Origin of the sequence: Thalassotalea euphylliae (assembly GCF_003390335.1) — a bacterium.
In the GTDB taxonomy this organism is placed as follows: Bacteria; Pseudomonadota; Gammaproteobacteria; order Enterobacterales; family Alteromonadaceae; genus Thalassotalea_F; species Thalassotalea_F euphylliae_B.
This window is the reverse complement of the sequence record NZ_QUOU01000001.1, coordinates 3,517,100-3,632,442: the sequence shown is the minus strand read 5'-3', so window position 1 is coordinate 3,632,442 and position 115,343 is coordinate 3,517,100. Positions and strand designations below refer to the sequence as shown.

The following is a 115,343-nucleotide window of genomic DNA, read 5'->3' as shown; positions in this document are numbered from 1 at the left end:
TGATGACCTTGAGAATTGCCGCAGATAATCCAACATCTTTTGCAATGAGGTTGGAAATGTCATTTAGATCGGGATATTCCTCCTCCATCAATGACTCCATTTCGGTCAATATTTCTGGTTTAACTGGAATTTGAAAACTGGAAATAACAGCATTAATTTGTTGTTGGTCAAGATTAAACACAGCTCGGCTTTTCCTTCTGACGTTTTAACAAGGTATTCAATAGGGCAACAGGTGCACATGGGGTGCCAGTAACTTTAATGTATTAACTTCAACAGGTTAAGTTGGAAGGGTTAATGCAATAACAAACGTAAGTTGCTAGCGTAGATAAAAAAACGCAGCATTCTAACGCAAGCAATGAGCGCCAAGCTAGCGGGTTATTGTTTAATTTTGTACGTTGTTTTAACTTGCTTGACCTAGGTCAATCGACGTTAATGCTGATGGTCAATTAGAACAAATCGCACTAAATGAGATCGAATCAAAATAGCGAGCGATGGTAATAAAATGCAAAATACAAAGATCAACTCGGCTTTTCTTATGATAAAATGCTGAAATTTTTAGCCATCTAGATTGTTATAATGTCAAACGACTCTACCGCAAACACATCACCGAAAATGCCAAATCTAAGCAATGTTAAAATTGTGCTAGTCAACACCTCTGATTGTCGAAACATTGGTTCAGCAGCGCGCGCCATGAAAACCATGGGGTTAAGCCAACTTGTGCTAGTCGATCCAATTGAAATGCCGAACGGGCAAGCGCAGGCATTAGCTGCCGGCGCTACCGATGTATTGGCCAATGTAAAAGTGGTAAACACACTGGAAGAGGCAATTGCAGACTGTGGGCTAGTTGTGGGGACAAGTGCGCGCTCACGAACTTTGCCGTGGCCAATGCTAGAGCCGCGTAGTTGTGGTGAAAAATTAATTGCCGAAGTGCCTGACTACCCTGTGGCGTTAGTGTTTGGTCGTGAAAGCAGTGGCTTAACCAACGAAGAGTTACAGCTTTGTCATTTTCACGTACAAATTCCAGCAAACCCAGATTACAGTTCGTTGAACTTGGCGATGGCAGTACAAACCCTGAGTTATGAGGTGCGTATGGCTTACCTAGCCGCTACTGAGGCTCAGTACGCTAAAGCTTCTGACCATAGCGACGATGAAGAGTACCCAGTAGTAGAAGAAACCGAGCGTATGTTTGCTCATTTTGAAGAGGCGTTAAAGGCAACTGGCTTTATTGTGCCTAGTCATCCGGGTTTAGTGATGACGAAACTTCGTCGCTTTATTAACCGCGCTCGCCCAGACACCAAAGAAGTTAAAATGTGGCGTGGTATTTTGTCATCCGTTGAAAAAACGGCGAAACAGTTAGCCAATACTAAATTTGCCAATCACAGTGATGAAAGCAAGAGTGAGCAAAAAAGCGATTAATAGGCTAACTAAAAGCGCTTGGTGAGCAAATTAATTGTTTTAAATTGTAATCGAATAACTCGGTGTTATTGGGTGGTTAACTAAAACCGATTGAGTGTTTAGCCGATTGTGTTATTAATGCAAGTTGAGCTTTAACGTCAGAAAATAAAAAGAACCCACGATAGATATTAGGAAGAAATATGTTTAGCCGAATCAAAGAAGATATTAACAGTGTCTTTGATCGCGACCCAGCTGCGCGTAACAGTTTCGAGGTGCTGACCAATTACCCAGGTTTACATGCCGTTTGGTTTCACCGTGTTTCGCATAAGCTTTGGAAGCGTGACTGGAAGTGGTTAGCGCGCAGTATTTCAACCTTTTCACGTTGGTTAACGGGCATTGAAATTCATCCGGGGGCGACGATTGGCCGTCGCTTTTTCATCGATCATGGCATGGGTATTGTGATCGGCGGTACCGCTGAAATTGGTGATGACGTTACCCTTTACCAAGGCGTTACCTTAGGGGGAACCAGCTGGAAAGAAGGCAAGCGCCACCCCACGCTAGGTAATAATGTGGTCATTGGCGCAGGTGCTAAAGTGCTAGGCCCTATTACCATTGGTGATGGCGGTAAAGTAGGCTCAAACTCTGTGGTCGTCAAAGATGTGCCTGCTAACTCAACAGCTGTCGGGATACCGGGCAAGATTGTTAACACCAATGGCAAAAAACAGCATAATGGTGCTCGCGACGAAGTGGCGAAAAAGTATGGTTTCGACGCCTATGCGGTGTCAGAAGACAACCCAGATCCCGTAGCTAAAGCGATAGGTCGTTTGCTTGATCACATTCACCTAATGGATAACAAAGTCGGTGATTTATGCAAAGAGGTGAATAACTTGGGTGGCAATGTTTGTGATAAAGAACTACCTGAGTTACGCATTGGCGAATTTGTTGAAGACGAGCAAAAAGCAGCAGCTCGCCGGATGAAAACCGTAGAATCTTTTGACCCTAAAATTTAGCGTTAACACGACACTGCAGGTTATTTGGCTAACTATATTCAACAATTTTCGGTTAAAAACCGAAAGTTAATCAGCTACTTAATCTTTCTTTGTAAAATACTTGAGTAAAATGCTCAAGTATTTCTTGACTCAATTCCACACTAGAATCTAAAATACTTGAGTAAATTACTCAGGTATTTGTTTGACTAATTTACTAGGTTATGTAAAATTGCGCGGCAAATTAACTAGGGCACACTATGAAATTAACTTCCAAAGGGCGTTATGCCGTAACAGCGATGTTAGATGTAGCGATTCACGCTGCCTCTGGTCCTGTGCCTCTGGCTGATATTTCTGAAAGACAAGGGATATCTCTTTCTTACCTAGAACAATTATTTTCGCGCTTGCGCAAACACGGTTTAGTCACCAGTGTTCGTGGCCCGGGTGGTGGTTATCGCTTAGGAAAGTGTTCGGCGCAAATCGCGGTTGCTGATGTGATCAGCGCTGTTGATGAAAGCGTAGATGCCACTAAATGTATGGGGCAAGGTAATTGCCAAGGCGGAAATCAGTGTTTAACGCACACGCTTTGGTCAGACCTAAGCAAGCGAATTGAAGAGTTTTTACAAAACATTTCTTTGGCAGAGCTCGTCGAACAGAGAGATGTAAAATCGGTTTCACAGCGTCAGGACAAAGATCAGCAAAGCACAGCTGACAGTGGACTCGAAACCTTGATTGCAACCCAGAAGATAGTAAACGACTGGTAATCACCAGCTGTTATTCATATTGGAGAATACGAATCCATGAAATTACCGATTTATTTTGACTATTCAGCTACTACACCAGTAGACAAACGCGTCGCCGAGAAAATGATGGCGTACCTTACAACGGATGGCCATTATGGTAACCCAGCGTCACGCTCGCACAAATTTGGTTGGCAGGCAGAAGAAGCTGTTGATATTGCACGTAACCAAATCGCTGACTTAATTAATGCTGACGCGCGTGAAATCGTATTCACTTCAGGTGCTACTGAATCAAACAACCTTGCAATCAAAGGCGCGGCGCAGTTCTACAGCAAAAAAGGTAAGCACATTATTACCTGTAAAACAGAGCACAAAGCGGTACTCGACACCACCCGTGAACTGGAGCGTCACGGCTATGAGGTCACTTACTTAGACCCAGAAGCAAACGGTTTAATTGACTTAAACAAGCTAGCAGCAGCGATGCGCGAAGATACTGTGCTTGTTTCTATCATGCACATCAATAACGAGATTGGTGTGGTTCAAGACATTCAAGAAATTGGTGAAATGTGTCGTGCACGTAAAATCGTGTTCCACGTAGATGCCGCGCAAAGTGCTGGTAAGCTGCCAATTGACATGCAGAACTTAAAAGTTGACTTGATGTCATTCTCAGCCCACAAAATTTATGGCCCGAAAGGTATTGGTGCGCTGTACGTGCGTCGTAAGCCGCGTATTCGTTTAGAGTCACAAATTCACGGTGGTGGTCATGAGCGCGGTATGCGCAGTGGTACTTTACCGACACACCAAATCGTGGGTATGGGTGAAGCCTTCCGCATTGCCAAAGAAGAAATGGCGCAAGACCTAGAGCACGTGACTAAAATGCGTGATCGCTTATGGGCTGGCATCAAAGACATGGAACAAGTATTCGTTAATGGCGACTTTGACAAACGTTACCCAGGTAACTTAAACGTTAGCTTCAACTTTGTTGAAGGTGAGTCGTTAATCATGGCGCTGAAAGACTTAGCGGTATCAAGTGGCTCTGCTTGTACATCTGCAAGCTTAGAACCTTCGTATGTATTACGTGCGTTAGGTTTGAACGACGAGCTAGCACACAGCTCAATTCGCTTTAGTTTCGGCCGTTTCACAACGGAAGAAGAAGTGGATTACGCAATTGAATTAATTCAAAACGCAATTGGTCACCTACGTGAAATGTCGCCGTTATGGGAAATGTTCCAAGACGGTATCGATTTAGAATCAGTTGAGTGGGTAGCGCACTAAGCGCTGACAGCTAGGAGTAAAGAATAATGGCATACAGTGAAAAAGTAATCGATCATTACGAGAACCCGCGTAACGTTGGCTCTCTAGACAAAAACGACCCACAAGTAGCGACCGGTATGGTTGGTGCACCAGCTTGTGGCGACGTCATGAAGCTGCAACTAAAAATATCTGATGCAGGTATTATTGAAGACGCAAAATTCAAAACCTACGGTTGTGGCTCGGCAATCGCTTCAAGCTCACTGGTAACAGAGTGGGTAAAAGGCAAGAGCATTGAGGAAGCAGCAGAGATTAAAAACACCGCGATTGCTGAAGAACTGGCATTACCGCCGGTGAAAATTCACTGCTCTATCTTAGCGGAAGACGCAATTAAAGCAGCGCTTGAAGACTACCAGACTAAACAGTCTAACTAGTAGCGCTTAGCAGGCTAACACAAAGCCATTAGGCAAGACATTCAGAAAACAAGGCATACAGCTTAGAGGTATTTATGGCAGTAACCATGACAACAGCAGCAGCAGATCGCGTTAGATCTTTTCTAGCCAATCGAGGTAAAGGCCTTGGCTTGCGTTTAGGTATTAAAACTACTGGCTGCTCTGGTCTTGCCTACGTGTTAGAATTTGTTGATGAGCTTAACGAAGACGACGAGCTATATGCGATTGATGATGTCAACATCATTATCGATGGCAAAAGCTTAATACATCTTCAAGGCGTTGAGTTGGACTTTGTTAAAGAAGGGCTAAACGAAGGCTTCAAATTCACCAACCCGAATGCCAAAGGCGAATGTGGTTGCGGTGAGAGCTTTAACGTTTAACCTTGCCAAGGTTAACTATGGTTACTTAACTGAGCATCTTTAGTTTATTAGATTGTAATTTGTAAGACATAAGTGGAGTTGTTTTGAATTACTTTGAATTGTTTGCGCTTGACGAGAAATTCAACATTGATACCTCTCACTTAACGCAAGTTTATCAACAACTGCAGCGAAGCGTTCACCCTGACCGCTTCGCTCATGCCTCTAGCCAAGAACAACTGCTAGCAGTGCAAAAATCGTCGCTTATCAATGACGCCTACCAAACCCTGAAAACCCCCTTAAAGCGTGCCGAATATATGCTGACGTTGCGCGGTACTGATATGCCTAACGAACAGGCATCGTTCAAAGACAACTTGTTTTTGATGCGCCAAATGGAGCTACGAGAAATGCTCGCGGAAGTGAAATTTGCCGATGATATTGATGCCGCTATTTTTGAAACGAATCAGGTGCTTGAAACTGAATTTACTGAGCTATACAAAGCGATGCAGGTTAAGTTGGCTGCGCAAACCGCTGACGCTAACCAAGAGGCAAGTGAAATTTTACGCAAGCTCAAGTTCTATCACAAATTAAACGTTGAACTCGATCGTTTGGAAGATTCATTGTTCGAAAGCTAGAAAATAGCTGATTGAAAACGAAGCACCTTTAACGTAAATCAGCGTAATACGTAAATTTGGTTAGGCTTATGTCTACTCTTGATAGCTTGAGTAAGGCAAATGTAATTTCTCAAGAGTAGACGTAAGCCCAGCCAAACCATCAAATTAATTAAGAATATCGAAATTAGAGACTGCCATGGCGTTATTACAAATCGCAGAACCCGGTCAAAGTACTGTCCCTCATGAACACCGCCTTGCCGTAGGTATTGACTTAGGCACCACCAATTCCCTAGTTGCCAGTGTGCAAAGTGGTGAAAGTACAACGTTGAAAGATGAAAACGGCCAAGATATTTTACCGTCTATTGTTAGTTATCAAGCGGATCAAATTTTGGTGGGTTACGCGGCAAAAGAATTCGCCGTAGTTGACCCGCAAAATACGATAGTGTCTGCCAAGCGTTTAATTGGCCGCTCACTTGCCGATATTCAAAGTAAATATCCAACCTTGCCATACGAATTCGGTGGCGATGAAAACCACCCAGAATTAATCACTCGCCAAGGGCAAATTAATCCCGTGCAAGTGTCTGGTGAAGTCTTAACTAAACTGCGCGAGCGCGCAGAATCAGCGCTAGGTGGTGAGCTAGTAGGGGCGGTGATCACAGTACCTGCGTACTTCGATGATGCCCAACGTCAAAGTACCAAAGATGCAGCAAAATTAGCTGGCTTGAATGTACTGCGCTTACTTAACGAGCCAACCGCTGCTGCTGTCGCTTACGGTTTAGACTCGGGCAAAGAAGGCGTGATTGCTGTTTATGACCTAGGTGGCGGTACGTTCGATATATCGATCCTTCGCTTGAACAAAGGTGTCTTTGAAGTGCTCGCAACCGGTGGTGATTCAGCCTTAGGTGGTGATGACTTTGATATCGCCGTGGCTGACTACTTAGTGGCGCAAGCTGGCCTTGAGCGCCCGCTTTCAGCTTCAATGGAGCGCCGAATTAACCAGCAAGCGTGTTTAGCTAAAGAAGCCCTGTCTAACGCTGAGCAACACACGGTGACCTTAGCGCTAGAAAATGGTGAGTCTTGGCAACATGAACTAACCAAAACAACCTTTGACTCATTGATTGCCAAGCTAGTTAATCAAACGCTTCGCGCCTGTCGCCGCGCTCTAAAAGATGCCGATGTTGCAACCGATGAGGTGATTGAAGTGGTCATGGTCGGTGGCTCAACGCGCGTACCGCTGGTGCGCAGTGAAGTTGCAAAGTTTTTCGGTCAACAGCCGCTAACGTCAATTGATCCTGATAAAGTGGTCGCAATTGGCGCGGCAATTCAAGCGGATATCTTGGCTGGCAATAAGCCTGACAGCGATATGCTACTGCTCGATGTCATTCCATTATCGCTAGGTTTAGAAACCATGGGCGGGTTAGTAGAAAAGGTGATTCAACGTAACACCACCATTCCTGTCGCTAAGGCGCAAGAATTTACCACGTTTAAAGACGGCCAAACGGCGATGTCGATTCACGTACTACAAGGTGAGCGTGAGCTAGTGGATGCATGTCGCTCATTAGCGCGCTTTGAACTTCGCGGTATTCCCGCAATGGCGGCTGGCGCTGCCCATATTCGCGTAACTTTTAAAGTGGATGCTGATGGCCTGTTAGAGGTTAGCGCCATGGAAAAATCAACCGGTGTGGAAGCCAGTATTGAAGTTAAACCATCATTTGGCCTTGAAGAAAATCAAATCGCCAATATGATCAAAGACTCGATGACCAATGCCAAGCAAGATATGCAAGCGCGTATGCTCAAAGAGCAACAAGTTGAAGCGGCGCGAGTATTGGAATCAGTGCGAGCGGCACTCGATGCCGATAAACAACTTTTAAATGCTGAAGAAATTGAAAAAATTGAAGCGGCGTTAACGACGTTAGAAGCGGTCGCAAAAACAACGGCAACTGACGATATTGAACAACAAATTGAAGTGGTTAACCAGGTAACGGCAAGCTTTGCCGAAAAGCGTATGGACTCATCAATACGCGTTGCGCTGGCCGGCCAATCGGTAGATAAGGTGTAAAAGCATGCCACAAATTATTTTCTTACCACACGAAGAACTTTGCCCAGACGGCGCAGTTGTTGAAGCAGAGCAGGGCGAGAGCGTATTAAACGTTGCCCTTAAAAACGACATTGGCATTGAACACGCCTGTGAAAAAGTCTGCGCCTGTACAACGTGTCACGTCATCATCCGTGAAGGTTTCGATTCACTGGATGAATCAGATGAGCTAGAAGACGATATGCTCGACAAAGCTTGGGGCTTAGAGCCTGAATCTCGCTTAGGTTGCCAAGCGATTATTAAAGATGAAGACTTAGTCGTGGAAATTCCCAAGTACACAGTCAATATGGTGTCGGAAAATCATTAGTTCTTAATTTAATCTTCTAAGCATTACAAAAGGGTAATAGCAGCAATGTTATTACCCTTTTTCTTTTTGGCGCTAGAGGCGCTAATAGTGATGCTTGGTGTGAAAATAGCCCTTAACTCCAAGGCCTGCCAACAGCATAGCAATCAAAAGCCTACAAAGTGGATGCTAAAACCTTTTACTTAATAACCAATCGGCCTGAAAGCGTTATTTCTACTTGCTATCGACGATCGGTGGCTATACCATTTCATCATCAATCCCAGTTATGGGAGTTTCGTTCTGATCAGTGTTGACATCTGGTTGAGTGGTTTTGGAGTTTTCTAGTTTATGTCGCAAGCTGAGTTTGAACTCAAAGGGAGTTTGTTTACGCTGTCTGCTCTGCAGATGACAGAGTACGATTTGAATAAATTGTCTGCTTGGCTAAAAGCCAAGGTTGAGCAAGCCCCAGGATTTTTCCATCGCGCCCCACTAATTATCAATATATCTGCCTTGGTAGACATCGATATTGATTTCACGGCTATCAAGGCGGTGGTAGAGCGCCATGACTTTATTTTTGTTGGTATTAGCGGTGGTAATAAAGCACAAAAAGCGGTGGCCAAAGAGGCTGGGCTTGCGGTCGTTGCTCATAGCCAAGATAAAGTCAGCTCAACTAAGCCAACAGCGACAAATAAACCAGATCAAGTTATCGAGAAAGTCGTTGAAAGAACGGTTGAAAAATTAGTAGAAAAGCCAGTTTTTCAGCCGGCTAAAGTCGTCGAACATACCATTCGCTCTGGCCAGCAAATATACGCAAAAGATACTGACCTTATCATCAAAGGGCAAGTTAGTGCTGGGGCTGAAGTGATAGCGGATGGCAATATTCATATTTATGGCACTTTACGCGGCCGCGCCATTGCGGGGGCAAAAGGTGACACCAGCGCTCGTATTTATTGTAGCAATTTACAAGCAGAGCTGGTTTCGATTAACGGCAATTATTGGTTGAGTGATTCGTTGCAGGATAAAGCTTGGGCACAGGCCGCCAGCGTTAGGTTGGTAGATGATCAGTTAACCGTAGAAGATTTAAAATAAAGGAAGAGCTGTATGGCAAAAATTATTGTAGTGACATCGGGTAAAGGTGGTGTTGGCAAAACTACGTCAAGTGCGGCAATTGGCACGGGGTTGGCGTTAAAAGGTAAAAAAACCGTTATTCTCGATTTCGATATTGGTTTGCGTAACCTAGATCTGATCATGGGGGTCGAGCGCCGAGTGGTGTACGACTTCGTCAATGTGATCAATGGTGAAGCAAACTTAAATCAAGCACTGATCAAAGATAAGCGAGTAGAGAATTTATACATTCTGCCCGCTTCACAAACCCGTGATAAGGATGCCTTGACTAAAGAAGGCGTTGGCAAGGTGCTTGACGATTTAAGTAAAGACTTCGACTACATTTTATGTGATTCGCCAGCGGGTATTGAAGCTGGGGCACAAATGGCACTTTATTTTGCTGATGAAGCGATTGTGGTCACCAATCCAGAGGTATCATCGGTACGTGATTCTGATCGTATTTTAGGTATTTTGCAAAGCAAGTCTCGTCATGCAGAGCAAGGTAGCAGTATTCCTGAGCATTTGTTATTGACGCGCTATAACCCAGAGCGCGTTGATATGGGCGAAATGCTGAGCGTTGAAGATGTCAAAGAGATTTTAGCGATTGAGTTAATCGGTGTTATCCCTGAATCAAAAGCTGTATTAAGTGCGTCAAATGCTGGACAGCCGGTGATTTTGGATGAGCAAAGCGATGCTGGCCAAGCTTATATCGATGCCGTTGAGCGACTATTGGGTGAAAAAGTTGATTTTCGCTTTTTAACGGCGAAAAAGAAGGGATTATTAAACCGCTTATTTGGGAGCTAAGTGATGGCATTATTAGATTATTTTCGTTCTTCGAAGAAAACCTCTGCGTCGCTAGCCAAAGAGCGATTACAAATTATCGTTGCGCATGAGCGCAATGCGCGTTCAGGGCCTGATTATTTGCCACAGATGAAGCGTGACATCATTGAGGTGATCAGCAAGTATGTACCTAGCATTAACTCTGATCAGGTGTCAGTACAACTTGAACAAAAAGATGATGATTTAGCGGTATTGGAACTCAATGTAACTTTACCGGAAAAAAGCTAAATCCATCTTGCTCCAATAGCCGAGTGTGAATAGCTCAGTGTCAATTGATGCAAAGCATGACTGCGTAATTGACACTCGGCTTTTGTCCATTTCTGCCAATTCCAATGTTAACTTTCAGTTTTTTCCTTCTGCTCAATAGTACTCAAGTTGTTCAAACTTAACTCTTACCTCGTTTAATCTACCCTGTAGAAGTCTTTGAATATTAAAGATATTTATATCAGTGAATTCGCTCTACTAATTTAGAGTAGCGCTACAATTAAGAAATCTATTTTTCCCGTTAGGTCACTTTAGACTTGGCTGTTAATTTGTGGATGTATTTTGTGAATAATTAAAATAAACAGTGATTATGTTTTCGCTGATTTTTACTGGTCTCTTGCTTTCTGCATTAAGAAAAAAATGTGGCTGTAGAAAGCTTTTTCGAGCAAAAGCTCCTCTTTGTTGTTCAACGGTTTAGCATGAAGTCGCGTAAATGTGCTCATCATTGGACATTTTTTGACACATTTAAACTGAGGTTGTTGGCATGCTAAAAATAGAATAAATACTTCAAATAAATAACCTATCTATCTGTTTTTAAAGGAGGTTGAAGATTGAACAATCTAGTGCGGCTGTCTATATTTTGAGTAGCTGTGCGTTTTTAATTATTAATATGACAAAACAAGACGCCATGGCTCATTATAACAACAACATACAGGTGTCTACATGGAACTAAAAACACGAATAAGCGCTATTAGTGCAATAGTGGCCGCAACCCTGTTGCCAAACCCAATAGTCTTTGCTCAACAAGAAACGAGTGCCGAAGAACAAGAAGTTGAACTTATTGTTGTGACTGGTAGTTTCGTTCGCCGTAGCGAAAACTTCGAATCACCTTCTCCCTTGGCGGTTGTCGATAGCGTTGCGATCGACGCGTTAGGGGCGAAAAATATTAGTGATATCACTCAAACCTTGACCATCAATACTGGAGCAGAGAACAACCCTGACGCGTTTACGCAAAACGCAACAGCAGGTACCTCAAATATCAACCTAAGGGGGCTTGGCGTCGCATCAACCTTAGTACTGTTGAATAACAAGCGACAGGTGGTTACCGCCCAGCCTAATAATGGGGGGGTGAACTTTGTTGATACGAGTTCGCTTGTGCCTATGATTGCGATTGGTCGTATGGAAATCGTTAAAGATGGTGCGTCAGCACTGTATGGCTCTGACGCGGTTGCAGGTGTAGTGAACTTTATTACCAAAAATGACTATGAAGGTGTCAAAGTTACGGCTGAATATCAAGATGGTAAATACGGCGATAACAAAGAGTATGTGATACAAGGTTTATGGGGCACTGTTAATGACGATAGCAGCTTAATGGCTGCGGTAAGTTATACTAACCGCTCACCTATGTTTGTTAGCGATCGCAGGCTAAGCCGAATTGAAGATGATGTTAGTGCCTTGGGTAACCCAGGTTCATTCTTTATCGGGCCTGCACCGATTATTGATCCAACAGGCTGTGCTGAGTTTGGTGGTTTTCCTCAGATTATACGCCCTGCTGGAACTGTACCAGGACTGGATGTAGGCTTCTGTGGTTTTGACTTTGTTAGAACCTATTCATATGTAGCTGATGAATCTCGTGTGTCGTCATACTTCAAGGCAACAAAAGATTTTTCTGACGATATAAAATGGACGACAGAAGTAAGCTATGCGCGCAACAGAGCAGAGCGCGGCGGTTCACCTTCATTCCCTATTTTAACCTTCCCAACCGTGCCAGCGGATCATCCAAATAATATATTTAATATTCCAGTATCCTTTTTTGGCCGTGCTATTGGCTTTGGTGCGCCAGGAGATCCTGCCAATACCGAATCTGATACTGCACGTATTAACACAACACTGACTGGTGAATTAGAAGATGGTTTTTGGGAGCTAAGTTATACTGCAGCGCGTAACGACTTCTTATTTACGGTTAATGATACCCTAGCGCAAGAGTTTCAAAATGCGCTTAATGGCTTTGGTGGCCAAGGGTGTGATCCATTCACGGGTAGCCCAGGTGTTGGTGCTTGTGAATATTTTAACCCATTCGCGACCTCATACACTTCCTCACCGAACTCACAAAATGTAATTAATTCTTTTACGGCTCAGCAGCAAATTGATTCTGAGTCTAATTTGCAAGTTGCAGAAGCGCTGGTTTCAATGGATTTGTTTGACATGGATGCTGGGACTGCTGGTATTGCATTTGGCATTCAATACCGCTATCAAGACCTCACTCAAGATTATGATGCCCTATCAAATCAGGACCGATTCTCGTTTGTTATTGGTAATGCCGATATTGAAGGTGACCAAGATACTTGGGCGGCGTTTGCTGAAGTTGCATTGCCTCTTACAGAAGATTTGGATGTACAACTCGCGGTGCGCTATGAAGACTACGGTGGAACAACTGGTGATACGGTTGATCCTAAATTTGCAGCCTCATGGCGCGTTAATGAAAGTTTCTCACTACGTGGTTCAGTGTCTACTTCATTCCGAGCACCATCGATTTTCCAAAGGGACGGTGGGGCTACATCATTAAATGAATTAGTAGATCCACTCACCGGTTCAACAGCCTTTGCTGGCGTTAGAGCAAGCGGTAACGAAGGTTTAGTTCCTGAAGAATCTACTGCTTACAATTTGGGCTTCTCGTTAGAGCCAGTTGACGATTTTTCAATTGAATTGGATTACTGGAGCTTTGAGTTTGAAGATCTCATTATTCAAGAAAGCTTTCAAGCAATCCTTAATGCTAGCCCGCAAGATACCGAACGTGTGGTTCGAGCGGGTGATCCATTAAACGGGCCAATACTGCGAGTAAATACAACCTATGTAAATGCTAACTCACTGGAAACAGCAGGCTTGGATTTGGTGAGTAGCTATCGAATTGATACTGAGTTTGGTCAAATTACGCCGAGTATCAATGCGACCTATATTGTTGATTACGACCTAACAGATCCACAAGCTGGTGACATCGATGGCGTAGGGTTGAGAAACTTTAACAACATAGGTGTTTCAACGCCTGAGTTAAGAGTTAACTTTGGGCTTAACTGGGCGGTAGAAAACCATTCAGCTAACATGTTTGTCCGCTACATAGATAGCTATGATGATGACCAAAACTGTGCTGATGGTAATGAATTTGATGAACAATGCACGGTTGGCTTTAAGCAAATTGATAGCCATGTCACGGTCGATTTCCAATACAATGTCGACTTAGGCTCGATTTATGACACAGATACCAGTTATGTTTTAACAATAGGGGGAACAAACATAACAGATGAAGAGCCTCCTCAGGTATTCACTAACTCAGGCTTTGATTCAAAAGTACACGATCCAAGAGGTCGTCAGCTTTATGCTCGTTTTGCCATGGAGTTTTAACGTTCTCAAGTGATTACTTGATAGAAAAGCTAAAGTGATAAGGGAGCAGAGATGCTCCCTTTTTATGTGGTATGAAGAAGACGTATTGTTCACTATGCTTTTTAAAGCCAAGACAAAGCTTGTCTGCGCAATTTGACTTTTGATCTGTATATAAAGTTTTGGTTAATTGATTAAATTTTAGAAGTTTTTTCTTGATTATCCGCTCATATTACATCTAAGGTTTAACTGCTAGTGACTAAATAAACTGTTATAGTGTTGGCGTGTTTGAGTGGGTGTTCTAACGACAACCCAAACAGCAGACCAACAGTATGAGCAATTCTGTGCAGTCGCTAAACAACATAGTGGAATTTGAATTGAATAAATTAGTATTACTACTCTCCGGCATCCTAGCTTCATCCGGTGCGTGGGCTGAGAGATTTAGCACACAAGTATTTAATCACCAAGGGCAACCGCAAGATAATATCGTTGTTTATCTTGCGCCTACGTCAGGTATTGACGGCTTACCGATAAATGACCAATCGCTTGTTATTGACCAAAAAGGCAAAAAATTCGCTCCTTACTTGAGCGTCATGCAAAAAGGTCAGCCAATTAAGTTTAGTAACCAAGACGACATTACCCACCATATCTATTCGGTATCCGGTGAGAATCGATTCGAATTCAAGCTCAAAGCGGGTAATACCAAGACAACTGAGCCAATGCACTCGACCGAAGAAATTGCCATGGGGTGTAATGTACACGACTGGATGAGTGGCTATACACTCGTCGTTGATACCCCTTATTTTGGCAAAACCGACGATAAAGGTGTTGTGAGCTTTGACCTTGCTAAGCTTGGTGAATATCGCATCACAGCGTGGCACCCGCAATTAGATAATGATGAGCACGAGCAAAGCCAGCTGATTGTGATTGATGCCAACATGCTCGACAATGTGCACCAAATTAAACTTGTTAATGAATTGATGCCAATTCCATTGCAAGAAAGCGAAGAAGAGTTTGACTTTTTAGAAGAATATTAAGGGCCGTATGTCTTTTTTCAAAATCCGTAGCATACAAAGTAAAATTTTAAGTCTATTTCTTTTTTTACTACTCATTGTGCAGCTGGTTTCATTTTTCTCGACTTTTCAAGCGAGTAAGCAGCTTGAAACAATTCAATTAACCAATCGACTCAGTAATGCTAAAGACGTTTTTGAAACCCAGTTTTCAAACCGCAGTTACTACTTGTCGGCATTCGCTGAAACCGCAGCAAAAGATTACGGTTTGAAATCGGTTCTTCGAGAAGATAACAAAAGCTTTTTAGTGGCATTAAATAACCACAGAAAGCGCATAAACAGTGATCTGGCGATGGCCATTGACAATGATGGTTTAGTGTTTGCCCAACTAGTCACTTACAAAACCCCTCAAGGAAAAACCAAAGTACGCATTGGCAAAGGACAGGGCGCTTATTTCGGACAAGATCGAGAGTTATTTGCCGAGGCCAATACCCAGCTGGTGAAGCTAAATGAACAGCTCTATCAATTGAGTCTGGCGCCAATTAAAAGCGGTAGTCGTAACATTGGTTGGATTGGCTTTGGTTATTTAATTGATGCTGAACTGGCAATGGAGTTGGCCAACTTAACTGATGTTAATGTGGCATTTGTACTGGGTGAAAACGATGATAAGCAGCTTATTGCTGCCGATCAATATGAGCGCTTGAACAAGGGAAATATTGCTATCGAAAGTGTTATCGCCAATCCTGCTGGCGATTATGTTCGTGAACTTGTGCCTTTGGGGCAATTAGCAGAACAAGGGATCAGCGCCGTCTTGTACAAATCCAAAGCGGATTTACTGGCGAGCATTGGTGTCGAGTGGCTGCGTTTAGCGTTGTTGATTGCGCTTACGGTCGCTTTATCCGTTGTTGGTGCTATCGCTATCGCTCGCGGCATTACTCTGCCCATCAAACAATTAGTAAGCCAAGTGAAATTGATTTCGCAAGGTAACTATGACCAAAGTGTCGAGGTAGATGGCAGTAAAGAGTTAAAACAGCTATCTGACGAGTTTAATCAGATGACTGATGCGGTGGTATCACGTGAGCAAACCATAAGTTTTCAGGCTTTTCACGATCCTCTTTCTCATCTTCCCAACCGCAACTCATTGTTGAAAGCGTTGAGTAAACGCAAGCACGCGCAGCAAGACTTTTTAGTTATCCAACTGTGTTATTTGGGCGCAGAAGACATTACCGATACGCTTGGTTACCAAGTGGGTGACGATGTGATAAATGAAGTGGCCGAACGCATTGTTAAAACTAATTTAGGGCTATCGTGCTTCCATTTAGGTGGCGAGAACTTTGTGCTCTTGGCTGATATGCAAGACATAGCGCCTTTAGTCGAGCAATTATTGGCAGAGCTTACGATTCGCTGCCAATATGAAAATATCAGTTTACACTTGCAGTTTGCTCTGGGAATTGCCATTTCAACACTCCACAATGGCGGTCAGGAAACCGAGCTATTACAAAAGTCTAATGTTGCGCTGCAGCATGCGAAAAAGAACAAAAAACCTTACCAAGTTTACGACCCTCAGTTTGATCAAAACGCGGTTGAACGCTTGTTTTTAACGAACAGCTTGAAACAAGCGATTGAACAAGATGAACTGACTTTGTTCTATCAGCCAAAGTTGCGCTTATCTGACATGACCATTAGCCATGTTGAGGCTTTAGTGCGCTGGCAACACCCTGAAAAGGGGCTTATTCCACCGGATGCTTTCATTAGTATTGCGGAAAAAACAGGGCAAATGGACGCGCTAACGCGGTGGGTAACCCAAGCTGCTGTTAACCAGTATGTTAGCTGGCAGCAAAAAGGTTTGGATATTAACATTGCGATCAATATTTCGGCCGCCAATATTATGGATAAGTCTTACCCTGACTTTGTGATTGATTTAAAACAGGCTCACCAGTTAAGTGATAACGCTATTACGCTTGAAGTGACAGAAGAAGCGGTTGTTGAAGATGCCGAGCAGGCAACGGCAATACTGTGCTACTTACGTGAACATGGCTTTAAGCTCTCGATTGACGATTACGGTACTGGCTACTCATCATTGGCACAGCTAAAACAATTGCCCGTACACGAATTAAAGATTGATCGCTCATTTGTTCAACACCTTTCGACGGATGAAAGTGATAAGATCATAGTTCGGTCAACTTTAGAACTTGCACACAATATGGGGCTTTCTGTGGTTGCTGAGGGCATCGAAGACGAAACTGCGTTGTTGTGGTTAAAAGCGCAAAATTGCCAATTAGCGCAGGGATATTTTATCAGTAAGCCATTGCCGGCAGATGTATTTGAACAATGGATTGACAATACCCCATACCAAATAAGCAGAACGAAAAATTAAATGCAACAATCGCTTTTTAATGGCTTGGCATTATCACTGCTAATGCTAAGCGGCACCGCTATGGCCGCAGATGTTTCCGTTAAGGGACTCATCGATTTAAGACTTTATCACGCCGACAGTAGTGCCAATGGTAATAGCTATTTAAAAGGCGATTACGGCAAGTTTCGATTCGATAATGGCAGTGGCGTCGCCATCGGCCAGTTGGGCTTACAATATCATGTTGATTGGGAAAACAACTGGTCGTTAACACTGGTGGGTAACGGTTTTGCTGATCGCGGTAACAATGCCATTGGTTTCACTGAAGGTTATCTCGCCTACAAGGGCGTACCAAACGACAGTGGCTGGCGCTTACAGTCAAAACTTGGTGTATTTTACCCACAAGTGAGTATGGAAAATATTGCGACGGCGTGGTCAACCCCATACACCCTGACATCGAGTGCCATCAACAACTGGATAGGTGAAGAGTTGCGCAGCACAGGCGCTCAATTCACCATTGATAAACTGGGTAAGTTTACTAGCTCAGATCATTCCTTTTCCCTAACCGCTTCACTTTTTCAAAACAATGACCCTGCCGGCGCGATGTTAGCCTGGCACGGCTGGACGATTGGTAGCCGTCAAACACTGCTCCACGAAAAGCTCAAGGTGCCATATTTTCCTGCGCTGACAGGAGAGCTTGCCGAACAAGCGAGGACTTCAGATCCATTTCGTGAGTTAGATGATCGCTGGGGCGCGCATATTGCCGCGTCTTGGCGATACAAGCGCGAATTGCGCGTAGATTTGGGTCACTACGATAACCAAGCGCAAGAGGGCATAGTAAAACAAGGGCAATACACATGGACGACCGCGTTTACCCATGCTGGTGTCAAATATCGCCTCGCTAAACAGTGGGAGCTTATTGGGCAATACATGACAGGTAGCACCTACATGACCTCGCCAACCTTTGAAGATGTAGTGAATAACGACTACGACAGCGGTTTTGCGATGTTGCGTCACTTTTGGGAGTCACATCATCTCGCACTCAGGCTAGAGCACTTTAATGTTGATGATCGCGATGCAACGGTGGGGGATAACAATGAAGAAAATGGCAACGCACTGTCGTTGGCGTATCGTTATCGCCTAAACAAGCAGAGCTACGTGCTGGCAGAGTACAACCTTATCGACGCCAAGCGCGCTGCTAGAGCTTACCTCGAACAGCCTGTCGATTTAATTGAGCGACAATTTCAATTCGGTTACCGCTATTACTTCTAATAGCGCGTGAATAAGCGTTTGAGTGAGTGCGGGAACTCACTGACGTTGGAATCTAAGTAGGTTAACGCAGAAGGGAAGGGACTGAGTGCTTTTGTCTTCAACTGAATCGTCTCAAACTGATCAGGCTTATGCTGATTTGGCGTCCAGCTGATACAAAAGCTCAAACTTCTTGACTAATGTTGCTTCTGTTTCTTCATGTTCAGGATCTGGCACTACACAGTCTATAGGGCAAACTTTAACGCAAGTCGGCTCATCGTAATGCCCTAAACACTCAGTGCAACGATCTGGGTCAATTTCATATACCTCTTCGCCAAGTGCAATCGCCTGGTTAGGGCATTCGGGGTCACACATATCGCAGTTGATACAACTGGCTAGAATTTTTAAGGCCATTTTGTCAGCTTTCCACGTTATTGGCTAATCACACTTAGTACTTGCATCCACAGTTGCGCTTAAACAAAACAACTGAGCGGCAGTTAAATTAAACTGCCGCTTGATTTTGTGAGAATGGGTGACGAGTAGTTTCGTCAGCTTCTAAGTTGCGCATTAAAATGCCAAACGCCAGATCCATCTCAGTGTCCAAGGAGATATGAACGATATGACCAGAGCCTTTGGCATCGCGGATAACCTCGCCTTTAGTTGACTCCATATGAGTCAAGGTAAAGGTTTTACAGCCCTGCGGCGTCATTAGTTCAAGTTCGTCGCCAACTAAGAACTTATTTTTGACTTCAATTTCGATCAAGCCATTGTCTTCGTTGCGGCCAATCACTTCTCCCACAAATTGCTGGGTATCACTCTTTGAGTAGCCGTAATCGTAGTTTTGTGTTTCTGTGTGTTTGTGGCGCTGCAAGAAGCCTGCGGTATAGCCGCGATGTGCTAAGTGCTCTAGCTCACCGTTAAGGTGTTGATTGAAAGACTGACCTGCCATGGCATCTAAAATTGCTTGATTGTAAACGCGAGCGGTGCGCGCACAGTAATAGAATGACTTAGTGCGGCCTTCAATTTTTAGTGAATGAACCCCCATTTTGACCAGTCGCTCAACGTGTTCAACAGCGCGCAAGTCTTTAGAATTCATAATATAAGTGCCATGCTCATCTTCAAACGCAGGCATGTACTCGTCAGGCTTGTGTTGCTCCTGAATCAGCACCACGTCATTGAAGTTGTTACCCGCCTGCGGATCAAATTCAACAGGCGAGGTTGCGATGACGTCACCAGTTTCGGTTTGCGTGGCAGCATGCACATTGTAGTTCCAGCGACAAGCGTTTGTACACGTTCCCTGATTAGGGTCGCGCTTGTTCATATAGCCCGATAGTAAGCAGCGGCCTGAGTATGCCATGCACAGCGCACCGTGAACGAAAACTTCAATTTCCATTTCAGGGCAGCGCATGCGGATTTCTTCTATTTCATCCAGCGATAGTTCTCGCGATAAGATAACGCGGTCAATCCCTTGTTGCTGCCAAAACTTAACCGTTGCCCAATTAACCGCATTAGCTTGCACAGACAAATGCAATGGCATGTCTGGGAACGCTTCTTTGGTCATCATGATCAGGCCAGGGTCTGACATAATCATGGCATCAGGCTGCATTTTGATAACAGGCTCGAGATCTTTGATAAACGTTTTTAACTTACTATTGTGTGGCGCAATATTGTTAACCACGTAGAACTTTTTACCCAACTGGTGGGCTTCTTGGATACCCTGAGCTAAGTTCTGGTGATTAAATTCGTTGTTTCGCACCCGTAACGAGTATCTCGGTTGGCCTGCATAGACGGCATCCGCACCGTAAGCAAAGGCATAACGCATGTTTTTAAGGCTTCCTGCCGGTGATAACAGTTCTGGCTTAAACATATAACAACTTCTTGGAAGAAATAAGTTCGCGCATTCTAGCGATCAGAATTTATACGGCAAGCCCAAGTCACCAGTGAAGGGACTTATCTAGAGAAAAATTGATTTACATCAAATTTTGCTGGCCAGTAGGGAATTTTTCATATTGTCTTATCGCTTATCTACCAGTGGTGAATAACGAAAATCGATAAAATTTATCTCGTCCAAGCCATAAGATTTGTGCTACTTTTTCAGTTAAGGGTATCAAAACATAAGGATAATTCATGTCTTCGGAAAATGCCTTGTACACCATTTTGGTAGAAAAAATAAAACACGATGCACTATTACTACCAACCTTACCTGAAATAGCACTAAAGGTAAGAAAAGCCGCAGACGATCCCGATGTCGATTTACATCAAATGAGTACTATTATTGCACAAGATCCGGCGCTTTCACTTGGGCTCTTGAAAGTCGCCAATAGCGCCTTGATGGGGCGAGCAGTAAAAGTTGAGGGTATTAATCAGGCGGTCACTCGTATCGGGCTAAGAGAGATAAAAAGTATTGCAACAGCGATGGCAATAGAGCAAGTCTTTGTCTCTGAAAACGAAATCGTTGACATGTACATGAAAAATTCTTGGCAAAAAACGATCAAGGTCAGTGCGGTTGCTATTGCCCTGATGACGTTTTATTTAAAGGACAACAAACATACTTCGTTAGCAGTTGATACTTTGGCGTTGGCCTCTTTGGTACACAACATCGGCGTGCTGCCCATTTTAATGGAAGCTGAAAAGCACCCTGATGTTTTTGCCAATCCCACCTTTTTGCAGCAGGCAATTATCAAGCTAAGCAGTAAGGTTGGAGCAGAGGTTACCCGAGCTTGGGGGTTCTCAGAGGAGTTTACAGAGCTGGTGGAAAGTTGGAGCGATTTAACTGTGTTACCGACGGAAGCTCATTACCTTGACTTTATTCGCGCGGGTGCCATTTATCACGATGTTTTTAAAAACGACTCGACGAAAGAAGCACTGTTGCGCAGTTACGTGGGAAAAGGGGTGTTACCAGACGAGAACTTTATGAACACTGACGAGTTTGAAGAAGCCTATGATGCAGCGCTGGCGATGTTTTCGTAACGTCGCTTAACTATATTTTAGGCATATTTTAGTTATATTGTAGGTATATCTTAGGCATATTTTAGAATAGTACCTTAGGTTCTTACAGAGTCTGTCAATCAGCACATGCTAATGCAATAAAATAATCCAACAAAAAAGCCGCGAATGCGGCTTTTTTAGTTTTTGAGGGGTACAACGGGTAGTAAATACGCAAGCTTGTTATTTATCTTCGTCGTCTAAATAATCCGTTGTTTTCAGTGAAAACTCAGCTAATAAATCACTGATAAAACGATTTAGTTCTCCTGACATTAACGCGAAGTCGGCATCGAGGCGGGCGATGATATCGTCTTTGTCGATGTCGTCGTTTTGCTCATGTAATACATCAAAGAACTTCAAACGCTTAACCGCTAAGTCATCACATAGAATACAAGACATAGCATCGTCCCATTCAAGCGCTACTTTCACAGCATACTTTTCAGCATCAATATGTGTTTTGATCTCTGGACTGGTTAAGTCTTGATTTTTAACGCGCACTACCGCGCCATCATCGCCTAGGGCATTGAATTCTGCTTCCGTCCCAAGTTGGAAATTATCGCCAAGACTTTGCTCAGTGATCCAATCGGTCATCACTTCGTCAGGTGCTTGGTCAGGGCTAAAGCTGGTGACGGGCAAGGTGCCAAGCACTTTACGCAACAGGGCTAGAAAGTCTTCTGCTTTACCGCGCGAGCTAGAGTTAATTACGATGATATTGTGTTGCGGTGAAACATAACCGTGAGTATCACTAAAGCGACTAAATGCGCGCGGTAATAATTCAAAGGTAATATCTTCTTTAAATTGCTCTTTTTCTTTTTTGGTTGCACTGCGGCCTTGCTCTTCCTCAAGCTTGGCGCATCGCTCTTCAAGCATATCTTTGACCACAGGGGCTGGCAGAATTTTTTCTTCTTTGCGTGCGCACATTAAGAAATTGCCATTGGCGGTATGCACTAGCGTGTTGCCGTGTTTACCTAGTGCATTTACCCAGCCAAAGTGTGACTGCTCGGTAGAAGCACATGGTGTATAAGGGTGCTCAGATAAGTGTTGTTCCAGTTCTTGCTCGCTCCATTTAAATGGGCGAGTAAAGGCGAAGAAATAAAGGTTCTTAAACCACATCAAAGCTATCCTTTTGGGTAAATAGTAAAACGGGCTGGATCATACCGCAATTAGATCGCTGAATCACCTGATTAACAAGCGCAGCGTCAACTGCACCTGATTATTTCATGTTGTCGAATTCAATATGGAATGATAGCCCCTGACCTTCCTCACTGCGGGCTTGAATTTCACCGTTAAGGGTATCTGTTACTAGGCTGTGAACGATATGTGTGCCAAGGCCAGTGCCTCCTTGGGTTGCTTTAGTGGTATAAAAAGGCTCAAAGATATAGTTCAGTGCTTGTGGCTCAACACCGTGACCGTTATCGCTGTAATCAATTGCGATACGCTCTTGCTGATAGCTAATATCGATTTCAATTTCACCGCGGTGTAAACCGTCAAAACCGTGAATAATGGAGTTGATAATCAGGTTAGTGAATATTTGAGAAATAGCCCCTGCGTGCACATAAACGTCAACATTATCAGGGCAGTTAACTTTGATCCTATGCGTTGTTTTCTTGAGTTTAGGGTGTAATGACTGAATAACTTCATCAACGTATTGCGCCATATTAATAGGGCGAATTTTATCGCTAGTTTGGTCAACCGCGACTTGTTTGTAGCTGGCGATTAAGTCAGATGCACGGTTTAAATTATTCAGCAGTAAGCTAATGCTTTGCTCTGCGTTTAACAAAAAGTCATCCATACCGCGCTTAGTGATAGCTTGACTATCAATATCGCGTTTTAATTTGGCGAGTAAATCAGCCAAATAGCTGGTTGAAGTGATACTAACGCCAATCGGAGTGTTAACTTCATGGGAAACCTCGGCAGATAAATTGCCCAACACAGCCATTTTCTCTGCGTCCAACAGTCGAGCTTGCGCTTTGTTGAGCTCGATAATTGAGTTTTTCAAATCGCGGTTAGTTTGCGTTAGGGTTAACTCGGTTTTTTTGCGGCGTTGGTTTTCTTCTGTCAGTTTTTCTTGTTGTTTGAGCAATTCTCGTTGCTGCATTTCCATTTTCAGCATACTGGTGCTGAGTGAAGAGGTTTTCTTCGCCACTTCTTGCTCTAGCAATAGGTTTTGCTCGTCGAGTTGCTGATTGGCGCTCACCAAGTCGATTTGAGCTAGGGCTAGCTTATCTTTAAAGAGCACTAGCTCATCGATTAAGTTGTTGTAGGCATCTTCGAGTACATTGAGCTCATTTTTTTCAAAATTAGCTGAATGTAGCTTAGAGGCTTCTGGGTCGTCTAAATCTAATTGGTTAAGTTGCTCGGTCAGGCCATTGAGTGGCACGGTGAGTAGTTTATTGAATGCTAAGCTAAACAGCAGCACTAGAGCGGCGGTTTTGACCATAGCATTGCCAATTAAAAAATAGATACCGACTTCGATTCGATTAAAAATCACCTCATTGCTTGAAAGCAAGGTGACTGAACCAACTGTGGTCGTTCTGCCTGAAAATTCAAAAACTAAAGGGAAAGTATGACCAAACAGGTTGTCTGGGATGATGTTGCCATCAATTTGTTGTTGTGGATTTAGTGCGTCACTTATATCCGGAAAATTGGCGTCGTTGAGCGCTTTTGTTTCGCCAAGCTCGGTAATAATTTGATTGTTTTCGTCAGTGACCTTGATGCCTTTAATCATCGGAATGGCAACCAGGCCCTCGGCAATATCAATGGCTTGCTGCGTATTTAATTCCCATACTGCACGCGTTAAGCTGCCACTAAATGTTTTCTCTAGCGTGAGTAACTCACTATTGATATGGCTTTTAGCATTGTAATACTCGGCGGCTATTTGCACGCAAGTGACAATGAGAGTAAGGATGAAGTACAACGACAACACACGCGTCAAGAGCTTGCGCGATACACTGGTAACCTTCATTGATTGCCTTTTAGGTTCTTATTATTTATTCATTGATTCTAGCTACTTTCCATAGACTTAACAGCCTTTTTCGCAGTTTTAAGCCTTCGTTAGATTTCGGCAGTACTGTTGAAGTGCTAGCTTGAAGTGTTTATTTATTTAACATAATCAAGACTTTGTAATCAAGTTGAAATAAATAAGACATTAAAAAGTCACAAAACATTCAAAAAAAATACACATTGTAATAAAAGTGTCACATAGCGTTGTCACAATGCGCGCCATTGCATATGACCTACTGAATTAAAAGGTATTAAGATGAAATTCACTAAACAAGCACTCGCATTAGCTATTCTTTCAGCGTCTTCATTTGCTGCATCGGCAGCAACAGTTGACGTTTACGGTAAAGCTATTTTGGCGGTACAAAATTCAGATGAAGGCGATGGCTCATTTACCGAAGTGAAAAGTCATAATTCACGTATTGGTTTAAAAGGTAGCCACGAATTACGTCACGGCTTAGAAGTTGTTTATAAAGCAGAATTCAAAGTAGACATGGATGGCGATGCAGATGACAACATCACATCACGTAGCCAGTATCTCGGTCTAAAAGGTGGTTTTGGTGAAGTGTTGTTGGGTAAAAACGATACTGCACTGAAAAAAGCACAAGGCAAAGTAGATCTATTCAGTGACCTTGATGGTGATATCAAGCAAATTTGGAAAGGTGAAAACCGCTTAGCGGATACGATTACATACAAGTCACCTGCATTTAACAACTTTAAGCTTCACGTCACTTACATCGCTGAAGACAGTGTTGATGCTGATGACGGCATTTCTACCGCGGTAACCTATGGTGATGCAAAATTAAAGAAATCTAAGTTCTATGCCGCTGTCGCATATGATTCAGAAGTTAACGGTTATGACGTTGCGCGTGTTGTTGCGTCAACTAAAGTCGCTGGCGTAACACTGGGTGCCATCGCGCAAACACAAGAAAAAGTAAACAGCGATGTGGAAACTGATGGTTTCATGGTTTCTGCAAAATACGGTTTAATGAAAAACTTAGACTTAAAAGCGCAAGTTCAAACGGCGAATACTGACGGTGGCGATGACAAAACTGGCTTCACTGTCGGTGCTGATTACAAATTAGCCAAAAGCACTAAGGTATTTGGTTACTTCACTTCGTTTGATATGGATACACAAGCAGACGAAGACTACTTAGCTGTTGGTGTTGAATACAAATTCTAACTGAGTTTAGAAGATCTTAAACAGCACTTAATCAAAGCCGCTATATGCGGCTTTTTTATTGGATTTTGAGGCTATTACCGTTTGATTGCAGTTATTGTATTGCATGTAATAAAAGTGTAATCAAACTTTATCACAATGGTCTTATTTACTGGAGCCAAGCACAGTCAATCTGTCATAATGACACGTACTGTCATCTCAGAGCTGTGATTAGCCAAACGTTGATTAAGTAATTTCAGGTATTATTTGAATGAACAGACAAATCTTAGTGGTTGAGGACGAAGCCCCAATCAGGGAAATGATAACTTTTGTATTGGAGCAAAACGGCTTTAATGCAGTGGAAGCGCAAGATATTGACCAAGCGATGGCAAAAGTGGTTGAGCCATACCCAGATTTGATCCTGCTAGATTGGATGTTACCGGGTGGTACCGGCGTGAAACTTGCGAAAACACTCAAGCAAAATGAGTACACTCGCAATATTCCTATTATCATGTTAACCGCACGTGCCGACGAAGAAGACAAAGTGAAAGGCTTTGACGCAGGTGTTGATGATTATGTGACTAAGCCGTTTTCACCGAAAGAGCTGATTGCCCGTATTAAAGCCGTTATTCGCCGTGTCTCACCAACGGCACTGGAAGAAGCTATTGAGTTTCACGGTATGAAGCTAGATCCCGTAGCGCATCGCGTGACGATCAATAATCAAGACTTAGATCTTGGCCCAACCGAATTTCGTTTATTGCACTTCTTTATGACGCATACTGAACGTGTATACTCACGTGAACAGTTGCTCGATAATGTTTGGGGAACGAATGTTTATGTGGAAGATCGCACCGTTGACGTGCATATTCGTCGCTTGCGCAAGGCAATATCGGGTCACGGCCATGAAGACTTTATCCAAACAGTACGTGGCGCCGGTTATCGCTTTTCCGGAAAGGTACTAAACTAGTTGTATGCCATTTAGAATTTCAGTACGGCAAGTTGTTGTTAAGCTTGCCTTTATCTTTTCAATAAGTGCTCTATTAGGTTTTCTAGTAGGGCACGTTTTCTTTGTAATGCTGCTTGCGGCACTGGCAATAATCGCTTACCAATATAAGTATATTTTTACTTTGTCTACTTGGTTGTGGCGCACAAAATCAATATCGCCACCTGAGGCTGACGGTATTTGGGGGCGTATTTTTGATGGCTTAGATCGCTTAGTACATAAACACCGCAACAAACAAAAGCGGCTTAATGAGCGTATTCGCCGTTTTCGCGATGGTGCTGAGGCTATTCCCGATGCAGGCGTCGTGTTGGGAAGTGATTTAACGATTCAGTGGAGCAACAAGCGTGCATCCCGTTTTCTAGGAGTTCGGTGGCCCGGAGATCAAGGGCAACGCATTGATAACCTGCTACGTGCGCCAGAATTTGCCAGCTATCTTGAGCAAGGGGACTTTGATACCCCTTGCTTATTGGCATCACCCGTTAATGCCGATATTCAACTTGAGCTGCGTTTTATGGATTACGGCAAAGGCCATTTGCTGTTGCTCGCCCGTGATGTCAGCAAAGTACACCGCGTAGAGGAAATGCGCAGAGACTTCGTTGCTAACGTCTCACACGAACTGAAAACGCCACTGACGGTAATGCGTGGATATGTTGAGATGATTCAGGCAGATGGTGACAGTTTAGCACCTCATTGGCAGCAGGCAATTGATGTTATTGAAGGGCAAGTGTCGCGGATGGATCGCTTAGTAGAGCAATTATTGGTGCTATCACGAGTTGAGGTTAATACTGAAAATGAATTGAAGCAGCCCTTGCATGTGCCAGATATTTTACAGCAATTGCTTAAAGATGCGCATTGGCTCAATCAACAAAAGAAACATGCCATTAGCGCCGAAATTGCCCCTGACATCGGCGTGCTCGGTATTGATACGGAAATTAAAAGTGCCTTTGCGAATTTATTGTCCAATGCTATTGCTTACACCCAAGAGGGCGGCGAAATTCGTGTTTCATGGCGACGTTACGGCAGTAAAGTTAAATTTTCGGTACAAGATAATGGGCCAGGTATCCGCCCTGAAGACGTTAATCGCTTAACTGAGCGTTTTTACCGGGTCGACAAATCTCGTTCTCGTAATACTGGAGGCTCAGGGCTTGGGTTAGCAATTGTCAAACACGTATTGCATCATCACAACGCTGAGCTGGTCATTAGTAGCCGCTGGCAGCAGGGCAGTGAGTTTTCGATTGTTTTTGAAGAAAGCTCGGTGATTTCTGTTTAAATGAGAGCCTCTGTTTAACTGGGAGCTTCTGTTAAGCCAAAACACCATATATTCAGGGAAGTTAGTCACGCTTCCCTGACCCTCAAAACAAGTCTTTTCGTCAAGCGCTATTTAAAATCTGCATAAGTTATTCGCTGTAATATAAGTGTCACAAAGCAGGAATATAATTGTCATAATTGATTTATATAGTGTTCACAATTTTTACACATAACCAATTTAAGCAACCCAAAATAACCGCTTAAATTCAGGCTATTTAATTTAAACGCTCATTGGAGAATATTATGAGTTTCAAACGTGCATTAAGCGCTATTGGTTTAGCTAGCTTAGTAAGCTTTTCTGCTGCTGCTATTGACAAAAACTTACCAGAGTACAACAAGGTTAGTGGTATTTCAGGTAACTTATCATCAGTAGGTTCTGACACACTAGCTAACATGATGACCTTCTGGGCTGAAGAGTTTAAGCGTACATACCCAAATGTTAATGTACAGATCCAAGCTGCGGGTTCATCTACTGCGCCACCAGCGTTAACTGAAGCTACGTCAAACTTAGGCCCAATGAGCCGTAAGATGAAGTCTCGCGAAATCGAAGCGTTTGAAAAACGTTACGGTTACAAGCCTACAGCCGTTCGTGTGGCAATTGATGCACTTGCGGTATTCGTTCACAAAGACAACCCAATCGACGGTTTACGCATCGACCAAGTAGACGCTATTTTCTCTAGCAACCGCAAATGTGGTGCTGCTGAAGATGCTGATCGCTGGGGTGATTTAGGCCTTAACGGTGAGTGGACTGGTAAAGACATCCAGTTATACGGCCGTAACTCAGTATCTGGTACATACGGTTACTTCAAAAAGAAAGCACTGTGTAAGGGTGATTTCAAAAACACGGTAAACGAGCAACCGGGCTCAGCATCTGTAGTACAGTCTGTGTCTGCATCACTTAACGGTATTGGTTACTCAGGTATTGGTTACAAAACTTCAGGCGTTCGTGCATTACCTTTAGCGAAAAAAGGTGACAACTACGTACCAGCAACAATGGCTAACGCAGTATCTGGTAAGTACCCACTTTCTCGCTACTTATACGTTTACGTCAATAAGCACCCGAACAAGCCGTTAGACCCTATGACGACTGAGTTCTTAAAAATGGTACTTTCTAAGTCAGGTCAGAAAATCGTAGAAAAAGACGGTTACATTCCACTACCAGCTAAAGTCGTTACCAAAGAATTCAAGAAGCTAGGTATTACGTTATAAGTTAGCTTCGCAAAAGAATGATTGACAAGGCCAGCTATGCTGGCCTTTTTTGTGCTCGTTATTTATTACGTCAACTGACATCTTCTTCAACGGATTAGCGCTATAGGTTGCCACTCTATTGCAGTTAATAGAAATTGAACTTTGGCGGATAAAAAGCAGTTTGTTAGCAAAAGCTGCTAATATGGCGCTCAACAATGCCAATAAGACAAGATTCGTTTAATTAACCAGTAGAAGCCTATGGAAAGTTTTGACGGTGTCATTGAGTTCGTTGCAGTTGCTGAAAAGCAGGGATTTTCCGCGGCCGCTAAACACCTTGAATGCAGCACAAGCCATGTCAGCAGGCAAGTCGCCAGACTTGAAGCGCGTTTGGGCTGTGCCTTGCTGGCGCGCAGTACTCGCATGGTTAGCTTAACTAAGCTGGGGGAAGCTTATTACCAGCAGTGCAAAGATTTGGTCATTGGTCTGCAACAAGCCAATGAAGCGGTCAGCTCAGAGCAGCTGCAATTAAGTGGCACATTAAGAGTCAGTGTTGCTGGCACCTTTGCTGAAATGTATGTCGTCCCTGCATTGCTTGAATTTATTCAGCAGCACAAAGCACTGCGATTAGAAGTTGATTTTAACAGTCGTATGGTGAATTTTGTTGAAGACGGCTTTGATTTTGCGATTCGCTATGGACAGCTTAAAGACTCTGGCTTGATCGCCAGAAAGCTTGTCGATCGCTCTATGGTCGCTGTTGCAAGCCCTGATTATTTATCTCGCTGCGGCACGCCCTTGACTGTGGCTGACTTAAAAGAGCACAGCTGTTTAATCAGTAATAACGATAATTGGCGCTTTGTAATCCATGGGCAAATCGAGACGATAAAAGTTTCTGGTCAATTTGTTTGCAACAATGCTAATGCCATTGTGATGGCTTGCCAAATGGGTCATGGTATTGCGTATCTGCCCAAGAGTAATTTTACTGAATTGTTAGCCACAGGTGCGGTCGAGCCCGTGTTAGCAAATTATTGGAATACTGATATTAGCAGTTCCATTGTTTATCAAGACAGACGGTTTTTGCCGAGCCGCGCAAGGGCCGCCATTGATTACTTAGTGGAGTATTTTGCTAGTTGGCAGGAATAACGAGGCCACAAAAACAAGTGCTTTCGAGGGGGATTTTTTAGGCTAAATGGGGGAGGCTTAACATCAGCCTTTACGCTGCGTTTTGCAGGGCGTGAGCAGGCTGCAAGGTGTTCACCAAAGATGAACACCTCACTGCTTTAGGTGTCAATTAGCCGTTTAGCTGAGCAACTAAGGCTTGACCAACAGCGTGAGCACTTGTTGGGTTTTGACCCGTGATAACGCGCTTGTCTTCAATTACAAACTCACCCCACGGCTGAACCTTGCGGTACTCTGCAGCATTGCGCGCAAGCGACTCTTCCAATAAGAAAGGAATATCGTTAATAGTGTTGTAGTCGATTTCTTCTTCACGGGTAAATGCAGTAACAGCCACGGTCGAAAGCAGCTTCTCACCAGTTGAAAGCGTAATTGGTAGCAAACAAGCTGGGCCGTGACAAACTGCAGCGATTGTACCGCCTTGCTCGTAGTGCTTAGCCGCTAATGCGCCAAAGTCTTGGTTCTCAGCAAGGTCTGAAAGTAAACCAAAGCCGCCTGGGTAGAAGATAGCATCAAATTCGTCAATGTTGACGTCAGAAACGGCTGTCGTTTTTGCTAATTGTGCTTGGAAAGCTGCATCAGCTAACACTTTTTCGTTGATGTCGTCACCTTCCATATCCGTACCGTAAACGGGCACTTCGCCACCCTGAATAGAAGCAAGTTCAAAATCAACACCAGCTGCGTTTAATACGTCAACTACGTGTGTTAATTCTGGTGCGTAGGTACCGTTAGCTTGATCAGTTGTGCCAAGCGTTGCGTGGTTTGTTAATGGAATCAGTACTTTTTTCATACTTACCTCAATAAATTAAATAATTAGCCTCATATACAAGGTATAGAAGGCGTGAAAGCTAGATAGGCTGAAATTATAGAGTGTTTTTATTTGGCTGATAATATTTGTATTTGACAAATAACTGTTGCCATATGGCAATAATGAGGCCGAAAGAGTGGTAGGACAAATCAAATGGAACTAGCTGGTATAGCGATAGTTGCTATACCGTTAGAATAGCGCTGTTAATTAAAACTCAATGCAATACCAAGCACGCTCAGTTGTTTTTGCTCTTGCGTTAAATCAGCTTCAACAAGTGGTTTCTCACCAAGCCAGTTACTTGGGAAGGTTAAGTTGATTGAATCTTTATCGGCACTAATGCTTATTTCGGCATGTTCAGTTAACTGTCGCTGCTGGCTGAGCAAAATAGACAAGCGTAAAATAACGAGTAACTTGGCCAAACTTGCTTCGTTCAGTAAGTACCACAATTGCTGATCTTCAAATTGAATTTTCTTGCGTTGGTTGCCGACTAGCCATGCCAATGCCTGCTGCTGCTCTACGTTGAAGCCCGCCAAATCGGCATTGAGTAAAATATATCGACTGTGCTTGTGATAGCCCGAAGGATTAATATCGTAACCGATTTCGTGTACCCAAATTGCCCAGTTTAATAATTGCTTATAAGCTTTTTTATTCAGCTGCCACGCTTTTTCTGTCGCTTGGTAAATACGCGTTGCGAGCGTTTTCACTTTGTTTACTTGCTGCGCGTCGACATTAAAACGCGTGGAAAGACTGTTTATCGTGCGGTCGCGAATATCGTCGAACTGAATCGCTTCCAGCTGCTCTGATAACACACCTTCCCGCAACGAGTAGTCACAGTAATCAATGCTGTTAATTTCTAATAGCTCAGCAATACCAATTAAAATGGCGACACCCGGCGCAATAATATGGCGGCGACTTTCTTTCAAATTGGGCAGCTGAATGTTATCCGCGTGGCCAAAGTTAATTAATTGGTCTTTAAATCCTCGTAGCTCTGCCAAGTTAAATGGCTGATTCGCCTCGCGGTGCAAGTTTAGCTGCTGAAAAATCGTTTTCAATGTCCCAGATGTACCAACCGCTTCGTGCCAGCCAGCAGCTTTAAAGCGGTTTACATGAGATTCAATTTCTTGTTTGGCGTGTAATATCGCACGTTTAAATGCCTGCTTGGTGATATGGCCATTGGCAAAATAGAGTCGCGCAAAGCTCACACAACCAATATTAAGACTGGTCAGTTGAGAGGTCTGTAAGTCTTTACCTATGACACATTCGGTACTACCGCCGCCGATATCGATGATTAAGCGCTGTGTTGCTGGCGGCAAGTAATGGGCAACACCTTGGTAGATAAGGCGCGCTTCTTCGTGGCCGGAAACTACTTCGATATCAAATGGAAAAACCTTGGCGGCAGCATCTAAAAATGCTTGTGCATTTTTTGCCTGTCGCAGTGTAAAAGTGGCAACCACACGGAAGTTGTCTGGAGACAACTTTTCCGTTAGCGGGGCTAAATCTGCCAGCGCTTTAACACCGCGTTCGATGGCGGCGTGATCAAGTAGGTTTTGATCATCAAGCCCTTGGGCGAGTCGAACACGGTATTTTTCAGAGTGCAGAATTTGTAAATTGTCATTAACCACACGCGCAAAAACAAAATGAAAGCTGTTAGAGCCAATATCAAGCGCGCCAATATGATAACTGCCATTGCTCGATTTAATGTCGCTAATGCTTTCACTGATTTGTTTTAGGCTTTGGGTCATACCGTTTATTCCAGGTTTTTGAGCGCTTTTTTATCAACAAGCTCTTGTGCTTGCAAGTAATCGTAAATCGCTAGTTGTGAGCGAATAGGCTGGCGCTTTTCTTGTTTGACGTATTGATTATCTTGCATCTGGTCGATAATGCGCGCTTTCTGGTTATCGCTAAATTGCAGCTCAAGTAAATCGATAATACGCTGCTTTAACGTGGCATCGTATATTGGGCAACCAACTTCGACGCGCTGGTCAATGTTGCGCTCCATCCAATCACCAGAGCTAATAAATAGATTGTCTTCACCACCGTTGTGAAACATCAGCACCCTTGGGTGCTCTAGAAACTGATCGACAATTGAAATAACTTCAATATTTTCGCTGACACCAGAGAGTTGCGGTATCAAGGTACACATACCGCGTATGATCATGCGTATTTTCACGCCGGCACAACTGGCTTTGTACAGTCGGTCAATTAAGCCTTTATCCACTAAATTATTAATTTTTAGCGTGATCTGCGCTTTATTGCCTTGGGTTGCGTGGGCAATTTCATTGTCGATTAGCTGGTAGAATCGGCGACGCGAAGTGAGCGGCGAAACAATCAAATGGTTAAACCGAAAACGCTTGTAGCTATGAGCAATGAAAGAGAACACATTGTCAACTTCTTGGCTGATGTCTTTGTGTTTGGTAAAGAGTGAAAAATCAGTATAAATACGCGCATTTTTCTCGTGAAAGTTACCTGTACCAATATGGGCATAGCGCACTAGGCGTTCGTTTTCCAGACGAGAAACAATACAAAGCTTAGAGTGAACTTTCAGTGATTCAATCCCAAACTCAACGTGGATGCCCGCGTCTTTCATACGTTTGGCCCATTCAATATTGGCTTCTTCGTCGAATCGCGCGCGTAGTTCAACCACCACAGTCACTTGCTTGCCGTTTTTAACCGCTTCAATGAGTGAGTGAATAATCTCTGAATTTTTGGCAACGCGATAAATGTTGATTTTGATATGGCGGACAAGCGGGTCGTAAGACGCCTGACGAACAAACTCGGTAAAGTGCCTAAATTTGTAGTAAGGGTAGTAAACCAGCACATCTTGATATGAGATGGCATCAAAAACATTGTTAAAGCCAGAAAAGCGAGCAGACTCCAACGCGACTAACTCTTGCTTTTCCAGTGTTGCACCGCCGAGGTTTGGAAAACCAATAAAGTCTTTGAAGTGGCGGTAGCGCACACCGGGTACTAAGTTATTTTCATCTTTTATTTTTAGTGCTTTACGTAAAAACTTCACCATGTAGTCGGGCATGTGGCGATCATAGCCCAAGCGCGCTGGGGCGGCATTTAAACGCTGCTTTAAACCTTTGGACATTTTGTCTAGTAGGCTTTCATCTAGCTCATCATTTAAATCGTATTCCGCGTCACGCGTTAGTTTCACTGAGTAGGCATCCATATCTTCGTATTCGAAAATGCCCGTAAAAATATCGTCGAGAAAGTAATGCACAATATCGTCAAGCATCACCACGCGCTGGAGCTCTTCGTCAGTCTCTTTGGGCAGAATAATAAAGCGGTTTACTTCCTCTCGTGGAATTTCAATTAACGCATACTGCACGTTTTTCGCTTGTTTGAGTGCCACCAACAGGTAAATACCGTCATCATCTAAGCAACTTACCAGTTGGGTGTTTGACGAAATAATAATGGGCGTAATGTGGCGAATAATTTGGTGTTCAAAAAAGGTTTTTAGCCAGGTTTTGTGGCTTTTTGATAACTGCTTTTTAAAGACTTTCGATTTTTCATCGTTAAAGAACAGTTCAATATTGTGCTGGCGTAATTGCTCAAAAGCATCGGCGGCGATGGGCTGAAATTTGTCGGTGAGCTGTTTAACCTTGCCGATAATTTCATCGAGCAATAGTTGATCCTCACTCGGTTGAGTTGATGCCTCGTTAGCTGTGGCCTCGGTGACAATAAGTTTACGTCGTAAATTTGCGACGCGAACGCGAAAGAATTCGTCGAGGTTTGAGGAATAAATACCTAAAAAGCGAATGCGCTCGATAAGTGGTACATTGGGATCAGCGGCTTCTTGTAAGACGCGTTCGTTAAACGAAAGCCAACTGAGTTCTTTATCGAAATAGATGCGAGAGTCGTTCATTACTACTTATACTGCTTATATCCATTAATACTGACAAGTTATCTGTTTTTTATGACAAATTAACGACTCATGTCATTAATCTGTCATTTTTTCAGCTTATTGACTGATATCGACCATTAAATCGTCAGCTAAGTTTTCCAGCGCTGAGATAAGCGTATCAAGTTGCGTTTGATTGACGGCAATTTGTGCTTTGGCGTTGAACATGGTTTGCCCTGTGTGCGGCGCCGCTCCTTGCTTACTGACTAATTTAATAAGGTTACCGCCTTGTTGGTGGATGACCGACGAAATATCTTGCACTATGCCTTGGCGATCGTTGGCGGTTAGCTCAAGTGTCACCGCAGCTTGTTCGCCGCTGTCTGCGGGGGTGGTGATTTGCGTTTGCACCTGTAACTCCTGCAAGGCTTGAAGTGCTTGGTTCAGGGCTTCGATATGTTCGCTACTGGCTGACACCTCAATAACACCGGCAAAGGTCCCCGTTAGGTGGTGCAGACTACTGTTCTGCCAGTTACCTTGGTGCTGTTGAATAATACCTGATAGTTTATCTACGATACCCGGTTGGTCTTTGCCAACAAAACTAATCACTAAATGATCCATGGTGTTATCTCTCTGAAAATACGGTTGTTGCCGCCAATCGTTTAATTGGCAACGGTGTTCTTTTCTCTGGTTCGTTACTGCGCATCCCGCTCGTTACGTAAACTCATTAAGTGCCTGCGATTAAGGCTGACTTTTGGACAGTTGAGAAAGCTCTTTTTCTAGCTGTGATTGGTCGCCGAGATTCAATTCAACCAAGCGTCTAAGGTAGGTGACACTGTCAATATCGATAGCATTACATTGTAATCCAATGACATCTGGCTCTTGGTGCACGACACCAATGTGCATTTCAACTAACGCATCGCTGTCGCCTAAGTTAAAAACTAATCGACCTAATTTGGCTTTTAATGGTGTGTTGCATTTAGGAGCGGTGACCAGCGCACCATTAAGCGAAATATCGTGGATCGACACGGGGTAAGCGATTTCTTGCAATTGTTCTTCAATGTACAAGGTCGCTTTAATTGAAAACAGGATACGGGTGAATTGACGTCTATTTTCCATTAGCTCTGTAAGTTCTATAAATGTGAAGAGTTTCTATGCTTTAGCATAGCCTTTGTCATAAAAAAAGGCACCCATAGGTGCCTTAATTATTCATCAATTAACTGATTTTTTTGTACTTAATGCGATGAGGTTGATTTGCATCAGGTCCAAGCGTTTTTTTCAGCCATGCGTCGTAGTCGGTAAAGTTACCTTCAAAAAAGTTCACTTGGCCTTCGTCGCGGTAGTCAATAATGTGGGTCGCGATGCGGTCGAGGAACCAGCGGTCATGTGAAATAACCATGGCACAGCCTGGAAACTCTAATAGCGCTTCTTCTAATGCGCGCAACGTTTCAACATCAAGGTCGTTGGTTGGCTCATCCAGTAGTAATAAGTTACCGCCAGTTTTTACTAGCTTTGCTAAATGTACGCGGTTGCGCTCACCACCTGAGAGGTCGCCAATGTATTTTTGCTGATCATTGCCTTTAAAGTTAAAGCGTGAACAGTAAGCGCGGGCGTTGATTTCGTAAGTGCCAATTTCAATAATGTCATGGCCTTCTGAGATCTCTTGGTAAACGGTATTTTTACCATCCATGTCATCGCGGAACTGATCAACACTGGCAAGTTTAACCGTGTCACCCAATTCAACTGAGCCTGAATCAGGCTGTTCCGTGTTTGATAACATTTTAAATAGCGTCGATTTACCCGCACCATTCGCCCCGATAATACCGACAATCGCACCTTTGGGGATTGAGAAGCTCAGGTCATCAATTAATACGCGATCGCCAAACGACTTAGTTAAGTTGTTTACTTCCAAGACTTTATCGCCTAAACGCGGCCCCGGTGGAATATAAAGCTCGTTTGTTTCATTACGCTTTTGGTGATCTTGGCTGTTAAGCTCTTCAAAACGAGCCATACGGGCTTTGTTTTTCGATTGGCGGGCTTTCGGGCTTTGACGCACCCATTCAAGCTCCTGCTTGATGGTTTTTTGGCGAGCACTTTCAGATTTAGCTTCAATTTCGAGGCGTTTTTCTTTCTGCTCTAGCCATGACGAGTAGTTACCTTCCCATGGAATACCTTCACCGCGGTCAAGCTCTAGAATCCAGCCCGCTACATTATCTAAGAAGTAACGGTCATGGGTAATTGCCACCACAGTACCTGTGTAGTCGTGTAAGAAGCGCTCTAACCACGCGACTGATTCGGCGTCCAAGTGGTTCGTTGGTTCGTCGAGCAGCAACATATCTGGTTTTTGCAGTAATAAGCGACATAGTGCAACACGGCGGCGTTCACCACCACTTAATACTCCGACTTTTTGATCCCAGTCAGGCAGGCGCAGGGCGTCTGCGGCGCGCTCTAATTGGTTGTCAAGGTTGTGACCGTCAGCACTTGCTAAAATGGCTTCTAATTCACCTTGTTCTTTGGCAAGGGCGTCGAAATCTGCATCAGGCTCAGCGTAGGCAGCGTAAACTTGATCAAGGCGTGCCATAGCATCTTTAACGACAGAAACACCTTCTTCAACAACTTCGCGAACGGTTTTGTTTTCGTCTAACTCAGGTTCTTGCGGCAAGTAACCAATATTCGTGCCTGCCAGCGCGTGCGCCTCACCTTCGAATTCCGTGTCAACACCCGCCATAATGCGCAGCAAGGTTGATTTACCCGCACCGTTTAAACCCAAGACACCAATTTTGGCGCCTGGGAAAAACGATAAGGAAATATCTTTTAATATGGTTCGTTTTGGCGGCACCACTTTTGAAACGCGGTGCATTGAGTAAATAAATTTATCTGGCAGTGCCATGAAAACCTTCTTATTACGTGGAATGATTAATCTACCGATATTTTATACCCAAGCCCCAACAAGATGCGAGCAGTGCAGAAAAATCTAGTGAAATTTTTTCAGCCTCACTAACGTTGCTGGTCATACCAATTAGCTGGCGTAGCGCTGTAAAGGGCTATGTTCAGTTATAAGCAAGGTGAATGTTGGTAAGTGTTTTGGGTGATAGTCTGTCTGTTGACATTAATTAGCCACCCATGCACATTTTTACTCGATGGCTTTTAGTTAAGCAGTCAGTGAGACTGGCAAAGGTTTTCCATTTTGTTACAACAAATCATAAGGTATGATTTACGCATCTTATGCAATTATACTGCATCGCAACAAGCACTTAGCTGCGCAGCTTGATGCAGTCACAGGGAATAAAACATGGCACTTAATGAAAATAATATTGATCTTCATGGCCTCTCTTCTTTAGCAGAGCTAATCACAGAAGCTTGTAATAAGTACGCAGATAAACCCGCATTTAGCTGTTTAGGGCAAACATTTACTTTCTCTCAAACCTATGAAAAGGCTGTGAGTTTCAGCAAGTACCTGCAGCAACACACTGGGTTACAAGCGGGTGACCGCATTGCTGTTCAGCTACCTAACCTGATCCAATTTCCTGTTGTCGCATACGGCGCTTTGCTGGCGGGTGTCGTGTTAGTTAATACTAACCCGCTATACACGCCACGTGAAATGCAGCATCAGTTTAAAGACTCTGGCGCGAAAGCGATTGTGATTTTGGCAGATTTGCTACCAAACCTTACGCAAATTATTGATGAGACTGACATTGAGCATGTGATTGTCACGCAGGCTACTGACTTTTTAATGCCTGACAAACGCTACCAAGGTGAGTACCTGTCTTTAGTGGATTGTCTTGAACAAGGCGCCAATGTTGAAAGCTTAACGCCTGTTAAGGGCGAATTAAGTGATCTGGCGGTACTGCAATACACAGGTGGTACTACGGGGTTATCGAAAGGGGCAATGCTGTCTCAAATTAATTTGCTGGCAAATGCCGAGCAATCGTTCCAGCGCTTTAAGCCTAAATGTTTCGACGGGGAAGATGTTTATATTTGTCCGTTGCCGCTCTACCATATTTATGCTTTCTTGGTGAATTTGATCTTAGCCGCAGCTCATGGCGCGCATAACGTATTGATTCCAAACCCTCGCGATATTGATGCCTTTGTTAAAACTTTATCGGCATATCGTTTTACCCACTTTACTGGTATCAACACCTTGTTTGTTGGTTTGTGTCAGCACCCAGATTTTGTCAAGTTAGACTTCAGCTCGCTACGTATGACGATTTCTGGAGGTACTGCGCTAACACATAGTGCTGCAGATATTTGGATGGAAGTCACCGGCTGTACTATTTCAGAAGGCTATGGTTTATCTGAAACGTCTCCTGTACTTTGTTTTAACGAACCGGGTAATGAGCGTTTAGGCACGATTGGCTACCCGCTTGTGGATACAGATCTGCAAATATGGGATGAAAACAACCAAGTTGTTGCCCAAGGTCAAGAAGGGGAAATTGTCGCTAAAGGTCCGCAAGTCATGTCGGGTTACTGGCAACAAGAGGAAGCAACGGCTAAATCCATCATTAACGGTTACTTTAAAACAGGTGATGTTGGCGTCATTGATGAAGACGGTCGCATTCGCATTGTTGATCGCTTAAAAGATATGATTATTGTCTCAGGCTTCAATGTTTACCCAAATGAAGTGGAAGACGTACTTAGTAACCATGGTGATATTCTGGAAGCGGCAGTTATCGGTGAACCTGATGAGGGAACGGGTGAAAAAGTATCTGCGTTTGTGGTACTAAAACCCGAATCAACATTAACGGAAAGTGATGTTAAAGCTTTCTGTAAAGAGCACCTAACACCGTACAAAGCCCCTAAAAAAGTCACTTTTATTGCAGAATTACCTAAGTCTACCGTCGGTAAAATCTTACGCCGTGAGCTAAGAACTGCATAAATTCACACATTGACCGAAAGGTTAAAAATCTCTATGCCCCTTATAATTTAAGGGGTATCTCTTTTTATGACAGTTCTGTGAATATTTTCTTGTCACATAACTGTCACATTTCTGTCTTATACTCTCGCCAGTTTTTTAATCCCATCATTTAATGTAGGTAAATTGAGTGTCTATAGCGTCTCAATCAGCTGACATACGTCAGGTGAAAAATAAGCTAGCCAAATGGTTCATCTCCTTGGGAGGTGTCATGGTGCTATTTACTTTGATCTTAATCTTCTTGTACTTGCTTTACGTGATTAAGCCGATCTTTGAATCAGCTAGCGTAGAGCCAGTAAACGAAATCAGTGTTCAAACCAATGGTGAGTTGTTGGCAACGGGGCTGGATGAGTTAAAAGAAGTCGCTTATCAGCTCGACTCAGAAGGTTATATGACTTTCTACCAAATGTCGGAGAGTGACTTTCGCGCCCAAGGCAGTGAAATTTTGGCAGCGCAATTGTTTGCAAACGGTATTGCCAAAGTTTTTCCTGCCGATAACGGTCGCCACTTAGTGATTGATAATCAAGGTGAGGTTAGCCTTATCGCGGCTAAGTTTACGGCAATTTATCCCAAAGATAGCCGTGATATCACACCGTCAATCATTTACCCATTAGGTGAAGCTCCCTTGCCACTTGACGAGCAAGAGCAAACGGTCACTAAACTGGGGTTCGCGATGAACGACGAAAAGGCGATATTTGTTGCCTTTACTGACGATCAGCGCTTAATCAAAACGACCTTAGTTGCTGATGATGACTTTAACTACGACCCTGCATTTGAGCCTGTTTACCAAGAAATTGAGTTCACTGGCGCACAAGTTGACGACATTATGATCACGCCTGATTTAATGATGGCATTCGTGCGCACAGGCAATACGGTGATGGTTTACGATATGGATGACGAGTTCAGCGTTGACGTTAAAGCTGAGCTAACGAACATTGTCAGCGATGGCGCAAACATTACCGCAATGGCACTGCTGTCTGGTGGTTCATCAGTACTTTTTGGTGACAGCCAAGGGCAAGTCAGTCAGTGGTTTGAAGTGGCTGGCAAAAAAGGCCGTCAATTCCAAGAAATTCGCCGCTTTACCGCAAGCGAAACTGAAGCGGTTGCAGGCATCTACACTGAGATGTTCCGTAAGAGTTTCTACACCATGACCGCATCTGGTGAAATGGGTATTTTCTACACCACCAGTGATGCCGATTTATGGCATGGTGCTATCGCCCAGCAAGCGCCTAAAGCACTGGCTATTGCGCCACGTGCCGATGCTCTTATTGCTGCTGATGGTAACAGCCTAGCGTTAATCGCGTTGCATAACGAGCACCCGGAAGTGACGTGGAAAGCGTTATGGCAAGAAGTTTGGTACGAAGGCTACCCAGAGCCAGATTACATCTGGCAGTCAACGGGCGGTGCCGATGATTTTGAATCGAAATTCTCACTAGTACCTATTTCATTCGGCACAATGAAAGCTGCTGCCTATGCAATGTTATTTGCCGTACCGTTAGCACTAAGCGCGGCGATTTACACCGCTTACTTTATGCCACCTGCACTGCGTAAGAAAGTGAAGCCAACGATTGAGCTGATGGAAGCACTACCTACCGTAATTCTAGGTTTCCTTGCGGGCTTGTGGTTAGCGCCATTGATTGAAGATTACTTACCGGGGATTGTCCTGCTGTTAATTTTCTTACCTGTGGCAACTTTCCTTACCGCCTTTGCTTGGTTCAAATTACCGCGTGAATACAAAGCTAAGCTGCCTGAAGAGTGGGCGCCAATTATCTTGATCCCAATTTTGATTCTGGCTGGTTTCTTAGCGTTTGCGTTATCACCTGTGATGGAAAGTGTGTTCTTCGGTGGTGACATTCGCCAATACATTACCAATGATTTAGGTATTTCGTTTGACCAACGTAACGCTTTGGTGGTCGGTATTGCGATGGGCTTTGCTGTTGTACCTACTATCTTCTCAATGGCAGAAGATGCCATCTTTAGTGTGCCTAAGCACTTAACCAGTGGCTCACTAGCACTGGGTGCAACGCCATGGCAAACACTGATTAAGGTTGTGTTGTTAACGGCTAGCCCGGGTATCTTCTCGGCCATTATGATGGGCTTAGGCCGCGCCGTTGGTGAAACCATGATCGTTCTTATGGCAACGGGTAACACGCCAATTTTAGATTGGAGTATTTTCCAGGGGATGCGCACCTTGTCAGCTAACATCGCCGTTGAAATGCCTGAATCTGAAGTGGGAAGTTCGCATTACCGCATCTTATTCTTGGCGGCATTTGTACTATTTGTTTTCACGTTCGTGTTCAACACGCTGGCAGAATTTGTTCGCCAACGTCTCAGAGAAAAATACAGCTCGTTGTAAGGGAAGGATTGATTAAATGAAAGATTGGTTTAAAACAGGCTCCCCTTGGGTTTGGTTATCTGCTGGCGGGGTCAGCCTAAGTTTAATTTCTGTTGTTGGCTTATTGTGGCTGATTGCATCGAACGGCTTGTCGTACTTCTGGCCGTCGAAGATTCACCAATTCAATATGGTGGATGAAAAAGGTCAACCATCAGTGGTGATTGGTGAGATTTACGACCGCGAACGCATTCCAGCGAGCCAATTAGCGCACCTTGATTTAGGTGTTCAAATTACCGAAGACACGATTGAGCGCTTATTGGTTAAAACCGGTAACCGTGAGCTTGTCAGTTTAGATTTTCGCTGGATACTAGCGCCACAAATTACTGAGCAAAGTTTACCTGAGGACATCGCGGTTGTAGAGCGCCGCAGTAACGGTAATTTCTACGGTTTCGTGGAAAAAATCATTCTTGATGGCCAAGAAGCCGATGCGTCAAAACTTGACGAATTGCTAGAGCGTGTTAATGAGTTCCAAGAACAAATCAGCGAACTACAAAAAGTCGACATTGGTGCGATTAACTACAACTTAGAGCGTTTGCGTCTACGTGAGCGCAAGTATGTTATCGACGGTGAGTTGACGGACGAAGTTAAAGCCGATTTAGAATCGCAAGCACAGGCACTTCGCACTGAGTACGAAGTACTCGAAAAAGACCTGATGGCACTGCGCAGCCAAGTATCGCGTGATCAAATTGTGATGCGTGCGATGGGCGGTGAATTAGTAACCATTAACTTTGATCAAATTATCAAAGTGTCGTTTAACAACCAGCTCGGCTTCTTTGGCAAAGTCGCGACATTCTTTGACCAAATCGCAGGTTTCATTTTTGATGAGCCACGCGAAGCAAATACCGAAGGCGGTGTGTTCCCTGCGATTTTCGGTACGGTATTAATGGTATTGTTGATGACAGTGATTGTTGCGCCATTTGGTGTGATAGCCGCGATTTACCTGCACGAGTATGCAGCGAAAAATGCCTTTACTAAGCTGATTCGCATCGCGGTAATCAACTTGGCCGGTGTACCATCAATCGTTTACGGTGTATTTGGTTTAGGTTTCTTTGTTTACATGGTTGGTGGCAACTTAGACCGCTTGTTCTACCCAGAAACACTGCCTAGCCCAACATTTGGTACTCCGGGTGTGTTGTGGTCTGCACTGACACTGGCAATTCTAACCTTACCTGTGGTGATTGTTTCGACAGAAGAAGGTTTAGCGCGTATTCCCTCATCTATGCGTCACGGTAGCTTGGCACTCGGCGCAACCAAAGCGGAAACTTTATGGCGTATTATTTTGCCAATTGCGAGCCCAGCGATTATGACAGGTATTATCCTCGCGATTGCGCGTGCCGCGGGTGAGGTTGCCCCGTTGATGCTAGTTGGTGTGGTCAAAATGGCACCAACGCTACCACTTGATGGCAACTTCCCGTTCTTACATTTAGAGCGCAAGTTTATGCACCTTGGCTTCCACATCTACGATGTTGGTTTCCAAAGCCCGAATGTTGAAGCGGCTCGTCCACTGGTTTATGCAACAGCATTGCTCTTGGTGACCATCATCGTTGGTTTGAATATGACGGCGGTCAACATCCGCAACAAGCTACGTGAAAAGTACCGCGCACTAGAGCACTAAGCACGCGCACTTGGTAAAACACCGCTGGCAAGGGCTGGCGGTTAGTTAACAACAAAGATTTCATCTGCGCTGCAAAAGTGGCGTTGTAAAAAAGGTTAAACGAATTAATTATGATTACAGTAACCCCGAAAACACTTGGTGATACACCAGCACGACTAGACCTTGCAAACTTAACCCCAGAGCAAACGGCACTGGAAATTAAGAACCTAAACTTGTTCTACGGTGACAAGCAGGCGCTTCATAATATCGATATGAAGATCCCAAAAGGTCAAGTCACGGCATTTATCGGCCCTAGTGGTTGTGGTAAATCAACCTTGTTACGCTGTATTAACCGAATGAATGACTTAGTGGATATTTGTCGCATTGAAGGTGGTATTCACTTGCACGGTGAAAACATTTACGACAAACACGTCGATGTCGCAGCGCTTCGCCGTAAAGTGGGTATGGTATTCCAGCGTCCTAACCCATTCCCAAAAAGTATTTATGAGAATGTGATTTACGGTTTGCGTATTACTGGCGAGAAAAACCGCCGCGTGCTCGACGAAGCCGTAGAGCGCTCGTTAAAAGCCGCAGCGCTTTGGGATGAAGTCAAAGATCGCTTGCACGACAGTGCACTTGGCCTATCGGGTGGTCAGCAGCAACGTTTGGTTATCGCACGCGCGATTGCCATTGAGCCAGAAGTATTGCTACTGGATGAGCCAACATCAGCACTTGATCCGATTTCAACCTTGACCATTGAAGAGCTAATCAATGATCTGAAAAAGCAATTCACGGTCGTGATTGTTACGCACAACATGCAACAAGCGGCGCGTGTGTCTGATCAAACGGCGTTTATGTACATGGGCGATTTAATTGAATATAGCGACACCAATACGTTATTCACTACGCCTGCGAAGAAGCAGACGGAAGATTACATTACAGGACGTTACGGTTAATCCGTTATAATTAAGGCAAAGGGTGAATAAGAGGTTACCATGGATAAAGTAAATGTCGGCCGCCATATTTCCGGTCAATTCAATGAAGATTTAGAAAATGTTATCAACCACGTGATGTCGATGGGCGGCTTGGTTGAAAAGCAATTGCAAGATTCAATCACGGCGATGATTGAAGCGGATGAAGAGCTTGCGAAAAGCGTGCTAAAAAATGATTACCAGATCAATGAATACGAAGTGAGCATTGACGAAGAATGTTCGCGTATTATCGCTAAGCGCCAGCCAGCAGCAGGTGATTTGCGCCTGATTATGGCGATCATTAAAACCATCACTGACTTAGAGCGTATTGGTGACGAGGCAGAAAAAATTGCTAATGTTGCCCAAGAAAGTTTCTCTAAAGAACAACGTGATTTGCTATTAAACCTAGAAAACTTAGGGAATAGCGTACTAAAAATGTTGCAAAAAACGTTGGATGCTTTCACTCGCATGGACTTTGATGCCGCAATGAAAGTACACCAGCGCGACAATAAGATTGATCGCGAGTACGAAGCCTTAATGCGTCAGTTGATGACTTATATGATGGAAGACCCGCGTTCAATTCCGCAGATTATGAGCGTTATTTGGTCAGCGCGTGCGTTAGAGCGTATTGGTGATCGCTGTCAGAACATTTGTGAATACATTATGTATTTCGTCAAAGGCAAAGTATTTCGTCACACCAGCCCTGAAGATATGAAAAACGTCTAACTCATTGTTTTTCAATATATCTTAAAAGAACTATAGTTAAAGTAGAAAAGGTACATAGTTTATGTACCTTTTTTTGTGTTTGATTTTAATTAAATTCATGACTGATTGGTCAACTAAAATGGTGGAATTAGTTGCAAATGGTGGGTTTTCAGCTAGAATCCGCGTCGAAAAATAAAACAGAGATTTGTATCCGGAACATAAAATTATGCCGAACAATTCAATACTAGGTGTATTTGCTAAATCACCAATTAAACCGCTGGAGAAACACATTCGCATCGTGAATAAGTGTGCTCGCCAGTTACATCCGTTTTTTGATGCGGTAAAGGCCAAGGATTGGGACCGAGCGGCGAAGGTGCGTAAAGAAATTTCGCAACTTGAAAAGGATGCTGACGCACTAAAAAGACAGTTACGCTTAGAGTTACCAGGTGGCTTATTTATGCCTGTTGACCGTGCTGACTTATTAGAGCTACTCACTCAACAAGATCGCATTGCCAACAAAGCAAAAGATATTTCTGGCCGTGTTATCGGTCGTGAATTGTCTATTCCCGCTGAATTAGAAAACGACTTTTTCAAATATTTAGCGCGTTGTTTAGATGCTATTGATATGGCTGCTGACGCGATCAATGAATTAGATGACTTACTTGAAACGGGCTTTAGAGGCCGTGAAGTCGATTTAGTTGAAAAAATGATCCACAAGCTTGATGAAATTGAGGACGACACAGACTCAATGCAAATTGGTTTGCGAACAGGACTGCTAGCGATCGAACAAGACTTAAACCCGATTGATGTGATGTTCCTTTATCAAATCATTGAGTGGGTCGGCGATCTAGCCGATTTAGCAGAGCGTGTTGGTGCTCGTTTAGAAATTTTATTAGCGAAAAACTAAGGTTAGTTTTAATGGACATTTTAGTAACACATGGCCCTATGCTGGTCATGATAGCCGCTGTTGTTGGCTTTTTTATGGCCTGGGGTATTGGTGCGAACGACGTAGCCAATGCTATGGGTACCTCTGTTGGCTCAAAAGCGTTAACAATTAAGCAAGCGATTATTATCGCGATGATTTTTGAATTTGCGGGGGCTTACTTAGCCGGTGGTGAAGTAACCTCGACAATTCGCAAGGGGATTATTGATCCTAGCTACTTTACCGATATTCCACACTTACTGGTTTACGGTATGATTTCTGCGCTATTAGCGGCCGCAACTTGGTTACTTGTTGCATCAGCACTAGGCTGGCCGGTATCAACAACTCACTCTATCGTCGGTGCCATCATTGGTTTCGCTGCGATTGGTGTGAGCATGGATACCGTTGTATGGGGCAAAGTGGGCGGTATTGTTGGTAGCTGGATTGTTACACCGTTATTGTCAGGTGTGATTGCTTTTATCATCTTTAACAGTGCTCAAAAACTGATTTTCGATACCGAACAACCACTTCGCCAAGCTAAGCGCTGGGTACCTTTATACATGTTCCTAGCGGGCTTCGTATTATCGCTAGTAACCATCAAAAAAGGCTTAAAGCACATTGGCTTAGACGTAGGTACTGTTGAAGGTTATGTCTATGCAATCGCCGTTGCGGCAATCGTTGCAATCGTGGGTAAATTCTTTATCGCACGCATTAAGTTTGACGAAACCGCTGACAAGCAAAGCCACTATGTGAATGTGGAAAAAGTATTTGCTGTGCTAATGGTTATTACTGCTTGTTGTATGGCATTTGCACACGGTTCAAACGATGTTGCTAACGCCATTGGTCCACTAGCGGCAGTTGTGAGTATTGTCGGTAACGAAGGTCAAATCGTTAAGAAAGCAGCGCTTGAGTGGTGGATTCTACCTTTAGGCGGTTTAGGTATTGTGGCTGGTCTTGCGATCTTTGGTCATCGCGTTATTGCGACTATCGGTAAAGGTATTACACACTTAACGCCAAGTCGTGGTTTCGCTGCTGAATTAGCGGCGGCATGTACGGTAGTTATCGCCTCTGGTACTGGCTTACCTATTTCGACAACACAAACATTAGTTGGTGCGGTATTAGGTGTTGGTATGGCACGTGGTATCGCAGCAATTAACTTAGGTGTGGTGCGCAACATTGTTGTTTCTTGGGTAATTACCCTACCAGTAGGTGCTGGTTTATCTATTGTGTTCTTCTGGATTTTATCTAGCTCGCTAGGCTAAAACCAAACACACTGAATTAAAAACCGCTTAGTCAGTTTACTGACTAAGCGGTTTTTTTCTGCCTGAAATAAGCCTCGCTTTCCCCGATACCAGAAAAAAATTAAAAATTTAAATTATTTTCAAACTTTTTATATGCTTACTTCTACCTTATTAAATAACAAAGCCAGTCACATCAAACAGGAAGATAAGTGTTCGAACGAAGCGATGAGTCGCTGATAAAGCAAGCACTCAAGGGAAAAAAGTCTGCGTGGGTGAGTTTAGTCAAGCGCTACGAACGTGGTATTTATAACTATGCCTATCGCATGGTCAATCACCCAGATGATGCCATGGATTTAATGCAGGATATTTTTATTGCTGTGTATCGCAATTTGAGTACATTTCGCGGCGATAGTCCATTTAAAGGCTGGCTGTTTAAAATTGCGCACTATCGCTGTATTGAATATTACCGCAAGAAAAAACCGCTGCAATCAATTGATGATGTCCCTGAGCAAACCGATGACAGCCAAGCGGCGTGTTTAGCTACGAGTCTCAGCCAAGGGCAAGACAATCAAGCGCTACATCAGGCCATGCAACGATTGAGCTTTAATCAGAAAATTATGGTGGAAATGAAGTTTTTTCAACAGTTCACCTTTGAGGAAATAGCGCAGCAGCTAGGTATTTCAACCAACACCGCCAAATCGCGGTTATACAGCGCGCTCGATAAATTGAAAGACTATTTGGAGGTGGAAGATGTCGCCGCATGACAAGTCCAACCACATTAAACAAGGGCAATTTGAAGACCAGCAATTTGCCCAATGGCTAGACAAAACTATGTCGTCAGAGCAAGCCGCTGAGTTTGAAAATAACCCGACCCACGAGCCAAGCATGAAACAACATATTGCCACGGCTAAATATGTTGAGTATTTAGCAAGTCAAGAAACGACGCGACCTGTGCCCCACTGGGATCGCGGTGCAGCGATGGAAGATGACACCGAACGTGCTCATAGTTGGTGGCAGTGGCGCGGATTACCTGTGCTTTCAATGGCGTTTTCGTGTTTCGCCATGGCACTTGTGTTGTTTAATGTTCAACTGAGTTTTAGTGACCAAGGCATGTTACTTACCTTTGGTACGACAAGCGCAGACCAAGAGGCACTTGACCAACAAGTCGACGAGCGCGTGGGCTTGCTCGTTGATGCCAAGCTCAATGAGTATAAGCAACAACAAGAACTTGCCTTGGCAAACTTTACTAATGTGTTAAGTGAGAAGCAGCAGCAAAGTAACTTGCAGCTTGCCAGCTATATTCTGGAAACATCCAGACAAGAGCGCAAAGAAGACATTAGCGACTTTATCCAGTTTGTGAACGCGCAGCGCAATGATGATGCGTTAGATCAGCGTATCCGCTTTCAACAATTGGAAGATGCGGTACTACAACAAGCCAACTTTATTAACCAATCAGCCACAATGCAGCCTGCTAACTGGGCTAATTAAGCGAGGAATTAACGATGAAAAAATTAGCAATGTTAGTGTCGGGTCTGTTAACGGTTAACCTAGCCAGCGCCGCAGAAGTTAACTATCAGCAGCTCCACAAACAATTAGATATCATGAGCAATATCATTGAGTCATCGGTGAGTGCAGGGAAGGGGAAACAAGCGATTAAGCTTTCGGGTATTGACAGCACATATTTGCAAAAGCAAGGGGTCATGTTTACGGTGCGCTCGAAAAGCAGTAGAGGCAGTTGGGGAAGTTATAACTTTCAAGTGTCTGCGCCGCCAGTACCGCCAGCCCCACCGGTGAACTTGTTGTCGGCTGAACAAATTGCTGATATCGAAGCGGTAGTCGAAGAAGTTACTGACGAGTACCCCAATATTGATGTTGAGCGAGAAGTTGCAAAAGCAATGGAGTCGGCGTCTCGCGCATATGAACGGGTTATCGAAATACATCGCGATGAGCGAGAAGTGTATCGTGATTTACGAGAAGAAGAGCGCGATATCATCTATGAGCTTAGAGATGTAGAGCGTGAGAATCGCGATGTGGAATTTCAAATTCGCCGTGCCGATAAAGAACAAAAAGCTGAGCTTAAAGCCAAGCAAAAGCAGTTGGAAAAGCAAAAGAAAGCCCTGCTTGAGAGCAAGGAAGCATTGGCCAAACGCGGACAAGAGTTTCGCGTAAAACAAGCGGAATCAGCGAAAAAATCTGAGCAAGCACGCACTAATTACTTCACGCAGTTAAGTACGGAAATTGCTGACACCTTATGTTTGTATGGCAATGGTTTAAAAGCCTTGCCCAAAGGTGAGTATGTTACGGTCGTGCTCAAATCGGGAGGTGATCGCGTTGGTCGCCACTATCAAGACAAAATTCATGTTTTCAGTAAACGAGACATCAACGGCTGTGCTATGGATAAAATAACAACGGCGCAATTATTGGAAAAGAGCAGCGCTTATCAGTTCTAATCTGAACTAATTCATCTAATCGATTGGTAAATCGTTTTAATTGTTACGCCGTTTGAATCGATAAGGTCTGTTAACAAAAATGCCACACAAAATAGTGTGGCATTTCTGGTTTCATGGTTTACTGCGGCTTAAAAACGCGCTTTCTTACCTTTACAGGTTTCATTAGAAGGCTTGTTTAATGCCATCTGACCATGCTCATTAACCGAATAACTGGGTGAGCTATGGGTAAATTTCGCAATGAGTTGCTGTAGCTTGTCATTGAGTACAGTCGCTAGCGTCAAAAAATCGTTTGTTTTTGGCGGCTTGGGTTTAAGCTCTGTTTCTGCGCCGATTCGTTTCATGCCAATGGGCACTCGTACAATTGGCACCTGTAGTAATGGCTTATCGAACCTTTGTGCAAATGCTGGCGTGTGAAATAAGGGGTCAGTCACGAGAAAAGTGGTACCGCTATTACTCAGTAGGTTTTGATGATGCTTGTGCTGGGGGAGGCTAGTTGGCGCGTATTTGATCGCAACTTGCTGGTAGACAACGTACTTTTCGGTTTGTGCTTTATTTTGTGCTTTGTCGTGTAATTGTTGAGCATGGTTAAGCGTAGGAGCTGCGTGTGACACGGCAAAACATAAACCAATCATACTTACCGCGGCTGCGCTAGTGATTCCTTTTAGTTTGGTGTTCATCATCTTATCCTCAAACCGAATGTTTAAAAGGCTCTGTTGTTACAACGCTTGTCTCAAAACCTCTATGCTCAAAAAGGCGCTTGTTTAAATGCTTTTGTTGCAAATGCCTTTGCTTTAAATAACCTGACTGTAAATAAATTGCACAATTTTACTATAAATTGTTACCAGCTATTGCGCGAGTGTAATGGGACGAATGGTCACTATACTGAGACAAGTCGCAAAGCACTCAATGTATGCTCAGCTTTAGGCGCTTATTCCTTAATTTTATCGACAGTGCTGTAAGGGTTAACGTAAGGGGTAACTATATCAAGCAAGTGACGAGCAAGTGACGTTACCACGCATTCGCTAACGCTTTATTCTCATTGTCCTTTTTGGATTGTGAAGGTGTAAATTAGTTCCTCAAATAGTGAGTAATTACACTGTGCTAACGCTTTTTAAGGTAGCGTGCTTTCGTTGTAACAAAACCCAAAGGAGCCACTGTAAGAGCTGGCTAGGTAACAAGCGATACAAATAAAAATACCGAGTAAATCACTCGGTATTTTCTAAAAAAACAGCGTTATTTTTTACGCGGATTTATGCACCTGACGGTAGTGATGTAGCAATGGTTCAGTGTAACCAGAAGGCTGAACATCACCTTTGAAGACTAAGTCACAAGCGGCTTTAAATGCGACGCTAGTGTCGAAGTTCTTTGCCATCGGCACATACAGAGGATCACTTTGGTTTTGTTGATCAACAACCTTAGCCATTTTCTGCATACTGGCCATCACTTGCGCTTGGGTGCAAATACTGTGCTTGAGCCAGTTAGCAATATGTTGACTGGAAATACGCAAGGTCGCGCGGTCTTCCATCAGACCAACATCGTTGATATCCAGTACCTTTGAACAACCAACACCTTGGTCAATCCAGCGAACAACATAGCCCAAGATGCCTTGTGCGTTGTTATCAAGCTCTTGGGTGATTTCTTCTTCACTCCAATCGGTTGACTCTGCTAGTGGAATTTTCAAAATATCGTCAATGTTAGCTGGTGTGCGCGTTTTCAGTGTTTGCTGAAGCTCTGCCACACTAATTTGATGATAGTGCAGGGCGTGAATGGTCGCTGCCGTTGGCGATGGCACCCAAGCGGTATTCGCGCCTGATTTAACATGGCCAATTTTCGCTTCGTACATGTCTTTCATATTGTCTGGTACTGGCCACATACCTTTACCAATCTGTGCGCGGCCATTTAGACCACACTGCAAACCGACATCGACATTATTTTGTTCGTAAGCACCAATCCACTGTGTCAGCTTGATATCATTCTTACGTGTCATTGGGCCAGCGAGCATTGAAGTGTGAATTTCATCGCCGGTTCTGTCTAAGAAGCCAGTGTTGATAAAGACAACGCGTGATTTTGCTTGGTAAATACAGTTTTTCAGGTTCAAGCTAGTTCGACGTTCTTCATCCATAATACCCATTTTGATGGTATTGGCGGGTAGTGACAGCATTTGCTCAACGCGTTCAAATAACTCGTTGGCAAACGCAACTTCTTCACTGCCGTGCATTTTAGGTTTGACGATATAGATAGAGCCTTCTTTAGAGTTTTGGCCCGAAAATTCACCTTGAATATCTAAGCTGCCGATGAGACTGGTAACTATGGCGTCTAAAATACCTTCTGGTACTTCTTGACCCTCTTTGTCGAGCACGGCATTGTTTGTCATTAAATGACCTACATTGCGGACAAACATGACACTGCGCGCTTTAACGCTAAGTGCTTGGCCGTCTGCACCTGTGAACTCCTTGTTTGGGTTCATGCTGCGGGTGATTGTTTTACCACCTTTGCTGATTTGCTCTGTTAAGTCACCTTTAATTAGCCCTAGCCAATTGCTGTATGCCAAGACTTTGTCAGCGGCGTCTACTGCGGCCACTGAATCTTCACAATCCATGATTGTGGTTAACGCCGACTCAAGTAATACGTCAGACAATTGTGCCTTGTCTTGCTGGGCGATCGGGCTTTGTTGATCAAAACACAATTCAATGAGCAACTCGTTATGCTTTAATAGATAGCTGTGATTGTCGCTTGAATGTTGTGCTTGGCCAACATAGGCATCTGGCGCTTGCAGTCTAACTTGCGCACCATCTGATAACGTCGCATGCAATGCACCGTCAACAATTTGATATTGGGTAACATCGCTGTGGCTACCTTGTGTAAGCGGTAGGCTTTCATCGAGAAAGTGCTTGGCAAATGCAATCACTTTAGCACCGCGCTTGGGATCATACCCTTTGGCTTGCTCGGCCTCTGCCGGAATAAGGTCTGAGCCATAAAGTGCATCGTATAAACTGCCCCAACGAGCGTTTACCGCATTGAGTGCAAAACGTGCATTCATAATGGGGACAACTAACTGCGGGCCGGCCATAGTGGCGAGCTCCGCATCAACCTTGTCGGTATCAACGGTAAAATCGGCGACTTGAGTCTCGATATAGCCTATGTCCGTTAGGAAGCTTTTGTAATCGGCAAATGTCTCAACGCTGTAATCGTTGTCTTGATGCCATTGGTCGATCTGCGATTGCAGTGCCTCGCGTTTGTCTAGCAGTGCTTTGTTGCGCGGCGCTAAGTCATGAATAATATTGGCAGCACCTTGCCAAAAGTTTGCTGATTCGTAAGTGGTTAAAGGTAATACTTGTTGTTCGATAAATTGGTAAAGTTCATTTGAAACTTGTAAACCAAATTGGGAAATACGTTCACTCATGGCGATTACATCACTTCTATTTATTGATGATAATAGAATCTATTCACTCAAGGTTATAATCGCAAGTGCTTAAATATAAATAATCTAAATATAATTGCTGGATTTTTACTGAGTAAATACTTAAAGGATATATAAAACAATGGTTTAAATTATTTTTTGTTGACCTTTATAACTTTTATTTTTGATTTTTATTTTTGCTATTGAATTAGGTTATATTTGATTGTTGTTAACATTTGAAGAAAAAGCACGATTGGGTTATGGCCACAATCGTACTTTCTTATGTGAAGTACTCTTTGTATTAGCTGTTGCTAATCAGTTTAGCAGTCCGCTGCGGCTTCCATGACCAATTGGCGGAACCAAATATGGCTGGCATCATGGTGTAGCAGTGGGCTCCAAATCATTTTGAGTTCGATGTCTGGTATGTCAAACGGCGGTTTGACAATCGTAAAGTTAGCATCGTCTTTGTGTAGCAGTGCAGCCTTGGTTGGTAAGGTGGCAATTAAATCGTCTTCATACGCCAATTGCATCGCAACGTGATAGTTACGGGTAAAGACTTTGATATCACGCTTTTTACCTAGACGAGACAAGGCTTCATCAACCCAGCCCAGCTTTTGCACGTCTTTAGGATCCATACCAACGCCGACACCAAAGCCGGTTTTCGACACCCAAACATGTTTTGAGGCTAAGTAGCTATTGAGGTTGAATTTGGCGACCACTTCATTATCTGCGCTCAGCAAGCAAGAGAAGCTATCGCGCCACACCGTTTTTTGGTGAAAGGATTGTGGCAGCTCGTCAAAGCGGTTAATGGCCATATCAATTTTGCCAGCTTCCACATCGTGGAAATTAACGTCACTCGGCGTCATGATATCCATAGTGACATTGGGTGCGATTTTATTAATTTTTTTCAAAAGCTTAGGTAACAAGGTTGAAGCGGCATAGTCACTTGCCATAATACGGAATACGCGTTGGCTATGCTCTTGATTAAAATCTTCTTCACCTTGCAGCGCTTCTTCTAATTCCAAAAGAATTTTTCGGATAACGGGAGACAGTGAGCGGGCGCGTTCAGTCGGCACCATACCATCAGACGTTCTCACTAAGATCGGATCGTTAAATAGATTGCGTAAACGCTTTAGGCCATTGCTCATGGCAGGTTGGGTGATATTTAGCTGACTCGCTGCTCGGGTCACGTTTTTCTCGCGCAACAGAACGTCTAAGTAGATAAGTAAATTTAGATCTATTTTAGAAATATTCACCAAATATATCCTTTGGGGTTTTGTTATTTATATTGAATATATTTGTCTTGTTTTCGTTTGTAAACACTTGATTGAAATCTAGTGCTATTCTTTTAAGGTATGCCTTAGGCTCTTCGAATCATGCTTGTGCATAGTTTATGTGAATGGTAGTGATAAAGTGTATAAATTATGTTGATTGGTTGTTGCTGGCATAGGATGGTTAACAAGCGTTAAGAATAACAATTAACGCAGTAAAGAATTTAACAGACAGAAGAGAAGGGTATACCTATGTCTAGCTACAATGAAAACATCGAGCAATTAGCAAGCTTAAAAGCAACTCAAAACCAAGGTTGGGACGCTATTAGCCCAGAGTATGCAGCGCGTATGCGTTTGCAAAACCAATTCAAAACTGGTTTAGACATTGCGAAATATACTGCGTCGATTATGCGCAAGGATATGGAAGCATATGACAAAGACCCTAGCCAGTACACTCAGTCATTAGGTTGTTGGCACGGTTTCATCGGTCAGCAAAAAATGATTTCGATTAAAAAGCACTTCGAAAACACTGATCGTCGCTACCTATACCTCTCTGGTTGGATGGTTGCAGCACTTCGCTCAGACTTCGGCCCATTACCTGATCAGTCAATGCATGAGAAAACTTCTGTAGCTGGTCTTATCGAAGAGCTTTACACCTTCTTACGTCAAGCAGATGCGCGTGAGTTAGGTGGTTTATTCCGCGAATTAGATGATGCTCGTGATGCCGGTGACAGCGCTAAAGCTGCTGAAATCCAAGACAAGATCGACAACCATGTAACGCATGTTGTGCCAATTATCGCTGATATCGATGCAGGCTTTGGTAACGCAGAAGCAACTTACTTACTTGCTAAGAAAATGATTGAAGCAGGCGCGTGTTGTATCCAAATCGAAAACCAAGTATCAGACGAGAAGCAATGTGGTCACCAAGACGGTAAAGTGACGGTGCCACACGAAGACTTCTTAGCAAAAATCCGCGCAGTCCGTTACGCATTCTTAGAGCTTGGTGTTGACGACGGTGTTATCGTTGCTCGTACTGACTCATTAGGTGCTGGCCTAACGAAGCAAATCGCATACACCACTGAGCCAGGCGATTTAGGCGACCAATACAACGCTTTCCTTGACTGTGAAGAAGTTGATGTAGCAGATATGGCGAACGGTGATGTTGTCATTAACCGTGGTGGCAAGCTACTTCGTCCTAAGCGTTTACCAAGTAACTTATTCCAATTCCGCCAAGGTACAGGTGAAGATCGCTGTGTACTTGACTGTATTACATCATTGCAAAACGGTGCAGACTTACTGTGGATTGAAACTGAGAAGCCACACGTTGGTCAAATCGGTGGCATGGTTAACCGCATTCGTGAAGTTGTGCCAAATGCGAAGCTTGTTTACAACAACTCGCCTTCATTCAACTGGACACTAAACTTCCGTCAGCAAGTATTCGATGCTTGGTCTGAAGAAGGTAAAGATGTATCAGCTTACGAGCGTGCTAACTTAATGAGTGCTGAGTACGACGAGAGCGAATTATCAGCAGCAGCGGATGAGAAAATCCGTACCTTCCAAGCTGATGCAGCACGTGAAGCAGGTATTTTCCACCACTTAATCACGCTTCCTACTTACCACACTGCGGCGTTATCTACGGATAACTTAGCGAAAGAGTACTTCGGTGAGCAAGGTATGCTAGGTTACGTGAAAGGTGTTCAGCGTAAAGAAATCCGCCAAGGTATTGCATGTGTTAAACACCAAAACATGGCCGGTTCTGACATCGGTGATGATCACAAAGAATACTTCGCTGGGGAAGCTGCATTAAAAGCTGGTGGTAAAGACAACACCATGAACCAGTTTGGCTAAGATAGTAGTATAGCTTAGGTAAAAGCCGTTTAGTCCCAACCCTAAACGGCTTTTTTATATCTAAAGGTTAGCGTTTTACTTTTACCTAGGTAGTCGTAAGCCTTTTATTTAGACAAGTAAGCTAACATAGTTTCCACATCACTCACTTCAAATGGGTCAGTAGGGCAGTTATCCATTTTGCCTGGCTCAACAAACATTTGCTTAATTTCGCCATCAACCACATGCATTGAGTAGCGCCATGAGCGATCACCAAAGCCAAGGTTCTCTTTCTTCACCAACATACCCATCAGGCGAGTAAAATCACCGTTGCCGTCAGGTAACATTTTTACGTTGTCAGCATTTAAACGCTTCGACCACTGGTACATAGTAAACGCGTCGTTGACGCTCAAGCAGTAAACATCGTCAACGCCGAGTGCTTGTAGTTTTTCGAAGTTTGCTTCATAACCCGGCAAGTGGGTGCTTGAACACGTTGGTGTAAAAGCACCCGGCAATGAAAAAATGACAACATTCTTGCCTTTGAAAATATCGTCTGTTGTTAAATCTTGCCAGCGAAATGGGTTCTCTCCACCAACAGCTTCATCACGTACACGGGTTTTAAAGGTCACTTGTGGGACAAGGTTACTCATTTTATTTTCCTTACTCTTTATTGAATTATTGCGATTGAAGTCTACCTTAACCATAGGAGAAATGTCATATCTTGCAATAGCCTATGTATATATGTGAGTACATAGCATGAATCATTATCCTGACCAATTGGAAAGTTTTTTTTGATAAAACTGTGAATAGTGATTATCATCTGCGCAAATTGCCATCGATTGGCATTTTATTCCAAAGGTTCAATGGTATTAATCACCATTGAGAACGTTTTCATCCGACAAGGATTAACGATGAATTTAAAAAATAAACTCACGCTCATTTTTTTAATAGTGGCGTTAATTCCCGCGTTAACCATCAGTTTTATCGCGATTTACATTTCAACAGGCTCACTAGAGCAACAAGGTTTTGCGCAATTAATCTCGGTTAGAGATATCAAAAAGTCACAAATAACCAGTTACTTTGGTGAACGCAAAGGAGACATCGAGGTGCTGGCAATGAATGTTGTTAAGCTACTTGATAAACCCAATCAAACGCTTAGTGACGTCGCCCATAGCTATCAAGATTACTTCGCGCGCTTTATCGAAGCTTATGGCTACTATGATCTCTTTCTGATTAACCAAAGCGGTGACGTGTTTTATACCGTTACTCGAGAAGTGGATTATCAAAGTAACTTAATCAGCGGACCGTATGCCAACTCCGGCTTGGGACGCGTATTTAAGAGCAGTTTGAATAACCAAATCTTTGCGATGGAAGACTTTAGTCGTTACGCACCGAGTAATGACGAGCCTGCCAGCTTTATTAGTTTGCCCGTTGAAGTTGCCGGTGAACGACTGATTATTGCCTTGCAACTATCGATTGAGAGTATTAACAACATAATGCAGCAGCGTTCAGGTATGGGAGAAACGGGCGAAAGTTATCTCGTGGGGAGCGACTTACTGATGCGCTCTGACTCATATCTTGATCCTAAGGGGCATACGGTAAAGGCCTCTTTTGCCGGTAATGTTACCAATAATGGTGTTGATACCATCGCCGCTAATTTAGCCATTGCAGGTGAAACTGGCGCGCAAGAAATTATCGATTACAACGGTAACCCTGTACTTTCCGCTTATACGCCAATTGATGTGCACGGTATTCGCTGGGCGCTATTATCAGAGATTGATGTCGCTGAAGCATTTGAAGCTGTCGATCAGTTATACATGAATATTGCGCTCTTGGTTTCGGTTTGTGTTGCGGTCGTTATCGCGGTTGCATTTTATATTGCGCGAACAATCACTCGCCCACTCGGTGGTGAGCCAGAAGACATGATGGTCATTGCCAATACCATTGCCGATGGTGACTTAACCATGGAGTTTGAACAGACAAACTCAACAAGTGGCGTATACCAAGCTATGTACAAGATGTCTGAACGCTTAAAAGCAATGATCAGCGATATTATTGACGATAGTAATATGCTGGCAAGCTCCTCAGAAGAGTGCAGCGCTGCCAGTATGGATACCTCGAGAAACTTGGGGGAGCAGCAACAAAACATCGAGCAACTCGCTACTGCGATCCAAGAAATGTCGGCGAGTATCAATAACGTTGCTGAGAATGCTTCGCAAGTGGCGAGTTCAGTGCAAACAGCGCAGCAACAGTCGGCTAGTTCTAATCAACAGTTGCAGCACACGATTACTGATATTAACCAGTTGGATAAAGAAATTGGCGAAGCACATGATGTCATCATCGCACTTGAACAAGAATCGCATAGTATTAGTGCCGTTTTAGAGGTTATTCGCGGTATTGCTGAGCAGACGAACTTACTGGCGCTCAATGCGGCAATTGAGGCGGCGAGAGCCGGTGAGCAAGGGCGAGGGTTTGCCGTCGTCGCTGACGAAGTGCGAACCTTGGCCGAAAAAACACAAGAGTCGACTAAGAGTATCGAAGAGATGATCAGTAACTTACAGACCTCATCTCAACAGGCAGTAACGGTCATGGCGGCAAGCCACGAGACTGCGGACAACACCTTGAAAAATGCCAATTTGACGGGTGAAGCCATTAATACGATTCACCAAGAGATTGACAGTATTTTGGAAAAGGCTGAGCTTATTGCCAGTGCTGTTGAGCAACAAGCGGGTGTTTGTGAAGAGATAAACCAAAACATTACAGCAATCAATGATGTCGCTTATCAAAATTCGGCAAGTGCTAACCAAGTTACTGCCGCAAGCCAAAACATCAGTGAAATAGCGGTGCAGCTCAACCAATTAAGCTTACAGTTTAAAGTGTAGTCGAGCTTTTGTCACAATCCTATGGCTGTCAACGTGGAGGCTTTATCGCTATTTCTTTGATAAATAAGTAAATAGCTAGCTACGCAGGGGCGCATAGTCAAACGACATAAAAAAGCTGGATGCAAAACATCCAGCTTTTTACTTTTATAATGACTCGTACTGACAACAGTGCGACTAGAAACTGTATACCAGCGTGATGGCCGTTTCTGTGTCGGTTTTGTCTTTACCTTCATCGACCTCGGTATTGTGGTCAACTATAAACGAAAACTTCATTGCTAAGGTTTCAATTAACTTTGTCGTAATTGACGTTTCGGCGCGGTAAACGCTGTTTTCATCACTGCCAAATGCTTGTGAAGCTCGCAAAATTTGCTTGAACTCAACATGCTCATTGATTTGACGTTTGTACAACGCTTGTGCCTGCACGATGAAAGAGTCTTCGTTTTCAGAAGATTGTGTGTCTGTTGCACGCAGACGATCACGCTTAAAACCGGGGCCTATATCAGCAAAAAGCGATGCTTTTTCTGTTTCATACCACTTTTTACCCCAACCCGCAGATACCGTACCTTGGTATTCAAAGCTACTAAAGCGGTCGTCAATATAGCCAACGCTGCCGTACATATAGTTGTTACCGTCAGCTTCCATGGCATAGTTAGTTTGAGCGTTAATATTGAGTTTTTGATCGCTGGTTTCAAAATCCTCGTCAGTGTTGCCTTGATCATCGACTACATCGACTTCCGTCTTGCGGTATAGCAAGTTCGCTTTGACCAAACTTGTCCACTTGTCGTACTTATGCTCAAAATCAAAAGCCGTTTTAACATCGCCACTTTTGCTATTACCGGTTTTAAATAGAAAACCGAATTCTGCGGATGCTTTATATTCGTTTTCTGGGCTTTTGGGTTGCTCTTCTGCATAAAGTGCATTGGAAAAAACTGCACTGCCTAATGCAATGGCAACTAGTTTAACTTTCATTTTGGTCCTCTTTATTCATGTGTAAGGCTACTTGTGGGTAAGGAATTTCGATATTTGCCTGATCTAGGGCGACTTTAATGTTTTCCATCAAATCGAAGTAAGTTGGCCAGTAATTCGCAGATTTAACCCAAGGGCGAACGACAATATTAACAGCACTATCTGCCAGCTCTGAAACGCCTATGGTGACGGCAGGGTCTTTGAGCACACGCTCGTCGGCCGCGACTACATCTGCGAGCACTTTTCGTGCATCAGCTAGATTAGCGTCATAGCTAACGCCAATGACTAAATCAATGCGGCGAGTCGGTTTGGTTGAGTAATTAGTAATGGTACCACTGGTGATAGCCCCGTTGGGAATAATTACGGTCTTGTTATCACCGGTTCTCAATTTGGTAGAGAAAATAAGTATTTCTTCAACAATGCCTGCAACGCCACCCACTTCAACAAAATCGCCCGCTTTAAATGGTCTAAAGCTAATTAATAACACGCCTGATGCAAAATTAGAGAGTGAGCCTTGCAGTGCTAGGCCTACCGCTAAACCGGCGGCACCAACAATGGCAACAAGTGATGAGGTATTAAAGCCTAAATGGGAGATAGCGATGATAAAGACAATCGCAATGCCAATGCCATAAACAAGGCTGGCAACGAACGAAATAACCGCTTGGTCGACCGATTTATGTTCGAGGATCTTGCTCACCCCTTTACTCACAAGGCGAGCAACGAGTTTACCGACGATTAGAATGACAATAGCGACAACGAGCTTAATGCCAAAACTGATCATTAGTTCTTGATTATTGGTGATCCAGTTAGTGATACTTTCCATAACTTTGCTCCATTTTTATTATTGGTGAATTATATCCAAGTATTACTGCCAAACCCATGATAATAGTCTGGTTTGTAAAAGGGTAGTATAAAAAATGAGCTTACAGGTGTGTTAACGATTAAAACAGGCTATTTCTGGCAGAAAAAGTCGCTGTTTTGAGTGCTGGACTTATTTGAATTTAATAGCGCCCGATAAATGACTGAAACAAAAATGCCACCGATTCAGGTGGCATTTGCAACAAAGCTAATTAGGGTAACTTTAGCTTTACTTTAGATTATGTAATAGATGCTTGGTAGATGCTTTCGATACCTTGATCTAATTGTGTCGTGAACTCTTCGTCAGAGTGCTTGGCACTTAAACCTTCAGTTAATGCGCGTGAGAAACTGGCGATCATGCCTGCGTTTTCACTCACTTTTTGGTTTGCTTCTTCACGAGCGTAGCCACCGCTTAACGCCACAACTTTCACCACGTTTTTATGGGCAACACAGTCAGCGTAGAAATTTGCCGCTGAAGGTAGAGTGAGCTTTAACATCACTAGTTCATCATCAGCTAGGGCATTTAAGTGTTTGATTAGCTCATCACGCAATAGCGCTTCTGCTTCCGCTTTTTGTGGGCTGTTAATATCAACTTCTGGCTCGATGATTGGGACTAAGCCTTTCGCGATAATTTGTTTAGCAACGGCAAATTGCTGTTCTACCACAGCAGCAATACCTTGCGCATTAGCCATTTTGATCACCGAGCGCATTTTGGTACCAAACACGTTTTGCGCAACTGCTTTGTCTAACAGTGCGTCTAGCTCAGGCATTGGCTTCATCACTTGTACATCTTGTGCTTCGTCAGCTAAACCTTTGTCAACCTTCAAAAAAGGCACAACATTTTTTTCTTGCCACAAGTATTGTGCACTCGGCATACCCTCGATTTCACGATCTAAGGTGTTTTCAAACAAAATTGCGCCTAAAACACGCTCACCAGTAAATGCTGAGTTAGTGATAATGCGAGTACGCATTTGATGCACCATATCAAACATTTGCTCATCATTGCTGTATTCGTTTTCTTCAACACCATAAAGCTTTAAGGCTTTTGGCGTACTGCCGCCACTTTGATCAAGTGCTGCAATAAAGCCAGGTTGAGAGGTTACTTTCGTTAACATAGCGTTTTGTTCAGCTGAACGCTTAATTTCAGACATGGGGTGTGCTCCGTATTAATTGTGTTTTTCGTAAAGGCGGTTTTCCGCTCTTATTATTCCGCTTTTAATTGCATAATTCTCTAATCTAACTCAATGTTTTTGGTAGAGATGTGGGAAAGGCAAACCTTTGGGGTTGCTTCCTATAAATAATCGGCAAATTATAACAATAGAAATTTACAAATAGCAGTCATTAATATAGATAATTGTGTTGTCCAATAATGGCTGGCGCAGGTATGGACAAATTTTAGCTCGCATCTAATGTTCAAGATGAATGTAAGCAAATAATTCTAGTTAGCTTGCTAAGTCCTTCTTTAAGTATAAATAGGTTGGGGACAGTAAAATCGTAACTATCACTGCCATAATGCTCGCATGAGTAATCATTTCATACGTATCATAACCGTTGGCTCTATTGAGGTACTCATAGTACAAAGCGAGAGTATTGGACGCGATATAGATTGTAATGACTGACTGCCATAGGCGCCTGAAAGGAAGATATTTTCGTTCGAATGCATAGCAAAAAGATGATATTAGAATCATTAGCTCACTAAGTAAAAGTAAGCTAGATACTATTGCTGGGTGAGTTGGAGCAATAATGTCGGGTACAGTTATTGAGTCATAAATAGAAGTGGCCATAAACACACAGATGACTAAAAAAAATAATTTCCACTTTAGCCTATGTATGTTCATGCTTACCACCAGTAGCCGAAAGGAATATTGTCTGGATCTTTCGGTAATTGTCTCCAGCCATCCTGATTTTCAATATATTTACGCTTAAAGTTACTTCTTTTGGCACCTAGTGGCGCTAATGCTGCGAGTACATTCAGTAATTGACTAAATTCTTTAGAAGTTCGACCGTACTTTCCATGCATGGTGGCCAACGTGGGGTATACTGAGCGATAAATTTTATTTGCGTCTTGCTCGTTTTTTACGAATTCTTTATAGAGGAGATTTGCCGCAGCATAGATTTTTGCGGCAATGCCTCCGTAACGCTTTAATGCGGTAGGGATCATTCTTACCTTTCCTTGGTTAGTTAAAATACGTTCCTAGCAACAGTATATGCACTAGCCCTCTACGTTGTAAACTAAAGTAAACAATTCAGCCTAGTACAAGGTAGAGCCTAGTGCATCAGCCCAACATAAATTAACTCTTAGCGCGCTCTTCTAAAATAGCAACGGCAGGTAGCTTCTTCCCTTCAAGGAATTCCAAAAATGCGCCACCACCTGTAGAAATATAGGATACTTTGTCTGCAATATTATACTTATCTACCGCCGCTAAGGTATCACCACCACCTGCAATGGAAAAGGCGTTGCTTTCAGCAATTGCATTGGCAATGGTTTTCGTTCCTTCGCCAAATTGGTCAAATTCAAATACGCCAACGGGGCCATTCCAAACAATGGTGCCCGCAGATTTTAGTAATTCAGCAAGTGCACTTGCTGAGTCTGGGCCAATATCGAAGATCATATCAGTATCAGCCACTTCAGATACAGGCTTTAATGTCGCGACTGCATCTTCTGAAAACTCGCTGCCAACCACAACATCTGTCGGTACTGGAATATCGCCGTTATTGGCCTGTGCTTCGCTAGTTAAGCGCTTCGCTTCGTCGATTAGGTCGTTTTCAACGAGAGATTTACCTACTTGGTGGCCCGCCGCTGCGATAAAGGTATTGGCGATACCGCCACCAACAACAAGTTGGTCAACTACTTTAGACAGTGAATCTAACACGGTTAATTTGGTTGATACTTTTGAACCACCAACGATGGCAACTAGCGGACGAGCCGGGTTATCGAGTGCTTTTCCGAGCGCTTCAAGTTCACCTGCTAATAAGGGACCTGCACAGGCAACAGGTGCGAACTTGGCAACACCGTGTGTACTTGCTTGCGCGCGGTGTGCGGTGCCAAAGGCATCCATGACATAAATATCGCATAGCGCGGCTAATTGTTTTGCAAGCGCGTCATCGTTTTTCTTCTCGCCAACATTGAATCGAATATTTTCAAAGACGACCAGCTCACCAGCGTCTAGTTCAACGCCATCCAAGTAATCTTTCACTAAACGAACAGGGCGCTCAAGCGCTGCTGCCAGGTAATCGACAACAGGTTGTAGTGAAAAGGCTTCATCGTATTCGCCTTCTGTGGGGCGGCCTAAGTGAGACATCACCATCACTTTTGCACCAGCGTCTAAAGCTAATTTAAGTGTGGGTAAGGCAGCTCTTAAACGGGCATCAGACGTAATTTTACCGTCCTTGACTGGTACGTTCAGATCTTCGCGGATCAAAACGCGTTTATCTTTTAGTGTTAATTCACTCATTTTGATGACTGACATTATAAGCTCCAGCTTGTGTTTATCTTTGTAATCGTTAACTTGTTGTATGTTTTATTTAATCAATTTTGCCATTTCGCTAGCGGTGTCTAGCATACGGTTGGCAAATCCCCATTCGTTGTCACACCACACCAACATTTTCACTAAGCGCTTATGGCTGACGCGTGTTTGTGTGCCGTCGACAATGCACGAGTGTGGATCGTGATTAAAATCAACGGAAACAAGTGGCTCTTGGGTATAGCCCAAAATACCTGCCAAACCATTTTGCTGTGCGGCCATAATTGCTTGGTTGATATCATCAATACTCACATCGGTATTGACGGTAACACTCAAATCCATTGCGGTAACATTGATAGTGGGAACGCGCACGGCAATTGCTTCAAAACGGCCTTTTAGCTCAGGCAAAATACGCTCAATACCCAAGGCTAGCTTGGTATCAACGGGAATGATTGATTGGCTTGCCGCCCTTGTTCGGCGCAAGTCTGGGTGGTATGCGTCGATAACTTGCTGGTCGTGCATTGACGAATGAATTGTTGTAATCGCGCCACTTTCAACGCCAAAGGCGTCGTCGAGTACCTTAATCACCGGAACAATACAGTTAGTTGTGCAAGAGCCGTTAGAAACCACATTGTCACTCGCAATTAATTGCTGGTGGTTAATACCGTAGATAATCGTTTGGTCAATATCGTGACTGGCAGGATGCGAGTAAAGTACTTTTTTCGCACCTTGTGCAATATGTTGTTGGCCATGTGCTTGGCTATCAAACTTCCCTGTACAATCAAGCACGATATCAATTTGTTGTGTTTGCCACGTGAGCTTTGCGAGATCGGCCTCGTGGCTAATCGCTATTTTACTACCAGCGACAATTAAATTGTCACCTTCGTAATTGACAGCAAAAGGAAAGCGGCCGTGAGTTGTGTCGTATTTTAGTAGATGGGCGATACCTTTGGCATCGGCTAGTTCATTTATCGCAACTAAATTCAGTTGCGATTGGCGGCCCGTTTCAAAGAGGGCGCGTGCGACGCTTCGGCCTATGCGGCCAAAACCGTTAATCGCAATATTTATCGGCATAGCTTATCGACATGTGTTAATGACGTAGGTGGTAGAAAAGTTGGCGCTGGTAAATCAGTTTTTGGCAAATTCGCCAGCGCCATAGCAAATAATGCGTGATTATAAGCTATTTACGGTATTTACAACATTCTCAACGGTGAAACCGAAGTGCTTGAATAAATCACCGCCTGGTGCAGATTCACCGAATGTTGTCATACCAACAACGCCACCAGCAAAGCCAACGTATTTGTACCAGAAGTCTGTGTGCGCCGCTTCAATGGCAACACGCTTAGTGACCGCACTTGGTAGTACACTTTCTTTGTAATCGCTATCTTGCGCATCGAATACGTTAGTTGATGGCATAGATACAACACGTACGTTCTCACCCAACTGGTCAGCCGCCGCCATCGCTAGGCTAACTTCAGAGCCAGTGGCAATTAAGATAGCTTCAGGCACGCCAACACTGTCTTTTAAGATGTAACCACCACGCTCAATATCAGCGACTTGTGACGCTGAGCGGGCTAATGCTGGTAAACCTTGACGAGAAAATACGAGTGAAGTTGGGCCATCTTGACGAATGACCGCGTGCTTCCAAGCCGTTGCTGCTTCGGTTGCATCAGCCGGGCGCCAAGTCACCATGTTTGGTGTCGTACGTAAATTAGTTAGCTGCTCGATAGGCTGATGCGTTGGGCCATCTTCACCTTGACCAATTGAGTCATGAGTGTAAACGAAGATATTTTGAATACCCATCAATGCCGACATACGTACCGCGTTACGTGCATATTCCATAAACATCATGAAGGTTGCGCCGTAGTTAATAAAACCACCGTGCAATGAAATACCATTCATAATACCGCTCATGCCAAACTCACGTACACCGTAGAAAATGTAGTTGCCAGCAGGATCGTCTTGAATACCTTTTGAGCCAGACCATAAAGTTAGGTTAGAGCCAGCCAAATCAGCAGAGCCACCAATTAATTCAGGCAGTAGAGCACCAAAGGCTTCAATGGCATTTTGTGACGCTTTACGTGATGCGATGTTTTCAGATTTTTCCTGACACTCTTGGATAAAGGCGTTGGCTTTTTCTTCAAACTCAGCAGGTAGTTCACCTTTTAATACACGGCGCTCGTATTCTGCTGCTAATTCAGGGTGTGCTGCTTGGTAAGCGGCAAATTTGTCATTCCAGCTTGCTTGTGCACCCGTACCTTTTTCCGTTTGGTTCCAAGCGTCAGCAATATTTTCTGGAATTTCAAACGGCGCATGTGGCCAGTTTAAGAATTCACGTGCAGCGGCAATTTCATCATCACCTAGTGGGGCACCGTGACAGTCGTGGCTACCTGATTTATTGGGTGAGCCAAAACCGATAATGGTTTTACAACAAATCATAGTTGGCTTGTCCGTTTCAGCTTGCGCCGCTTCAATCGCGTTAGCTACAGCTACAGAGTCGTGACCATCAACATCGCGAATTACGTGCCAGCCGTATGACTCAAAACGAGCAGGAATGTCTTCCGTGAACCAGCCATCAACATGACCATCAATAGAAATACCGTTGTCATCCCAAAATGCAATTAGCTTGCCTAAACCTAAGGTACCGGCTAATGAACAGGCCTCGTGAGAAATACCTTCCATCAAACAGCCATCACCCAAGAAACAGTAGGTGAAGTGATCAACAATATCGTGATCTTCGCGGTTAAATTGTGCGGCTAGGGTTTTTTCCGCAATAGCCATACCGACTGCATTTGAAATACCTGCGCCTAATGGGCCTGTAGTTGTTTCAACGCCCGGCGTGTAACCGTATTCAGGATGACCTGGTGTTTTTGAATGAAGCTGGCGAAAGTTTTCTAGCTCTGACATGGGTAAGTCATAGCCAGTTAAATGCAATAGTGAGTAAATAAGCATAGAGCCATGGCCGTTTGATAACACGAAACGGTCACGATCAGCCCAGTTAGGATCGGCTGGGTTGTGCTTTAGAAAATCACGCCAGAGAACCTCTGCGATATCCGCCATACCCATTGGGGCACCTGGATGTCCTGATTTAGCTTTTTGAACGGCATCCATACTTAACGCACGAATTGCATTGGCCAGTTGTTGACGCGATGGCATATATGCTCCTACTTAATTTCTTGAAAATTCGAATTGCTTGAAGTGAGCAGTATTCTCGCTCAGCATCATCGCCACTGCAAATGAATTTCGGGCAATTCTCATAATTTTTCGAGATAAAATATGATCTGAAACACAACCGCTAAAATTTGACTAAGCAGCTGTAATGCAAGCTTTTGACTTTTATGGGCAATCAGGCTGCTTACTGTTAGCCATAGCGCTGAATTTTAGCTGCTAATAATACGGGGCTTAGCAGGTTAAAACCGAATAAACTGGTATATTGAGCAAGTGACATTGGCAAAGTAACAACTTTTGAAAGAGAAACCGTTGTCGTAAATTGAAGAATACGTAAGCGATAGCGTTAAAATCACATGATTGAAACATAGGGGGCAGAAACAAGAATGTCTATAGCAATTGCTATTTCAAACCGTAGTGCCAAAACATTGATCAATGCCTTGAAAACACAACTACCCAATGTTGAGGTTAGAAATTGGCATGAGTATGAGGCTGGCGCTGATGTTAAGTTTGCAGTTTGCTGGCAGCAACCAAGTGAACTTTGGTCACACCTTCCTCATCTACAGGTAGTCTCTTCTCTGGGGGCAGGGGTGGATGGCCTAGTTTACGACATGAACCGTCCAAGCGTGCTCAATATTACCAGAATCGTCGATCCGAGTTTGTCGGCACAAATGGCAGACTATGTATTAGCGACAATATTGAATCATCAGCGCAATATGCAAACCTACTGGCGAGCTCAGCAAGAAGGACAATGGATATTCAAACGCCGAAACGTGGGTAACCATGTGACGATATTAGGCGCAGGTGAAATTGGTTTAGCAGTTGCTCGTAAACTTCACCTTAACGGCTATCAAGTCAGCACTTGGAGTCAGTCGCTCAAGGAGGCTGACTATATCTGCACAAGCTATGTTGGCATGGAGCAGTTAATTGACAGCGTAAAAAATGCCGATGTTGTCATTTCAGTGCTGCCGGCAACCACGCAAACGAATGATGTCATTGGCGAGGCGTTGTTCACTGCCATGCCAGAGCAAGGCTACTTTATCAATGTTGGTCGAGGAAATACCGTTGACGAACAGGCGCTGATTAATGCACTAAACAGTGCTGACATCGCAGGCGCTGCGCTTGATGTCTTTAAACAAGAGCCTTTACCTGAGCATCATCCTTTTTGGCAGCTTCCTCAACTAACGATTACACCACATATATCCGCTATTACTGACCAAGGTGAAGTTGTTCAACAAATTGCTGAAAATTATCGGCGATTCACACTTGGCAAGGCATTAAATAATCAAGTCGATGTAAATAGAGGCTACTAATTTGCAGTGTGCAAATAAATGATTGAAATGTCGATTATATTCAGATAAGTTTTTAGGGTTATTAAGTAATAACAATAATAAACAACTTAGTAAGTAGGTTTGCGTATGAATAAACCAAGCTCTAAAGGATTTAAACTTACTACTGTTATTGCTGCTGTTTTTGTGTTGGCAGTGTCGGCAGTGCTAAGTAACTCATCGGTTGCCGATGATACGGAAGTCGTGATAGAACAATCAGAATGAGTAGTCGATTGTTACATTAAAAAGCCCCAATTTTTGGGGCTTTTTAATTTTTGGTGATGTTGCGCTTTAGTTGAGCTGCCTTGAGACAGCTTAGCTACTTGAACACTCTAACGGGGGGGCAACTTTGTTGTTACGTTCGTTACGCTTTAATAAGTAAAAGGCATTAATCGCAACGATAACAACGTTTGATACCATACCCTGTGCTACATCTATATGCGTGTAATATACGCCCATCAACACACACCCAACCAAGGTCGCCAGTCTTAGCATTAGTATATCTTTGATAAAAAAAGCACCGATACATAAGGCCAGCCCAATCCAGCTTAGTGCGTCAAAGAATAGCGGGTTCATTAGTGTGTGTTACTCCATCGTTAGGTTAATAGTTTAAGGTTAATAATCGTCAGGTTACTAGTCGTTGCCACTTTCTATTGTCTTAGTGGCTAAATTCGACGCGCATTATCTAGATCAAATGGTGATTAAACAAACAAATAAAATTGCTGGTTGGTCATTAGAAAAACTAATGATTATGGTAAGGGCTTGGTTTTATGCTGAGGTATGCAAAACAGTGTTAAATCTTTTACTTTATTTTCGTGCCTAATACTTGTTATTGATGGCCTTTATTGATTTTCTCAAACGAAAATTAGGCTGTTTATGTCGGCTGGATACAGAGTATTAGTGACAAGTTATAGCCACATGGTGTAGATCAAAAAAACTGGGTTTTAATTGAGAGTGGAAAGGATGGCGTCTCTGGCAGGAGTCGAACCTGCGACCCTTCGCTTAGGAGGCGAATGCTCTATCCAACTGAGCTACAGAGACAGCTCAGTTGAATTTAAACTGTTTATCAATAGTTTACAATGCTTGGTGAACAGTAAAACGCAAATTTATAAAACCGTTACTATTGCTCACGTTTAACGGCTAAATCGTTAATTTGAATATTACTCAGCAGGTTTTGATTTGTGGCAACAGCGACAGCGCTGTCTTGAAATACTTCACTAACCTTCACCATATGGCTACTGACGTTATAGCCTGAATACATCTTTCCTTGATCACTGGTGAAGCTATTGAGATGAAGTAATGAGAATTCATCGCCTAATTTAACGCCCTGGCGTTTCCCTACGTTCACGATAACTTCATTGCCTTGCACTTTGACGATACGCGCACGTGTTTGTTGGCACATTAAGCTTTCATCAATATCGAGTAAAGCATCGTCTAGTGTCCGATCTATCATTCTGCCATAAGCGCTTTGCCAAAAGTTTTGGCTGCTTAGGTCAATAATATTACGCTTACCGAATGTCCAAGGTGCTTTGTTTTGGTAGTGGCTATCCCAAAGTAGCTCACCATTGTCGGTACTGTAGATGTAGAAGGCTGTGTCAAAGTGGCGGTCAAAATTATCTTCTTGCCAGAACTGCCATTGGTTTAACACTTGCTGGCCAAAAGATACATCGCTAACTTCGGTAAAAAGTACAAACTGAGTGTCAAAGCGTTGACCAAGTTCAACGGCTAAGTATTTAATTTTCTCTTGGTCAAAACTGCGATTGTAGCGACTAAATGGAATACTGCTTTTATGTGCCAACTTGATATCTATGTATTGCCCTTGCTGGCGAAGCTTATCGGCAAAACGAGCGACTAATTTTTTATCTAAGTCATATATTTGGCCGACATTTGCTTGTTCACGATGAAGCAATTGGGCTTTGGTCACTAGCATAGACTTTTTGAAGTCGGCGGCAAAACATTGTTGCTCTTGTGGAAATATATCAGCGCGAATCGTCACTTTGAGCATATCATTTTGGTAGCTCTCCTCTACTAACTCAATGGAATTGACGGTGCCACTGGCGCGAATGTTTAGCTCATCTTGGGTCAGTAAACCATTAACAACTTGTTGTGCGCTACTCACCGATGCGCCGGCAACCAGCAAAGCTTTTTTTAAAGCATTTTCCATGGCTTCTGAACGAGCGCTGTCACGATCATTATTGACTATATAAGCCGTGCCTTGTGATTCGTACCACTGAGCACTGCTGATGGCTGACGTTAAAAGTAAGGTGAATAGTGCTAAAATGCGCATAACGAGTAATCCAACTGATCTTTGCTCACATTCACAAAATAGTGTGAGCTAATAGTTAATCAAGTAAAAAGTATTTGCAGCTTTTAGTTTGCCTGTGCCAGTTTTTAGGCGGTATTTAAATAAAAGCATACATTTTAAAATGGATAAGCATGAATTATGCCTCTTTAATCAATAATACTTAATGGTAAGAATAGTTGGCGCACTTCGTGCATATTCCTAAGCCAAGAAGTCAACGTTAAACTTGTAGTAATAATTGAGGTGTCTCAATGAAAAATTGGCTATTAGCAGCCTGTATTCCTTTACTGGCCTCGTGCTCAATGAATAGTGAGCAAGATTTTTACAGTGTCAGCCATCAGAAAATGGATGAGATAGACAGTTTCGATCTGCCTAAGCACGCCATTAACGATGTGGTAAGAGGGCTGGCATATCAAATGCTGGAGCATAGTTCATTTGTTTCTCCGAAAACACCCATAGCAGTTACGTCGTTTGTTAACTTAGAAGATCTTGAGTCAACAAATTGGTTAGGTAATCAGCTATCGGAAAACTTTGTTCACGAATTGCAGCGTCACGGCATGGTGGTCATTGACTACAAGACAACAGGTCATATTCGCGTAACGAAAGATGGCGATTACGTCTTTAGTCGCGATTGGAAAGAGCTGCCTGAGCGACAAATTATTGACTATGTCGTCACCGGAACCATGATGGAGCAAGAAACTGGCATATTAGTGAATGCTCGTATGATAGGTATGCAGTCTCGTGTCGTTGTCGCCAGTGCACAATCATTTATCCCAAAATGGGTGATTGGTGATGAAGTCTACCGTGATGAAAACGTTCGACTTAAAGACGGTATGATTATTCGCACCAGTGAAAACTTGGCTGAAGAAGCTCGTGCGGTTCGTATACAGCAATAGTGAGTTGTAGGTAGCTTATGAAAATCGTCAATATTGTCACCTCAGTCATTGCTGTCATTTGTTTGTCAGCTTGCACATCTATTTATGACAAGCACGTGCAATGGCAACCAGTTAAGCCAGAAGTGTTTCCTGTTGTCACTGCAGTGGGTTATGCGCCAATTAGTTTGCAAAAATCGACGCATGAAACGCAACGTATGTTAATGGCCATTAAAGCTTCAAAACTTGCCGCCTATGCGGAATTGGCTGAACAGGTATATGGTCAACAAGTTGCCTCTAATATGACCATGGGCGACTTACTCATCGAAAATCATCAACTCAAAGCGTCAGTTCACGGTGTTATTCGAGGGGCAAAAGTCGTGAAGAGTTACCCCGTTGGTGATACCTATGCAACTGAGCTAAGTATCGACTTTAAAGATGTTTACGATATTTATATTGCGTCGGCGAGAAAACAAGAAATTAAAGACGTCACCTATTACTAATTATTAATACCTTCTTATTGATAAGCCGTATTAGCCTTAAAATAAGCTAATACGGCTTTTTTAGTATTTATATCTACTGGCTTATCAGGGGTTTTGTTTGATAAGTAAGCGGCTTGCGCAAGAATGAATCGAATTAATAAAAATATCAAAAAACTTTCAAAAAGGTGTTGACGCCCAGCTAAAAATCTCTAAAATGCGCATCCACTTCCACGGGGCAGCCCGTTGATGTTTTGTATAGGAAATACTTATTAGAGCGAGTCAGGACGACGAAAGCTCAGTTTTGATAAGTTTAGTTAGTGAATGTACTAAATAAACGGGTCAGATAACTTAGAAAAATGGCTCACTTAAAAACAAGTAAGATTTTTTCAAAAAGTTGTTGACATCAAAACTAGGAAGCGTAAAATGCGCATCCGCTCTCAACGAGAGAGTAAGCGGTTTAACAACGAATGCGATTGTTAACTCGCACCGAACAAAACGTTCATCCCTTAATGTTTTAAGAGGAGCGGTTCGGTATACCTACTTCGTGTAGGCATCTTTAACAATTAGTTATCATGCAATTTGTGTGAGCATTCACATGATGTTGATTTTACAAATAAGCAAGTTTCGAGCTTGCAAAAATTAACTCAGTGAACTCATGCAAAAACTACTTTTTTATAAGTTTTATTTGTACAGAATTCATTGAGCCGAAGCCTTTCTTAGGAAAGTGTCTTCACAAACGATTTTAATTGAAGAGTTTGATCATGGCTCAGATTGAACGCTGGCGGCAGGCTTAACACATGCAAGTCGAGCGGAAACGAAGAGGAGCTTGCTCCTTTGGCGTCGAGCGGCGGACGGGTGAGTAATGCTTGGGAATATGCCTTTTGGTGGGGGACAACAGTTGGAAACGACTGCTAATACCGCATAATGTGCTTTTCGTAAGAGAAGTACCAAAGCGGGGGATTCTTCGGAACCTCGTGCCAAAAGATTAGCCCAAGTGAGATTAGCTAGATGGTGGGGTAATGGCCTACCATGGCGACGATCTCTAGCTGGTTTGAGAGGATGATCAGCCACACTGGGACTGAGACACGGCCCAGACTCCTACGGGAGGCAGCAGTGGGGAATATTGCACAATGGGGGAAACCCTGATGCAGCCATGCCGCGTGTGTGAAGAAGGCCTTAGGGTTGTAAAGCACTTTCAGTCGTGAGGAAAGGTTAGTAGGTAATATCTGCTAGCTGTGACGTTAGCGACAGAAGAAGCACCGGCTAACTCCGTGCCAGCAGCCGCGGTAATACGGAGGGTGCGAGCGTTAATCGGAATTACTGGGCGTAAAGCGTGCGTAGGCGGTTTGATAAGCCAGATGTGAAATCCCGGGGCTTAACCTCGGAACTGCATTTGGAACTGTTTGACTAGAGTACTGTAGAGGGTGGTGGAATTTCCAGTGTAGCGGTGAAATGCGTAGAGATTGGAAGGAACATCAGTGGCGAAGGCGGCCACCTGGACAGATACTGACGCTGAGGCACGAAAGCGTGGGGAGCGAACAGGATTAGATACCCTGGTAGTCCACGCCGTAAACGATGTCAACTAGCTGTTTGTGTTCTTGAAACGTGAGTAGCGTAGCTAACGCGCTAAGTTGACCGCCTGGGGAGTACGGCCGCAAGGTTAAAACTCAAATGAATTGACGGGGGCCCGCACAAGCGGTGGAGCATGTGGTTTAATTCGATGCAACGCGAAGAACCTTACCATCCCTTGACATCCACAGAAGTTACTAGAGATAGTTTCGTGCCTTCGGGAACTGTGAGACAGGTGCTGCATGGCTGTCGTCAGCTCGTGTTGTGAAATGTTGGGTTAAGTCCCGCAACGAGCGCAACCCCTATCCTTATTTGCCAGCGAGTCGTGTCGGGAACTCTAAGGAGACTGCCGGTGATAAACCGGAGGAAGGTGGGGACGACGTCAAGTCATCATGGCCCTTACGGGATGGGCTACACACGTGCTACAATGGCGTATACAGAGGGCAGCAAGACCGCGAGGTGGAGCGAATCCCAGAAAGTACGTCGTAGTCCGGATTGGAGTCTGCAACTCGACTCCATGAAGTCGGAATCGCTAGTAATCGCGAATCAGAATGTCGCGGTGAATACGTTCCCGGGCCTTGTACACACCGCCCGTCACACCATGGGAGTGGGTTGCAAAAGAAGTGGCTAGTTTAACCTTAGGGAGGACGGTCACCACTTTGTGATTCATGACTGGGGTGAAGTCGTAACAAGGTAACCCTAGGGGAACCTGGGGTTGGATCACCTCCTTATCTTGAAGTAAGACACATTATGGGTCGACAAGTCAGACATCCTGTCGAGTCGACACAGGTACATCCATGTACCTTGAGTGTTCACACACATTGCATTGATAACGATGAATGAAGAAGTAAGATCTTGAAATAGGTCTGTAGCTCAGCTGGTTAGAGCGCACCCCTGATAAGGGTGAGGTCGGCAGTTCAAGTCTGCCCAGACCTACCAATTCACGTCAGTGACATTGGCCCTTTGTTTTCAAGTCGACCCAGATCTACGTTAGTAGGTTACCCAATCGATGGGGCTATAGCTCAGCTGGGAGAGCGCCTGCCTTGCACGCAGGAGGTCAGCAGTTCGATCCTGCTTAGCTCCACCACTTCTTCACAAGAGCAAGAAGCCAAATTAAAGCTTACTGATGAGTAATATTTAATTTGGTTTTTTTAACCACGATTTAAGCGAATGCGTCTTAAATTGAGTTCTTTAACAATTTGGAAAGCTGATATATATCCCGAATATACCACTCGTAAGAGTGGGATATTCGAATGATGATTACAGTGTCGCGCTGTAAGCATCAAACCTGAAATAAGATTTTTCCTTATCTTATTTCAATCTAATTCAAGCATACTCCAATCATTCATTTGATTGAGTACGTGAAAATGTCAGTCATACATTAGCATCAAGGCTTGTCTCTTGATGACTTAAATAAGTAAAACTATTTGGGGTTGTATGGTTAAGTGACTAAGCGTATATGGTGGATGCCTTGGCAGTTAGAGGCGATGAAAGACGTGTTAATCTGCGATAAGCCTAGGTAAGGTGATAAAAACCGTTATAACCTAGGATTTCTGAATGGGGAAACCCAGTGCCATAAGGCACTATCAATAAGTGAATACATAGCTTATTGAGGCGAACCGGGAGAACTGAAACATCTAAGTACCCCGAGGAAAAGAAATCAACCGAGATTTCCTTAGTAGCGGCGAGCGAACGGGAATTAGCCCTTAAGCTTATGGGCGTTAGTGGAACAAGCTGGAAAGCTTGGCGATACAGGGTGATAGCCCCGTACACGAAGACAAACATAAGTGAAATCGAGTAGGTCGGCACACGTGAAATGTTGACTGAACATGGGGGGACCATCCTCCAAGGCTAAATACTCCTAACTGACCGATAGTGAACCAGTACCGTGAGGGAAAGGCGAAAAGAACCCCTGTGAGGGGAGTGAAATAGAACCTGAAACCGTATACGTACAAGCAGTGGAAGCCTTAGGGTGACTGCGTACCTTTTGTATAATGGGTCAGCGACTTATATTCTGTAGCAAGGTTAACCGATTAGGGGAGCCGTAGCGAAAGCGAGTGTTAACTGCGCGTTCAGTTGCAGGGTATAGACCCGAAACCCGGCGATCTACCCATGGGCAGGTTGAAGGTTGGGTAACACCAACTGGAGGACCGAACACACGTATGTTGAAAAATGCGGTGATGACCTGTGGGTCGGAGTGAAAGGCTAATCAAGCCGGGAGATAGCTGGTTCTCCCCGAAATCTATTTAGGTAGAGCCTCGGACGAATACCATTGGGGGTAGAGCACTGTTAAGGCTAGGGGGTCATCCCGACTTACCAACCCTTTGCAAACTCCGAATACCAATGAGTACTATCCGGGAGACACACTATGGGTGCTAACGTCCGTAGTGAAGAGGGAAACAACCCAGACCGCCAGCTAAGGTCCCAAAGTCATAGTTAAGTGGGAAACGATGTGGAAAGGCATAGACAGCTAGGAGGTTGGCTTAGAAGCAGCCATCCTTTAAAGAAAGCGTAATAGCTCACTAGTCGAGTCGGTCTGCGCGGAAGATGTAACGGGGCTAAACTATGCACCGAAGCTGCGGATTTGAGCTTTTGCTCAAGTGGTAGGGGAGCGTTCTGTAAGCCGTTGAAGGTGTGTTGAGAAGCATGCTGGAGGTATCAGAAGTGCGAATGCTGACATGAGTAACGATAAAGGGGGTGAAAAACCCCCTCGCCGAAAGACCAAGGTTTCCTGTCCCATGTTAATCAGGGCAGGGTAAGTCGGCCCCTAAGGCGAGACCGAGAGGTGTAGTCGATGGGAAACAGATTAATATTTCTGTACTTCTTTATATTGCGATGGAGGGACGGAGAAGGCTAAGCAAGCATGGCGTTGGTTGTCCATGTGAAAGATTGTAGGCTGGAAACTTAGGCAAATCCGGGTTTCTAAGGCTGAGAGTCGAGACGAGACGCTACGGCGTTGAAGTTGTTGATGCCCTGCTTCCAGGAAAAGCTTCTAAGCATAGATATAAAGGAACCGTACCCCAAACCGACACAGGTGGTTAGGTAGAGAATACTAAGGCGCTTGAGAGAACTCGGGTGAAGGAACTAGGCAAAATAGTACCGTAACTTCGGGAGAAGGTACGCCGGCTCTGGTGATGGGACTTGCTCCCTAAGCTGAGGTCGGTCGAAGTAACCAGGTGGCTGGAACTGTTTATTAAAAACACAGCACTGTGCAAAATCGAAAGATGACGTATACGGTGTGACGCCTGCCCGGTGCCGGAAGGTTAATTGATTGGGTTAGCTCTGCGAAGCTCATGATCGAAGCCCCGGTAAACGGCGGCCGTAACTATAACGGTCCTAAGGTAGCGAAATTCCTTGTCGGGTAAGTTCCGACCTGCACGAATGGCGTAATCATGGCCACACTGTCTCCACCCGAGACTCAGTGAAATTGAAATTGCGGTTAAGATGCCGTATACCCGCGGCTAGACGGAAAGACCCCGTGAACCTTTACTATAGCTTGACAGTGAACATTGCTCCTACATGTGTAGGATAGGTGGGAGGCTTTGAAACTTGCACGCCAGTGTGAGTGGAGCCAACCTTGAAATACCACCCTTGTATGCGTGATGTTCTAACCTAGGCCGATAATCTCGGTTGGGGACACTGTCTGGTGGGTAGTTTGACTGGGGCGGTCTCCTCCCAAAGCGTAACGGAGGAGCACGAAGGTTGGCTAAGTACGGTCGGACATCGTACGGTTAGTGCAATGGCATAAGCCAGCTTAACTGCGAGACAGACACGTCGAGCAGGTGCGAAAGCAGGTCATAGTGATCCGGTGGTTCTGTATGGAAGGGCCATCGCTCAACGGATAAAAGGTACTCCGGGGATAACAGGCTGATACCGCCCAAGAGTTCATATCGACGGCGGTGTTTGGCACCTCGATGTCGGCTCATCACATCCTGGGGCTGAAGTCGGTCCCAAGGGTATGGCTGTTCGCCATTTAAAGTGGTACGCGAGCTGGGTTTAGAACGTCGTGAGACAGTTCGGTCCCTATCTGCCGTGGGCGTTTGAGAATTGAAGAGGGCTGCTCCTAGTACGAGAGGACCGGAGTGGACGAACCTCTGGTGTTCCGGTTGTTTCGCCAGAAGCATTGCCGGGTAGCTACGTTCGGAACTGATAACCGCTGAAAGCATCTAAGCGGGAAGCAGGCTTTGAGATGAGTTCTCACTGGGCCTTTAAGGTCCCTGAAGGGTCGTTGGAGACTACGACGTTGATAGGTCAGGTGTGTAAGGGTTGTGAGGCCTTGAGCTAACTGATACTAATTGCCCGTGAGGCTTAACCATACAACACCCAAATGGTTTTGTAGACTGACAAAACACATTCACGTACTCAGTATCTTGAATTAAAAACGATATATTAAAAATAGCTTTCTAGATTGTAACGTTTTCGACTGGCAACAATAGCGTTGTAGTACCACCTGATCCCATGCCGAACTCAGAAGTGAAATGCAACTGCGCCGATGGTAGTGTGGGAGGTCCCATGTGAGAGTAGGTCATTGCCAGTCATCTATTTTAAGCCCCTGTCTGATGACAGGGGTTTTTTCGTGTGAGCTATTTAAAAACACTGCCTAGCGACAATAGCGTTGTAGCACCACCTGAACCCTCGATAACTGCTCCCTCGGCTCTGGCTTCCTGCTTCGCTCTACCTTCTAAATCCATTTAGTTGTGCGTTGTCCTAATCACCTACATCCATTTAGGGGGGCGCTCTTGCCACAAAAAGGCAGAAGTGACCGCTCTTGATCATCCATGACATTAAAGCTTATCAGAGAGCTTGCTCTCTCAGCTTATTGGACTATTTGATAGACTCCAGTTAATTTGTTGTTTCTCTGGTTGTTAATATTGATAAGTATCATCAAAGACCCTTGTTTTTAGGCACATAATGAATTGCAATACGGTTTTGACAAAACGGGCGACATTGTATTGTTGATCGACTATATTCTTTACACTAAAGTTGTATCGACCATTTTATCTATTAATAAATTATGGTTTTTAAGCGTATTTTAAGAGTGTTAGAGTGAACCAGTTTTTAGCTCACGGTCAGTTTTACATCCGCACAGAGGGACAATGTCTTTATACACAGATGCTTGGTGTATGGAATAAAGAGGGAACAGAGAGATATTCACAAGCCGTAAAAAATCAAGCGCAAAGGATGTTGAGCTCCCCTTGGGCGCGTATTGTTGATTTAGCTGAATTTGAGGGAGGTGGTAGTGAAGTGACAGCAGAACTCACTAGACTTCAAAGATGGGCAAAAGACAACAGCTGTATTTACGTTGTATTTATTCTACCGAAAAGCCTTGTCGAGTATATGTTGCAATCTGCTCATGATGTATATCAACCCTTTGAAATCGTTCAGAGTAAGCAAGAAGCTGAAATACTAGCTCAACAACAATTGCAACAATATACCGTCATTTGACTTGTTATCAGCGTTCAGATTTACCAAATGCTATCGTTAATTCATCAAACGTTTTTATCTGATCAATGACATTAACCACATCAGCATGCCTTGTTTCGGTTGAGGGAATAAGGATAGCTGTTGTTGTCGAGTTCTCTGCAAGAAAGTTCTCAATACGGGCTGGTAGGCGTTCAATATCTACTAACTTCCCATTAAAGTTAACCACACCAGAATCTGAAATACTGACAACAATTGTAGGATTTGCATTAGATGGCGATTTGTTGGATTTAGGTTTAGTGACCTCTAAACCAAGCTCTTTCACGAATGAAGTTGTAACGATAAAAAAGATGAGTAAGATAAATACGATGTCTAGCATGGGAGTCATGTCAACATCAGCTTCATTTTCTTGGTCGTGTCTTCTTCTTTTGCTCATTACGCCTTCCTTATGTTTTTTATATAAATTATCTGCGTTTAATAAACCCTAGATGAAAATAATCAACATCGCTACTAAAGATTAGGTAACAACTTATTTCAAAACAAAGAAACAAAAAAGCAGCGATAAAGCTGCTTTTTAATTTGGGCTATTCGCTATGCGAGTGTCTTTGAGATGAAATTAAGTTGAACTCGTTTAAGGCTGAAATAGTGAGTTGCATTTGCGCTTCAACCTGATCAAGGTCAGCTAGGGCTTGGCAAAACTGCTCAGCTTTTTGCTCTAGTCGGTTTGCACGAGTACCGATCTCTAGTTTCAGCTCTTCTCCCATGTGCTCAAGTTTGTCGTCGTATGTGCTAACGCGCTGCTCAATAGTGTCTTCATCTCGATTAGCCATGGCTTCACCCACAGCCATTAAAATAGTCCCAATAGACTCTGAAACTATTTCTTCAATTTCTTGCTCGAATTCACCTGCAAAAATTTCATCGAAATCGTCAAAATCTTGTGGGGCGATATAATAGCTTTTATCACTGTGGTTGAATTTTTTACGGAGCCTCATCTGCATATCGTCAAACTTCTCTTGTAACTTTCTATGAGAAGCACTGTTTTCACCCGTAAGGCCACCGATAACTTTATTGACAGCCTTTAAGCCAATTTCTACCCCCTCTATGGCAATAAAGACTATTTCTGGTACTTGACTGCGTATTCCTTTGCTAAAGTCGCTGACAAGGGCTGTCTGATGGGATTCGAGGGCGACTTCTCTGCCTCGAACAAATAGTTGGCTATCATCGTTGATTTGAACGTAAGTTTGGCCATTATCTAAAATTCTTACGTGATTAGGTTCAATAATCACGCCGTAATTAAAGTTAACGTTGCAATGCTCTGCATACACATCAGTGGCATAAAGTGATGAGGCAATAAGGCCTGCAATTAGGGGATATTTTGCATTCAAGGTATTCTTACTCAAATTATACAATTGGATCTATGATGATTTTACGATCCTTGTATCGCATTTTACTCGCTGGAAACTCACGTTTCGTTCGCTCTTGGAATTCACCAATTGCTATCTCTACGCTTTGGTATAGCTTTTCTGTCGCTTCAAGGTAAACCGAGGTCATAAATGCTTGCTGTTGGGTTTCAAGTTGCTCCTTTTCTAGCAGTATCTCACCCATTTGTTTGGCATGAAACTGATAAGTGGTAACAACTTTTTGCAGCATAGCTTTTGTTTGCTCATTTTGTGGCAGTTTTTTTAGTTTTTTAGTGGCTGCTTGAAGCTCAGTCGTTGTTTCGTCTTCGGTTGCAAAGCGTTCATCAATTTCTGATAGCTGCTGAACAAACTCTGCTAGCGGCTTCTCGAAGTTAATCAAAGTCTTACTGCCAGCGGTCGCACCAACAATGCCCGCGTGGATAGACGACGATGCGCTAACAAGTCCGCCAATCAATTTGCCGTTAGCTTTGTCTTCTTCGCCCACCCAAAGTACGCCACCGACATCAATTAAACTATGCATCAGCTGATTTTCAATCCGTATATTTCCGTTACATTGAATGTCGGCGTACTGACAATATTTGGCGAATAGGTTGCCAACGGCACGAATTGTTGCACTCATTTTGAAATCGCGGATATCACTGTCTTGGCCATCTAGATCTTGTTTTTTGCCAATAATACCACTGGCAATCGTGATGTCTCCGCCAGCAGTCAACTGTGCAGACTCGACAAAGCCACCAATGGTTATATCGCCCGTCGCCTTAACCTTCATGCCCTCATTGACGTCACCGTCGATGATTACACTCCCTTGAAAGTCAATATGTCCAGAGCCTACATCGACGTTGCTGATTTTGTAAATTTCATCCACTTCCATTCCATTGTCGATAATTTTAGGTAGGCCGACTTTAGTGGAAATAAGGACATTTTCATTTTTAGGGCTGACAACTGTGCCTTCACCTGGAGTCAGCAGCGCATCCTGTCCTGGCTCTGGCAGGAGTGGGGTGGCGGTGACAGTGTAGCCTTTAATCCCTTGCGTTAACGGTATTTTCTTCGCTAGAGGTTCACCAATTCTGACGCATATAATATCGCCTAGATCGCGCATATCAACGCGTCCGTCCTCTTGCTTTTTAGGGCGTAATATTCGCTCTTGCGCGCTTTGAACAAGTGGCTTGATACGAGCGTCTTTGCCATTAACGGCTTCGCGACCAGCAGCAATAGCGTGTTTGACTAGTGTGCCTGGCTCGGCTTTGGCTGCCATATGGGCAAGTTTGAGCAGGTCTTCTTTGCTAAACCCCTTTTTGACACCTGCTGCTTTTGCTGCGTCTAGAATGGCTTTTGCAGTTAGGTGCGCTCCACCCATAGCAGAAGTGATTTCTGCTTCGGCAGACATTTCTTCGCTGCCGATTTGAATTGTGATGGTCGCGTCTTTGCGCGTCAGTATTTCGTAGCGAATCTCCCGCCCGGACTGCCCCTCTTCCAGGGGCTTGAGTACCGAGTCGAGTTCAGCCAAGGCATTCTTGATGTTAGCTGCATTAACAAAAAGTGCGGTGAACTCTGACGCTTGAATTAATCCTTTAATAGTTGCTTCATTGATAGTATCGCCGCCTTTTAGTGGCGTTAAAAGTAAGTCTATATTGTCTTTTGTGTTCGCCAATAAACTTGCTTTGGTCATTCTTATCCCTTACGGCAACTAATCAAGCTAACTAAGCTATTGTTAAAAATAGTTTTCTTGATGGATTTTAATAAAGTTTGAGGTACCCTCCTTGGTATAGTCGATTTTGTACTCTTTGTTGTCTAAAGCTTGAATAAAAAGTAATTTTTTCTCTTCGCCAAACACATCAATCGAGCCAACATCGATCACTTCTTGGTACGCTTTTTTGGCGTCAGATTTTTTACGAGGTACTACCCCTTTGTACACGCCTATACCACGGTGACTAACAATGATAGTAGTGTGTGAACCATTAGTTATAATTAGGTCAATTTTTCTCACTTTGTGGATAATGGTATTTCTTCCACTCGTGATGTAATTTTTTTCGATCAAAATGCTTTCCTCATCTATTAGGCAGCCAGTTCGTTACATAAAATACACTTAATTGTAAATGAATTGTTAGCAACAAAGGAAGGCAGAATAGCTTTCTTTGAATATATTAATTTTTGCTACAACACGCAAATTTTAAGGCGGTTATATCTTGTATTAGTTAGCTTTTTTGGCGTTCGATTAAGTATCTTGGCATCTCTGCGCTCGTCAACAATAATCGCCTTGCTAGATCCAAACCTATAGCGGTAACGAAGTGCTGAAAATAGTAGCGGTTTGCCGGAATAAACAAACAAACACTTTGCAGTGCTGACTTAGTGCCCCAAGCCAGCCATACCGTGCCAACAGGTTTGTCTTCGGTGCCTCCACTTGGGCCGGCGACGCCTGATACAGCAACGACGATATCTGCATTGGTTCTGTCTAGCGCGCCATTGGCCATTTCAATCACAGTTTGTTCAGACACGGCGCCGTGTTGTGCGAGCGTTTCGGGGTTGACCCCAAGCATGGCCTCTTTTTGGCCATTGGCATAGCTAACAAAGCTACCGTCAAATACCGCAGAAGAACCGGCAACCCTTGTCATGCTGCTGGCTAGCATGCCGCCAGTACAAGACTCGGCAAAGGTAATCTTTTTGTTTTGGGTGCGTAATAAGGTTTGTAGGTGGTCACCAAAAGTCAGTGGTGTCTCTGTTATCTCGGCAACTAAATGGTCACCTAGTAGTGCTTTGATCTTTTCAAAACAATCTGCCTTGTCTTGCTTAGCTTGGGCACTTTTGGAAGTCAGTTTTAACTCAAGTAAGGGCATTGACGCGCGAAAGCCTAACTCAACCGTTTCTGGCCAGTCTTCAATTTGTTCGTCAACCAACTTTTGCAGTGTCGACTCACCAATACCAAAAACCTGATAACGTGAAACATGGTGGTGGCTAACTTCGGGGAGTAAATTTTCTATGCTTGGTATGAGCTCTCGATCGAGCATTAGCTGTAATTCTTTGGGGACACCAGGCGTACAATAAATGTCACAGCCGTTAAGTTGCATATGAAAACCTACTGCACTGCCCAAGTGGTTGGCAATAATGTCACAGCCATCAGGTAGCATGGTTTGCTTGAGGTTTGGCGCATTTAGCTTAAAGTTACGCTGCTCACACCACTGGGTAATATGCGTTAACGCTTGTGGATGTTGAGTAATGGGGACGTTAGCGACTTGAGCAAGCGCTTCTGCGGTTAAATCATCAACTGTTGGACCTAGGCCGCCATTGACGATCAATACATCGGATTTTTGGCTAATGGCGGTTATTTCATCAATCAGATCGGTGATGTCATCAGACACGGCAACTTTGCGTTTTACTGCTAACCCCAGTTTAGCGAGTGATTGTGCAATCATTGCTGAGTTGCTATCGACAATATCGCCAGACATTAACTCATTTCCCGTCAGTAGTAGCTGAATGTTCAACATTTGATATGCTTCCTTTAAACCTTTTTAAGTGGTTATCACGTCTAAGCTTTTAACAATAGCCCAGATAATAAATCTAAGGACATCAACATGGAAACCTTAAACACTAAATTAATCGCAACATCATTAGTTTACGCACTTATTTCTGCTCCTGCGTTTGCTCAAGAAAGTAAGGTAATAGAGCAAGTATTCACTGTTGAACAAGGTACAGAATTTTCGTTAGAAAATATTAATGGGCGTGTTGATGTAGGGCATACAGACGGCGATCAAATTGAAGTAGTTGCCACTTTGCTCGCCGATAGCGAAAGCGAGCTTGATGATATTGCAGTGCTCATGGAGCAGCGTGACAACGAAGTGATGGTGGAAACTCGATATAAAAAAAGCAAATGGGGAAAAGGCTATAGTTCTGGCAGAGTGAACTATTCGGTGAAATTGCCAACACTTGTTGATGATACGGAAGTGGATTTAGTTAATGGCTCTTTGACCATTAGTGATGTCAATGGCCGAATCGATGCCGATTTAGTTAATGGTTCAATTGACGCACAAGGGCTAAGCGGCAACAGCAAGTTAAACTCGGTTAACGGCAGTGTAACGGCAAATTTCGTTAATCTTGAGCAGGTCATAAAAGTAAAGATCAAGACTGTTAATGGCAGTATCAAAGTATACATGCCGGCAGATGCGCAAATAAAAGTCGATGCTGAAACCATGCACGGCAGTATCAAAAATGACTTTGGCTTAAAGGTTGATAAGAACTTATTTAGCGGCAAGCAAATGAAAGGCGTTATTGGTAATGCGACCGCTAAACTGTCGCTAGATAGTGTCAATGGCAGTATTAAAGTACTTAGCAACTAACTGAGCTGGCAGTTACTTAGCTCGGCAACGAAATAGCCAAGCTAATTAACAACCAAGTTAAGAGCCGCTGAGCTTTAACCTGAGCTGTAGCTCCTAGCCATAGCTTCTAGCCATCGTAAAGCCGCGTCCGCTAGCACACACCTGCTTAGTAAGGGGCGGTTGTTGTTACGCGCTTGCTTTACTCACTCGCTCAGTACGGTTAAGCGAGTGTTACCTTATAAATTTATGCTCAAGCACCTAATGCTAGGCATTGGCTTTTTAGTGTAATGGCGGCTCGGCAATGCTTGAGCACAAAGCGATAGTCTGTGGGCTGTAATAGCGCCAAATTCAAATCAAAAGAGTCAACGCCGCGTGCTCACAGGTAATGCTAGCGTTACTAACATAGATTCCAACGTGAAAAACGCTGTACTTAAAAAATTAAATCGCGTGGGAGCTATCGTCTTAGCTGAGGGAATTTTCCACCAGTAATACGCCTATCACCTTTCATTTATTCAACAACCAGAACTTATTAACAAATTTTACGCTTTTTTACGTGATAACGCAGAACTTGTGGCAAAATTAAAACAGAAGTACAAGATAATTGAGAAAACTTGATGAACCAATTTAACCGAGACCAGTTAATTGGCCAATGGGTGCGAAATTGCCAAGACGACCAAGGTAATCCATTTGTTGAACACGCTGAATTTTTCCCTGATGGCAGTTTTGAATTCTGTTTTATGACGATGTCGCCAAAAGGGGAAGTCATTGAACAAATTATTGAAATGGGGGACTGGGGGCTAGTTGGCGATGTCCATTTTACCATCACCAAAAATGAAGTGGTTGAAGAAAAGCTCTATGCAGCAGATCTCAATAACGCCGATAACTATCATGCTTATCAAGTGACACAATTGAGCGTTGATAGCTTTACGTATCAGCACCTTATCTCAAAAGAGTCCTTTATCCTAAAACGGGTAATTGATAACATCGGCCACTGTTAATTACATCAACGAAAAACGATAGGTAAAAAGAGTCATGAAATCGCTAAACCAAGCCAGTTTGATCACCGCAGTAAAAACCCCTTTTGATCAGCACGGAGATATTGATTTAGATACTTATGACAAGCTTGTAGAGCGCCAAATTAGCGCAGGTGTGGATGGCATTATTGTCGGTGGCACAACAGGTGAAGGGCACTTGTTAAGCTGGGAAGAGCACCTGATGTTAATTGCCCATAGCGCCCATAAGTTTGGTGAGCGCCTGTTGATCGTTGGTAACACGGGCAGTAATAACACGCGTGAAGCGATTAAGGCGACTGAGAACGGTTTTGCGACAGGAATGGACGCTGCACTGCAAATTAATCCGTATTATGGCCGAACGTCTGATGCTGGTGTCGGTGTTCACTTTGGCAAAGTACTCGATATTGGCCCTGCGTTTATTTACAACGTGCCAGGTCGAACAGGTCAAGATCTAACGCCTGAAATTATTGAACCTTTGGCAGAGCACAAGCATTTTATTGGCGTCAAAGAATGTACGGGTAATGACCGTATCGCTTATTACGAAGCGCGCGGAATTGCATGTTGGTCGGGTAATGACGATGAAAGTTTTGATGGTCGTCATCAATACAAATCTCACGGTGTTATTTCTGTTACGTCAAATATAGTGCCTGAATTGATGCGAACACTGATGGATGAGCCTAACGCTGAGCTGAACCAGCAGTTACAAGCGCTAATGGGCTGGCTCTTCTGCGAACCTAATCCTATTGCAATCAATACCGCATTGATGATGACAGGCGCGGTGAACCCTAACTTCCGTTTACCTTACCAAGCCCTTACTCAAGCACAACGTGAACAAGGTTTGGTATTGTTGGCTGAGATTGACGCCGATAAGCGCGTTGGTGATAAGCTAAACCTACTTGCAGATAACGACTTTAATTACTGTTATTAACAACATTATGATCTTTAAACTGGCAAAGTGTTTAAATGCGCTTTGCCAGTCATTCCTACCTTATTGAGTTTCTGATTTATTTAATTATTTGCTTGCCGATTGAAAGGCCGTGAGTGACAGCTTGAATTCATCCGGTGTTTGATAATCTCGTGCTTTATCGGTTAGCGGGCAAGTAAATGCTAGCCTTGTTGCACAAAGTTGCAGATCAACATCAAAACTCGGTGCGGTATTCATTTGAACTTTATCTTGGGCTTGTGTGTTGGCAGTGCCGTCAGCACTATGGGGGGAATTGTAGAGTCTATCGCCGATTATCGGGCTAGCTAGCATTAAGGCATGTTTGCGAATTTGATGCTTTCTACCCGTTTCAATATCAACAAGGTAATGGCCAATATTACGATTGCGATCAACCGCAATTTCACTGAAATGGCTGATCGCTTTTTTCCCATCTATTGGCTCATTAATGGTAACTTGGCTGGCAAGTGAAGACTGAGATACGTCTAACATCGCTTCATACTGCTTGGTGAGTTTGCGCTGTTCAAATAGCTGTGTGAATGCTTGCGCTGCTTTTTTCGTATGGGCGACTAGAATAAGGCCACAAGTCGCTCTATCTAAGCGGTGCACCAAAAAGCAGGGGCGTTCGTTAGGCAAGTGCAGCTGCGCCCAGCGCGTAATGGTACAGTGGTCGCTCCATTTTGAGCCTTGCGAGAGCATACCGCTAGGTTTGAACCATACGCTGTAACTTTGCTGATCGTCAATTAACTGCGCCGCTGGTGGCGCTTGTGCCAGTACTTCCTCGTTGTAATAAAAATGCAGGGTTTCCCCTGCGTTTATGGGCTTTTTCACTCGCCTTAAACGCTGTACGCCGCCATTTTTTTTGCTAGCACGTGCTTTATCTGAGTTTTTTTTATCTGATGATGGCTTAGTGGGCTTTTCTAACCATAAAGCCCCTTTGCCAATCGCAGCCTTTAATTGAGCATTACTGAGCTCAGTTGATTGGCTAAGAATGGATAATGCTGAGGCGGGCTCGCCTTGATGTTGTAGGTGCAGTTCGAGTGGTGACACAGAAAAATAATGCGTTAGCGTTTAAATATAACCATAATGCCCAATATTAACATGTAATACCAATCCGCATAATAATATGCTCAACTCAGAGCTATTTCAGCGGTTCAAGTACAAGAAAAGTTTTTGCCGATATAGTTACTCTACATCCAGAAAATTTTGCGCCGTAATTGAGCCGCTGAAAAGCTCCCTAAGGGCTTGGCTAAAACACTTTACTGCGGTGTTGCATGCTCTTGAAATAGAATAACTATGACGGGCAAACATGCGCCTTGCATTAAAGCGTTTTATCTCAAGCTGAGTGAACATTTATTTATGCGGATTGGTATAAAAGATACTGCGACACCATTGGCCTCGCAGAAAATAGCCTCACAGTAAACGGTGCACGTTCGCCAGGAAGTAATAAATGACTAGAGATTTAACCCTTTTTCCCCAAGACGATATTGGTAATGCCTTGTGGCAATTGCAAAACCAAGGGACTGATTTATCCTTAGAGCACGAAGTGGAGTTCTCGGTGATTTTTCCAACTCAAGAGCAAGCGCTTAAATTTGGCCACATGCTATTAGAAAATGGCCAGAAGTTATCCTTTAGTCCATTTCAAGCCAATCCCGAGTTGCCTTGGGAGATAACCGCATACCCCTTTATGCCGCTAAGTTATGAAAACATCGTTGCATACCAAGCCTTGCTGCAAGAGCACTGCCCAGCGTTTGGTGGTCAGTTTGACGGTTGGTATTGCCAAGTTGATGCCAACTAAACAAGGTACTTGGGTGACAATTGGCGCCAATAGATACCAATCAGCGCAAAGGCAATATAACCATGGACTTATCTTCATTAAAAACACTGCAACAAAATAGTAAACGATCGTATAACGATCAAAAGTCGATCATTAAAAAAGTGCTGGCTGGCAAAGTGATTACCTGCAAAGCCTGTCAGCAGCCAGTTACTTTTGCCCCTGCGGCTGATACGCGAAGTGCGAAAGTCGGTTGTGCTAAAGGCTGTACTGATATTGAGCTTGATATTAGCTAGTCTTTAGCTAGCCAAGCCTAATTTTACGCTACTGGGGATACTGTGAATTATCTTGCGCATTTATTTCTCTCGCCTGATAATCCTGCGATTCGCGTGGGAAATTTAATGGGGGACTTCGTTAAGGGAAATCAGCTTGATTACTTGCCCGACGAAGTTCGCCAAGGAGTGTACCTGCACCGTGCCATTGATAAATTTACCGATCACCACCCACAAGTTACGGCGTTGAAGTCTTTGTTATCACCAGCACGCAAACGCTTTGCAGGGATCATTAATGACATTGTCTTTGATCATTTACTGGCAAGACAGTGGCGACACTTTAGCGATATTTCACTGAACGAATTCGCACAGCTTAGGTATCAGGAGCTGGCTGACTATCAAGCACATATGCCAGAAAAGATGGTCATTATGGTGAATCGAATGATTGCAGGGGACTGGCTAGTTGGCTATCAGATGCCATCATCAATTGGTGGCGCGATTAACGGGGTGAGTCGGCGTATTCGTTTTGAAAATAAGCTGTCAGGTGCAGCCCAAGAAGTCATGCCTGCGATGGCACACTATGAGCAAGCGTTTGTTGCGTTTTTCCCTGAATTAATGAGCTTTGTCGAGCAAGAAGCGCTCACCCTAAGTGAACGCTACAAATTGCGCTAATTGCGATAAAAACTAACCGTTATAAGAACGTTGCGATATCGTCGAGCGACTTTTTCACCGTGGCGTGATGCGGGATGGTCGCATCGTCGGCAGGGTAGCCAGCGATCAACAGCATATAGGCGCGCTCATTGTCAGTACGCTGACAAATTTTGTTTAAAAATGACATCGGTTTTGGCGTGTGCGTTAACGTTGCTAAACCAGCATTGTGTAGGGCATTGATGAGAAAGCCTGTGGCAATACCAACAGATTCATGCACGTAATAGTTAGTGTTCTCTTCACCTTTAGTAATGCCGCCTTTTTTCTCGCTAAAAATCGCAATTAACCAAGGGGCAATTTCTAAGTAAGGTTTTTGGTCATCAGTCCCGAGTGGTTTTAATGCTTCTAACCACTCTTCACCCGCGCGCCCGCTGTAAAAACCGCGTTCGTGGTTTTCTGCTTGTTCACGTACTTGGCGCTTTATTTCAGGATCAGAAATGGCAACAAATTGCCATGGTTGATGATTGGCACCACTTGGCGCGGTCCCCGCAGCTTTAATACAGTTTTCTATCACTTCACGAGCAACCGGTCGGTCGCTAAATTTACGAATACTATGACGGCGTTTAATGTTGTCGTAGAAGTCAGCAGAGCGACTTAACATCTCCTCGGCAGGGTATTCAATAAAGTCGGTCAGGGGGGAGCAATCGTGTTCTTTCATGGTCTATACAGTCACTAAATTTTTCAAAAAGTCGCTTAACTTTACAAGACCTTAGTATGTTTGTTTAGCTTTCATCACATGAATTAAGTGCTTAAAGAGTGAGTAAATTGCGACTTTATTAACTCAATTGATTTATTCTTGGCTTAGATACGTTTGCAAAATATTCTGATAGTCGGGCGTCGATTTTAATTTCGCCAGCGCAACATTAAAGCGTTCGACAAACTCGGGGTAGCGGCCATTTTTCGCGAATGCCAAGTGCAGAGGCGCCTCGTATAGATGTGGCTCTAGAATGCGAATTTGGTGCTCTCGTTCTCCGCCAAGCTTGTTCACGTAGTAAGGTAATATATTGGTGTCCATCAAGGCTAACGGCGCTTTTCCTGCAAGTAGCATTGCCACTTGCTCTTCTTCATTGGCAAGTCCTAGGGTTTTCAAATTAGCTTGGGTGTAGGCTTCGCCGTAATAGTAGCCAGTGATCCCCGCCACCTGATAACCTGAAAGCGCAGATAAATCGCCGTTAAAATCTATATTGAAGGCCGATGAAGACACTAAGTTCATGCGCTCCATCACTATGCTTTCTGGTACAAAGTGCAAGTAATTGGCGCGCTCTTGGTTAAAACTCACCGGAAGAATGGCATCTATATCGCCATTTTGTGCCAGTGAAAACATTCGTAGCCAAGGAACAGGCACATAATTTATTTCAATATTGTCTCCGGCGATTGCCGCGGCGGCTTCAAGAATATCGGGCACGAGTCCTTTTATTTCACCATTTTCCTGCCAGTGATAAGGAGGGTACGCTTGTATAGGATTGGCGATATTAATGATTAATGTGTCTGCTTGCTTGGCATGGGTTGGTAGCGCTACTGATAGCCAACAACATAGTACTAGATATAAAGTTGCCTTAACTGACACTGGTTTAATGTCGCCCTTTGATTAATTGCTTAGTCATTAATCTAGCACGAAGTTTTTACCAACTAAACCCAAAAGTTGGTGATTACTGGTATTTGTTTTTTATCCAAAAAGCTTTTTGTGACAATTACTTAGTTGAAGGTGAGCAGCGCTTTAAAAATAAATTCACTACTAATCTATTAGTAGAACGTTTATCGGAAATGGCGTTATTCATAATACCTATTGCCTCTGCAGTATCACGAAGTTATTCGTGATACCTTCATGCTACTTCAGCTATATATGAGTTTGGCAAATGGCAGGTGAAGCTCAATCAAGTGCCGTAATAGAGAAGTGATGGCTGGCGATATTAAACCCGTTGTTGAGGTAAAAGCGATGTGCGGCAAAGCGTTGAACGCCAGAGTCTAAGTGTATTTGCTGGCAATTATTCGCTTTTGCGTAGCTTTTTAACCAAGTGAGTAACGCGCTGCCAGCGCCGCTACCGCGATATTGCTCGTTGGTGACAAGATCGTTGATATAAATGTGTTTGCCCCAAGCAAGACTTTCACCCACAACAAAGCCAGCAACGCAAAGCACTTCACCTTCGCACTGTGCATACGCAATTTGGTAGCCTGTTAGTTGTAGTTGGCTGATCTTTTCAATAAGGCTATCCTCACTGTACTGCGTTCGTAATTGGTTCAACACTGGGGCTATTTTGGCAATACCTGAGGGTGTTTGTGCAAGTGCTATCTCGATTTTTCTTTCCATGAATTCGTCCATTTATTGTCTTGTCTTATGTTGTGTAAACTGCGCAGCCTATTCGCTGTAAAGTTTGGTCAGTTAGGCTTGTCTTCCACGCAAGTAATAGTTGCTTTAACATTTACTTAAAATGCGATCGAGATGATCGGCAAACGCTTTTTTATCTTGCTGGCTTAATGCTGGTGGCCCACCCGTTTGTACACCACTTGCGCGCATGGTATCCATAAAGTCTCGGACATTAAGGCGCGCTTTAATATTAGATTGGGTAAACAATTCGCCGCGCGGGCTTAGCGCTTGTCCACCTTTTTCAATGACTTCCGCTGCCAAGGGGATATCGCTGGTGATCACTAAATCATTTGCGGTTAAACGGGCGACAATTTCATTGTCGGCAACATCAAACCCCGATGATACTTGCAGTAAACGCACATACTTAGAATTCGGTGTGCGCATACTGTGGTTTGCCACTAACGTGGTCATTAACTGTTTGCGTTCGGCGGCGCGGAAGATAATTTCTTTGATGGCGACAGGGCAGGCGTCGGCATCAACCCAAATATTCATAGTCATTCCTGATATTGTGCAGTTTTATCGGTTTCAATTGCTGTAGGCTTAGTGAGTTCACATTTGCTTAGCTAAGGTATAAATGTAGGCGCTGACGATTTCGCCATTGGCAAGTTGTACTTGTGTTGCGACACGCTGGTAACCAACGCCTTCAAACTCGTCTAACCGTTGCCAGTGCTCAGGTAGTGCAATTGACGTAAATACCTGACCTGTCACTTGTTCATCCTGTTCATCAATTTTGCTGGTGATGCTGGCATCATATGTGCTGTTGTGACTTTGTTTGTTAAGCACTATCCCTGGGTATCCCATGGCCGCGCCCCAGCCTTCTTCGTATAGCGTACCAGTCACGGTACCTGTTTGCCATTCTCCGGTGACATCAGCAAGTATGTGTTCATTGGGTTTACCGGGGGCTAGTGTTCCGTAGACAAATAAACGATGCTCACAGGTGATTGATGAAGCGGTTTGCTGAGTCGATGCCATAGTTACTGCCTTATGTTTTGTCTCGGTATTTGTCTGAGTATATGCCTAGCGATCTGCTTAGTTACGCGCATAGTTTTTAATTAATGCATTGAATCGCCAAAGCTCACAACTTAACGGCCAGATTATAACGAGTGATCAACATATGGCTTAGTTTAATTCGTAAAATGATAGTTGAACTGATAAAAATGCTCGCCGTCTTTTTGTTCGATAATACAATCGCCTGAGATACCAGCTAATTCACCTGTGCCAGAGCCAGACATCACTTGGATTGAAAGCTGCTGTCCTTGCACGGACATGACACCAGAATGCAGCAGTGTAAAGGTGCCTTTTTTGCCCGCAAGGCTGGCACTTACTTCTTCGATTGCGTAATAAACGGCATTGCCGCTTTCAGTGCGTTTGCTAATCATTTGGCCAATGCCAGTACCGACGATATCACCAGAATACACTTTGCTAATCAGCATTCGACCTGCTGGCGTTTTTCTGTCTTGTTGTGGGTCTAGTTTTACCGAAAAGCTACCTGTTGCTGTCATGCGAGTTGTTCCCTGTTTTTTGTGATGAGAGTTTTGGGGTTAACGGAATAAGTTCTTATTCATACAGATTGACCTTGTGCTTTTTGATATACCAGTAGGCAATTGGCGCTTCAACTAGGCCATAGCAAATCAAAGTGAACCAAAACCAGTTTGTATCCAAAAACAATAAAGTAAATTGTTCACCTGTTCCCCAGTATTTACTGCCGACGACAAACAAGGCAAAGCCACTGGCAATAAGATCAAACAACGCAATGCGGTTTGCATTGTTACCGGCGAGTTTTGGATAAACAGAGCAATAGGCGACAAGTACTATTGCTAGGTTTAAAAAGAGAATAAAAATTTCCGCGCTCATAAAAGTTCTCGTCAAATCAATTTTCTAGCTCGTCAATTAATCTTGACTTGATAGTCATGTGCCAGTGTCCCTTGACAAAATGACTTTGGCAAAGTCCTTTTCGCTAGCCCCATGTACTGATGCTCTTTTATCCGTATCAGTTTGCTGATTTATTTGCCGTAGGCTCAATATATGCCTGTGTGCCCCATAAAGGCACAGTTGACAGGCTGTGCTTAAAGCTACCTTCGGTTTCTTTCGTGGTGTACGATAAATAAAGCAGTGTTTGGTTTTTGGGATCGTAAATTCTGCGTACCTTCATGGTTTTGAAGAAGATACTTTTTGATTGGCGAAATACCACTTCGCCAGAAGGCGATTGATCAATTTGGGCAATCATGGCTGGCGTAATATCGCCCGTTTGGCGACAAGAAATAGAGCTATCGCTGGGATCAGACAAGCTTAAATCAGCCTCAATGGAAGCAATATGACAGGTTACGCCAGTAACCACTTCATCTTGCAGCGATGAAATTTTAATGTCTTTGAGGGTAAATAAACCCAGCGAGACATCACCAACCTCGTTGTCTGAGCAGCCTGCTAGCGCGACTGCGAATGCCGTTGCCAATACGGCTTTATGGGCGAGTACGCCTAGTTGTTTTTTCATGATTCTCTCCGTCTGATAGCTTACTGGCTGCTTTTTACTTAACTCAACCTAACCTTATAATAAATTTAAGAAAACTTCTGCCCAAAAAAACGCGTGTCCAATGGTTAACCGGTAACTACTAACGTTTGTTGAGTGTGGCGAAAAAAACCTCAACCTGCTTTTGGTCAGTTAATTCAACAATAGTTGTACCTTGCTCTGCCGCTTTGGCGAGTAATTTTTGATAGTTTCGGCGTTTGGCGTGAAAGGTGGTTAACACCCACCAAATAATGGAGTCTTTTGAGCAAAAGCTCTGCCTAAACGTTTCGACATTACCTGCAAACAATCGTTGCTTGGTCGCTGCGCGCATGATGGAGCGGCAAATAGCGCGATAAAGCACCCGCGTAAAACTGTGATTTAGCCAAATGATGGTGGTTGCACGAGGCCAGAGTAGATCGCGAGCAACAGCGTAATTCCCATCAATTACCCAGTCTGTTTTATTGGCTGCGTCTTTGACAAGCAGGCGAAATTCATCATCGCATCGCTCTTGCCAGTTAGGCAGCCAATGCAGCGCATCTAATTCCACGTAGGTGACATTCAGCTTTTCAGCCAATTGCTGGGCAAATGTCGATTTACCGCTGCAACTAGAGCCGATGACGACAATGCGTTGCATCTTTTTGAACCTTAGCATGAGTGCGGTTTATCGTTTACTGGCCAGCAATTGTTGTAGTGCTTTAGGCAATATGGACTGTGCACCTTGGCTAATGGCTTGTTCATGTTTTTGCCATAACACACCTAAGTAAATCACCAGTAGTCCGATCACTGATAGCACGATAGGGAATAGCCAGCTGTCTTCAAACACACTATGCGCCAAGTGGCCAAGGTAAATACAGCTGCCAAACGCACCAAACACAACAAAGACCCGTCGCACCAGCAAAACACCAAGGCCGATCATCACCAAGTTGATGATAAAGTAGCCAAACTTTGCCAGCTCACTGTCTGAGTTTTGCAGTGATAATCCACCCCAAAAAGCGATAACGCCGAATAAGTAAATCCAAAAGGCATAGTCTTGTTGGCTCAGCGGGCTTGTTGCTCGTGTGCGCATGTCAATCCAGAATGCCAACCCAAGCATCAGTAATCCGGTATACATAGATACCATTTTGCGCAGCTCCCAGCTTGCGTCATAACTATTGCCACCGACGATCATAACGCTCAAGTCCATGGTTAAGTACCACAGTGTTACGGCAATAGGCATCACCAAAAACGGGTATCGATAGCGCCATGCGATCATGGTACCTACTGCTAAGGTGGCAAGCTCCATATAAAGCCAGTGCCAATGAATGTAGCTATGATAGTCGCGATAGTTGGTATCGCTTGGCCAAAATCCTAACCACTGCTGCAAGCCAAATACTGCCAAAGGCGTCAAGCAAGTGACAAAAGTAGCGCAAATACCAGCGGGAATAATTAGCTGTTTATTGGCGAAACGGTGTGTTAACCACAAGCCAATAGCCGCGTAGGCAAGCGAAATCGCGAGAATGCCAGCACCACCAAAAGTCGACCAACCTAAGGTCATAAACAAACTCATGGCACCAATGGCAATTAAACCACCAAAATAGTACAGCACATGGGTAAATGTAAATTGCGCGATATGGGCTTGCTGCGCACTTAAAAAGGAATACAGCTCATCTGCTTGTTGCGCGCTGATAATATGCTGTTTAACTGCTTGATTGAGCTGTTGTTGATTAATTTTTATCATAAGCTATTTCCTAGGTGGTATTGAGCTAGCGCTGCCCTTGTTTGCGCTAGCTAACAAACTTACACATGCCTAAACCTAAAGGCTCTCCTGTTCGTTCAACATAACCGTACTGGTGATAAAACGCTTCTTTGCCCTGCGCGCTAAATAAGCCAATTGTTGCTCCATACTTGGCTACTTTAGCTAGGTGTTGCTCTAGTTTGGTCATTAACGCTTTTCCTACGCCTGTTTGCTGAAATACTGGTGCTACCACTAAGTCTTGAATATAGAAAAACAGTGCGCCATCACCAACGAGTCTCACCATACCAATTAACTGATTATTTTGATAAGCGCTCAAGTGATACAGTGAATTGTCTAAACTCATTTGGGCAAGCAAGGGGTCTGTGTTTCCCCAACCAACTTTGGTGCGTAAGGCTATAAAGTCTTCAAGTTTGGGGGGATTTTCGGTAATTGTGTAGTTCATGTGGTGACATCTTTAGCTGTCATGTAAAGCCTGTTGGTACGCGCTGATCGCACTATTGCTCAACCAAGCCTGCATGTTGTTGAATAAGCGCTTTAGTCCTCCACCATGTTCGGCTTTAAATGGCTCGCTGGCGATGACTAATTCAAGTTCGTTTGCTACGGTTAGCTCGCAAAATTCTCGTGCTTGTTGGTCGGTTAAGCTAAAAGTGCTATTGGTAAATCTATCTTTAAACGCAATCGCTTTGCTGGCACTAAGCTTGGCGAAGGTAAAATCGCGATCACACGCACAATACAAATAAACAATCGCTTCTGCCTCTTGGCCGATGAGCTTCGCAACTTGATCTCGTTGGTGTAGAGAAAGCATGTGCGCATCAAATCCGGCAGTGCCATAAGCTGCATGATACAAGCCCGCATCGCAAAGTACTGTGCTCGCGCCCCAGTTTTTAAGCAGTTGGTAGGTTGAAGACAAGTGTTCGATAAGCGAGCCATTAAGGTGAACAAACTCACCAGCGCCCATGGCTTGTAAGGCGGTAAACTTATTGTTTATTGTATTCGCCATTTCTACCTCCTTGTAAATGCTAGGAAAATTAATGTACTACAACATAAACATCTAAGTGCTTGATGGCAAGGGGATAAGAAACGACGACTCGTAACAAGTGCTAACAAGCGGCGCTAGCGCGAAATTCTCACCCGATAGTTCAACACGTGTTTAGTGGCAATAACCAGCAAGATACCGCCTAAGATCATCAGCGAGGCAATGATTAAGCGCATCGATAAGTCTTCACCGGCAAAAACAACCCCACCAACAGCGGCTAAAATCGGAACTGAGAGCTGCACAACACCTGCTTGAATTGCTGACAAGCTAGGTAAAGCTTTATACCAAATGGTATAGCCAAGCCCAGAGGCAATTGCGCCAGACATTACTGCATAGGCGATTCCTGCTGTGCTGATAGTTGCTGAATTAATGGTAAAAACGAATAGCAAGATCACTAAAGGTAAGGTTCTTAAAAAATTAAAACTGGTGTCGGCGAGTGGGTTAATTGATTGCCTGCCAGCAAGTGTGTAAAAGCCCCAAGCGATACCTGATAGCGACATCAATACAAAGCCTGTTAATGATGGTGTACTTAGTGTTGGCAGCACTAAGTAAACAAAGCCGGCAAAGGCGACTAATAATCCAAACCACTCGACAGGGTGAAGCCTGTTACCAGCAATCAAGCCATAGATAATCAAAGTTAACTGTACTGAAGCAAATAAAATTAAAGCCCCCGTGCCTGTATCTAAGGTGATGTAAGCGTATGAGAAGGTAATCGCATAAACAAACAACATAGCAGCAGCCCACCAGCTGCCTGTTGATGCTTTGGCTGCTTTATTCGCTGCCCCCTGTGCCGACGTGCGGCCTTTGAAGAGCGCAAAAATCAGCATTAAGGTCGCAATGCCGGATGCCAAGCGAATATGGGTAAAGCTAGCGGCATCAATGGTCTCTTCACCTAAGGCTAAACGACATAAAATAGAGTTTCCAGCAAATGCGCAAAGTGCAAGTACAGTGTAAAAAATGGTTTTCATTGACGACGTTACTAGGTTATTAAGTTACTCAATTACATAAGAAGGTTTGAACGTATTACTTGGGCGCGGTGTTAACTGTGCTTATGGGGTCACAGGTTTTACTTTGGCTGCTTGGCTTGTGCTGAAATCTTCTGCCGAGACTGCGGCTTTGTCACTGCATTTGATGGTTTCTTCGCCCAAGTGATAAATATTGTTGACCGCGACATAAGCGCCAGAGACGATCCCCGTAATGGGTAATAATATTACCCCAGAGATGGAGTAATAAGTATTGTTGTCCTTATAACCATCTACTATTTTTAATACTTTTCTGTCAGATGAAATTTCGCATTTGGCTTGGTAGGTGTGGTCTTTCATAGGCACTACAACGCAACTGGTTATCGACAAAAGTAGCGATGCTGCAACCAAGTTTCTGATAACTACAGTGCTCAATAAATGCTTTACCTTGATATGCTCTAACACTTTTCTTCCTTGATAATGATTATTGCTGTGAGTTGATTTTAATTGATGCTGTGTGCTGTGTGCTGTGAGGGGGAATTACTTATAGTTACTCCCTCAGGTTAAGTGTCATAAATTTGCTGTTGGGATCGTCGACATAGTCACTAAAAGGTTCGCAATAGCTAAAGCCATGCTTTTGATACAGTGCTCGTGCTGGGGCAAAGTAATCCATTGAGCCGGTTTCCAAGCTGAGTTTGTCAAAACCCTTGGCTTTTACGTCGTTAATAATATGCTTGAGTAAGCGAGAGGCAACGCCCTTGTTTTTGTAGCTTCTTGCTGTTCTCATCGACTTTAGCTCAGCGTGACTGGCATCTAATTGTTTACAGGCAGCAAAGCCTGCTAGTTGGTCGTTATCCCATAGCGTCCAAAATAGTACTGATGCACATTTTAAGGCGTCAAGATCGAGCGCATGTTTACTCTCAGGTGGTGAGGTCACTTGCATATCGGCTAAGTGTTCCTCTAACAGCTCAATAACTTGTGCACTGGTGAGGTCGTCTAGGCGAATGTCCATTTTCATTCCTTTTCTGTCTGTTTTAACGCTCTCAACATTACGCAGGCAATTTTATACGCCATAAACAACCATTTATTTTCATATCAGACAAAGGCAAGAGGTAATGACGTTGTGCTGAGACTTGCCGCTAGGTCAAGTATTTGCCGCCAATTCAAGTCCTAATCGAATCGCCATCGTTAATATGATCAGCAATGACATCGCAAAAGCTCTCATACGGTAAGGTACGTAATTTGAGCCAATATGGATATAAGCATGCACGTAGCGAAGTAACACATAAGCCCAAGCTAAACCGACCATCATTGCATCAGCTGCACCGATAACAAAAGCCACAATACACAGCACCATAAACAGCACCGGGGTTTCAAATTGATTGGCGATGTTGTTAGACACTTTCACCACATCCGTTGTCCACGCACTGGCGTCAGTCGGTGTTTTTGATAAATCAACCGCTTTGGCTTTCACGGCTTTGTTTTTACGAGAAATTAACGCAAAGAACAGTAAAATCACCAACAGAACGTGCGCTAGCACAGGAAAGAAAATAGCAGAACCTGTCATTATAACCCTTAATTATTATTGTTTAGTGACCACCCTAGCATGTCTTTGACTAGGCTAAAAGTCATGAGCAATATATCGGGCGCTAGTGTCAGGTATTTAACCTACTGAAAAGGCGGTAATTATAAAGAGTGCTAAAACTAGAATTGGTAACTCAAGATAATACCAGCATCCGCACGGCTCTCATCGCTGTCTTTGCCCTTGCCGTAGCCCAATTCAAAGCGAATGCGAAAGCCGCTATGGTTTAAGCCATTATGGTTATAGCTGTAAGATAGACCTACGCCATTGGTGGTTTCATCGTCAAACACCTCAAGCAAACCACAGGCGATGGCTTCACCCAAGCTAGCACTTGAGCTGTCATTGTCAGCCGTATTCGGACAAGGGCGCTCATCGTCTCGCGCGCCAATAGCGCCTGCTAAGATACCAATCGCATGCGTATTATCAGTCGTCAAACTATGTTCAAAGCCAACAGAAAAGCCATCGTCTAAGCCAATTTTATAGTTAGCATACAGTCGCTGGCGTGCGTTATTTATCGGAAAAGAGACCTCAGGAATAATAAAGTAGGGGTATCCAGTACCCAGCGAAAAATCAATGTCATTGGCTTGGCTAGGAAGGGTTAGTAGTGCGGCGGTGGAAGTGACAAGCCAAATGAGTCCTTTTTTAATCATCGATAAATCCCTTTTATTTCGTAAACACAGGTAAAGCTTGTTAGTCAAATGTTAAAAATGTACGAACAAACTATGCTAAGAAAGTTGTGTAGGGTAAAGCGCTAACCCGTAACAAGATGTAAATTAAAACACTATTAGATGTGCGCTGGGCGCGCTAAATCCAAACGTCATTTTTGGCGGTTAATTTATTACGCGATTGACCCGTATCACTTTCCCTCGTATGACTTTCGCCTGTGTTATTTTCTCCTGTATGACTTTCGCCTGTGTTATTTTCTCCTGTATGACTTTCACCTGTGTTAATGACGCCTCTTGGCTCAACCAACATGATATGGCATTCATTGTTAGCGATTGGTTTGTGCTCCACACCTTTGGGTACAACATACATTTCACCTGCGTTAAGTGTGACTTTGCCATCGCGAAATTCAATGTTTAAGGTACCATTGATAACAATAAAGACTTCATCGGTATCGTCGTGCTGATGCCAGATAAACGCTCCCTCCACTTTAGCCAGCTTAAATTGGTAGTCGTTCATTTCAGCAATAACTCGCGGTGACCAATGGTCGTTAAACTTGGCAAGTTTTTCGTTAAAGTTGATGGCATCAAACGTCATATGTTGCTCCTCACGTTTTTTTGAGTGAAAACTACTTTATCGTTATTTTTCATAGTCTCTTTCTACTTTGGCAATACGTACTTTAAAGTGTTGGTACCAAAGCTGATGACCTTTGCGTTGCGCTAGTTGGTGCTCCGCATTCATCTTCCACGCTCGAATAGATTCAAGATCTTGCCAATAAGAAACCGTAATACCAAGGTCTTCTCGCGCCGATTCAACGCCTAAAAAGCCAGATTGTTGCTCGGCGAGCTGCACCATTAACTCCGCCGTTTCTGCATACCCCTTGTCATTTATGGTGCGCATGGAGGTGAAGATAACTGCGTAGTAGGACGGTTTCGGGGTCTTAGCAATCATAATCCGGGTTAACTTTTATGGTGAACAGCAATGATCATAGTATAGATACCACAAGGTAAAGGGCTTGATTCGTTGCACTTTGAGTTGTGAACTTCATTGATGGAAGCATCGCATTAATTGAAATAATGGGTAGTGGGCTACTTTGATTGCGCTGTTTTATTTTGCTTTAGCATTTGCTCCATCTCTTGAATAAAACGCTCTCTAAGCACGCCTTTGTGCGTTGATATCAGCGCTTCATATTTACTGGGAAATAGAAATAAATAGCTTTGATTCGCTTCACCTTTGAGCTTATTGATTAACGGTTTTAAGCGCTTTTCATTTTGCTCGAACTGCTCAATTAATTCATAACAAATAATGATGCCGTCAATATTGGGATTCCACCAAGCATCGGGCTCAGAGCATTGGCTTTCAAAGTAAATGGTCACTGGCTTGGGGAGTTTGATCGCTTCATTTACTCGGCCAAGAATATAAGCAACCCGCTCTGACGATTGCAACCATTGCACTATGGCTTTATGCGCTGGACGAGAGGGCGTTATATATTGCACATTGACTGTCGGGCGACCAGTGCCAGCGTTTGCTTTTGGAACGGGATGCCAGCTTTCATCGAAGGTCACATAACTGTAGTTGTCGGCGAGCCAGCTAAGTGTTTCACGATTTTGCTGGTATTCAAGATCACAGTCCCATGCGCGCTGGTAGGGGAGCCATGCTTCTTTTCGAATACGCTCTAATTTATCCACTGCGGCCCCATACACAAGGCAAGTAACGTCATAAAAGCGTTGAATGGATAATGGGTGCACATCCCAAAAAGCAATAGACGAATGTTCGACTTCTTGCTGCCATTCAATCATCCACTCTGCGGAAATGGAAACCATCTGATCTAATAAATCATCATCCACGTCGCGACTGTTGAGCATCATAAACATGGTGGCGATTTGATCGGCGGCTTTTTCTCGACCACCTAACACTGGAATATTATTTAACTCAATAATCGCATGGGCTAGCTCGTGTAAAAGCGCAAATTCAAGATTGCTTTCAACATAAAAGTGTGGGGTATTGAAGGCGGAATCTAGTGTTAGATTAGAGAATGTCGAGGGGGTAATGTTTTCAGCTTTTTCAGTAACTTGTGCAGACAGCTGAAAAAAAGTGAACAAGCAGCCCATGGCTAACAGCTTAATGTTCATAACTCTGCCTCCCTAGTGAGATAAACAATAGTGAAATAAACAAGCTTTGCTGATCTTTGAGGTTTAGTCACCATAGAAAATAAGCGCTGACTTTTCCAGTAACTGGCGGTAATCATCCTCGCTGATCTCACCTTGCTCAAGTTGATTAAGGGCATCAACATTTCTCAAGTAAAACTCATTTTCAATATCTGCCAGAATATAGCCGTATTCCGTCTCTGTAATAATATTGGCGCGAAATGCTGCCTTCGAAGATTTTTTCGTCCAATAAGGAGCAGCAGTTGGTTTTGGATAAGAATAGTCTTTCTGCAAAATAGCTGGGTCGGAAACTCTTGCTACCTCCATCCCTTCGGCGATCGCTTGTTGTGCACACCAATTAAGTAGCCAGTCGACTGAATCTTTTGCGCCGTATGGATGCCAATCATAACCTGCTGTGCACTCACCAACTTTCTTACCGTCAGCGTTATAAAGATCTAATTGGCCGCTAGCACAACCACCTAACGCCAGTGTCACTGCGAAAACAGTTAACTTTTTGATAAGCACAGCAAAGCTATTAAGTTCATAGTTGATAGCTGTTAAGTGCGGTTTTCGTGCTAAACGCTGGGAATACATAACCACATAATGGCAAATGAACAGACGATACCAACACCCCAAACAATTGAACGTAACAAACCAATGTTCAATAGATAAAGTAGGTGATAAACAACTCTAGCAACAATATGAGTAATAGCGAGTAACTGAATCGTCTCGCCTGTGGTGTTTGTCGAAATTGCTAATAAAACCGCAGTAGCAAACACAATCAGCGATTCAAACGCGTTTTGATGGGCTGCCAAGGCACGAGCGCCAAAGCCCGTTAATTTTGCCTGCTGCTCTCTCGGGTGGTTATTGTCATAGCCCCCAATTTTATTCATCGCTGCGGCTAATGGCGCTTTGGCAATATAGGGCAGTAGCGCCGCTGCGATTAGACACCAGATAAGTGTGATCAATGTGCTTCTCCTTCGTTTTTCTTTTTATGATATTGACTTAAATCGAAACTATTGTCTTTGCGCTAGGTTAAATTCGCGGCACTATTTGAACTACTTGTATGGTGTTTTTAAAGCCGCACATTGATTGTTGGAATACATTATGAAACCAAAGTTACGCAATTGTTTGTAGAGGGGGGATCTCTGATTTATTATTTTAATTTGTTGTTCTCATTTAACTTTTAACTTAATAGCCACTTTATTTTCAAGAGCAGTTCTTACAGGTATTAATTCTCTCTGGAGTTGATTAATATGTGCTTCCGCTAATTCGTAATAATTGTCATTATGGACGACATAGTTAGCAAAGAAATAAGTATAAATGAGAGCAATAACCAAGTATTTGCTCAAGTCCATTGAAGCACCTAACACCGCGTTAAGCTAGAGGCGAAGCAGGCGCTAGGTTGGCGCCGAACGAGGCAATTGCAAACCAAGTGACTGAGAGCTTGTTACTTTCAATACATAGTTAGGCGGCACGTTCTCTCTCTACGAAGAGGGGCGATTGAGTTACATCTCGATATAGCCATCAGGTGAGCACACCGTGAATGTGCCGAGCATCGAGCATCTTTGTATTGCGCCCCTCTCGAAGATATTGCCTCAGATATTCATCGTCGTCTCTGCTGGTGAATGTCGGTACTTCACCAGAAATATTCACCTGGATCGGTATGTCTCTAACTGAGTCCGTAATACCACCAGCGCTATAAGTAGAAGCTAGTAGGTGAGCGGCGTAAATAGTGCGTAATGACCCCAAAGCTACCCTCGAACTACCTACAAAGTTGCGTAATTTGCTTCTTTCACCGACCAAAATGCATCCTTCAATCTCGTGGGGGTAGTTGCCGACGTGAATCTGGATGTTTACTCGTGGGCTAGTCTGAGTTAATTGAATTCGCCACCCGCGAGCTCCATCTTCACGAACGAACCCACCATAGGTTCCAGTTGGAATGCAACTGATACCTTGGCTGTTATTTCGCCAAGGAAGTTCTAGTGTATCGCAAACATAGTTACGATTGACGTAAAGCAGGCCAATAATCGATCCAGAGTGTTTTGCGTTGCGTTGCGTTTGATTGATATTGGCATTTCCATATTCACAAACTCCTAGTGCGTGGGGAAGTCTGCTGCCTAACAACTTATGATGCGACAAAATTCCAAGATTCTCCGGATATTTTTTTAATAATATCCTTAATGATGTTTAACCATAGGATAGGATTCTCACAATTCAAGTATTTTGAGCTCTACCTTGTGTGAAGACGGATAAACTTAAATTAAGTGTCCATGATCCTGAAGTTTTGCAAAGTTAACTTGGGAAGGAGCGATAGATTTATTGAGGTTGCAGAATTTTATTAAAGGAAAATAGCAAACTGATAACTATTTATTGCTACGAGGCTCGATCAAGATCATAAGCTCCTTATCTGATGCGTAAAGTTGAAATGTATCGTGCAGTTATTAAAAAGCCCGCTGAGAAGCGGGCTTGGAATACGCCAGATTTACTAGCTACAAATTCTTAGCCAATACACATTAATATTAGCCAATAAACTTACGCGCATTACGGAACATACGTACCCAAGGTGAGTCTTCACCCCATGAGTCTGGATGCCATGAGTTGGCTACTGTGCGGAATACGCGCTCTGGGTGTGGCATCATAATAGTCACACGACCATCCGTTGTAGTTAATGCTGTAATGCCGTCTGGCGAGCCGTTCGGGTTAGCTGGGTAGGTTTCGGTCACATCACCGTAGTTGTTTACATAACGCATTGAAACGGTGCCAGAGTCGTTGGCGGCATCAATCGCTTCATCTGAAGTAAATTCAGTGCGACCTTCACCATGTGAAACGGCAATTGGCATACGTGAGCCTGCCATACCTTTAAAGAATATAGACGGGCTTTCTTGTACTTCTACCAGCGAGAAGCGTGCTTCAAAACGTTCAGATTCGTTTTGCACAAAGCGCGGCCAGTGCTCAGCGCCCGGAATAATTTCTTTTAGGTTTGATAGCATTTGACAGCCGTTACACACACCTAATGAGAAAGTTTCAGCGCGTTCAAAGAAGGTTTTAAACATTTCGCGCGCATTAGCGTTAAACAGAATGGATTTCGCCCAACCTTCACCAGCGCCCAATACGTCACCGTACGAGAAACCACCACAAGCCACTAAGCCTTGGAAGTCAGCCAAATCAACGCGACCTGCCAGAATGTCAGACATATGTACGTCAATTGCATTAAAGCCAGCGCGAACAAAAGCGGCTGCCATTTCTACGTGCGAGTTTACTCCTTGCTCACGTAAAATAGCCACCTTCGGATTAGTGCCCGCTTGTGCGTCTTTGGCAATTAAGTCAGCAACGATATCTTCATTGATATCAAAGCTTAGTTCAGCGTTTAAGCCGGGATCTTCGGTATCGAATTTAACGTCGAATTCTTCTTGCGCACATTCTGGGTTGTCACGCATTGCTTGCATTTTTAAGGTGGTTTCTGCCCAAACGGTACGGAAGTAGGTACGTGAGTTTTCCAATACCACCTGCTCGTTACGAGTAAAGGTGATCATGTCAGTGTCGTTAATACGAGCAACGTCTGCACAGTAATCTAAAATACCGTACTCAGAGAAAATGGTGTGAATTGCTTCCATATCGTCTTCGCGAATTTGAATCACAGCACCTAGCTCTTCGTGGAACAGGACTTCGGCATCGGAACCTTCAAATACACTTAAATCAACGGTAACACCTGTGTGACCGGCAAACGCCATTTCGGCGATGGTGGTAAATAAACCGCCATCACTGCGATCGTGATACGCCAACAACTTGCCTTCGGCAACTAAGGTTTGCATCGCATTGAAGAAACCACGTAGCAGGTAAGCTTCGTCAACATCTGGTGTTTCTGTGCCTAAGTGTTGGTAAACCTGTGCTAAACAAGAACCACCTAGACGGTTTTTACCGCCAGATAGGTCAATCGCGACAATGCGCGTGTCGCCCTGATCCGTGCGTAGCTGAGGCGTTACTGTTTTGCGAATATCTTCAACACGACCAAAGGCAGTGATCACAAGTGACATAGGAGCCGTAACTGCTTTTTGCTCGCCATCTTTTTCCCACTGAGTTTTCATACTCATTGAGTCTTTACCCACAGGAATGGTTAAGCCAAGCTCAGGACAAAGCTCTTCACCCACTGCTTTTACCGCTTCGTATAAACCTGCATCTTCACCCGGGTGGCCTGCTGGCGACATCCAGTTAGCGGAAAGTTTAATACGGTTTAAGTCGCCAATATCGGCACCCGCAATGTTTGTTAGTGATTCAGCCACCGCTAAACGTGCTGAAGCGCCATAGTTTAGTAGGGCAACTGGTGTGCGCTCACCCATTGCCATCGCTTCACCGTGGTATGAATCTAACGAAGCTGCGGTTACACCACAATCAGCGACAGGCACTTGCCATGGGCCAACCATTTGATCGCGTGCCACCATACCGGTGACTGAGCGGTCACCAATGGTGATCAAGAAAGTTTTCTCGGCAATGGTTGGTAAGCGTAATAAGCGGTCTGCCGCTTCTGCAACATCAATGTTCGCTAGCTTGATTTCATCACCCGCAGCGGTTGTCGTTTTAACGTCTTTGATGATTTTCGGTGTTTTACCTAGTAACACGTCAAGCGGCAGGTCAATTGGCTTGTTTTTGTGCTCGTCATCGGCAAAGTGTTCGTCAGTAACCGTTAAGTGCTCTTCTTCGGTGGCTTTACCAACCACAGCAAATGGCGCACGCTCGCGTTGACAAATCGCTTCAAAAATCGGTAATCGTTCGTCAGAAACCGCGAGTACATAACGCTCTTGAGATTCGTTACACCAGATTTCATGTGGTGCCATGCCCGGCTCATCGTTTGGTACGTTACGCAATTCAAAGTTACCGCCACGGCCACCGTCTGAGACTAATTCAGGGAAGGCGTTTGATAAACCACCGGCACCGACATCGTGAATAAAGAGAATGGGGTTATCATCACCTAGCTGCCAACAGCGGTCGATCACTTCCTGACAACGACGCTCCATTTCTGGGTTATCACGTTGTACCGAAGCAAAGTCTAAATCTTCACATGACTGGCCAGATGCCATTGATGATGCAGCGCCGCCACCAAGGCCGATATTCATGGCCGGCCCACCTAGTACAATTAGGTTAGCACCAACGTTGATTTCACCTTTTTGTACGTGCTGCTCGCGAATGTTACCAAAACCACCGGCAATCATAATTGGCTTGTGGTAGCCGCGAACTTCTTCGCCGTTAAATGAGTTCACTTGTTGCTCGTAGGTACGGAAGTAACCGGTAATGGCAGGGCGGCCAAATTCGTTGTTAAACGCTGCGCCGCCTAATGGGCCTTCAAGCATAATGTCGAGTGCCGTAACGATTCTGTCTGGCTTGCCGTAGTCAATTTCCCATGGCTGTTCAAAGCCTGGAATACGTAAGTTAGAAACCGAGAAGCCAACTAAACCCGCTTTTGGTTTTGAACCGACACCCGTTGCACCTTCATCGCGAATTTCACCGCCAGAGCCTGTTGCAGCACCCGGATACGGGGAAATAGCCGTAGGGTGGTTATGGGTTTCCACCTTCATCAGAATATGAATGTTTTCGTGGCTGTAACCGTACTCTTTAGTTTCTGGATCTGGGTAGAAGCGACCTGCTTCAGAGCCCGCCATCACCGCTGCATTGTCTTTGTATGCCGATAACACGTAAGCAGGGTTTTCCTCGAACGTGTTTTTGATCATTTTAAATAGGGATTTTTCTTGTTTTACGCCATCAATCGTCCAGTCAGCGTTAAAAATTTTATGGCGGCAATGCTCTGAGTTTGCTTGAGCAAACATATAAAGTTCAATGTCGTGAGGGTTGCGGCCAAGTTTGGCGAAGTTATCAGCGAGGTAAGTAATTTCATCATCGGCTAGTGCTAAGCCTAAGCTGCTATTAGCTTTTACTAGTGCATCGCGACCACCGCTAAGTACGTCTACTGAACTAAATTCGCCAGGCTCTGCTTGCGCAAACAATGCTTGTGCATCATTAAACTCAGCAAAAATTGACTCCATCATGCGATCGTGCAACAAGTTGTTAAGTAGTTTTTCTTGCTCAACCGTTAGCGCTTCGCCATTAATGTAATAAGCAATACCGCGCTCTAGGCGAATCACTTTGTCTAGGCCACAGTTGTGGGCAATATCGGTGGCTTTTGATGACCATGGTGAAATAGTGCCTGGGCGAGGTGTGACTAATAATAAAGTGCCGTTTGGCTCGTGTTCTTCAATAGTTGGGCCGTAGGTTAACAGTTTGGCGAGTACGCTTGACTCGTCAGCGTTAAGCGCTGCTGATAAATGGGCAAAGTGGCTAAACTCTGCGTATATGTCGTTAACAGGAAGGCCAGCTTCAGCACATTGCGTTAATAATTTTTGAATTCTAAAGTCAGAAAGTGCCGGAGCGCCACGAAGGGTTTGGATCAACATCGCCATTAGTTTACTCACTAGTAAATTAGTTGCTTGCCACCACGGAGCTTTTACATCGAAACTGCTACGTTGACGCTTATACATTGTAAGCGTCGAAACTTATCGGAACTTGCCCAAGTACAGTCATACCGTGCACCAAATTCCGTGGTGAAAACATGGGGTAAAAATCGCGCGTATTATAGGAGAAACGCGGCGTATTAAACAGCAAAATCTTTGTAAGATTTTCACGAGTAATGGCTCTAAAACCTTGGCGTAGCGGCAAAAAGTGAAAAAATGCTTTAACTGTTTTTCAATTCACGACACAATGGTTTGGTATGAACATTTACTATAAAAAAACCAACCGATTGTTCAACTTTTTCCGACTTCTGTTCGCAGTCGTTGTTTTAGTTATTTCTGGCTGTAAACAGGAAGCTGACCGACCGAATATTTCTCGCGTGCTTGAGCGTGGTTATGTCGCTGTTGGCACACTTTACGGGCCAAATTCTTATTATCTTGGGCCAGAAGGCCCAGCTGGCTTTGAATACGAATTAGCCAAAAAATATGCGGAATCTTTGGGCGTAGAATTACGCATTATGCCCAGTTATAGCCTAGATGAGCTGTTTCCGCGTCTAGATTCAGGTGAGGTCGACTTTCTCGCCGCTGGTTTAGCGGTTACGCCGAATCGCTTAAATGCTTACGAATTTGCTCCTAGTTATGACTCTGTCAGCCAAAAGCTCGTGTTTCGCCAAGGTAATAAACGGCCCAGAGCGTTAAAAGATTTAACGGGTAAGTTATTGGTGACGGCCAACTCGAGCCATGTGGAAAACTTAATGGCATTACAGCAAGCGCACGAGTCACTGTCTTGGCAAGAAACCAATGAGTTTGACACCGAAGAGCTATTGCTGAAAGTGCTTAACGGCGACATTGATTACACTGTCGTCGATAGCCATGTACTGGCGATTAACCGCCGATATTATCCTGACATCAGCATTGGCTTTACGGTGAAAAAAGCTGAGCCACTGGCATGGCTGGTCAGCAAAGGCAGTGACGATTCCATTATTGCCAGTTTGATTGAGTTTTTTGGGCAAGTGCATCACGATGGCACCTTACTGGCCTTGGATGACAAGTATTACGGTCATATTGAGCAGTTTAATTATGTCGATACTCAAGCATTCTTGGCGGCCATCGAAAATACGTTACCGACGTATCAGCCGCTATTTGAAAAATACGGCCAAGATATTGATTGGAAGCTACTGGCTGCAATTAGCTATCAAGAATCTCACTGGAACCCAAAAGCACGCTCGCCAACTGGGGTTAGGGGCATGATGATGCTCACCTTGCCAACAGCGAAGCAAATGGGCGTGACCAGTCGCTTAGATCCCGAGCAAAGCATTGCTGGTGGGGCAAAGTACTTTAAGCGTTTAATTGACCGTATTCCTGATCGCATCCCGTTTCCCGATCGCATGTGGTTTGCACTCGCCTCGTATAATGTTGGCTTTGGTCATGTTAATGACGCCCGCATTATTACCCAGCGCCAAGGGGGCGATGCCGACCGTTGGGTTGATGTGAAGTCGCGCCTACCTTTGCTCAAGCAAAAGAAATACTACAAAACGGTGAAGTATGGCTACGCCCGAGGTGACGAGCCAGTAAAGTATGTGGAGAACATTCGCCGCTATTACCACACCCTGTCTTACTTTGACGAAAAGGTGCTCAACAATACCACTAATTCGCGCGAAGCCTTTACCATGCAAAAGAGCAAGCAAAAGCCTCCTAACAAAGTGAATGACCTAGCTGCTGAGTAACGCTTGTTCGCCTTTGCCAAGGCAACATGACGTTTCTTCTATAACCTAGCTTACATAGCCTAAGCCACATAACCTAGCTCAAAGTAAAACCCTTGCTATAAGCTTGTTAACTTATGGTAACAATAAAAAATACATGGATTGTTGACTGTACAGTCAAGATTTGTCATAAATTAGTCATATAGGCAGGTTATTATGCCTATACGTAGCCGTTATGGTGATACAGCACGTATTAAACATTAACGATCACAATGCAGATGTTGACAAAAAAGGAGGTTGTTATGCCACTCAACAAACGTCGAATGCAACTTAGTGTCCAGCGCAAACGCATGCTCAGAGATACACAACGTAAAATCAGTAGCCGCCGCAGTGCCTACTACAAACAAAGCCTGATGGAATAGCCCTCAGGCTTTTTTGTTTGTGCTACTTTGCACTTAATCGAACTGCCATAGATTACCTTAGCTTTCTCTTCTCTTACCTTTTTTCTCTTACCTTTTTATTATCGGCTATGGAAGCACTTGTTTTAGTGCGCGTGCTCAGCTTTAATGTTCATGCTCAATACTGTTTTCATGCATTTCGTCGTGGCTAAAATCGTGGCTAACACTGTGGCTATGGCTACGACGCTCTAATTCAACTGAGCGGCTAAAAGATGAGTTTACTTCACCGGTATAGCAGTTGATCACCCAGGGGAAACTATCGGTAATAAAGTAGCCGTATTGGCCGTCAACCACCATGCCATTGCATTGATCTAAATCTCCTGCGCCTTGTACATATTCCCAGTCACCACGAAATTGGCCATCGTAGTTATTGCTGGCAATATCGCCAACACCTGCCTGTGGGGTTTGAAAGCCATCAACGGCTTGCCTTGGGCCGCCATTATCTTTGAGTTGATAACTGGAAAGTGCTTTGCGAGTTTCGCCAGTTGTTGAGTCAATAAAACAGCTACCAAAAATCGGGTAGCCATCTGCCGCAAAGCCGATCACTGGCGAGGCGATACCTGCTGTGCAGGTTTGGCTAAACATCGCAACAGGATTGGCGTGATAGTGATATTTACCATTGGGTTGTGTGTGAGCGTTGTGAATATCGGTGCCAAAGGTGTTCAGTGGCGACATCGGATCGTAGCGCCACGGGTTGTCGTTTTGATTGGCGCCACAGCCTATTTTCTCGCGGCCTAACGGCTCGTCGCCGACGCCATAACAGGCAGCCGCTAATATATCGAGCGTGACACCGTTAAGCATAATGGCTTCGGTAGTCCCGATGACCAAATTGGCAGGCGTCGCGCTCGGCTCTGGTTTGATTGGAATGCGATAGCTCGACAGCACTGCTTGGACATCATTGGCAAAACGAGCGCTTTGGTCGTTAAAGTCGTGATTGGGAATTTGGTTTACTTGAATTAAACACTCGCTGCTATCGGCGCTAATACTGACGCTGCCGTTAAAGGCTAAGCCGCGTTTGATATCGTCAACACTCGACTGATATGTACCTAAGTATTCAGCGCAACTGCCGGATTGTTCGACGAAAATTTTATCTGTGATATCAAGGTTATTGCTTTGGGCGGTAATGGTGATGCTAACGGGAGAAGAAGTGCTTTCGCCATCACTCACAGTTAACTGTAACGCGTAGTCGCCACTGGCGTCAGGGGTAAACTCAAATGAAGCTGCCACGGATTGTGCTTGGCTTAGGGCAACTTGGCTACCTTTCGGCTTATTTGTAAATGCCCATTGATAAGCGAGGCTATCCCCATCGGGGTCGCGACTATTTTCTCCCGAAATCAACACTGCTTCACTAACATTGGCGCTTTGGTTGGTGCCTGCATCAGCGATTGGCGTTTGATTTTCTGCACTCAACGGGCTGACGGCAACAGTGACACTGGCTGTGTGCTCAAGTTCGCTGTCACTTACCGTAAGGCTGATCACATAGTCACCGGCAATGTCTGGTGTAAAGCTAGTATTGACGTTTTCAGGGTTGGTGAGGGAAACGGTACTGCCATCTGGCGCATTGCTCATCGTCCACAAATAGCTCAGGCTATCGCCGTCACTATCGGCGCTTTGCGCACCGCTTAATGAAACGGTATTACCTAGTATGATCGACTGGTTTTCACCAGCATTTGCCACCGGAGCGTTGTTTGGTGCGGGTGTTGGAGTTGATGGCGGTGTGCTATCGGCAGGCGGTGTCGTTGTATTTTGTGTATCGTTACTGCCTCCGCTAGATGAGCCACCGCAAGCGGTTACTAAGCACAAACTGGTCAGTACAGGAGTTATTACGGGAAGAATGACGGGAGACAACTTCATAGCGAACCTCTTTATACGCAAATACACGTCGAGGCCTCACTATATAAAATGGCGAAATTTAGTACAACGCGCCCAACGTAAATATTCTGTAAAGGTAAGCTTTGGGGGGATGAGGTTGTCAGGTTTACTTTTTAATCGCTTCGTTCGCTAACAGAGCCGCTCTCTAGCAGAGTCATACACTACAAAGAAGTCATTAAAGAAAGTGAGTTGAACACATAGTGCTTTTGTAGCGCGCTGATCGCCCTAATTTAGCACTCATATAACAATTATGTAGCTTAGGGGATTAGGCGCCATTAATTGCGCCTAGTTGGAATATCAAGCATATCGATAATCGCTTGCGAAATTGCGTCGATTTGCGCAATATCTTCGGGGATAATCAGCACGGTATCGTCACCGGCAATGGTGCCCAGTATGCCAATCGACTCTTCTAGCGAGTCTAAAACACGCGCCATTAATGGCGCACCACCTGTACCTGTTTTCAATACGATTTGGTAGTTATTGTGCTTTAAGTCGAGCGCGATAGTTTCAATCGGGTGCTTGGTTTTCGGGATGATTAGCGCGTCAGGCAAGTTATAACAAATTTCGTTTTGGCTATTACGGGTTTTAACCGCGCCCAGTTTTGCCAACATACGCGAGACTTTTGACTGGGATACGTGCTCAAAGCCTTGTTGTGCTAGCGCGAATGCCAACTCTTCTTGCGAGCGATAGCTGCCTTGCTTAATCAGTGATTTAAACACTTGCAGCAACTGCTGTTCTTCTTTCTGTTTGCCTTGAACTTGTTTGGTTGTTGTTGGTTTACTTTGTGTCATATTGTGATAACTATATGATAAATAATTGTAAATTTATGAGAATTGACTAGTGCAGTTAATTGACTCTATTGCCAGTTGCTGCGCCGCTCGCTACTTTTCTTGTTGCTGTGCTTGCGCCAGTTGCTGCTTCTTTAACTGCTTGGCCGCTTTAATTTCGGCGCGGCGTCGTTTAAAAAAGTGCGACAGCATAGCGCTACATTCCGCTTGCATCAAGCCAGAATTAACATCAATGAGGTGATTTAGCTTAGGCTCATGTGTTAAGTTAAATACCGTTCCCGCCGCGCCTGTTTTTTCATCTGGCGCTGCAAATACCACACGCTTGACTCGGCTGTGTACTAATAGGCCAGCACACATGGGGCAAGGCTCTAACGTAACGTATAAGGTGCAGTCAATCAGGCGGTAATTCCCCAGCGTTTTACCTGCCGCGCGCACTGCCATCATTTCCGCATGCGCTGAAGGATCATTGTCAATGATGGAGCGGTTGTAACCTTCGCCGACAATCTCTCCTTGATAAACAACGACGGCGCCAACGGGAATCTCATTGTGTTGCTCAGCGATTTGCGCCAGTTCCATGGCCCTTGTCATAAACTTGTGATCTTGGGCTGTAAATACTGCTTTGTCTGAGCTATTGGACTCGTGAGTTAATGCCGCAATTTCTTTCATTATAAAAACAGCTCAAGCAAATCGTTCAAATAGCGATGGCCGAGTATTGATACTTGCCATTCTTGGCCCTTGTTGACCAGCAAGCCTTTTGATTGAGCAAGTGCTAGTGGCGCTGCAATGGCACTTGTGGGCAAACCTGTGGTTGCTGAAA

At 44.0% G+C, this 115,343-nt stretch carries 104 protein-coding genes, 3 tRNA genes and 3 rRNA genes (2 of these 110 running past the window's edge); 51 read left to right on the top strand and 59 right to left on the bottom strand.

The genetic code is table 11. The annotated features are described in order from the left end of the window. On the bottom strand, nucleotides 1-181 hold the start of the coding sequence (locus DXX93_RS15980; RefSeq protein ID WP_116008974.1) for an HDOD domain-containing protein. Its footprint begins 662 nt before the window's first position; 181 of the gene's 843 nt are visible here — the first part of the coding sequence; the start codon lies at nucleotides 179-181; its stop codon lies off the left edge, out of view. A gap of 395 nt (nucleotides 182-576) precedes the next feature. Between DXX93_RS15980 and trmJ the strand changes: the two genes are divergently transcribed. The 16 genes from trmJ (at nucleotide 577) to DXX93_RS15900 (ending at nucleotide 18,330) form a co-directional block, all read left to right on the top strand. Next, a complete protein-coding gene (gene trmJ, locus DXX93_RS15975; RefSeq protein ID WP_181902238.1) occupies nucleotides 577-1,416 on the top strand; it encodes a tRNA (cytosine(32)/uridine(32)-2'-O)-methyltransferase TrmJ in 840 nt (279 codons plus the stop codon). Between the two features lie 179 nt (nucleotides 1,417-1,595). Next, nucleotides 1,596-2,405, top strand: coding sequence for a serine O-acetyltransferase (gene cysE, locus DXX93_RS15970; protein WP_116008973.1), 810 nt, complete (start codon nucleotides 1,596-1,598; stop codon nucleotides 2,403-2,405). 236 nt (nucleotides 2,406-2,641) lie between these two features. Further along, nucleotides 2,642-3,145 carry a Fe-S cluster assembly transcriptional regulator IscR gene (iscR, locus tag DXX93_RS15965; RefSeq protein WP_116008972.1) on the top strand — a complete coding sequence of 168 codons (504 nt, stop codon included), beginning with the start codon at nucleotides 2,642-2,644 and terminating at the stop codon, nucleotides 3,143-3,145. A gap of 36 nt (nucleotides 3,146-3,181) precedes the next feature. Continuing rightward, entirely contained in the window at nucleotides 3,182-4,396 is a 1,215-nt protein-coding gene (locus tag DXX93_RS15960) for an IscS subfamily cysteine desulfurase (protein ID WP_116008971.1), read from the top strand. 26 nt (nucleotides 4,397-4,422) lie between these two features. Beyond that, nucleotides 4,423-4,806: a Fe-S cluster assembly scaffold IscU gene (iscU, locus tag DXX93_RS15955; RefSeq protein WP_116008970.1), complete on the top strand. Its 384-nt coding sequence runs from the start codon at nucleotides 4,423-4,425 to the stop codon at nucleotides 4,804-4,806. Nucleotides 4,807-4,880: 74 nt separating this feature from the next. Continuing rightward, complete coding sequence (gene iscA, locus DXX93_RS15950) at nucleotides 4,881-5,204, top strand: iron-sulfur cluster assembly protein IscA (protein WP_116008969.1); 324 nt, start codon at nucleotides 4,881-4,883, stop codon at nucleotides 5,202-5,204. A gap of 83 nt (nucleotides 5,205-5,287) precedes the next feature. Beyond that, nucleotides 5,288-5,815 (top strand): co-chaperone HscB, encoded by a 528-nt coding sequence (gene hscB, locus DXX93_RS15945; RefSeq protein ID WP_116008968.1) that lies wholly within the window; start codon nucleotides 5,288-5,290, stop codon nucleotides 5,813-5,815. Between the two features lie 175 nt (nucleotides 5,816-5,990). Beyond that, entirely contained in the window at nucleotides 5,991-7,853 is a 1,863-nt protein-coding gene (hscA, locus tag DXX93_RS15940) for a Fe-S protein assembly chaperone HscA (protein ID WP_116008967.1), read from the top strand. Between the two features lie 4 nt (nucleotides 7,854-7,857). After that, entirely contained in the window at nucleotides 7,858-8,196 is a 339-nt protein-coding gene (fdx, locus tag DXX93_RS15935) for an ISC system 2Fe-2S type ferredoxin (RefSeq protein WP_116001094.1), read from the top strand. 324 nt (nucleotides 8,197-8,520) lie between these two features. Beyond that, on the top strand, nucleotides 8,521-9,261 hold the full coding sequence (gene minC / locus DXX93_RS15930) for a septum site-determining protein MinC (protein WP_116008966.1): 741 nt from the start codon (nucleotides 8,521-8,523) through the stop codon (nucleotides 9,259-9,261). Nucleotides 9,262-9,273: 12 nt separating this feature from the next. Next, a complete protein-coding gene (gene minD / locus DXX93_RS15925; protein WP_116001091.1) occupies nucleotides 9,274-10,080 on the top strand; it encodes a septum site-determining protein MinD in 807 nt (268 codons plus the stop codon). Between the two features lie 3 nt (nucleotides 10,081-10,083). Next, entirely contained in the window at nucleotides 10,084-10,344 is a 261-nt protein-coding gene (gene minE, locus DXX93_RS15920) for a cell division topological specificity factor MinE (protein ID WP_116008965.1), read from the top strand. Nucleotides 10,345-11,043: 699 nt separating this feature from the next. Beyond that, on the top strand, nucleotides 11,044-13,719 hold the full coding sequence (locus DXX93_RS15915; protein ID WP_116008964.1) for a TonB-dependent receptor plug domain-containing protein: 2,676 nt from the start codon (nucleotides 11,044-11,046) through the stop codon (nucleotides 13,717-13,719). Between the two features lie 308 nt (nucleotides 13,720-14,027). Then, entirely contained in the window at nucleotides 14,028-14,732 is a 705-nt protein-coding gene (locus tag DXX93_RS15910) for a hypothetical protein (RefSeq protein WP_116008963.1), read from the top strand. 7 nt (nucleotides 14,733-14,739) lie between these two features. Then, a complete protein-coding gene (locus DXX93_RS15905) occupies nucleotides 14,740-17,082 on the top strand; it encodes a bifunctional diguanylate cyclase/phosphodiesterase (protein ID WP_116008962.1) in 2,343 nt (780 codons plus the stop codon). Beyond that, entirely contained in the window at nucleotides 17,083-18,330 is a 1,248-nt protein-coding gene (locus DXX93_RS15900; protein WP_116008961.1) for a hypothetical protein, read from the top strand. A 126-nt stretch (nucleotides 18,331-18,456) separates the two neighbouring features. Here the strand turns inward: DXX93_RS15900 and DXX93_RS15895 are convergent, their stop codons facing one another. Together DXX93_RS15895 and trhP are read right to left on the bottom strand one after the other, a co-directional pair. Continuing rightward, nucleotides 18,457-18,720, bottom strand: a complete 264-nt coding sequence (locus tag DXX93_RS15895) for a YfhL family 4Fe-4S dicluster ferredoxin (RefSeq protein WP_116008960.1) — start codon at nucleotides 18,718-18,720, stop codon at nucleotides 18,457-18,459. Between the two features lie 88 nt (nucleotides 18,721-18,808). Continuing rightward, nucleotides 18,809-20,173 (bottom strand): prephenate-dependent tRNA uridine(34) hydroxylase TrhP, encoded by a 1,365-nt coding sequence (trhP, locus tag DXX93_RS15890; RefSeq protein ID WP_116008959.1) that lies wholly within the window; start codon nucleotides 20,171-20,173, stop codon nucleotides 18,809-18,811. A 260-nt stretch (nucleotides 20,174-20,433) separates the two neighbouring features. Here trhP and DXX93_RS15885 point away from each other — a divergent pair, with 260 nt between their 5' ends. Then, the gene (locus DXX93_RS15885; protein ID WP_116008958.1) at nucleotides 20,434-21,276 is read left to right on the top strand and encodes an HDOD domain-containing protein; all 843 of its coding nucleotides are present in this window, start codon (nucleotides 20,434-20,436) and stop codon (nucleotides 21,274-21,276) included. A 198-nt stretch (nucleotides 21,277-21,474) separates the two neighbouring features. On the opposite strand, the gene rdgC is transcribed toward DXX93_RS15885, so the two are convergent. Together rdgC and DXX93_RS15875 are read right to left on the bottom strand one after the other, a co-directional pair. Continuing rightward, nucleotides 21,475-22,404: a recombination-associated protein RdgC gene (gene rdgC, locus DXX93_RS15880; RefSeq protein ID WP_116008957.1), complete on the bottom strand. Its 930-nt coding sequence runs from the start codon at nucleotides 22,402-22,404 to the stop codon at nucleotides 21,475-21,477. 100 nt (nucleotides 22,405-22,504) lie between these two features. Next, nucleotides 22,505-24,256, bottom strand: coding sequence for a sensor histidine kinase (locus DXX93_RS15875; protein ID WP_116008956.1), 1,752 nt, complete (start codon nucleotides 24,254-24,256; stop codon nucleotides 22,505-22,507). Nucleotides 24,257-24,550: 294 nt separating this feature from the next. On the opposite strand from DXX93_RS15875, the gene DXX93_RS15870 reads away from it, so the two are divergent. From DXX93_RS15870 to DXX93_RS15845, 5 genes are all read left to right on the top strand, one after another. Beyond that, nucleotides 24,551-25,474, top strand: coding sequence for a porin (locus DXX93_RS15870; protein WP_116008955.1), 924 nt, complete (start codon nucleotides 24,551-24,553; stop codon nucleotides 25,472-25,474). Nucleotides 25,475-25,721: 247 nt separating this feature from the next. Beyond that, complete coding sequence (gene phoB / locus DXX93_RS15865) at nucleotides 25,722-26,417, top strand: phosphate regulon transcriptional regulator PhoB (protein WP_116008954.1); 696 nt, start codon at nucleotides 25,722-25,724, stop codon at nucleotides 26,415-26,417. Nucleotides 26,418-26,421: 4 nt separating this feature from the next. Beyond that, on the top strand, nucleotides 26,422-27,723 hold the full coding sequence (phoR, locus tag DXX93_RS15860; protein WP_116008953.1) for a phosphate regulon sensor histidine kinase PhoR: 1,302 nt from the start codon (nucleotides 26,422-26,424) through the stop codon (nucleotides 27,721-27,723). Nucleotides 27,724-28,004: 281 nt separating this feature from the next. Continuing rightward, entirely contained in the window at nucleotides 28,005-28,970 is a 966-nt protein-coding gene (locus tag DXX93_RS15855; protein WP_116008952.1) for a PstS family phosphate ABC transporter substrate-binding protein, read from the top strand. A gap of 237 nt (nucleotides 28,971-29,207) precedes the next feature. Continuing rightward, nucleotides 29,208-30,089, top strand: coding sequence for a LysR family transcriptional regulator (locus DXX93_RS15845; RefSeq protein WP_116008950.1), 882 nt, complete (start codon nucleotides 29,208-29,210; stop codon nucleotides 30,087-30,089). Nucleotides 30,090-30,237: 148 nt separating this feature from the next. On the opposite strand, the gene DXX93_RS15840 is transcribed toward DXX93_RS15845, so the two are convergent. The 6 genes from DXX93_RS15840 to ettA form a co-directional block, all read right to left on the bottom strand. After that, a complete protein-coding gene (locus tag DXX93_RS15840) occupies nucleotides 30,238-30,912 on the bottom strand; it encodes a type 1 glutamine amidotransferase domain-containing protein (RefSeq protein WP_116008949.1) in 675 nt (224 codons plus the stop codon). Between the two features lie 221 nt (nucleotides 30,913-31,133). Next, complete coding sequence (locus tag DXX93_RS15835; protein ID WP_116008948.1) at nucleotides 31,134-32,672, bottom strand: Ppx/GppA phosphatase family protein; 1,539 nt, start codon at nucleotides 32,670-32,672, stop codon at nucleotides 31,134-31,136. A gap of 5 nt (nucleotides 32,673-32,677) precedes the next feature. Then, on the bottom strand, nucleotides 32,678-34,801 hold the full coding sequence (gene ppk1, locus DXX93_RS15830; RefSeq protein WP_116008947.1) for a polyphosphate kinase 1: 2,124 nt from the start codon (nucleotides 34,799-34,801) through the stop codon (nucleotides 32,678-32,680). Nucleotides 34,802-34,897: 96 nt separating this feature from the next. Beyond that, nucleotides 34,898-35,395: a glycine cleavage system protein R gene (locus DXX93_RS15825; RefSeq protein WP_116008946.1), complete on the bottom strand. Its 498-nt coding sequence runs from the start codon at nucleotides 35,393-35,395 to the stop codon at nucleotides 34,898-34,900. Nucleotides 35,396-35,515: 120 nt separating this feature from the next. Next, nucleotides 35,516-35,893, bottom strand: a complete 378-nt coding sequence (locus tag DXX93_RS15820; protein WP_116008945.1) for a PilZ domain-containing protein — start codon at nucleotides 35,891-35,893, stop codon at nucleotides 35,516-35,518. 97 nt (nucleotides 35,894-35,990) lie between these two features. Beyond that, on the bottom strand, nucleotides 35,991-37,664 hold the full coding sequence (gene ettA, locus DXX93_RS15815) for an energy-dependent translational throttle protein EttA (protein WP_116008944.1): 1,674 nt from the start codon (nucleotides 37,662-37,664) through the stop codon (nucleotides 35,991-35,993). 402 nt (nucleotides 37,665-38,066) lie between these two features. On the opposite strand from ettA, the gene DXX93_RS15810 reads away from it, so the two are divergent. From DXX93_RS15810 to DXX93_RS15765, 10 genes are all read left to right on the top strand, one after another. Continuing rightward, a complete protein-coding gene (locus DXX93_RS15810) occupies nucleotides 38,067-39,650 on the top strand; it encodes an AMP-binding protein (protein ID WP_116008943.1) in 1,584 nt (527 codons plus the stop codon). A gap of 247 nt (nucleotides 39,651-39,897) precedes the next feature. After that, the gene (locus DXX93_RS15805) at nucleotides 39,898-42,042 is read left to right on the top strand and encodes an ABC transporter permease subunit (protein ID WP_116008942.1); all 2,145 of its coding nucleotides are present in this window, start codon (nucleotides 39,898-39,900) and stop codon (nucleotides 42,040-42,042) included. Between the two features lie 16 nt (nucleotides 42,043-42,058). After that, nucleotides 42,059-43,696 (top strand): phosphate ABC transporter permease PstA, encoded by a 1,638-nt coding sequence (gene pstA, locus DXX93_RS15800; protein ID WP_116008941.1) that lies wholly within the window; start codon nucleotides 42,059-42,061, stop codon nucleotides 43,694-43,696. Nucleotides 43,697-43,806: 110 nt separating this feature from the next. Then, a complete protein-coding gene (gene pstB, locus DXX93_RS15795; protein WP_116008940.1) occupies nucleotides 43,807-44,631 on the top strand; it encodes a phosphate ABC transporter ATP-binding protein PstB in 825 nt (274 codons plus the stop codon). Between the two features lie 39 nt (nucleotides 44,632-44,670). Next, nucleotides 44,671-45,372: a phosphate signaling complex protein PhoU gene (phoU, locus tag DXX93_RS15790; RefSeq protein ID WP_116008939.1), complete on the top strand. Its 702-nt coding sequence runs from the start codon at nucleotides 44,671-44,673 to the stop codon at nucleotides 45,370-45,372. Nucleotides 45,373-45,577: 205 nt separating this feature from the next. Then, nucleotides 45,578-46,258 (top strand): TIGR00153 family protein, encoded by a 681-nt coding sequence (locus DXX93_RS15785; protein WP_116008938.1) that lies wholly within the window; start codon nucleotides 45,578-45,580, stop codon nucleotides 46,256-46,258. Between the two features lie 11 nt (nucleotides 46,259-46,269). Beyond that, nucleotides 46,270-47,535, top strand: a complete 1,266-nt coding sequence (locus DXX93_RS15780; protein ID WP_116008937.1) for an inorganic phosphate transporter — start codon at nucleotides 46,270-46,272, stop codon at nucleotides 47,533-47,535. Between the two features lie 188 nt (nucleotides 47,536-47,723). Further along, entirely contained in the window at nucleotides 47,724-48,278 is a 555-nt protein-coding gene (locus DXX93_RS15775; protein WP_116008936.1) for an RNA polymerase sigma factor, read from the top strand. Continuing rightward, on the top strand, nucleotides 48,265-49,002 hold the full coding sequence (locus DXX93_RS15770) for a hypothetical protein (protein WP_116008935.1): 738 nt from the start codon (nucleotides 48,265-48,267) through the stop codon (nucleotides 49,000-49,002). The genes DXX93_RS15775 and DXX93_RS15770 overlap by 14 nt, the downstream gene beginning before the upstream one ends. Before the next feature lie 14 nt (nucleotides 49,003-49,016). Then, nucleotides 49,017-49,964, top strand: coding sequence for a hypothetical protein (locus DXX93_RS15765; protein ID WP_116008934.1), 948 nt, complete (start codon nucleotides 49,017-49,019; stop codon nucleotides 49,962-49,964). A 128-nt stretch (nucleotides 49,965-50,092) separates the two neighbouring features. On the opposite strand, the gene DXX93_RS15760 is transcribed toward DXX93_RS15765, so the two are convergent. The 3 genes from DXX93_RS15760 to DXX93_RS15750 all read right to left on the bottom strand — a co-directional run bounded on the left by DXX93_RS15760 (nucleotide 50,093) and on the right by DXX93_RS15750 (nucleotide 54,620). After that, nucleotides 50,093-50,641, bottom strand: coding sequence for a hypothetical protein (locus DXX93_RS15760; protein ID WP_116008933.1), 549 nt, complete (start codon nucleotides 50,639-50,641; stop codon nucleotides 50,093-50,095). 563 nt (nucleotides 50,642-51,204) lie between these two features. After that, entirely contained in the window at nucleotides 51,205-53,367 is a 2,163-nt protein-coding gene (locus DXX93_RS15755) for a malate synthase G (RefSeq protein ID WP_116008932.1), read from the bottom strand. Between the two features lie 317 nt (nucleotides 53,368-53,684). Beyond that, nucleotides 53,685-54,620, bottom strand: a complete 936-nt coding sequence (locus DXX93_RS15750; RefSeq protein ID WP_116008931.1) for a LysR family transcriptional regulator — start codon at nucleotides 54,618-54,620, stop codon at nucleotides 53,685-53,687. 267 nt (nucleotides 54,621-54,887) lie between these two features. Here DXX93_RS15750 and DXX93_RS15745 point away from each other — a divergent pair, with 267 nt between their 5' ends. Then, nucleotides 54,888-56,483 (top strand): isocitrate lyase, encoded by a 1,596-nt coding sequence (locus DXX93_RS15745; RefSeq protein ID WP_116008930.1) that lies wholly within the window; start codon nucleotides 54,888-54,890, stop codon nucleotides 56,481-56,483. A 104-nt stretch (nucleotides 56,484-56,587) separates the two neighbouring features. On the opposite strand, the gene DXX93_RS15740 is transcribed toward DXX93_RS15745, so the two are convergent. Next, nucleotides 56,588-57,109: a peroxiredoxin gene (locus DXX93_RS15740; RefSeq protein WP_116008929.1), complete on the bottom strand. Its 522-nt coding sequence runs from the start codon at nucleotides 57,107-57,109 to the stop codon at nucleotides 56,588-56,590. 261 nt (nucleotides 57,110-57,370) lie between these two features. On the opposite strand from DXX93_RS15740, the gene DXX93_RS15735 reads away from it, so the two are divergent. Next, nucleotides 57,371-59,341, top strand: coding sequence for a methyl-accepting chemotaxis protein (locus DXX93_RS15735; protein WP_116008928.1), 1,971 nt, complete (start codon nucleotides 57,371-57,373; stop codon nucleotides 59,339-59,341). Between the two features lie 174 nt (nucleotides 59,342-59,515). Here DXX93_RS15735 and DXX93_RS15730 read toward each other — a convergent pair whose 3' ends face one another. The 7 genes from DXX93_RS15730 to tkt form a co-directional block, all read right to left on the bottom strand. Further along, entirely contained in the window at nucleotides 59,516-60,310 is a 795-nt protein-coding gene (locus DXX93_RS15730; RefSeq protein ID WP_116008927.1) for a DUF481 domain-containing protein, read from the bottom strand. Beyond that, nucleotides 60,300-61,130, bottom strand: coding sequence for a mechanosensitive ion channel family protein (locus DXX93_RS15725; protein WP_116008926.1), 831 nt, complete (start codon nucleotides 61,128-61,130; stop codon nucleotides 60,300-60,302). The genes DXX93_RS15730 and DXX93_RS15725 overlap by 11 nt, the downstream gene beginning before the upstream one ends. Before the next feature lie 274 nt (nucleotides 61,131-61,404). Then, nucleotides 61,405-62,316: a fructose bisphosphate aldolase gene (locus DXX93_RS15720; protein ID WP_116008925.1), complete on the bottom strand. Its 912-nt coding sequence runs from the start codon at nucleotides 62,314-62,316 to the stop codon at nucleotides 61,405-61,407. 689 nt (nucleotides 62,317-63,005) lie between these two features. Further along, nucleotides 63,006-63,326 carry a hypothetical protein gene (locus tag DXX93_RS15715; protein ID WP_116008924.1) on the bottom strand — a complete coding sequence of 107 codons (321 nt, stop codon included), beginning with the start codon at nucleotides 63,324-63,326 and terminating at the stop codon, nucleotides 63,006-63,008. Nucleotides 63,327-63,456: 130 nt separating this feature from the next. Then, nucleotides 63,457-64,635, bottom strand: coding sequence for a phosphoglycerate kinase (locus tag DXX93_RS15710; protein WP_116008923.1), 1,179 nt, complete (start codon nucleotides 64,633-64,635; stop codon nucleotides 63,457-63,459). Nucleotides 64,636-64,686: 51 nt separating this feature from the next. Further along, nucleotides 64,687-65,703: an erythrose-4-phosphate dehydrogenase gene (gene epd, locus DXX93_RS15705; RefSeq protein WP_116008922.1), complete on the bottom strand. Its 1,017-nt coding sequence runs from the start codon at nucleotides 65,701-65,703 to the stop codon at nucleotides 64,687-64,689. Between the two features lie 99 nt (nucleotides 65,704-65,802). Beyond that, nucleotides 65,803-67,785, bottom strand: coding sequence for a transketolase (tkt, locus tag DXX93_RS15700; RefSeq protein ID WP_116008921.1), 1,983 nt, complete (start codon nucleotides 67,783-67,785; stop codon nucleotides 65,803-65,805). A gap of 398 nt (nucleotides 67,786-68,183) precedes the next feature. Here tkt and DXX93_RS15695 point away from each other — a divergent pair, with 398 nt between their 5' ends. Together DXX93_RS15695 and DXX93_RS21025 are read left to right on the top strand one after the other, a co-directional pair. Further along, nucleotides 68,184-69,110 (top strand): 2-hydroxyacid dehydrogenase, encoded by a 927-nt coding sequence (locus tag DXX93_RS15695; protein ID WP_116008920.1) that lies wholly within the window; start codon nucleotides 68,184-68,186, stop codon nucleotides 69,108-69,110. 105 nt (nucleotides 69,111-69,215) lie between these two features. Further along, nucleotides 69,216-69,350 (top strand): hypothetical protein, encoded by a 135-nt coding sequence (locus tag DXX93_RS21025; RefSeq protein ID WP_258872686.1) that lies wholly within the window; start codon nucleotides 69,216-69,218, stop codon nucleotides 69,348-69,350. 90 nt (nucleotides 69,351-69,440) lie between these two features. Here DXX93_RS21025 and DXX93_RS15690 read toward each other — a convergent pair whose 3' ends face one another. The 3 genes from DXX93_RS15690 to DXX93_RS15675 all read right to left on the bottom strand — a co-directional run bounded on the left by DXX93_RS15690 (nucleotide 69,441) and on the right by DXX93_RS15675 (nucleotide 71,412). After that, nucleotides 69,441-69,701: a hypothetical protein gene (locus tag DXX93_RS15690; RefSeq protein ID WP_116008919.1), complete on the bottom strand. Its 261-nt coding sequence runs from the start codon at nucleotides 69,699-69,701 to the stop codon at nucleotides 69,441-69,443. A 388-nt stretch (nucleotides 69,702-70,089) separates the two neighbouring features. Then, nucleotides 70,090-70,166, bottom strand: a tRNA-Arg gene (locus DXX93_RS15680). Between the two features lie 79 nt (nucleotides 70,167-70,245). Then, nucleotides 70,246-71,412 carry a flagella assembly protein FlgT gene (locus tag DXX93_RS15675; RefSeq protein WP_116008917.1) on the bottom strand — a complete coding sequence of 389 codons (1,167 nt, stop codon included), beginning with the start codon at nucleotides 71,410-71,412 and terminating at the stop codon, nucleotides 70,246-70,248. Nucleotides 71,413-71,678: 266 nt separating this feature from the next. Between DXX93_RS15675 and DXX93_RS15670 the strand changes: the two genes are divergently transcribed. From DXX93_RS15670 to DXX93_RS15635, 8 genes are all read left to right on the top strand, one after another. Next, nucleotides 71,679-72,323 carry a FlgO family outer membrane protein gene (locus tag DXX93_RS15670; RefSeq protein ID WP_116001046.1) on the top strand — a complete coding sequence of 215 codons (645 nt, stop codon included), beginning with the start codon at nucleotides 71,679-71,681 and terminating at the stop codon, nucleotides 72,321-72,323. A gap of 17 nt (nucleotides 72,324-72,340) precedes the next feature. Then, nucleotides 72,341-72,802 carry an LPP20 family lipoprotein gene (locus DXX93_RS15665; protein WP_116008916.1) on the top strand — a complete coding sequence of 154 codons (462 nt, stop codon included), beginning with the start codon at nucleotides 72,341-72,343 and terminating at the stop codon, nucleotides 72,800-72,802. A gap of 722 nt (nucleotides 72,803-73,524) precedes the next feature. Then, nucleotides 73,525-75,081, top strand: a 16S ribosomal RNA gene (locus DXX93_RS15660). Between the two features lie 131 nt (nucleotides 75,082-75,212). Next, nucleotides 75,213-75,289 (top strand) — tRNA-Ile (locus tag DXX93_RS15655). 72 nt (nucleotides 75,290-75,361) lie between these two features. Then, nucleotides 75,362-75,437 (top strand) — tRNA-Ala (locus DXX93_RS15650). A gap of 352 nt (nucleotides 75,438-75,789) precedes the next feature. Next, nucleotides 75,790-78,666: ribosomal RNA gene (locus tag DXX93_RS15645) — 23S ribosomal RNA — on the top strand. 106 nt (nucleotides 78,667-78,772) lie between these two features. Further along, nucleotides 78,773-78,887 (top strand): 5S ribosomal RNA (gene rrf, locus DXX93_RS15640). The 16S, 23S and 5S rRNA genes sit together here with 2 tRNA genes alongside, the layout of an rRNA operon. Nucleotides 78,888-79,396: 509 nt before the next feature. Further along, complete coding sequence (locus DXX93_RS15635) at nucleotides 79,397-79,795, top strand: hypothetical protein (RefSeq protein ID WP_116008915.1); 399 nt, start codon at nucleotides 79,397-79,399, stop codon at nucleotides 79,793-79,795. Nucleotides 79,796-79,802: 7 nt separating this feature from the next. Here the strand turns inward: DXX93_RS15635 and DXX93_RS15630 are convergent, their stop codons facing one another. The 5 genes from DXX93_RS15630 to DXX93_RS15610 form a co-directional block, all read right to left on the bottom strand. Further along, complete coding sequence (locus DXX93_RS15630) at nucleotides 79,803-80,207, bottom strand: ExbD/TolR family protein (RefSeq protein WP_116008914.1); 405 nt, start codon at nucleotides 80,205-80,207, stop codon at nucleotides 79,803-79,805. A gap of 148 nt (nucleotides 80,208-80,355) precedes the next feature. After that, complete coding sequence (locus tag DXX93_RS15625; RefSeq protein WP_258872685.1) at nucleotides 80,356-81,156, bottom strand: YggN family protein; 801 nt, start codon at nucleotides 81,154-81,156, stop codon at nucleotides 80,356-80,358. 16 nt (nucleotides 81,157-81,172) lie between these two features. Beyond that, nucleotides 81,173-82,861, bottom strand: coding sequence for a DUF342 domain-containing protein (locus DXX93_RS15620; protein ID WP_116008912.1), 1,689 nt, complete (start codon nucleotides 82,859-82,861; stop codon nucleotides 81,173-81,175). Nucleotides 82,862-82,903: 42 nt separating this feature from the next. Further along, entirely contained in the window at nucleotides 82,904-83,230 is a 327-nt protein-coding gene (locus tag DXX93_RS15615) for a hypothetical protein (protein WP_116008911.1), read from the bottom strand. A 157-nt stretch (nucleotides 83,231-83,387) separates the two neighbouring features. Continuing rightward, entirely contained in the window at nucleotides 83,388-84,674 is a 1,287-nt protein-coding gene (locus DXX93_RS15610) for a CinA family nicotinamide mononucleotide deamidase-related protein (protein ID WP_116008910.1), read from the bottom strand. Between the two features lie 87 nt (nucleotides 84,675-84,761). Here DXX93_RS15610 and DXX93_RS15605 point away from each other — a divergent pair, with 87 nt between their 5' ends. The 3 genes from DXX93_RS15605 to dapA all read left to right on the top strand — a co-directional run bounded on the left by DXX93_RS15605 (nucleotide 84,762) and on the right by dapA (nucleotide 87,443). Continuing rightward, entirely contained in the window at nucleotides 84,762-85,523 is a 762-nt protein-coding gene (locus tag DXX93_RS15605; RefSeq protein ID WP_116008909.1) for a DUF4097 family beta strand repeat-containing protein, read from the top strand. A 593-nt stretch (nucleotides 85,524-86,116) separates the two neighbouring features. Beyond that, complete coding sequence (locus DXX93_RS15600; RefSeq protein ID WP_116008908.1) at nucleotides 86,117-86,500, top strand: hypothetical protein; 384 nt, start codon at nucleotides 86,117-86,119, stop codon at nucleotides 86,498-86,500. 34 nt (nucleotides 86,501-86,534) lie between these two features. After that, nucleotides 86,535-87,443 (top strand): 4-hydroxy-tetrahydrodipicolinate synthase, encoded by a 909-nt coding sequence (gene dapA / locus DXX93_RS15595; protein ID WP_116008907.1) that lies wholly within the window; start codon nucleotides 86,535-86,537, stop codon nucleotides 87,441-87,443. An 84-nt stretch (nucleotides 87,444-87,527) separates the two neighbouring features. Here the strand turns inward: dapA and DXX93_RS15590 are convergent, their stop codons facing one another. Next, entirely contained in the window at nucleotides 87,528-88,505 is a 978-nt protein-coding gene (locus tag DXX93_RS15590) for an RluA family pseudouridine synthase (RefSeq protein WP_116008906.1), read from the bottom strand. Nucleotides 88,506-88,905: 400 nt separating this feature from the next. On the opposite strand from DXX93_RS15590, the gene DXX93_RS15585 reads away from it, so the two are divergent. The 3 genes from DXX93_RS15585 (at nucleotide 88,906) to DXX93_RS15575 (ending at nucleotide 90,173) form a co-directional block, all read left to right on the top strand. Beyond that, a complete protein-coding gene (locus DXX93_RS15585) occupies nucleotides 88,906-89,253 on the top strand; it encodes a ribonuclease E inhibitor RraB (protein WP_116008905.1) in 348 nt (115 codons plus the stop codon). 62 nt (nucleotides 89,254-89,315) lie between these two features. Then, complete coding sequence (locus DXX93_RS15580) at nucleotides 89,316-89,525, top strand: hypothetical protein (RefSeq protein ID WP_116008904.1); 210 nt, start codon at nucleotides 89,316-89,318, stop codon at nucleotides 89,523-89,525. Nucleotides 89,526-89,567: 42 nt separating this feature from the next. Continuing rightward, nucleotides 89,568-90,173, top strand: coding sequence for an acyl carrier protein phosphodiesterase (locus tag DXX93_RS15575; protein ID WP_147302703.1), 606 nt, complete (start codon nucleotides 89,568-89,570; stop codon nucleotides 90,171-90,173). Nucleotides 90,174-90,192: 19 nt separating this feature from the next. Here the strand turns inward: DXX93_RS15575 and DXX93_RS15570 are convergent, their stop codons facing one another. From DXX93_RS15570 to purL, 24 genes are all read right to left on the bottom strand, one after another. Beyond that, a complete protein-coding gene (locus DXX93_RS15570; protein ID WP_116008902.1) occupies nucleotides 90,193-90,867 on the bottom strand; it encodes a nitroreductase family protein in 675 nt (224 codons plus the stop codon). A gap of 132 nt (nucleotides 90,868-90,999) precedes the next feature. Further along, nucleotides 91,000-91,776, bottom strand: a complete 777-nt coding sequence (locus tag DXX93_RS15565) for a substrate-binding periplasmic protein (protein WP_181902237.1) — start codon at nucleotides 91,774-91,776, stop codon at nucleotides 91,000-91,002. Nucleotides 91,777-92,079: 303 nt separating this feature from the next. Then, nucleotides 92,080-92,517, bottom strand: coding sequence for a GNAT family N-acetyltransferase (locus tag DXX93_RS15555; protein WP_116010001.1), 438 nt, complete (start codon nucleotides 92,515-92,517; stop codon nucleotides 92,080-92,082). Nucleotides 92,518-92,622: 105 nt separating this feature from the next. Then, nucleotides 92,623-93,066 (bottom strand): YaiI/YqxD family protein, encoded by a 444-nt coding sequence (locus tag DXX93_RS15550; RefSeq protein WP_116008899.1) that lies wholly within the window; start codon nucleotides 93,064-93,066, stop codon nucleotides 92,623-92,625. Between the two features lie 57 nt (nucleotides 93,067-93,123). Continuing rightward, a complete protein-coding gene (locus DXX93_RS15545; protein ID WP_116008898.1) occupies nucleotides 93,124-93,546 on the bottom strand; it encodes a gamma-glutamylcyclotransferase family protein in 423 nt (140 codons plus the stop codon). A 152-nt stretch (nucleotides 93,547-93,698) separates the two neighbouring features. Beyond that, the gene (locus DXX93_RS15540; protein WP_116008897.1) at nucleotides 93,699-94,076 is read right to left on the bottom strand and encodes a DUF3224 domain-containing protein; all 378 of its coding nucleotides are present in this window, start codon (nucleotides 94,074-94,076) and stop codon (nucleotides 93,699-93,701) included. A 55-nt stretch (nucleotides 94,077-94,131) separates the two neighbouring features. Beyond that, nucleotides 94,132-94,428 (bottom strand): hypothetical protein, encoded by a 297-nt coding sequence (locus DXX93_RS15535; protein ID WP_116008896.1) that lies wholly within the window; start codon nucleotides 94,426-94,428, stop codon nucleotides 94,132-94,134. A gap of 136 nt (nucleotides 94,429-94,564) precedes the next feature. Beyond that, complete coding sequence (locus DXX93_RS15530; protein WP_116008895.1) at nucleotides 94,565-95,065, bottom strand: CreA family protein; 501 nt, start codon at nucleotides 95,063-95,065, stop codon at nucleotides 94,565-94,567. A gap of 118 nt (nucleotides 95,066-95,183) precedes the next feature. Next, a complete protein-coding gene (locus DXX93_RS15525; RefSeq protein ID WP_116008894.1) occupies nucleotides 95,184-95,714 on the bottom strand; it encodes an AAA family ATPase in 531 nt (176 codons plus the stop codon). 27 nt (nucleotides 95,715-95,741) lie between these two features. Further along, nucleotides 95,742-96,794 (bottom strand): DUF2157 domain-containing protein, encoded by a 1,053-nt coding sequence (locus tag DXX93_RS15520; RefSeq protein ID WP_116010000.1) that lies wholly within the window; start codon nucleotides 96,792-96,794, stop codon nucleotides 95,742-95,744. A gap of 49 nt (nucleotides 96,795-96,843) precedes the next feature. Then, nucleotides 96,844-97,257, bottom strand: a complete 414-nt coding sequence (locus tag DXX93_RS15515) for a GNAT family N-acetyltransferase (protein ID WP_116008893.1) — start codon at nucleotides 97,255-97,257, stop codon at nucleotides 96,844-96,846. Between the two features lie 12 nt (nucleotides 97,258-97,269). Next, nucleotides 97,270-97,815, bottom strand: coding sequence for a DUF6817 domain-containing protein (locus DXX93_RS15510; protein ID WP_116008892.1), 546 nt, complete (start codon nucleotides 97,813-97,815; stop codon nucleotides 97,270-97,272). Nucleotides 97,816-97,928: 113 nt separating this feature from the next. After that, nucleotides 97,929-98,819, bottom strand: a complete 891-nt coding sequence (locus tag DXX93_RS15505) for a DMT family transporter (RefSeq protein WP_116008891.1) — start codon at nucleotides 98,817-98,819, stop codon at nucleotides 97,929-97,931. An 81-nt stretch (nucleotides 98,820-98,900) separates the two neighbouring features. Continuing rightward, the gene (locus DXX93_RS15500) at nucleotides 98,901-99,173 is read right to left on the bottom strand and encodes a hypothetical protein (protein WP_258872684.1); all 273 of its coding nucleotides are present in this window, start codon (nucleotides 99,171-99,173) and stop codon (nucleotides 98,901-98,903) included. Nucleotides 99,174-99,363: 190 nt separating this feature from the next. Next, entirely contained in the window at nucleotides 99,364-99,825 is a 462-nt protein-coding gene (locus DXX93_RS15495) for a GNAT family N-acetyltransferase (RefSeq protein ID WP_116008890.1), read from the bottom strand. Nucleotides 99,826-99,957: 132 nt separating this feature from the next. Continuing rightward, a complete protein-coding gene (locus tag DXX93_RS15490) occupies nucleotides 99,958-100,380 on the bottom strand; it encodes an MAPEG family protein (RefSeq protein ID WP_116008889.1) in 423 nt (140 codons plus the stop codon). Between the two features lie 137 nt (nucleotides 100,381-100,517). After that, nucleotides 100,518-101,045 carry a hypothetical protein gene (locus DXX93_RS15485; RefSeq protein WP_258872683.1) on the bottom strand — a complete coding sequence of 176 codons (528 nt, stop codon included), beginning with the start codon at nucleotides 101,043-101,045 and terminating at the stop codon, nucleotides 100,518-100,520. Nucleotides 101,046-101,199: 154 nt separating this feature from the next. Continuing rightward, a complete protein-coding gene (locus DXX93_RS15480; protein WP_116008888.1) occupies nucleotides 101,200-101,655 on the bottom strand; it encodes a cupin domain-containing protein in 456 nt (151 codons plus the stop codon). Between the two features lie 42 nt (nucleotides 101,656-101,697). Next, nucleotides 101,698-102,009: an antibiotic biosynthesis monooxygenase family protein gene (locus DXX93_RS15475; RefSeq protein ID WP_116008887.1), complete on the bottom strand. Its 312-nt coding sequence runs from the start codon at nucleotides 102,007-102,009 to the stop codon at nucleotides 101,698-101,700. Between the two features lie 137 nt (nucleotides 102,010-102,146). After that, entirely contained in the window at nucleotides 102,147-103,190 is a 1,044-nt protein-coding gene (locus DXX93_RS15470) for a DUF4344 domain-containing metallopeptidase (protein ID WP_116008886.1), read from the bottom strand. A gap of 63 nt (nucleotides 103,191-103,253) precedes the next feature. Next, the gene (locus tag DXX93_RS15465) at nucleotides 103,254-103,799 is read right to left on the bottom strand and encodes a hypothetical protein (protein ID WP_116008885.1); all 546 of its coding nucleotides are present in this window, start codon (nucleotides 103,797-103,799) and stop codon (nucleotides 103,254-103,256) included. After that, nucleotides 103,781-104,173 (bottom strand): MAPEG family protein, encoded by a 393-nt coding sequence (locus tag DXX93_RS15460; RefSeq protein WP_116008884.1) that lies wholly within the window; start codon nucleotides 104,171-104,173, stop codon nucleotides 103,781-103,783. Before DXX93_RS15460 ends, DXX93_RS15465 begins: the two co-directional genes overlap by 19 nt. Before the next feature lie 559 nt (nucleotides 104,174-104,732). Further along, on the bottom strand, nucleotides 104,733-105,332 hold the full coding sequence (locus DXX93_RS20890; protein WP_258872770.1) for a DUF5675 family protein: 600 nt from the start codon (nucleotides 105,330-105,332) through the stop codon (nucleotides 104,733-104,735). 395 nt (nucleotides 105,333-105,727) lie between these two features. Further along, a complete protein-coding gene (gene purL / locus DXX93_RS15445; RefSeq protein ID WP_374188950.1) occupies nucleotides 105,728-109,657 on the bottom strand; it encodes a phosphoribosylformylglycinamidine synthase in 3,930 nt (1,309 codons plus the stop codon). A gap of 308 nt (nucleotides 109,658-109,965) precedes the next feature. Here purL and mltF point away from each other — a divergent pair, with 308 nt between their 5' ends. Continuing rightward, entirely contained in the window at nucleotides 109,966-111,432 is a 1,467-nt protein-coding gene (gene mltF, locus DXX93_RS15440) for a membrane-bound lytic murein transglycosylase MltF (RefSeq protein ID WP_116008881.1), read from the top strand. Nucleotides 111,433-111,971: 539 nt separating this feature from the next. On the opposite strand, the gene DXX93_RS15435 is transcribed toward mltF, so the two are convergent. The 4 genes from DXX93_RS15435 to hemW all read right to left on the bottom strand — a co-directional run. After that, entirely contained in the window at nucleotides 111,972-113,720 is a 1,749-nt protein-coding gene (locus DXX93_RS15435; protein ID WP_116008880.1) for a YHYH protein, read from the bottom strand. A 293-nt stretch (nucleotides 113,721-114,013) separates the two neighbouring features. Continuing rightward, nucleotides 114,014-114,529 carry an ArgR family transcriptional regulator gene (locus DXX93_RS15430; protein WP_116008879.1) on the bottom strand — a complete coding sequence of 172 codons (516 nt, stop codon included), beginning with the start codon at nucleotides 114,527-114,529 and terminating at the stop codon, nucleotides 114,014-114,016. A 90-nt stretch (nucleotides 114,530-114,619) separates the two neighbouring features. Then, the gene (gene tadA, locus DXX93_RS15425) at nucleotides 114,620-115,192 is read right to left on the bottom strand and encodes a tRNA adenosine(34) deaminase TadA (protein WP_116008878.1); all 573 of its coding nucleotides are present in this window, start codon (nucleotides 115,190-115,192) and stop codon (nucleotides 114,620-114,622) included. Further along, nucleotides 115,192-115,343, bottom strand: the end of a protein-coding gene (gene hemW, locus DXX93_RS15420; protein ID WP_116008877.1) for a radical SAM family heme chaperone HemW. The gene runs 1,000 nt beyond the window's last position; only the last 152 of its 1,152 coding nucleotides appear in the window; its start codon lies off the right edge, out of view — the gene reads right to left on this strand; the stop codon is at nucleotides 115,192-115,194. The genes tadA and hemW overlap by 1 nt, the downstream gene beginning before the upstream one ends.

Coding starts and splice junctions, on each gene's coding strand:
- trmJ (WP_181902238.1), top strand. CDS start 577: ATGTCAAACGACTCTACCGCAAACACATCACCGAAAATGCCAAATCTA.
- cysE (WP_116008973.1), top strand. CDS start 1,596: ATGTTTAGCCGAATCAAAGAAGATATTAACAGTGTCTTTGATCGCGAC.
- iscR (WP_116008972.1), top strand. CDS start 2,642: ATGAAATTAACTTCCAAAGGGCGTTATGCCGTAACAGCGATGTTAGAT.
- DXX93_RS15960 (WP_116008971.1), top strand. CDS start 3,182: ATGAAATTACCGATTTATTTTGACTATTCAGCTACTACACCAGTAGAC.
- iscU (WP_116008970.1), top strand. CDS start 4,423: ATGGCATACAGTGAAAAAGTAATCGATCATTACGAGAACCCGCGTAAC.
- iscA (WP_116008969.1), top strand. CDS start 4,881: ATGGCAGTAACCATGACAACAGCAGCAGCAGATCGCGTTAGATCTTTT.
- hscA (WP_116008967.1), top strand. CDS start 5,991: ATGGCGTTATTACAAATCGCAGAACCCGGTCAAAGTACTGTCCCTCAT.
- fdx (WP_116001094.1), top strand. CDS start 7,858: ATGCCACAAATTATTTTCTTACCACACGAAGAACTTTGCCCAGACGGC.
- minC (WP_116008966.1), top strand. CDS start 8,521: ATGTCGCAAGCTGAGTTTGAACTCAAAGGGAGTTTGTTTACGCTGTCT.
- minD (WP_116001091.1), top strand. CDS start 9,274: ATGGCAAAAATTATTGTAGTGACATCGGGTAAAGGTGGTGTTGGCAAA.
- minE (WP_116008965.1), top strand. CDS start 10,084: ATGGCATTATTAGATTATTTTCGTTCTTCGAAGAAAACCTCTGCGTCG.
- DXX93_RS15915 (WP_116008964.1), top strand. CDS start 11,044: ATGGAACTAAAAACACGAATAAGCGCTATTAGTGCAATAGTGGCCGCA.
- DXX93_RS15910 (WP_116008963.1), top strand. CDS start 14,028: ATGAGCAATTCTGTGCAGTCGCTAAACAACATAGTGGAATTTGAATTG.
- DXX93_RS15905 (WP_116008962.1), top strand. CDS start 14,740: ATGTCTTTTTTCAAAATCCGTAGCATACAAAGTAAAATTTTAAGTCTA.
- DXX93_RS15900 (WP_116008961.1), top strand. CDS start 17,083: ATGCAACAATCGCTTTTTAATGGCTTGGCATTATCACTGCTAATGCTA.
- DXX93_RS15895 (WP_116008960.1), bottom strand. CDS start 18,720: ATGGCCTTAAAAATTCTAGCCAGTTGTATCAACTGCGATATGTGTGAC.
- trhP (WP_116008959.1), bottom strand. CDS start 20,173: ATGTTTAAGCCAGAACTGTTATCACCGGCAGGAAGCCTTAAAAACATG.
- DXX93_RS15885 (WP_116008958.1), top strand. CDS start 20,434: ATGTCTTCGGAAAATGCCTTGTACACCATTTTGGTAGAAAAAATAAAA.
- rdgC (WP_116008957.1), bottom strand. CDS start 22,404: ATGTGGTTTAAGAACCTTTATTTCTTCGCCTTTACTCGCCCATTTAAA.
- DXX93_RS15875 (WP_116008956.1), bottom strand. CDS start 24,256: ATGAAGGTTACCAGTGTATCGCGCAAGCTCTTGACGCGTGTGTTGTCG.
- DXX93_RS15870 (WP_116008955.1), top strand. CDS start 24,551: ATGAAATTCACTAAACAAGCACTCGCATTAGCTATTCTTTCAGCGTCT.
- phoB (WP_116008954.1), top strand. CDS start 25,722: ATGAACAGACAAATCTTAGTGGTTGAGGACGAAGCCCCAATCAGGGAA.
- phoR (WP_116008953.1), top strand. CDS start 26,422: ATGCCATTTAGAATTTCAGTACGGCAAGTTGTTGTTAAGCTTGCCTTT.
- DXX93_RS15855 (WP_116008952.1), top strand. CDS start 28,005: ATGAGTTTCAAACGTGCATTAAGCGCTATTGGTTTAGCTAGCTTAGTA.
- DXX93_RS15845 (WP_116008950.1), top strand. CDS start 29,208: ATGGAAAGTTTTGACGGTGTCATTGAGTTCGTTGCAGTTGCTGAAAAG.
- DXX93_RS15840 (WP_116008949.1), bottom strand. CDS start 30,912: ATGAAAAAAGTACTGATTCCATTAACAAACCACGCAACGCTTGGCACA.
- DXX93_RS15835 (WP_116008948.1), bottom strand. CDS start 32,672: ATGACCCAAAGCCTAAAACAAATCAGTGAAAGCATTAGCGACATTAAA.
- ppk1 (WP_116008947.1), bottom strand. CDS start 34,801: ATGAACGACTCTCGCATCTATTTCGATAAAGAACTCAGTTGGCTTTCG.
- DXX93_RS15825 (WP_116008946.1), bottom strand. CDS start 35,395: ATGGATCATTTAGTGATTAGTTTTGTTGGCAAAGACCAACCGGGTATC.
- DXX93_RS15820 (WP_116008945.1), bottom strand. CDS start 35,893: ATGGAAAATAGACGTCAATTCACCCGTATCCTGTTTTCAATTAAAGCG.
- ettA (WP_116008944.1), bottom strand. CDS start 37,664: ATGGCACTGCCAGATAAATTTATTTACTCAATGCACCGCGTTTCAAAA.
- DXX93_RS15810 (WP_116008943.1), top strand. CDS start 38,067: ATGGCACTTAATGAAAATAATATTGATCTTCATGGCCTCTCTTCTTTA.
- DXX93_RS15805 (WP_116008942.1), top strand. CDS start 39,898: ATGGTGCTATTTACTTTGATCTTAATCTTCTTGTACTTGCTTTACGTG.
- pstA (WP_116008941.1), top strand. CDS start 42,059: ATGAAAGATTGGTTTAAAACAGGCTCCCCTTGGGTTTGGTTATCTGCT.
- pstB (WP_116008940.1), top strand. CDS start 43,807: ATGATTACAGTAACCCCGAAAACACTTGGTGATACACCAGCACGACTA.
- phoU (WP_116008939.1), top strand. CDS start 44,671: ATGGATAAAGTAAATGTCGGCCGCCATATTTCCGGTCAATTCAATGAA.
- DXX93_RS15785 (WP_116008938.1), top strand. CDS start 45,578: ATGCCGAACAATTCAATACTAGGTGTATTTGCTAAATCACCAATTAAA.
- DXX93_RS15780 (WP_116008937.1), top strand. CDS start 46,270: ATGGACATTTTAGTAACACATGGCCCTATGCTGGTCATGATAGCCGCT.
- DXX93_RS15770 (WP_116008935.1), top strand. CDS start 48,265: ATGTCGCCGCATGACAAGTCCAACCACATTAAACAAGGGCAATTTGAA.
- DXX93_RS15765 (WP_116008934.1), top strand. CDS start 49,017: ATGAAAAAATTAGCAATGTTAGTGTCGGGTCTGTTAACGGTTAACCTA.
- DXX93_RS15760 (WP_116008933.1), bottom strand. CDS start 50,641: ATGAACACCAAACTAAAAGGAATCACTAGCGCAGCCGCGGTAAGTATG.
- DXX93_RS15755 (WP_116008932.1), bottom strand. CDS start 53,367: ATGAGTGAACGTATTTCCCAATTTGGTTTACAAGTTTCAAATGAACTT.
- DXX93_RS15745 (WP_116008930.1), top strand. CDS start 54,888: ATGTCTAGCTACAATGAAAACATCGAGCAATTAGCAAGCTTAAAAGCA.
- DXX93_RS15740 (WP_116008929.1), bottom strand. CDS start 57,109: ATGAGTAACCTTGTCCCACAAGTGACCTTTAAAACCCGTGTACGTGAT.
- DXX93_RS15735 (WP_116008928.1), top strand. CDS start 57,371: ATGAATTTAAAAAATAAACTCACGCTCATTTTTTTAATAGTGGCGTTA.
- DXX93_RS15730 (WP_116008927.1), bottom strand. CDS start 60,310: ATGAAAGTTAAACTAGTTGCCATTGCATTAGGCAGTGCAGTTTTTTCC.
- DXX93_RS15725 (WP_116008926.1), bottom strand. CDS start 61,130: ATGGAAAGTATCACTAACTGGATCACCAATAATCAAGAACTAATGATC.
- DXX93_RS15720 (WP_116008925.1), bottom strand. CDS start 62,316: ATGTCTGAAATTAAGCGTTCAGCTGAACAAAACGCTATGTTAACGAAA.
- DXX93_RS15715 (WP_116008924.1), bottom strand. CDS start 63,326: ATGATCCCTACCGCATTAAAGCGTTACGGAGGCATTGCCGCAAAAATC.
- DXX93_RS15710 (WP_116008923.1), bottom strand. CDS start 64,635: ATGTCAGTCATCAAAATGAGTGAATTAACACTAAAAGATAAACGCGTT.
- epd (WP_116008922.1), bottom strand. CDS start 65,703: ATGCCGATAAATATTGCGATTAACGGTTTTGGCCGCATAGGCCGAAGC.
- tkt (WP_116008921.1), bottom strand. CDS start 67,785: ATGCCATCGCGTCAACAACTGGCCAATGCAATTCGTGCGTTAAGTATG.
- DXX93_RS15695 (WP_116008920.1), top strand. CDS start 68,184: ATGTCTATAGCAATTGCTATTTCAAACCGTAGTGCCAAAACATTGATC.
- DXX93_RS21025 (WP_258872686.1), top strand. CDS start 69,216: ATGAATAAACCAAGCTCTAAAGGATTTAAACTTACTACTGTTATTGCT.
- DXX93_RS15690 (WP_116008919.1), bottom strand. CDS start 69,701: ATGAACCCGCTATTCTTTGACGCACTAAGCTGGATTGGGCTGGCCTTA.
- DXX93_RS15675 (WP_116008917.1), bottom strand. CDS start 71,412: ATGCGCATTTTAGCACTATTCACCTTACTTTTAACGTCAGCCATCAGC.
- DXX93_RS15670 (WP_116001046.1), top strand. CDS start 71,679: ATGAAAAATTGGCTATTAGCAGCCTGTATTCCTTTACTGGCCTCGTGC.
- DXX93_RS15665 (WP_116008916.1), top strand. CDS start 72,341: ATGAAAATCGTCAATATTGTCACCTCAGTCATTGCTGTCATTTGTTTG.
- DXX93_RS15630 (WP_116008914.1), bottom strand. CDS start 80,207: ATGAGCAAAAGAAGAAGACACGACCAAGAAAATGAAGCTGATGTTGAC.
- DXX93_RS15620 (WP_116008912.1), bottom strand. CDS start 82,861: ATGACCAAAGCAAGTTTATTGGCGAACACAAAAGACAATATAGACTTA.
- DXX93_RS15610 (WP_116008910.1), bottom strand. CDS start 84,674: ATGTTGAACATTCAGCTACTACTGACGGGAAATGAGTTAATGTCTGGC.
- DXX93_RS15605 (WP_116008909.1), top strand. CDS start 84,762: ATGGAAACCTTAAACACTAAATTAATCGCAACATCATTAGTTTACGCA.
- DXX93_RS15600 (WP_116008908.1), top strand. CDS start 86,117: ATGAACCAATTTAACCGAGACCAGTTAATTGGCCAATGGGTGCGAAAT.
- dapA (WP_116008907.1), top strand. CDS start 86,535: ATGAAATCGCTAAACCAAGCCAGTTTGATCACCGCAGTAAAAACCCCT.
- DXX93_RS15585 (WP_116008905.1), top strand. CDS start 88,906: ATGACTAGAGATTTAACCCTTTTTCCCCAAGACGATATTGGTAATGCC.
- DXX93_RS15580 (WP_116008904.1), top strand. CDS start 89,316: ATGGACTTATCTTCATTAAAAACACTGCAACAAAATAGTAAACGATCG.
- DXX93_RS15570 (WP_116008902.1), bottom strand. CDS start 90,867: ATGAAAGAACACGATTGCTCCCCCCTGACCGACTTTATTGAATACCCT.
- DXX93_RS15555 (WP_116010001.1), bottom strand. CDS start 92,517: ATGGAAAGAAAAATCGAGATAGCACTTGCACAAACACCCTCAGGTATT.
- DXX93_RS15550 (WP_116008899.1), bottom strand. CDS start 93,066: ATGAATATTTGGGTTGATGCCGACGCCTGCCCTGTCGCCATCAAAGAA.
- DXX93_RS15545 (WP_116008898.1), bottom strand. CDS start 93,546: ATGGCATCGACTCAGCAAACCGCTTCATCAATCACCTGTGAGCATCGT.
- DXX93_RS15540 (WP_116008897.1), bottom strand. CDS start 94,076: ATGACAGCAACAGGTAGCTTTTCGGTAAAACTAGACCCACAACAAGAC.
- DXX93_RS15535 (WP_116008896.1), bottom strand. CDS start 94,428: ATGAGCGCGGAAATTTTTATTCTCTTTTTAAACCTAGCAATAGTACTT.
- DXX93_RS15530 (WP_116008895.1), bottom strand. CDS start 95,065: ATGAAAAAACAACTAGGCGTACTCGCCCATAAAGCCGTATTGGCAACG.
- DXX93_RS15525 (WP_116008894.1), bottom strand. CDS start 95,714: ATGCAACGCATTGTCGTCATCGGCTCTAGTTGCAGCGGTAAATCGACA.
- DXX93_RS15515 (WP_116008893.1), bottom strand. CDS start 97,257: ATGAACTACACAATTACCGAAAATCCCCCCAAACTTGAAGACTTTATA.
- DXX93_RS15510 (WP_116008892.1), bottom strand. CDS start 97,815: ATGGCGAATACAATAAACAATAAGTTTACCGCCTTACAAGCCATGGGC.
- DXX93_RS15505 (WP_116008891.1), bottom strand. CDS start 98,819: ATGAAAACCATTTTTTACACTGTACTTGCACTTTGCGCATTTGCTGGA.
- DXX93_RS15500 (WP_258872684.1), bottom strand. CDS start 99,173: ATGAAAGACCACACCTACCAAGCCAAATGCGAAATTTCATCTGACAGA.
- DXX93_RS15495 (WP_116008890.1), bottom strand. CDS start 99,825: ATGGACATTCGCCTAGACGACCTCACCAGTGCACAAGTTATTGAGCTG.
- DXX93_RS15490 (WP_116008889.1), bottom strand. CDS start 100,380: ATGACAGGTTCTGCTATTTTCTTTCCTGTGCTAGCGCACGTTCTGTTG.
- DXX93_RS15485 (WP_258872683.1), bottom strand. CDS start 101,045: ATGATTAAAAAAGGACTCATTTGGCTTGTCACTTCCACCGCCGCACTA.
- DXX93_RS15480 (WP_116008888.1), bottom strand. CDS start 101,655: ATGACGTTTGATGCCATCAACTTTAACGAAAAACTTGCCAAGTTTAAC.
- DXX93_RS15475 (WP_116008887.1), bottom strand. CDS start 102,009: ATGATTGCTAAGACCCCGAAACCGTCCTACTACGCAGTTATCTTCACC.
- DXX93_RS15470 (WP_116008886.1), bottom strand. CDS start 103,190: ATGAACATTAAGCTGTTAGCCATGGGCTGCTTGTTCACTTTTTTTCAG.
- DXX93_RS15465 (WP_116008885.1), bottom strand. CDS start 103,799: ATGTATTCCCAGCGTTTAGCACGAAAACCGCACTTAACAGCTATCAAC.
- purL (WP_374188950.1), bottom strand. CDS start 109,657: ATGGCGATGTTGATCCAAACCCTTCGTGGCGCTCCGGCACTTTCTGAC.
- mltF (WP_116008881.1), top strand. CDS start 109,966: ATGAACATTTACTATAAAAAAACCAACCGATTGTTCAACTTTTTCCGA.
- DXX93_RS15435 (WP_116008880.1), bottom strand. CDS start 113,720: ATGAAGTTGTCTCCCGTCATTCTTCCCGTAATAACTCCTGTACTGACC.
- DXX93_RS15430 (WP_116008879.1), bottom strand. CDS start 114,529: ATGACACAAAGTAAACCAACAACAACCAAACAAGTTCAAGGCAAACAG.
- tadA (WP_116008878.1), bottom strand. CDS start 115,192: ATGAAAGAAATTGCGGCATTAACTCACGAGTCCAATAGCTCAGACAAA.